This is a genomic window from Arthrobacter ginkgonis (assembly GCF_039540195.1).
Lineage (GTDB): Bacteria > Actinomycetota > Actinomycetes > Actinomycetales > Micrococcaceae > Zafaria > Zafaria ginkgonis.
Genome location: NZ_BAABEO010000006.1, coordinates 58,730 through 170,330, shown reverse-complemented (window position 1 = coordinate 170,330; position 111,601 = coordinate 58,730). Strand labels below are relative to the sequence as shown.

Here is a 111,601-nt window from a genome sequence, read left to right as displayed (position 1 = left end):
CCCCGGGCTGCTCCATGCAGAAGGCGCGCACCTGTTGGTAGTCCACGCGCAAATCCTATGCTGTAGGCATGGTGGGACCACAGCACGGCGCTTCGGGCGAGCCTTCGAAGGACAGCGCCAAACGGACGGCGCGCAAGGCCATGGATGCGGCCTCCGAGGCCGGCGGGAAGGCGGCCGACGCCGTTGAGCGCAGCACCGACAATCCGTGGTTCGAGCGCGGGGCCCGGGCCGGGTACGTCGCCAACGGCATCCTGCACGGGATGCTCGGCGTCCTGGCCTTCCAGCTGGCGCTGGGCGAGAAGGCATCCGCGGACCAGACCGGTGCGCTGGAGAAAATCTCCCAGCAGCCGTTCGGCGCGGTGCTGTTGTGGGCCGGCTTCGCCGCCTGTCTCCTGCTGGGACTGTGGCACCTGGTCTCCGCCGTCTTCGACAAGGGGGGCCTGCGGACCCTGAAGCGGAACAAGCCGACCACGAAGTCCGGCCTGAAGCGGTGGAAACCGATCCTCAAGAACCTCGGCCTGGGCGTCACGTTCCTTGCCGTCAGCGGGCTCTTCGTCCTCTTTGCCGCGGGCAGCAGCCCGGACAGCTCCGAGAACACCAGCCGGTTCAGCGCCCAGCTGATGTCCACGCCGGGCGGCACTTTCCTGCTGCTGCTCCTCGGCGCGGTCATCCTCGCAGCGGGCCTGTTCTTCGCCTACCGGGGCATCCTCCACAAGTTCGAGGACGAACTGGCCCTGCCCTCCGGCCGCACGGCCCGCCGGGCCGTGCGGATCCTCGGCATGGTCGGGTACATCGCCAAGGGCGTGGCGCTGGGATTGCTGGGCCTGCTGTTCATCGTTGCGACCCTCCAGCACGATCCGGAGGAGTCCACCGGCCTGGACGGGGCGCTGAAGTCCCTGGGCGACCACCCGTACGGCCCACCGCTGCTGGCGGTGATCGGCGTGGGCCTGCTGTGCTATGGCGGCTACCTGGTGCTGCGCTCCCGCTACGACAGGATGGACTGAGCGGCAGTGCTGTCCAACCAGCTCCGGACGTCGTTCCAGTGCGGGGCCGACGGGTCGATCGCAGCCAGGTGGTCCAACTCATTCAGGCAGTGGAAATCCGGATGATCCCCTGCGCGGCGTGCTTGGGAGACGTAGGCCTCCGAATGCCGCAGTGGGACCCGGGCGTCCGTGGCACCGTGGACAATGAGAGCGGGAATGTCCAGCGGCAGCCGCCGGATCGGTGACGCTGCGGCATAGTCGTCCGGGCGGCGGTCCGGTCCGGCACCGAAGAATTCGGCGGCCGCGTCCTCGCCGAGGCGTTCCTGGTAGGTCCTTTCGATGTCGGTGACCGGCGCCAAAGCGACGGCGGCATCCAGCCGCGCGGCATTCAGGAGTACCAGCTGTCCGCCGACCGAGTGGCCGATGCCGACGACGGGCCCGGCCTGCCGGCGCCCCCAATCACTGCGGCGGATGGCGTCGATGGCGGCCTCGGTATCCTCAAAGGTGCCCGGCCAGCCGCCGCCGTTTCCGTTGCTGCGGTATTCGATGTTCGCTGCGGCCCAGCCGTGGGCAACCAGGTCCCGGGCCAGCGGAACCATGAGGGAGGCTGTGTGCCGTGCGCGCCAGTAGCCGCCGTGGACCAGCACGGCCAGGCCTCTGGCGGGCCCGCTGCACGCATCTTGGTATTCGACGGTCTGGGCCGGGTGCGGTCCGTAGCGCAGCAGTCCCGGTGGTGCTTCTTCTGCGGGCATGATTGTTCCTTCACTCAGGCGGGCACCCTGTACTGCGGAGGTTTTCACCGCGGGTGCCCGCCTGCCGGCGGACCGGGGTCCTGGATCCTGGGTCTTGGGGCGGCGGTCAGGCGCCGGGAACGGAGCCCGGGGGAAGGAAGTCGACGTCGTGCAGGGCCGAACGACGGACCACTTCCTCCGGATCCTCCAGATTGTGCAGTTGGTCGAACAGCTGCGAAAGGCGCCCGGCCGGGCTGACCCAGAACAGGGCCTTGCCAGGCGTTTCACCGCGGTTGTAGTAGGCGTGCGGCAGATTCTTGGGCATCCGGACGGTGTCGCCGGGGCCCGCGGTCTCCCATTCACCGTCCAGGTACAGCGTGTAGATGCCTTCCATGATGTAGATGTGCTCGTCCTGGGTGGGGTGCACGTGCGGGGGCACGCCGGTGCCGGCGGGATCCAGGGAGAGCCAGGCAAAGCTGGTGGCGCTTTCCACCTTGGCCAGGTAGGTGTGGCCCAGCACGTTCCATGTCTTATTGCCCGCGGCTTCGCTGGCGAGGGTAATGCCCTTGGGCAGGGCACCGAGTACGATTTCCTGGTTCTGCGGGGTTGCCATTCTGTCTCCTCCATCAGATTTTCCCGGGCCGGACGGACCGGGACCTGCTGCTTCTGTCACTGCTGCCGAGCCGGGGCATCGGTAGTGGCCAGCAAAAAAATTAGTATCACTAAAACTCTTGCAACGCTAGTAAAACTGGATCTAGGGTGAGACCAGCCTCGCCGATCAGCCGCCAACGGCCGACTTCTGGCACCCAATTCATTTCGCAAGCTAAGGAAGTACCCGCATGCGCCGTCTCATGACCCCCCGCTTCAGTCCGCTTGAGGGCGGGCTCTTTTCATCCGTCTCCAAGGCCGACGTGGGGGAAGGAGCGGGTGAGCTCATCAAGGCGGGCGTCGATGTGATGGCCTGGGCCGACCCGTTTTTCCCGGATCCGTCGATCCCTGCGAGCGTTCAGACGGTGATGGCGGAGGCGGTCGCGTCCGGCCTGCCGTCGCACTACACGATGCCCATCGGCAGCGCCGATCTGCGGGGCGTGATCGCCGGCAAGCTCGGGACGCGCAACGGAATCACCGCGGACCCGTCACGGAACATTCTGGTCACCCCTGGCTCCGATTCCGGGTTGCTGTATGCCATGATGCCGTTTCTTGAGCAGGGGGACGAGGTACTGGTCCCCGATCCGAGCTACCCGTCGAATTTTGCGAACTGCCGGCTGCTGGGGGCCGTTCCGGTCTCGGTGCCGCTGCGCGCCGAGGACGGCTATCAGCTCGACCCCGCGGCCCTTGAAGCGGCGCTGACCCCTCGGACGAAAATGGTCCTGATCTCGCACCCCAACAACCCGACAGGCACCGTCTTCCGGCGCGACACGCTCGAAGCCCTTGCCCGGTTCGTCGTCGCCCATGACCTCATCCTCGTCTGCGACCAGGCCTTCGAGGACCATGTGTTCGACAATATCGAAATGGTCAGCCCCGCGACCCTTCCGGGCATGTGGGAGCGCACCGTTACCGTCTTCTCGGTTTCCAAGGGACTGGGCCTGAGCGGATTCCGCGTTGGCTACCTGGTCGCCGACGACCGGATCATGGATGTCTTGTACGGGGGCGCGGTCAACGTCCTGGGCGCCACCAGCACCTTGTCCCAGATCGGGGCGGCCGCCGCCTTGAAGGATGAGACGATCCTGCCGGCCTATTTCGACATTCTGGACAGGCGGAGACGGCTGGCCCACGCGGCGTTCTCCGCGGTTCCCGGGGTGAGGATGCAAATGCCTGAAAGCGGCATTCTTTCCTGGCTGGATATCCGGGCGCTGGGAACGGCAACCGAGGTATCCGCGCACATTCTCCGGACCGCCCGCGTGCTGGTCAACGAAGGCGAGCCGTACGGCGCCGAAGGAGCCGGGCACCTGCGGATCGTCCACGGGTGCTTCATGGATGAAACCCGCGCCGTGGACGCCTACTCCCGCATTGCCGGCGCCCTGCAGCTGCTTTCCCGGGACAGCCAGCTGCTGCCCGCATAGACCCCTCAACCGAACCAACTGGAGAGATCATGTCGAATACCCTCACCACAGCGCGGGCAATTACCAGCCCGACGGCTCCCGCCGCCATCGGCCCCTATTCCCAGGCCGTGGCAGCCGGGAACCTGGTCTTCGTCTCGGGACAACTACCCATCGATCCCGCCACGGGCGCCTTCGTGCCCGGCGGCGCCGCCGAACAGGCCGAACGGTCGATTGCCAACATCAAGACCGTCCTCGAAGCGGCTGGCCTCGGCCTGACCGACGTGGTGAAAACGACGGTGCTGCTGGCCGACCTTGCCGATTTCGAGGCGGTCAACGCGGTCTATGCCCGGCATTTCGGCAGCGGCATCCCGCCGGCACGCTCGACGTTCCAGGCAGCGGGCCTTCCGAAAGAAGCACTCGTCGAGATCGAGGCAATCGCCGCAACCGCCTGAGTCGGTGCCCTACGGACAGGGCTCGAGCGGGCCTAGGGAAAGGGCGGAGTCACGGATACCAGGAAACGGCACGGAACCGAGCCCTCATTGACATAGCGGTGCCGCACCGCCGCATCGAAGGTAATACTCTCCCCCGTCCCAACCGCATACCGCTCATCTTCGACGTACACCGCGATGTCGCCCTCGATCACGAACGTGCACTCCGTTGACGCATGCGACCAGCCCTCGGGCGACGTCGCCTCTCCGGGCTCAAGGCGTCCGAGCAGGACCTCCAAATCCGAACGGCCCGGAGTGAGCCGCTCATAAACCAGATGGCTTTCGGCCGTGGCCAGGCCGGGCCTGCTACCCGGCCGGCTGACATGAACAGAAGCGGGCGAGGACTCGGCGAAAAGCGTGGCCAGGTCGGCACCGAAGGCCGCCGCGATCCTGCGGACCGTCGCCAGACTCGGATCGGTCTTCCCTCGCTCGATCTGGCTGATCAGCCCGGGCGTCACGGACGCCGCGTCCGCGACATCCTTCAGGGTCATGCCCCGCTCCTTGCGCAGGGCACGAAGTTTCTCTGGAAGCACCATCCATCCTCACCTGAAGCCTGCCAAAATTTCAGCCTCATTAAATTTTATCGAAATCATTGCACTGACACTACATAAGTGATCTTATCGGCTCCAGCATTATGTAGCCCCGATCAAACCGCATTTTCTGACATTGTCCTCTTCTTGAAGGATTGCCATGACCGAGCATTCTAGCGTTTCCCAAGTCCTGCGCTTCCGGGGAGGGTGGGTCGTTAGCTTCGTCCCGCTTCTCGTCTTCCTCGCCACCTGCGTGGCCTACTTCGTCGTGTTCAAGGCATTCGACATGACGGCCCTGGCCATGGGGGCATTCCTCGGCCTCCTTGCCGGAGCACTGTTCGCCCGGGATTACAAGGGTTTTTGGGACGCGGCCCTACGGGGTTTCGCGAGCCCGGCCTCGATGACCATCGTCGCCATCCTGTTCGTGATCGGCATGTACTCGGAGCTCATCAAGGTCTCACAGCTCTCAGGCGGTTTCGTCTGGCTCGCTGATGCCCTCGGCGTCGGCGGGGCGGCATTCACGGTCTTCACGTTCATCGCCGTCTGCGCGGTCTCCATGTCGACCGGATCCTCAATCGGAACCATGTTCACCGCCTTTCCGATTTTCTTCGCCGCCGGCCTGACCCTCGGATCCGATCCCGCCATGCTCGCCGGAGCCATCCTCTCCGGCGCGATCTTCGGCGATAACCTTGCCCCGGTCTCCGATACCACCATCATCTCCGCTTCCACCCAGCGCTTCCGCCACAAGGATGCAACCGCCGACATCGGAGGTGTGGTCAAGTCCCGGCTGCGCTACGCACTGGCGGCGGCCGGCGTGAGCGTCGTCCTCTTCGCAATCCTGGGTGGAAGCCCGACCGGGGCAACCACCGACATCCTCGCCGAAAACTCCAACCCCGCAGGGCTCTGGATGCTGATCCCCGTCGCCGTCATGCTCGCAGCAGCCATCATCACCCGGGACATCTTCAAGGCCATCACCGTCGGCCTTGTCCTCGGCACCGCCACGGCCCTGGCCACCGGCCTCATCGGCTGGCCCGACGTCCTCAATGTCACCGAGGGTGCACCCGGCGGCTACCTGGTCACCGGCATTCAGGGAATCCTCGGAACCGTCGCCCTCGTCATCGGAGTCTTCGGCATCATGGGCGTCCTGGTGGAAGCCGGCGTCCTCACGAAGGTCGCCTCCGCGCTGATCCGCGGCCGGCTGGGCAACACTCCGGCGGGCGCCGAAGCGTCCATCGCCCTGGGCATCAGCGCCTTCACCGTGCTCTTCGGTGGAGTCAACTCCGCCTCCATGATCACCTTCGGCCCGGTCGCCGACGAGATCGGTGCCCGCGTGGGCCTGCACCCCTACCGCCGGTCCAACATCATGGACTGCTTCGCCATGGGCCTGAGCTGCATCGTCCCGTTCCTCAGCGCCTTCCTCTTCGTCGGTGCCACGCTGATCGGCGGATACGACATTCCGGAAATCTCCGCCGGCGCCCTCTTCGCCGGAACCCTTTATCCCCTGACGCTCACACTCGTCATGATCGCTTCCATCATCTTCGGTTGGGGCCGACGCTTCGAGGCCGCCGACTCAACTCCGACCAAGGTTCCCACCCTCGAACCGGCCATGGAAATTGCTGAACCGGTGGCGGTTTCCTGACACGGAACACCCAAAAGGGCGGGCCCGGCAGCAAAACAGCCGCCGGGCCCGCCCTTTATTTCATCGCATTCACCGCGGCCTGCCGGCCCTTTTATACGGCCGTTTAAGGTGCCGAGCGGGAAAACCGCTCCCAACTGGCCACCAGCCCACCAAAAACAAGCCCCATAGGGTTTAGCAACGCATCCTAGGACCGGACTTCCATCACGGGGCAGGTGTTCATCACGACGTCCAGTCCGGCGGCCTTGGCGCGGGCGGCGGCGGCCTCGTCGATCACGCCCAGCTGCAGCCAGACGGCCTTCGCACCGATCTCGATCGCCTGGTCCACCACCGGCCCCACCTTGGTCGAGTTCACGAAGCAGTCCACGACGTCCACCGGCCCCGGGATCTCGTCCAGCTTCCGGTAGCCGGTGCGGCCGTGGACGTCATCGCCCTTCAGCGAGACCGGGATGATCTCCATGCCGAGCCGGTCCATCAGGAACCGGGAGACGCCCACCGCGGCCCGCCGCGGGTTGCTGGACAGTCCGACGACGGCCCACCGCCCCGGGGTGTCCAGCAGCCGGCGGACGACGGCGGGGTCGTTGGTGTGGCGCGGCGGCGTGGCCTGGGGCGTCGGTTCCGTGGACATGCCCCCACGGTAGCCGCCCCGGCCGCGCCGACCCAGCCCGGGCCCGTGGTTTGTTCCTCACATGCGTGGTGCGGATGAGAGTGCGGGGATACGGCTCCGCGGCCGGGCCCGTGACGGGCCCGGCCGCGAAACTGCGGCAGCCGGGGCGGGGATGCCGCCCCCGCCATCAGCTGGCCGGAATCAGACGTTCCAGGTGGCGACGTCGGCGATCGGGTCGCGGTCCCACGGGGTGGGCAGCACGCCGCCGAGGTAGCTGGCGAACCACGCCTTGACCTCGTCGGACTGGTAGGCCGCCTTGAGCGCCTTGCCCTTCTCCGTCTCGACGAAGCCCGGCTTCGCGGCGACGATGCAGATGTACGGCAGGGAGTCGGCGTCCTCCTCGAACAGCAGCGCGTCCTCCGGGGTCATGTCCAGTTCAGCGCCCAGGCGCACGAAGAGGAAGCCCGCGTCCACGTCCGGCAGGGTCTTGGACAGGGACTGCTGGTCCACCTCGACGAAGCTGAAGTTCTTCGGGTTCTCCAGGATGTCCTTCTGGGACACGTGGATGACGCTCTTGCCTTCGGTGATCTTCAGTTCGCCGTGCTTGGCCAGCAGCGCCAAGGCGCGGCCGTTGTTGGCCGGGTCCACCGGCAGGGCGATCTTCGCGCCCTCCGGCAGGTCCCCGATGCTCTTGTGCTTGGTGGAGTAGATGCCGCCCGGGGAGCCGTACATGTAGAACGCCGGTTCCAGTTCCAGGTTGTTGTCGGCCTTGAACTGCTCCAGGTAGGCGCCGTGCTGGAAGTAGTTGGCGTCGAACTCGCCGTTGGCGACGGCGATGTTCGGCTGCACGATGTCGGTGACGTACTTCGCGTCGACCGTCCACCCCTGGCCCTCGAGGATCTTCTGGGCGATCTTGGTGGGCTCCTGGTACGGGGCGGACTCGGTGACGATCAGCTTGATGGTCTTGTCACCGCCCGCCGAAGCGCCGCCGGTCAGGCCGCAGCCGGTGAGGGTGCCAAGGCCGGCGAGGGCGCCGAGGCCCAGGGCCCCGGTGAGGAAGGAACGGCGTTCCATGGTGTGTCTCCTTTTGGGTCAGGCAGAGATGTGGGAAGCAGGTTGGTCGGGGGTGAAAAACGGTGCGGGGCGGATCCGCCACCGGGTCAGTCCGTCCGGCGGGCCTCGCCGATCGCGTTCAGTCCCACCGGGGCAACCCCGTTGACCAGGTGGTCGCCCAGCTGCCGGGCCTTGAAGGCCGCCGGGTTGTGGGTGGCGACGGTCTGCGCGTTGCGCCAGTGCCGGTCCAGGCCCTTGGCGGTGGACACCGAGGACGCCCCGGTGGCCTCGAACAGCTGCTGCGCCGCGGCCAGGGCCAGTTCGGGCACCACGACCTGGGCGTTGTCCACCGCGACGTTCGCTCGGACGAAGTCCCGTTCCTGAAGCGCCGCATCGATCTCCCGGGCGGCGGCAACGACGGCGGCCTCCGCCGCGAACGCCTTGGCCCCGATCTTTCCGACGATCTGCAGGATCAGCGGGTCCTCGCGGAACAGTGCGCCGGATCCGGTGTTGAAGGTTCTGGTGCGGCTGCGCACGATCGAGGCTGCCTCGTCGCGGGACGCCCGGGCGATGCCGGCGAGCACGGAGAGCAGCACCAACTGGAAGACGGCGCTCTGGTGCGTGGCCTCCAGCCGGCGCGGGAACACGTCGCCCGCCTCGACCCGGGCCCCGTGGAAACGGGTGGTTCCGGTGCCGGTGAGCTTCTGCCCGAACCCGTCCCAGTCGTCCAGGATCTCCACGCCCGGCTGCCCGGTGCGCACGATCGCGAAGTGGCGGTCCTCCCCCGAGTCCAGGCCCGCCGTCACCATGGTCCATTCGGCGAAGATCGTGCCGGTGGAGTAGAACTTCTCGCCGTCGAGCCGGTACCCGTCGTCGTCAAGGACCAGCCGCGTCGCCACGGAGCCCAGCGCGTTCCCGCCCTTCTCGGTGGAGGCGTTGCCGACGGTCTCCCCGGCCGCGGCCCGCCCGTACCAGCGTTCCTGGACCTGCGCCGATTCCCAGCGCAGCGCCTCCACGAACCCGATGTGGGAGCGGTAGAGGTGGGCCACGTTCGGGTCGGCGGCGGCCAGGTCCACCAGCAGGCGCACCAGGGTCTCGAGGGACGCGCCGAAGCCGCCGTGGCTCACGGGCACGCGCAGGGCACCGAAGCGCTCCTCGTTCAGCCAGCGGACCGCCTCGAACGGCAGTTCGCGGGCCAGGTCCCGGCCCAACGCCCCCTCGGCGATGCGCGCGAAGACGGGGGCGAAGCGCGCGGCCAGTTCCGCGTAGCCGGTTTCCTCCGCGTCGGCGGCGGTGCCGGCGGCGCTGCCGGGTTCGGTGGTGTCAATGACGGTCAAGGCGGTCCTTAGCGGTAGGCGGAGGGGATCGGCTCGGTGCCGTTGAGGAAGAAGCGGCCGAGCTCGTTGTACTTGTAGGCGACCGGGTCGTGCAGGGTGTGGGTGCGCACGTCCCGCCAGTGGCGGTCGAAGCCGTAGCCGGTGCCGGCCGCGCGGGCACCCATCGCGTCGTAGACCTTCGCCGTGACGTCCAGGGCGACCTCGTGGGCGAGGACCTTGGCGGCGGCGACCTGCTCGGCGACCCCGGCGCGCTCGGCCGCGGTCAGGGCCGCGCCCTGGCCCCAGGCCCAGTCCAGTGCCTGCGCGGCCTCGCGCACGACGGCGGACAGCCCGGTCAGGTGGGCCACGAAGCTGCCGTAGTGGTTGAGGATGAACGGGTCCTCGGCCGCGCTCTCCAGGCCCTCGGCGTGGTACCAGGGGCGGGAGGTGGAGCGCGTGTAGTCGCGGGCCGCGAGCACCGCCCCTTCCGCGGCGGCCAGGTAGGCCGTGGAGAACAGCAACTGGAAGGCCGGGGTGGCGAGCACCTGGTGCGGGGCGCGGGCCTCGTCGGAGGCGCCGAGGTCGGCGACGACGGCGGCGTCCGGGACGAACACGTCGCGGAACTCGATCGTGTTGGTGGCGGTGAGCCGGGAGCCGAGCACGTCCCAGTCGTCGTGGCGGACCACACCCTCCCAGGCGGTGTCGATCAGCAGCGCGAGCCGGGTGGAGGTGCCGTCCTCGCGGGTGAGGATCGCGCGGCCGTAGATGCGGTCGGCAACGTAGGAACCGGTGGCGAACGGCTTCCTGCCGTTGATGACGTAGCCGCCCTCGACCCGGCGGGCCTGCACCTGCTGGCCCTGCGGGGTGCCGGTGGAGGAGAAGAGCCAGCCGCCGGCGAGGGTCTGCTCCGCGAGGCGGGCCGCGGCGTCGTCGTCCAGGTCCAGATACGGGAAGGCCTGGAAGATGTAGTGGTACCCGAGCAGCTGGGCGGTGGAGTTGTCCTGCCGACCGATGCGCTGGACGATCTCGAAGGCGGTGCTCCAGGAGATGCCCTCGCCGCCGAAGCGCGCGGGCACGGTCAGCGGCAGCAGCCCGGAATCGCGCAGGGCCTGGGCCTCGGCGACCGGGGGCCGGTTGGCGGCGTCGCGTTCGCGCACGTCGGCGGCCAGCGCCTTGCCCAGCGCCTCCGCGGCCTCGAAGAGTTCCCGCTCGCGGTCGCTGGGGACGGGCGCCCCGTGGCGGGTCAGGAGGCTGGCGGTCACTGTCCCGCTCCCGCCGGCACGCCGGTGGCGGACCGGTTGGTGGCGGCGGCCGAATTGGCGCCGAAGGCCCCGCGGAAGCGGGCGGCCGGGTGGGTGGGTTCCAGCAGCGGGCCGCGGCCGAAGACCTTTTCGCGCAGCGTGCCCGGGGCGTACTCGGTCTGGGCGAGCCCGCGGCGGCGCAGCTCGGGAAGCACCCCCTCGATGAAGTCCGTGAAGGAGCCGGGGATGATCTGGTTGATGATGTTGATGCCGTCCACGCCGGCGTCCTGCCAGCGTTCCAACGTGTCCGCGATCTGCTCCGGGGTCCCGGCGACCTGCATGCTCTTGGCACGGTAGCGGGCCAGGTCGCCGATGGTGGGGTTGCCCCCGGGCACGGAGTCGCGGACCGCGGCCAGCACGCCCTGCCCGCCCTCGGTGCGCACGTCGCCCAGCGGGGTGTCCAGCGGCAGGCCGCCGAGGTCGATCCCGAAGCCGCCGCCGATGTGGGCGACGATCGCGTCCAGGTCCAGGTACTCGTCGTACTCGGCCTGCTTGCGGGCGACCTCCGCCTCGGTGGAGCCGATCACGAAGGACAGCCCGGCGAACACGGCGACGTCGCGCTCCCCGCGGCCGGCCTCGACGGCGAGCCGGCGGACGGCGGCGACGTTCTTGGCCACATGCTCCGGGTTGGGGGCGAAGAGGAAGGTGGCCTCGGCGTTGGCGGCGGCGAAGGCGCGCCCGCGCCCGGAGGAGCCGGCCTGGAAGAGGAACGGGGTGCGCTGGGGGCTGGGGGCCACCAGGTGCGGGCCGTCGATCGAGTACCGCGTGCCGCGGTGGTTGATCTTGTTGACCAGGGCCGGGTCGGCGTGGATGCCGCGGATCTTGTCCTGCAGCAGCGCGCCGTCCTCCCAGGAGCCCTCCCACAGTTTGTAGGCGGCCTCCACGTACTCATCCGCCCAGTCGTAGCGGTCGTCGTGGGCGGTCAGCCCGTTGCCGCCGAAGTTGCGGTGGGCGTTCTCCAGCACGGAGGTGACGATGTTCCAGGCCACGCGGCCGCCGGTGAGGTGGTCCAGCGTGGACAGCTGGCGGGCCAGCTGGAAGGGATCGGACTGGACGACGGAGCTGGTGACCGCGATGCCGATGTCCCGGGTGGCCCCGGCCAGCGCGGAGGCCAGCACCAGCGGATCGTTCGCCGGCACCTGCAGGCCGCGGCGCACGTGGGAGGCCCACCCGCCGTCGTGGTCGCCGTAGAGGCCCACGACGTCGGCGAAGAACATGGCGTCGAACTTGGCGTCCTCGAGCTGGCGGGCCAGGTCCGTCCACAGCGAGAGCTCGTTGAAGCGGTGCTGCTGGGCCTCCGGATGGCGCCACTGGCCACCGAGGATGTGGCTGGTGGTGTTCATCAGGAACGCGCTGAGCAGCAGGCGCGGACGGCCGGTCGCGGTGGTGGGCATGGTGCTCCTAGGACGAAGGTGGTGCGGAAGGTGGGGCGGGGCGCGCCAGCGGGCGCCGGCGTCGTGCCGCGCAGGGGACCCGGCTGCCCCGCGCTTAGCGGCGCTTGTCGAAGCGGCGGGCCAGCCGGGTGCCGCCGATTTGGACGGCCTGGACCAGCACGATCATCAGGATGATCGCCAGGAACATCACGCCGGTCTCGTAGCGGTAGTACCCGTAGCGGATGGCGAAGTCGCCGATGCCGCCGCCGCCCACCAGGCCCGCCATGGCGGAGTAGCTGATGAAGCTGACGGTCATGATGGTGATCGATCCGACCAGCGCGGGCTTGGCCTCGACCAGCAGCACGTCGCGCACGATCTGGCCGCGGGTGGCTCCCATCGCGCGGGCCGCCTCGACGACGCCGCCGCCGAGCTGGGTGAGGTTCTGCTCGACGAAGCGGGCGAAGTACGGGATGGCGTTGATGGTCAGCGGCACGATCACCGCGGCCGTGCCGATGGTGGTGCCGACGATGAAGCGGGTGATCGGGATGATCGCGATCAGCAGGATCAGGAACGGGAACGAACGCATGGTGTTCACCAGCCCGTCCACGACCTTGTGCAGCTTCGGGCGCGGCTTGAGCCCCACCGGGGACATGGAGTAGAGCCAGATGCCCAACGGGGTGCCGACCAGCACGGCCAGCGGGATGGCGACCAGCAGCATGGCAAAGGTCTGCCCCATCGCCACGGCGATCTCCGGCAGCAGTTCGACGACGCGGTTCAGGTCGAAGGCGGTGGCGCCGTTGGCGGGGAGGGCGGCCGCGACGGACACGTTAGACAAGGGAGGTCTCCTTCGGCTGGACGCGCTGGCGGCGTTCGAGGGCGATTTCGTCGCTGATCAGGTAGCGGCCGATCTGGGTGGCCGGGCTGAAGCCGGGGCGCTCCAGTTCGGCGAGGTCGAACTGCTCCACGAGGGCGCCGTCCTCCATCACGGCCACGTTGTCCGCGATGGCCTTGATGACGTTCATCTCGTGGGTGACGATCACCGTGGTGATGCCCAGCTGGGCGTTGATGTCGGAGAGGTACTGGAGCACCGAGGCGGTGGTGCGCGGGTCGACGGCGGAGGTCGGCTCGTCGCAGAGCAGCACCTTCGGCTCGGTCGCCAGCGCGCGGGCGATCGCGACGCGCTGCTTCTGCCCGCCGGAGAGCCGGCCCGGGTAGGACGAGGCCTTGTCGGCGAGGTCCACGATCTCCAGGGCCTCCTGCGCACGGCGGCGGCGGTCCTTCTTGCCCACGCCGGCGAACTTCAGGCTCAGCTCCACGTTCTGCAGGGCCGTGCGGTTGTTCAGCAGGTTGAAGTGCTGGAAGATCATGCCGATCTGGTGGCGCTCGCGGCGCAGTTCCTCGTCGCCGAGCGCGGTGAGGTCGGTGCCGTCGACGACGACGCTGCCGGAGGTGGGACGCTCAAGCAGGTTGATGTTGCGCAGCAGCGTGGACTTGCCGGCACCGGAGAACCCGATGATGCCCTGGATGGACCCGCGCGGGATCTCCAGGGACACGGCGTCCACGGCCGTGAAGTTCTGTCCCGCGGTCGTGAAGACCGTCGAGACGTCCCGGATGCTGATCATGTGGCCTCCTCAGGTCGTCCCGAGGAAGAGGCTGCCGTGCCCGCCGCCCGAAAAAGCGCGCAACGGCGCGGTGAATCGGACCGGAAGGCTCGTCGGCGAGGGCTTCTCCATCGGTCCTGGCATTAGCACCGTCCCCCGAAGGGCGGTTGCTGCGGCGTCACTGAGCCAGGTCTCTTAGCCGCTCTGGATGGTCTTGCAGGTAGGTGTTGCGAAATGTGTCGGCCCTGCGGCCTCCATGACGTCAATCATGACCGCATTTCCTTCGATCGGGCAAACCAATCGCGCCGCGCGGTGAAATGAATAGTCTTAAACCGACACAAAAGTGCGCTTTCCTTCGGCCCGCACTAAATAGCGCGGCGTGCATGCCGTTGCGTCGGGTGCATGACGACGCGTCGCCCGCAAACGACGCACGGGCATGCAAATTGAGAGCGGCTCCCTCGCCGCCTACCGTTTCGGCGGCTCCCACACCTCGCTTCGCTCGGTGCGGGACCCTCGCCGCCTACCGTTTCGGCGGCTCCCACACCTCGCTTCGCTCGGTGCGGGACCCTCGCCGCCTACACTTAGCCTTGATGCGGGAGATGCTGGAGACGATCGGTCCGGCCCTGGAGATGGTCGGCTGGGCCGCTGGCGTGCCCGCAATCGCCCTGCTGGTGACGGCGTGGATCCTGCGCCGGCACTACCGCCACTGGCGCCCCTCCCCCGCGGAGGTCCGCATCCTGGAAGGCCAGCCCTGCGCCGTATGGACCGCCCCGGACGGGACCGCGGTCTCCGGCCTGCTCACCGGCGACGCCGCACCCCCGGGCAGCACGATCACCATCTACCACCAGGACCCGGACTGGCACGTCTGGCTCACCCACGAGCCCCCGGACCGCTCGCGCCCCATCCGCACCGCTGGGTGGGTGCTGCTCGCCGTTGCGGTGTTGGCCAACGTCGTGGGCCTGGCCGCCGCCCTCATGCCCCATCCTCCCGTGACCTAAACCGCGCCAACCTGGTCCGCGCCAACCCAGTCCTCGCCAACCTAGTCCGCGCCGGGCGGCGCATCGGCGGCGACTGCCAACTGGATCAGGGCCGCCTGCCGCGGCACGGCGGGATCGAGGCCGGTGAGCTGCGTGAAGCGGCGCAACCGGTTCAGCACGGTGTTGCGGTGGCAGTAAAGCGCGGCTGCGGTGTCGGTGACGGACCCGTTCCCGGCGAACACCCGCACGGCTTCCAGGAGATTCTCCCGGTCGTGCCGGGCCAGGCCCTCGAGCGGGGCCAGCCGTTCGCGGGCAAAGGATTCGGCCACCGGTCCCAGCCGGAGCGCCATCAGCCGGTCCCAGGAGCGGTCGAGGGTCGCGGCCGCGGCCGCCGATTCGACCAGCCGTCCCAGCTCGCAGGCCACGGTCCACATCGCCGGCAGCTGGTCCACTCCGCGGGCCGGCGGCGAGATGCCCGCGGGCATGGCCGCAAGCGCCGCCACCAGCTTCGGATCGAGCCCGGCCGAGGCGTCGATGATGCAGAACTCGATGCCGTCCAGGGTGTCCAGCGGCGTGCCGGGCAGGTGCTCGGTCATCAGGTCACGGAAGCGCCGGGCGTGGTCGGGGCACCCGGCGGCCACCACGAAGGTCCCGTCGATCCGCAGTCCCAGCGCGTCGGCGGCCTCGGCGCGAAGCCGGGCGTCGCCGGTGCCGGCCAGCAGGTGCCGCAGGAGGAAGGCGCGCTCCAGTTCCACCTCGCGGTTGGTCCGGGCCACCTCGTCCATGTAGCCGGCATGGACGTTGACGGTGTGTGTCTCCACGGTTTCCCAGATGGCCACCACTTCGGCGGAGAACTCCGCCCTGTCCGCGTCGTCCACGTAGGCGCCCATCGCCTCCCACAGGAAGCGGAAATCCATCCGGACCGCGCGCAGGAGCGAATCCAGCGGCACGCCTTGGGTCGCACGGCGCCTGCCCACCTCCGCGGACACCCGCGCCAGTTCCTCGGCGGTCGACTCTCCGGCGATCAGCCGGAACACCGTGCCCAGCATCTGCCGGGCCGTCCGGTACAGCTCCTCGTCCCCGACCACCGTGGTGAGGTAGCCCGGCAGGCGCCGAACCTCGGCCACGTACCGCTGCGAGATGGCGTCCAGGTCGGCCAGGCAGAGCAGCGCCACGCGCCGGCTCATCGCGTCCGGATTGTGCATCCACACATCCTATGGCCCGCATCGGCTGCGTTCATCGATTGCCGGGGCGGTCCTGGACCCTCGAAAATTGACGGAGACCCGGCGGCCGGTTGGCCCGCCGTCGACCTATCCACCCCGCCGTCGGCCTATCCGAGCTGCCCCGCCCGCTTGGTCCCCGGTGGAGATTCACACAGCGCGGGGCGCCCCGCGACCTCCACTCCGGCCCGGAAACCCCCAAGGAAAGACACCATGCCCCTGGACCCCCGTCACGCCCGCGCGATCCTCGACGCCGTCGACGCGAACTTCGACGCCCAACTCGCCTTCACCCAGGACCTGGTCCGCCACCCGTCCCTGCGCAACCAGGAATCCTCGGCGCAGGACTTCCTCTACGAAGCGATGGCCGCCCGGCGGCTGGAGATGGACCGCTGGGAGCTCGATCCCGCGGACCTCGCCACGTACCCCGGCGCCGGCGCGGTCGCCGTCCCCTACACGGACATGACCAACGTCGTGGGAACCTACACCCCGGCCCTCGAAGACCTGGAGCGGGAAGAGGGGCGCTCGCTGATCCTCAACGGCCACGTCGACGTGGTCCCGGAGGGCCCCCTTGCGGAGTGGAGCCGGTCCCCGTGGGACGCGGCCATCGTCGACGGCTGGCTCTACGGGCGCGGCAGCGGCGACATGAAGGCCGGGCTCGCGGCCAACCTCTTCGCCTTCGACGCCGTCCTCGCGGCGGGGCTGGTCCCCCAGGGCAGGATCCACTTCCAGTCCGTGGTGGAGGAGGAATGCACGGGCAACGGGTCGCTGGCGGCCCTGCAGCGCGGCTACACCGCCGATGCCGTGATCATCCCGGAGCCGGAGGAGAACATGCTGGTCCGCGCCAATGTCGGGGTGATCTGGTTCAAGGTCCGCGTCCGGGGCAACCCCACCCACCCGCGGGAAATGACCAAGGGCTTCAACGCCATCGATGCGGCGCACACCGTCATGGCACGGCTGCGCGAGCTGGAGCGGGCCTGGAACGCGGAGAAGTCCTCCCACCGGTACTTCGAGGACCTGGAGCACCCCATCAACTTCAACCTCGGCGGCATCCAGGGAGGGGACTGGCCCTCCAGCGTGCCGGCGTGGTGCGAGCTGGACGTGCGGATCGCCCTGTACCCGGGCATGGGCGCCGACGAGGCCTGGGGCCACATCCAGGAGTGCCTCGGGCGGATCGACCAAGACGAGTTGGGCAACCCGATTTCCACCGCGGCCACCCGCACCGGGTTCTACTCGGAGGGCTACGTGCTGGAGGAGGGAAGCGACGCGGAGGAGGTCCTGCGCACGTCCCACCGGGCCGCCTTCGGCGAGGAACTGCAGACATTCACCACCCCCGGGTACCTCGACGGCCGCGTGTTCGCGCTCTACGCGGGCATCCCGGCGCTGGTGTACGGGCCGGTGTCCGAGGCCATCCACGGCTACGACGAGCGGGTCGAGCTCGAATCCGTGCGCCGGGTGACCAAGTCGATCGCCCTGTTCATCGCCGAATGGTGTGGCGTCGCCGAGCAGGCGCAGTTGGCCGGGGCCACTTCCGCGGGCCACGGCGAAGCCGGCCTCTGATCCCGGCACCGCCTGGGACCGGTGCCATACGGGCCGGAAACGTACGACGGCGGCACTGTACCTTCCGCGCGGAAGGTGCAGTGCCGCCGTCGTACCGGTGGGTTTTCCGCTACTGCCCGGTGACGGCCGGCTGCAGGCGGAAGGCCGCACCGCGGTGGGCCTCGGGAAGCTTGTCGCCCTTGCCGAACAGCTTGTGGCGCAGCGTGCCCTCGACGTATTCGGTCGGGTAGGCGCCGAGCTTCTGCAGTTCGGGGACGATGAACTCGACGATGTCCTCGAAGGTGCCCGGGGTGATCGCGTAGGCCAGGTTGAAGCCGTCGACGTCGGTCTCCTCGACCCAGTCGATGAGCTCGCGGGCCACCTCTTCGGCCGAGCCGACGGTGATCGGGCCGAAGCCGCCGACGCCGACCCACTCGGCTAGCTGGCGCACGGTCCACGGCTTGCCCTCATCGCCGGAGGCCTTCTGGAAGGTGGCGACGGAGGACTGGATGGCGTTGGACTTCACGTCGCCGATGGGCTCGTCCGGGTTGAAGGTGGACAGGTCAACGCCCATCCAGCCGGAGATCAGCGCCAGCGCGCCCTGGATGTCCGCGTAGGACTTGTACTCCTCGAACTTGGCCCGGGCGGTGGCGTTGTCGGCACCGGTCACCACGGTCTGCATCGTGTAGATGCGGATGTCGTAGCGGCCGCGGCCGGCGGCCTCCGCGGCGTCGCGGATCCTGGCCACGGTCTCCTTCAGCAGCTCCTTGGTGGGGCAGGTGACGAAGACGGCCTCGGCGTTCGTGGCGGCGAACTTCATGCCGCGCGGGGAGGCGCCGGCCTGGAAGATCACCGGGGTGCGCTGCGGGCTCGGCTCCGTGATGGCGATGCCCGGGACCTTGAAGTACTTGCCCTCGTGGTTGATCTCGTGGACCTTGGACTGGTCGGTGAAGACGCCGGACTCCACGTCCCGGACCACGGCGTCGTCCTCCCACGAGCCCTCGAGGAGCTTGTAGACGACCTCCAGGTACTCGTCGGCATGGTTGTAGCGCTCGTCGTGCTCCATCTGGTCTTCCTGGCCCATGTTGCGCGCGGCGGAGGGCAGGTAGCCGGTGACGACGTTCCAGCCGACGCGGCCGTTGGTCAGGTGGTCCAGCGTGGCCAGCCGGCGGGAGAACGGGTAGGGGTGCTCGTAGGCGGTGCCGGCGGTGACGCCGAAGCCAAGGTGCTCGGTGACGGCCGCCATGGCGGAGACCAGCATGAACGGGTCGTTGACCGGGACCTGGGCGGCGGTGCGGAGCGGAACCTCGTTGGTGCCGCCGAAGACGTCGTAGGTGCCCAGCACGTCGGCGATGAAGAGACCATCGAAGAGGCCCTTTTCCAGCACCTTGGCCAGGTGCGTCCAGTAGCCGATGGTGTTGTAGTCCGCGGACTTGTCCTGCGGATGGCGCCAGAGGCCCGGGGACTGGTGGCCCACGCAGTTCATGTCGAAGGCGTTGAAGCGGACGTGGCGGCGCTGCGGGACCTCGGGGCTGTTCCCTGTCACGGTGGTTCCTTCCGAAAGTGGCGGGCAATCCGTGGAGCCTGCACCGTCACGCACCTGCGGCCCGTCGGGCGCACGCGGGTGCGCGTGTCCGGTGTTTCCGGGGCTCAGGTGAATCGGGGATTCTCCATCGGTTCTGGCATTAGCACCGTCCCCGAAGGGTGGTTGCTGCGACGTCGACAAGCCAGGTCTCTCGGCCGCTCTGGATGGGTGCCGCCGGAAAACCGGACCGGCAACTCCATCCATGGAACCGCACTTCCTTCGACGCCTCAACCCGCGGGCGACTCATGGCGAAACAATTGGCCCGGTACGGGCGTGTCGCCTTCCGTTTATTCAAGGAGCCATCCCGCAAAGCGCGGGGCAGCAGGGTCCCTGCAAGAGAGCGGCCAGGGGTCCCCGCGCGCTAGGCCTGGGCGGCGTCCCCGACGGCGTCGAACTTGCGCGGGGCGGCCCCGTTGACCTCGTAGTCCCCGACGATCCGGGCCTTGTACATGGCCGGGTTGTGGGTGGCGACCGTGCGGGCGTTGCGCCAGTGCCGGTCCAGGTTGCACCCGCGGGCGGTCGAGGAGGCCCCGAGTCCGTCGAAGAGTTTGGTCGCCGCGGCCAGGACGATCGGCTGCACCGCCGCCTGCGCGCGGTTCGCGGCCAGTTCGCAGACCGCGTACTGCTCGGCGGGGGTCAGTCCGGGGGCGGCGATCACCGACTCGAGTTCCGCCACCGCGGCCAGGACCACGGCGTCCACGGTGAACGCCGACGCGGAGATCTCCCCCACCAGCTGCAGCACCTGCGGATCGTGGCGCGGGGACGCCCCGGTGCCGGTGCTGAAGGCGCGGGTGCGCTGCTGGACCGCGTTGCGGGCGTCGGCGAGCACCGCGCGGGAAATCCCGGCCTGCACGGCCAGCAGCACCAGCTGGAACACCGCCGATTCCGGGTGCACCACCAGGTCGGAGGGGGTCAGCAGGGTGTCCACCGGCACGTCGCGGAAGGTGGTGGAGCCGGTGCCGGTCAGCTGCTGCCCGAAGCCGTCCCAGTCGTCGAAGATCCGCACCCCCGAGTGCTGGGTGGGCACGACGGCGATGTGCCGGCCGGCCACGCCGGGCAGTTCCGCGGCCACGGCCACCCAGTCCGCGAAGATCGTCCCCGTGCAGTAGTACTTCTCCCCCGAGACCAGCCAGCCGCCGTCGCGCTCGCGCAGCACCGTGTTCAGCCGGCCCAGCGCGTTGCCGCCGCGTTCCGTGTAGGCGTTGCCGACCAGCTGCCCGGAGACGAAGCGGTCGAACCAGCGGCGGCGCTCCGCGCCGTCCTCCAGCAGCAGGATGGACTCGACGAAGCCGACGTGGGAGCGCAGCAGGTGGGCCACCTGCGAATCCGCCTCGGCCAGCTCGATCAGCAGCCGGAAGGTGTCGCTGAGCGAGGCCCCGTAGCCGCCGTCCGTGGCGGGCACGCGCACGGCGCCGAAGCGGACCTGGTTCAGCCAGGCGACCGGCTCGTACGGCAGGACGCGGCCGGCGTCGCGCTCGCGCGCGCCCTCGGCGATGCGCGCAAAAACGGGACGGAAGACCTCGGCGAGCTCGTCGTAGCCGCCGTCCGCGGGCACGCCGGGGGTGATCTTGATCAGGTGGCGGGGCGGAAGCGGGGCGCGGTGGGCGTCCAGGTCCACGGCGTCGAGGTCGGCGGCACCCAGGTCTCCCCCGTCCACGTGCACCGCGTCGAAGCTGGTGGCGTCGAAGCCCGTGGCATCGAAACTTCCCGCGTCGAAGGCGTCCTTGGCAAACCGGGTGGCGTCGTCATGGACCGCGTTGGGCTGGATCGCCTGGGTGGGGGCAGCAGGGGCCGGGGTTGCCTTGGCGCGGGCTCCATTGACTTGGATCCCATTGACACGGGCAGAGGCGGACGACAGGGACACGAGAATCACACTCCATCGGTTCTGGCGTGAGCACCTTCCGCCCGGATGCCGGGAAGGGGTTGCTGCGGCGTCATGGAGCCAGATCTCTCGGCCGCTCTGGATGGTTATGCACCATTGTTGTCACACGGATCCACGTCACGCCAAGTCCCCCCGCGTCACACCGCGTCACGTGCGGATCGAATTTTCTTTTATGCGGAGCCTTCTTTGGGGCTTCCGGCGCGGGAATCGGTGCCGGAAGTCCCGATTGTGGCCAAGAAATTTCACTCGTTTGCCTTCTCGGCCCCGGGAACCGCTCACCCCCGCGGGCCGTCCCGCGGCGTTTCACCAAAGCCAACCGCCCCCCCTCCTGCGTTTCGCCAAGGGTTGTTGCTGGGTTTGGGGCCAAAACCCAGCAACAACCCTTGGCGAAACGGAAAGCGGGAGCAGGAACCCTTGGCGAAACGCCGGCGCAATTGTTGCGTTTTCGGGCGCCCCGGTTTGCCCGCGGCACGCCCCATGTCTTTTAGTTGATGTGAAACCATCCCGAGCGGCCGAGAGATCTGGCTCCATGACGCCGCAGCAACCACGCAGGCCATGCCCGCGCAGGTGCTTCAGCCAGGACCGATGGAGCTGAGCATGACATTCGTTGACACTCCCGCCCGCACCGAGGCCGCCGAGAAGGCCTGGACAGAGGCCGAACGCATCGCGTTCTGGGAGGACGCCGCCCGCCGCCTGGAATGGGCCGAGCCCTGGCACACCGCGCACACCTCCACGGCGGTCGACCCCGCCGCCCGGCGCGGACCCGAGATCCGCTGGTTCGACGGCGGCAAGCTCAACGCGGCCGTGAACTGCGCCGACCGCCACGTGGCCGCCGGCCGCGGGGACAAGGTGGCCCTGCACTTCGAGGGCGAGCCGGGCGACCGCCGCACCGTCACCTACCGCGAGCTCCAGGAGCTGGTCTCCCAGGCGGCCAACGCGCTGCTGGAGCTGGGCATCACCAAGGGCGACCGCGTTGTCATCTACCTGCCCGTGCTGGTGGAAACCATCGTGATCACGCTGGCCTGCGCCCGCATCGGCGCCGTCCACTCGCTGGTGTTCGGCGGCTTCTCCGCCGAGGCGCTGCGCTTCCGCGTCGAGGACACCGGCGCCAAGCTGCTGGTCACCACCGACGGTCAGTTCCGCCGCGGCCAGGCCGTTCCGGTCAAGGAGCATGCCGACCAGGCCGTCTCCGGCGACAACGCGATCGAACACGTGCTGGTCCTCAACCGCACCGGGCACACCGACATCAACTGGGTCGAGGGCCGCGACGTGTGGTGGCACGACGTCGTCGACACCCAGCCGCGCACCCACGAGTCCGAGGCGTTCGACGCCGAGACCCCGCTGTTCATCATGTACACCTCCGGCACCACCGGCCAGCCCAAGGGCCTGGTCCACACCACCGGCGGCTACCTCACCCAGGCGTCGTGGAGCCACGAGTTCCTCTTCTCCAACCCGGACCCCGCCCAGCGCGACGCCGACGTGCACTGGTGCACCGCCGACCTGGCCTGGGTCACCGCGCACACCTACGAGATCTACGGGCCGCTCTCCAACGGCGTCACCCAGGTCATCTACGAGGGCGTCCCGAACGCCCCGCACCCGGGCCGCCACTTCGAGATCATCCAGCGCTACGGCGTGACCGCCTATTACACGGCCCCGACGCTGGTGCGTTCGCTCATGGGCTGGTTCCCGGAGGGCATTCCGGCCGAGTACGACCTCTCCTCGATCCGCCTGTGCGGCACGGTCGGCGAGGCCGTGAACCCGGAGGCGTGGAAGTGGCTGCGCACCCAGGTGGGCCGCAACACCCCGGCCGGCGTGCCCATGGTCGACACCTGGTGGCAGTCGGAGACCGGTTCGACCGTCCTCTCCCCCCGCCCGACGGATGCCTCCTTCAAGGGCGGCAGCGTCTCGCGCCCCCTGCCCGGCCTCGCCGTGGACATCGTGGACGACGCCGGCGCGGCCGTGCCGGCGGACACGCAGGGCAACATCGTGGTCACCAAGACGGGCCCGTCGATGGCCCGGACCGTCTGGGGGAACCCGGAGCGCTACTTCACCTCCTACTGGGAGAAGTACGCCGCCCAGGGCTGGTTCCTCGCCGGGGACGGCGCCCGCTTCGACGCCGACGGCGACATCTGGATCCTCGGCCGCACGGACGACGTCATCAACATCTCCGGGCACCGGCTGTCCACCATCGAGATCGAATCGGCGCTGGTGTCCCACCCCGCCGTCGTCGAGGCCGGCGTCTGCCCGACGGTCGACGCCAAGACCGGCCACGCGGCGACCGCGTTCGTGGTGCCGCTGGACAAGTCGCTGATCTCCGGAGCCTCCGCGGAGACGCAAGCCGCGGCGGCCGCCGAACTGCGCGAGCACGTCTCCAAGCAGATCGGGCCGATCGCCAAGCCGCGCGAGATCGTCTTCGTGCCGGACGTGCCCAAGACGCGTTCGGGCAAGATCATGCGCCGCCTGCTGACCCAGCTGTTCGAGGGCACCACGCTGGGCGACACCACCAGCCTGCAGAACGAGCCGTGCATCGCCGAGATCAAGGACATCTGCGAGGCGCGCTAGGAGAGGCCCGCCAGACCGCTGGCCCGCGCAACTTCCCAGGCCCCAGGCTCAGGACTTCGCGCGGGCCAGCGTCGCCGAGGGAGCCTCGCCGTAGCGTTGGAGGTAGTAGGCGGAGAACCTGCCCAAGTGGGAAAACCCCGAACCCGTCGCGGCGGCCGCGACGGTCAGGCGGTGGGCGCCGGAAGGGTCCTGCAGCAGGGCCCTCGCCCTCTCCAGCCGGATCTCGCGCAGCAGCTGCGACGGCGTCGTGTCCAGGAACTCGGCAAACGCGGCATGGAGCTGCCGGGGGCTGATGCCCACCGCGGCGGCCACGGCCTCCACCGTCAGCTCCTCGGCGCACCGCTGCTCCATGATCCGCCGGGCCGCGCGCACGTAGTCCGGGCCGGACCGCGCAACCGCCCGCTCCCCTGGCCCCTGACCGGCGCCGGACAGGGCCGCGGTCAGGTGCGGCGCCAGCCCCAGCGTCATGTTGGCCAGCAGCGAGGCCACCAGGGCCTGCCGGAAAATCCCGTCCTCCAGCAGCTGCCGGTCCTCAAGCGTTCGGCAGGCCTCGAGCCAGGCGGCGGAGACCAGGGCCGGCGCGGCCAGCTGCAGGGGCCGCTCCGAGGACAGCGACACCGGCGAGCGCAGCGGCCCGCCCAGACGGGATTCGAGCTGCGCCTCGATGATGCCGGCGTCCGTGGCGGCGACCAGGGCGCCGCGGACCGGATCCGGGGCCATTTGGGTGCGGTGGCGGGAACTCAGGGCAAAGGGGGTCGAGGCCACCCACCGGTTTTCGCAGGACTCCACGAACATGGGTCCCAGCGGGATGACGACGACGACGCGCCGTCCGGACGGCGGGCTGTCCACCGTCAGGCCCGCCCCGTACGCCACGTGGACGATGCCCAGGGGGCCCAGCTGCAGCCCGTGGACTGCTCCGTCGAGCCGGGTTCCCTGGTGCAGGAGAAGCTGGTGGTGCTCGCCGGTGAGGCCGTCGACGGCATCGCGGATCGCCCGGGGCGAGGTGCTGCGAGCCAAGGGGCGGCTGCCCAAGAGGGGCGCGTCGGCGAAGCCGTGCCTGTAATCGACCGTCGTCAAGGACCCTCCCTCCGGAACCGGCTGTTCAATGTTAGCCGATCGTGACGCTCGTCACAATATGCAGAGAGGGTGGGTGCCCGGCCACGGCGGAGGGGCCGGCCAAACGCCCGCCGCCCCCTCCGCCGCACGCCCCGCACCGGGCAGCTCCGGTCAGCGCGGCAGGCGCACGCCCTTGGCCTCCAGCCGCGGGAGGACCTCCTCGGCGAAGTACGGCAACTCGCCGGCGTAGTCCACGAACGCCAGGGTCATGCCAGCGAATCCGGCCTCGTGCACCGCGGCGATGGCGTCGGCGACGTCGTCCGGGGTGCCGAAGATCGGCAGCGATCCGTGCCCGGAAGCGAAGCGCGAGCGCATGGTCGCGAGCATCTCCGGAGTGAAGGACTGGGCATGCAGGCCCTGCAGGTTCATCAGGTAGTCCACGGCGCCCCAGTCCGCATTCTCCTCGGCGTAGTAGCGCACGTACTCCTCCGCCTCCTCGCGGGTGGGGCGGCAGACCACGTGCCCAAGCGTCAGGACGCCGACCTCGCGGTTGTGCTGGGAGCGGGCCTGCTCCTTCAGCGACGCCGCGATCCCGGCGCCCGTCTCGACGTCGGGAATGATGGTGAAGACGAAGTCGGAGTTCCGCGCGGCGAATTCCCGCCCCTGGCCGGAGGATCCGGCGTTCAGGATCGGCGCCCGGCCGCCCGCCGGCTTGGGGGCGGACTCGACGTGCTCCAGGGAGAAGAATTCGCCCTTGTGGTCGAAGATGTCCTCCCGCTGCCAGGCCTGGCGGATGATGTCCCACCACTCCTGGGCGAAGGCGTAGCGGGCATCGTGCTCCTGCGGCATGTCCACGCCCATGGCCTCGTATTCGGGCTGGTTCCAGCCGGCCACGATGTTCAGCCCCGCGCGGCCGCCGCCGATCTGGTCCAGGGTGGCGATCGCCTTGGCGATCACCAGCGGGTGGTTGAAGGCGGTATGGACGGTGGAGAAGACGGAAATGCGCTCGGTGGAGGCCAACAGGCCCGCGGCCCAGGCGATCGGGTCCAGCACCTGGCCGTGGAAGTTGGTTTCTCCCTTGTAGCCGATCCACCGGGCGATCGGGAGCAGGAAGTCGAAGCCGGCGGCGTCGGCGATCTTGGCCATGCGCAGGTTGTCCTCCCAGCTGGCGCTCCATCGCTCATCGATCTTGGTCACGGCCAAACCGCCGGAGCAGTTGGCGGAGAAGAGGCCCAGCTTGAAGTCGCGGCCGTCGAGAACGGTACGGGTCATGTCTGACTCCTTTGTCAGTGGTGGGTGTGGTGGGTGTGGTGGGTGGTTCGGGGGTCGGGCTAGCGCCGCGCGGGCTGCCGGCGGGCCGGCGTCCGCGAGTGGGTGGCGGTAGTGGCGGCGGCATGGATGGCGCGGACCTCGCCGATGATGATGACGTGGTCCCCGCCGTCGTAGCGGTTCCAGGTGATGCAGTCCAGGCGCACGGGGACGCCGTCCAGCGCGGGCGATCCCACGGTGCTGGGCGTGGTGTGCAGGCCGGCGAACTTGTCGGCGCCCCGCGCCGCGAAGCGCGGGACCAGGTCGGCGTTCTCCTTGCCCAGGATGTGCACGGAGAAGGCCTCCGTGCTGCACCAGACGTCGAAGCTGGAGGAGCCGCGGTCCACGCACCAGGACACGAGCGCCGGCTCCAGCGACACCGAGGTGAAGCTGTTGCTGACGATCCCTGCATGCGTTCCGTCCCGGCCGGTGGCCGTGACGACCGTGACGCCGGCGGTCCAGTGGCGCATCGCCAACCGCAGTTCCTCGGCCTGCACGGGGGCGTGGAGTGAGAGGTTCATCGGTGCTCCTGGAAGATGTGTGGAGGGGATGTGCTGATCGGGTGTAAAGATCCTCCCAAGGCCGCCGCGGGCCCGGCTATCCGATCCCTGCGCTCCCCTATCCGTTTTCGGCGGGTGGCTGGCGGCCCATGGAAAAGCCCCGGGGTGCTCCAAGCACCCCGGGGCTTCCATGCGGTTCGACGGCGGCGATCAGGCCTTGGGGATGAACGCGAGGACGCGGGCGGGACTGCCGGTGCCGCCGACGATCGGCAGCGGGGCGACCACGACCATGGCGCCGGTGGCCGGCAGCTTGGCCAGGTTCTGCAGGGAGGTGATGCCGTACTTGTCCGCACCCAGCAGGAAGTGGTGCATCGGGAACGGGGGATTCAGGGCCCCGGCGTTGCCGGCGTCGATGCCCACGGTCTCGGCCCCGAACCCGGCGATCCCGGTCCCGGCCAGCCACTCGGCGGCCTCGGCGGTGACGCCGGGGGTGTGGGAGCCGTTCTCGTCCGTGTTCAGGAACCTCGCCCGGTCCTGGGCGTAGGCGTCCCAGCCGGTGCGGTAGAGGACCCACCCGCCCTCCGGCAGCGGTCCGTGCTCGTCCTCCCATGCCTGAAGGTGGTGAACGTCGAGCAGGAAGTCCGGGTTGGCGGCGGCCTCGGCGGTGAAGTCCAGCACGACGGCGGGCCCGACCAGGCGCTCGGGCGGGATGGACGCGACGTCGTGGCCGTCGCGGCCGGTGATCCAGTGGATGGGGGCGTCCAGGTGGGTGCCGATGTGCTCGCCGGTGTGGATGTTGGCGTGCTTCCAGTAGGGCCCGGGCTCGTTGTACTCGCTGACCGTCTCGAGACTGAAGTCGATCAGGTTCGCGAACGGCTCCGGCAGGCGCAGGGTCGGAGTGTCGGCGCTGAGGCGGTTGGTCAGGTCCGCGATCTCCACCGCGCCGGCGGCCAGCGCTGCCAGGAAACCGGCCACGGGGCCGGCCGCCGGATCCCCGGCCTGGCCGGTGGCGGTGGAGCCGGTTGCGGGTGCTGCGGCTTCAAAAGTCATGTCATCCAACTTTCAGGGGTGTGGGGTCCGGCCATGAAGGAGGCGGGTGCCACCTGTCTACCATCGGAGGAGGGAGGCATTCCAGAGGCTGCCGCAGATTTATAGATCGTTATAGACGATCGTCATCTTTGCGTCATATCATTCACTCCAAGATGCGGATCGATGGCCACGCTGGCTGCGCTCCCCGGCACGCCGGCGCCTTCCGGACCATGCCCCGAGGAACGGGCAGTGCCCCCAAACCGGCCCGCGACCGCAGGCCCGACGCCGCCCGGACGGCCGGGCCGATCGACAAAAGGAGACTTCCATGACTGCCACCACCACCCACACCGAGCCCGCCTCCGCCGAGGGCGCGGCAGCGCCGGCGGAGAACGTCGCCGAGGCCGTCGGGCGCACCCTGGCCCAGTTGGGCGCCGGCCACGTCTTCGGCGTGGTGGGCAGCGGCAACTTCGTGGTCACCAACGCGCTGCGCCGGGCCGGGGTCCCGTTCACCGCGGCCCGGCACGAGGGCGGGGCCGCGACCATGGCCGACGCCTACGGGCGCATGTCCGGCAAGGTCGGCGTCGCCACCACCCACCAGGGCTGCGGACTGACCAACGCCGTTACCGGCATCGGCGAGGCCGCCAAGAGCCGCACCCCGATGATCGTGCTGACCGCGGACACCGCGGCCTCGGCCATCCGCTCCAACTTCAAGATCGACCAGGACGCGCTCGCGCGCAGCGTCGGCGCCGTCGCCGAGCGCATCCATTCGCCACAGAGCGCCGTCGCGGACACCGTGCGCGCCTTCCGCACCGCAGTCAACGAGCGCCGCACCGTGGTGCTGTCGCTGCCCACCGACATCCAGGCCGCGCCGCTGCCGGCCCCCCGGCCCTCCGCCGTCGAGCCGCTTCCGGCGCCTCAGACGGTCCGCCCGAACGGCGCCGCCGTCGCGCAACTGGCCGAGCTGATCCGCGCCGCCCAGCGCCCGGTCTTCGTGGCCGGCCGCGGCGGCCGGAGCGCAGGCCCGGAGATCGCGGCCCTCGCCGAGGCGGGCGGTGCGCTTTTGGCCACCTCCGCGGTCGCCAACGGCCTGTTCGCCCAGGACCCGTTCAGCCTGGGCATTTCGGGCGGCTTCTCCTCCCCCTTCACCGCGGCGACCATCGCCGACGCGGACCTGATCGTCGGCTGGGGCTGCGCGCTGAACATGTGGACCATGCGCCACGGCTCGCTGATCGGCGCCGGCGCCACGGTGGTCCAGGTGGACGTCGAGGACTCCGGCCTGGGAGCCAACCGGCCCATCGACCTGGGCGTGCTCGGGGACTGCGCGCAGACCGCCGCCGCGGTGCTGGAGGAGTTGCGCGCGGCGGGCCACGCCGCCGTCGGCCTGCGGACCCCGGACATGGCGGCCAGGATCGCCGCCGAATCCCGCTGGAACGACGTGGCAACCGAGGACATCTCCACGGAGGAGGCCATCGATCCGCGCGTGCTCAGCCGCGAGCTGGACAGGCTGCTGCCGGCCGAGCGGATCGTGTCCATCGATTCGGGCAACTTCATGGGCTACCCGAGCACCTACCTGTCGGTGCCGGACGAGTTCGGGTTCTGCTTCACCCAGGCGTTCCAGTCGATCGGGCTGGGGCTGTACACGGCCATCGGCGCGGCGACCGCGCGTCCGGACCGGCTGCCGGTGCTCGGCACCGGCGACGGCGGGTTCCTGATGTCCATCTCCGAACTCGAAACCGCCGTCCGGGAGGGGATCCCGCTGGTGGCCATCGTCTACAACGACTCCGCATATGGGGCCGAGGTGCACCACTTCGACGTCGACGACGAGGACCTCGAGGTGGTCAGGTTCCCGCTGGTGGACATCGCCTCGATCGCCCGCGGCTACGGCGCCGCGGCCGTGACGGTCAAAACCGCGGCGGACCTGGCGGGGGTGCGGGAATGGCTGGTGGGCCCGCGCACGACGCCGCTGGTCATCGACGCGCGCATCGCCTCCGACGGCGGCGCATGGTGGCTGGCGGAGGCGTTCAAGGGCCACTAGCCGCAGGCCCCCGCCGCCGACGACGTGGCGGCGGGGACCGGGGCCCGCACGGCCCGGCGGGCCCGTCGGGTAACGTGTAACACAAGCGTTCGTTCCCGCGGAATTCCGCTTCCGCACCCTGCCGTGGAACCCCGCCACAGCACCCCGCCGTGGCGTTGCGGGAACACCCCGTCCCCGAGGAGTGCCGTGGAACCAGTACAGGATCCGGCACAGGAGCCGCATCCCGCCGCACAGCCGGCCACCAGCGACCTGTTCTACGTGGTCTTCCGCCTTCACCGAGCGATGTCGCGGGCGTTCGAAACGGTGGCGCTGCGCCAACGGCTCACCCAGCCCGAGCTGCTCGCCTGCCTGGTGCTGGCCGAGGGCCGCCCGCTCTCCAACGCGCAGCTGGCCCGGCGCACGTTCGTCACCGCGCAGGCCTCCCACGAGGTGGTGGCCGCACTGGTGGAGCGCGGCCTGGTGGATCGGGAGAACCACCAGACGAACAAGCGCATCCGCCTGGTGTTCCTTACCGAGCTGGGCTGGTCCGTGGTGCAGACGTGCCGCACCGAGCTGGACGTGCTGGAGGAACGCATCCTGGCCAACCATTCCGCCGACCAGCACCGGGCCCTGCTGCCCTCCCTGCTGCGCGCCGCGGAGACGCTGGCCGGCGGCTACTTCGGCGACGAGGCCGCCGAGTCCGAGGCCCTGGAGCTCCGCGGCAAGTTCAAGGGCACGTTCTAGGGCTTAGCAACACACGCTGGCTCGAAATCCTGTTGCGCGCTCACCGTGCCATCCCGACAGCCAGTCATTGCTCGTCGAAAAACCTCTTCGATCTTCATGTCGAACAGCCTCGCGATCCGGAAGGCGATCGGGAGGCTCGGATCGAACTTGCCTGTCTCGATCGCGTTGATTGTTTGCCGCGACACTTGCACCCGCTCAGCTACATCCGCTTGGGTCCAGTCGCGCTCAGTCTAGGAAGCAGTCGCCGCTTCACGCCCCCACCCGCGGCGTGCCAGCACCAGCACCACCCCGGCATTGACCAGGCAGGCGACCGCCGCCACGAGGAACGGCGCGCGGGCCCCGGTGGAGTCGATCAGCGCCCCGGCGAGCAGCGCGCCGAAGGGAATCGAGCCGAACGTCCCCATCGTGACCAGGGACATCATGCGCCCGATCACCGCCGGGGGAACCAGGCTCTGCGCGGAGGCGTTCACGGTTCCCGAAAACAGCCCGATGCCCAGCCCCAGCACGGGCGCCAGGGCCAGGAACCAGGCCAGCGAGGGCGCCAGCGCGTTGGCGGCCAGCGCCACCCCGAACACCAGGAAGACCGGAGCCAGCGTGGCGAAGGAGAGCGAGCGCAGCCGGGTCAGGATCACCGCGCCGATCACGGCCCCGACGGCGTTCAGCGCGTGGGCGGCACCAAGGTGCTCGGCGCCGCCTCCGTGGGTGCCGGTCACCAGCGCGGTGATGACCACGTTCATGTTCATGGCCGTCACCGCCACCACGATGTTGACCGCCAGCAGCGCGGCCACCACGGGAAAGACCGGCAGGCGCCGCAGCAGGATCTTGCCCGCGCTGCCCCGCTGCGACTGCCGCCGATGCAGGTCGGCGGGCCGGATCAGCAGCACAGCGATCACCACCGCGACATAGGACACCGCGTTGATGGCCAGGCACGGCACCGGCCCGAAGGCGGCGAACGCGAACCCGGCCAGGCCCGGCCCGATGAAGCGGGCCACGGAGACGTAGACACTGGTCAGCACGGTGCCGGTCTTCAGCAGCCGCGGACCGACCAGTTCGTAGACGAACGCCTGCGCGGCGATCCGCTCCATACCCTGGCAGGATCCGGCGAGCACCAGCAGCCCCAGCAGCCAGGGAAGATTCAGCTCGGCCTGGCCCAGCACCGCGATCAGGCCGATGGCCGCCGCGACGCTGGCCGCGGAGGTGCAGGCCAGGATCCGCCGGATCGGGACGGTGTCGGCCAGCCGGCCGGCCAGCGGGGCCAGCAGGAAGACCGGGGTGAACTGGGCAATCGTGACCCAGGCCAGCGCCGTTGCGCTCCCCGTGGCCTGCAAGACGACCAGCGAGATCGCCAGGTTCTGGAACCAGGACCCGGTGTTGGAGACCAGCTGGCCGGCGAAGTACAGCCGGTAGGAGCGGCTGGAGAACGGGCCGGGCGACGCGCCGCGGGCGGGACGGGACTGCCGGGAAGCGCGCCGCCCCGCACCGGTGGTTCCTGCGCCGGCGCCGCCCGGGTCCGCGCTCCCCGGGATCGCGTCCCCCGGCACGACGTGCGACCCGTCGAGGTCAGTCATCCGTGGCCCGCGCCGCCCAGCGTTCCGGGATCTCGGCGCGGAGCGTCGCGGCCTCGGCCTCGAGCAGGAACCCGTCGGCGACGCTGGTCTCGACCGCCTCGGTAAAGGCGCGGGCGTAGTCCTCCTTCGTGGCATACAGCCCGCCCACCACGGCCGCCGGCAGCGGCACCATGTGGCCAACGAGCCGGGCCACGCGCCCCGGGTCCGAGAGCGGAGTCCATTCCGGGGCCAGGCAGTATCCCGGGGCCGGGGTGCTGTGCGGGGCGTAGCGCTGCAGCGGAGCCTCGACCCACGGGGTGCGCACGCCTCCCAGCGCGTTGCCGAAGCCATCGCGCGCCAGCTCGGTCACGCGCCCGCCGGCCTCCCCGTCCGGGGCGAAGCGGCGTCCGGGCGGCGGGGCGACGCCGTCGCGCGTCCACCGGTCCAGGAGTTCGTAGAGGGCGCGGTTGTAGTAATCCATCCGTGCGTCGGAGGGGGTTTCGACGATGCGGCGCTCGGGCACCTCCAGCCCGGCGGCCCGGAACTGCGGGAAGTTGGTCAGGACCGTGGCGTCCAGGTTGGCGTGCGAGGTGCCGGCGATGCCGTAGAAGCGGTACCGGTCCCCGGGCGCGTCCGAATCCTCCCGCATCACCGGCTGGTGCGTCTCGGATTCGAACTCGCTGAGCACCTCGAACACCGGCACCGGGGCACCGGAAACGGTGCGCCGCGGATGGTCCAGCGGCAGCGCGGCCGACTGGGCCGACAACGGCGGGTAGCCGGCGGTCGCCGCGGCCCCCGAGGAGATCCCGATCAGCACGCTCGAGACGCTCGGGGTGCCGTCCGCGAGGACGTAGTCGTCGAGGAACCCCTCTTGGACGTACAGGCGGCTGATGCTGCCGGTCGCCGACCAGCCGGAGAGCGTGATGCGGCGGGCGACGACGTCGAACGCGCCCTCGCGCAGCGCCACCGACACCTGCCCGAGCAGGTCGTAGGCGAGTCCGGCCACCGGCAGCGACAGGCGCGCGTACCGCTCCGGAAAGTGCTGGCTGATGAGCCCGGCGCAGGTCGCGTCCTGGGTGACGCCGACCCAGGCGTGCCCGTTGCGGAGGATCCAGTCATGTATGGAGCGCCACGTGTTGGCGCGGTCCAGGTTCGGATGCAGGGGCTCGAGCTGCACCAGGCCGCTGGCCGCCGCCGGATCCGCCGGACGGCGCACCAGCACCCGGGTGGTGTACGGGTGGCGGGCCAGCGCCACCCGGGTGAAGCCTTCGTCGTAGCCCCATTCCGTGGCGGTGCCGCTGACCAGGAATTCCTCCTCCACGTAGCCGGCCGCGGCCAGGTCCACGCCGATCCCCCATTCCTGGGAGTAGGCGGTGCCCACCGGCACCCCCGGGGCCGAAATTCGCTCCACTGCCAGAGAGGTCTCGATCATCATGCGCTCCTTTGCGTTTCCACGGGGCCTTGCATTGTTATCAAGCTACTTGATAACTTCCTTCGTGTCACACATCACATCGGACCTGCGCCCCGGTCCCCCAAAACCACCCCACCAGTAGCCGACCAGCAGTCCCGAGGAGCATCAATGAAGAAGTCCCGGAACGGTTTCAAGACCTCACTTCTGGCCCTGACCTGCGGCCTTGCCCTGACCCTCACCGCCTGCGGCGGCGGGGGCAGCGCGGCCGGCGGCGGCACCGCGGAACTTGCGGACTCTGGCCGCGGCACCGAACTGCGCATGCAGTTCACCGGCCCGCCGGTCAGCCTGGATCCAGCCTTGGCCGGCACCGGCGGGTCGACCGCCTTCGTCTCCCTCGCCTACGATCCGCTGATCTTCATGGACTCGAACGGCAAGTTCGTTCCCTCGCTGGCCACCTCCTGGCGCTACCTGGACGAGACGAACACCGCCTTCGAGCTGACCATCCGCGAGGGCGTGACCTTCGCCGACGGCGAGGCGCTGGCCCCGGAGGCCGTGAAGGCCTCGCTGGAGTACTTCCTCAAGAACGCCGGGCCCAAGGCGGCGAAGGTAGGCCCGATAGAAAGCATCGAGGCCGGGGAGGACACGGTCACGGTGCACTACTCCTCGCCGTTCCCGGAGGCGGAGGCCACCTTCACCCAGGAGTGGATGTTCGGCAACATCATCAGCCCGGCCGGGCTGGCCGATCCCAAGTCGCTGCTGGTCGAAACCCAGGGCACCGGCCAGTACCAACTCTCCGGCGGCGAAACCGTGGCCGACTCCAAGTACGTCTACGAGCGCAACGAAAACTACTGGCTGCCCGAGGCCCAGCAGTATGAGAAGGTCTCCATCTCCATCATCGGGGACCCGAACGCCGTGATCTCGGCGATCACCACCGGCCAGGTCGACTACGCTTCCGGCTCCGCGTCCACCCTGGACGCGGCCCGGGACGCGAACCTGGAAATCGGCACCACCCCCTTCTTCAACTGGTCGCTGTACCTGGCCGACAAGGAAGGCACGGTCAATCCGGCGCTGAAGGACGAGCGGGTCCGCAAGGCCATCGCCTTGGCGATCAACCGCGAGGCGATCGCCAACGCCGTCGGGTCCGAGGTCTCGCAGGCCAACGGCCAGATCATGAACAAGGGCACGCGCGGCTACGTCGAGGGCCTGGGCTACGGCTACGACCCGGAGGAAGCCAAGCGGCTTCTTGCCGAGGCCGGCTACGCGGACGGCCTGGATCTGACGATCCTGACCCAGAACACAATCGACAACCAGACCATCCGTTCCCAGGCGATCGCGGACAACCTCAAGCAGGTCGGCATCAACGTCGACCTCAAGGTCATCACCACCGGCATCGCGAACTTCTCCACCGAGGCCCAGTCCAAGAAGTACGAGGCCGTCATCTTCCCGCTCACCGGCACCTCGACCGGCTCGGCCCACAAGGACATGCTGCAGGCCGGCACCCGCAACCCGTTCGAGATCGTGGAGCCGGAGACCGACGCGCTCTACAAGAAGTCCCTCAGCGCCGAGACTCCCGAGGAACGCACCGCCATCTACGAGGAGATGACCCGCGAGTACTACGAGCAGGCCTACGTCATCCCCGTGTTCACCGCGATGAACCTCAAGTACATCGGCCCCGGCCTGACCAACGTGCACTCCTCGGCGCTGAACCCGACCGACGTGCCCACCGGCCCCGGCGCCGAGTACTCCTGGCAGCCGAAGAAGTAGCGGAGGCCCCCATGTTCGGCTTTGTCCTGCGGAGATTCGCCATCTCCGTCCCGATGATCGTGATCGTTTCGATGGTCATGTTCCTGCTCTCCTCGATCGTGCCCGGCGACCAGGCCGCCACCATCCTGGGCGAGGACGCCACCCCGGAGGCCGTGGCCAAGCTGCGCGAACAGCTCGGCCTGAACCTCCCGCTCTACCAGCAGTATGCGAACTGGGCCCTCGGCGCCCTGCGGGGGGACCTGGGCAACTCGATCTACAGCGGCCAGTCCGTGGTGGAGATCCTCGGCGACCGCCTGCCGGTGACCGTCTCGCTGATGGTCCTCTCCACGCTCGTGATCGCGGTCGTCGGGGCCGGCCTGGGCCTGCTCTCGGCGGTCAAGGGCGGCTGGCTCGGCCGCTTCCTCGACGCGCTGAGCCTGGTGGGGCTTGCCGTGCCGAGCTTCGCCGTCGCCGTGCTGTTCGTCTCCGTCTTCGCGGTGGGCCTGCGCATCTTCCCGGCCACCGGGTACGCACCGCTGGAACGCGGCTTCGGCCCGTGGCTGATGGCGCTGGCGCTCCCCGTGGCGGCGATGAGCCTCTCCGGCACCACCCTGGTGGCCAAGCAGATGCGCGACTCCGCCCTGGACATCCTGGCGCGCGACTCGATCCGGGTGCTGCGCGCCAACGGCATCAGCGAGGCCTCGATCCTCTACCGGCACGTGCTCAAGAACGCCTCCATCCCGGCCACCACGATCGTGGGCATCGGCGCGATCGGCGCGCTGACCGGGGCCGTGTTCGTGGAAAACGTCTTCGTGCTCCCGGGCATGGGCTCGCTGGCGACCGCCTCCACCCTGAACCACGACCTTCCCGTGCTGCTGGGCCTCTCGGTCTACTTCACGCTGGTCGTGCTCTGCATCAACCTCGTCGTGGACCTCGTCTACGGCTTCCTGAACCCGAAGGTGCGAGTCTCATGAGCGAAACCACCACCCGGCGCCCCGATCCCACCAACAGCACGGCCGCCGAGCCGGCCGCCGCCGTCGTCGACCTCCCCGCGGCCCCGCCCTCCACGCTGCGCCGCGTGACCCGCGACTTCCTGCGCAAGCCGCTCGGCGTCGCCGCGGCGCTGTTCGTCCTGCTCATGCTCGCCGCCTCGGTCCTGGCCCCGTGGATCGCCCCGGCCGACCCGCTGCTGCAGAACCTGATGTCGGTCAAGCAGGGCCCCTCGGCCGAGCACCTGCTGGGCACCGATTCGCTGGGGCGCGACGTGCTCAGCCGGCTGCTGTACGGCGGCGCCGAATCGATCTTCGGCGTGCTGCAGGCGCTCACCGCCGCGCTGGTGGTGGGCGTTCCGCTGGGGGTGGCCACCGGCTACCTGGGCGGGCGCTTCGACAAGATCCTGATGCGGGCGATCGACATCAAGATGGCCATCCCCGGCATCATCGTCACGCTCTCGGTGCTGGCGATCTTCAACAACTCCATGGCCGCGGCCATGGTCACGTTCGGCCTGCTGGCCTCCGGCAACATCATCCGCGTCATCCGCTCCACCGTGCTGGGGGTGCGCGAGGAACTCTACGTCGACGCGGCCCGCGTGATCGGGCTGGGCTCGGCGGCGATCATCTTCCGCCACATCCTGCCGCGCACGATCGGCGTCGTGATCGTCCAGACCGCGATGCTCGCCTCGATCGCCCTGGGCGTGCAGACAGGCCTTGCCTTCCTCGGCTTCGGGCCTCCCCCGCCCGCCCCGACCTGGGGCGGCATGGTCTCCGAGGCCTCGGGGCTGCTGCGCCAGCACCCCTGGATGATGGTCCCCACCGCGGGCCTGATCACGGTCGCCACGCTGGCGCTGGGCCTGCTCGGGGACGCGATGCGCGACGTGAACTCCGAGCGTCTGGGCCGCCCCCAAGGCTCGGGCCGCCGCCGCACCGTCCCCGCCGCGGCGCCCGCCGGCGCGCCGGATCCGGCCGCGCTGCTTTCGGTGCGCGGCCTGAGCGTCGCGTTCGACGACGGCGAGAAGGAGACCGTCGTCGTGCAGGGAGCCAGCTTCGACATCCATCCCGGCGAAACCGTGGGCCTGGTCGGGGAATCCGGCTCCGGCAAGAGCGTCACCGCGCTGGCCCTGCTGGGGCTGCTGGGCGACAACGGGCGCATCGTCGCCGGGTCCGTCCACTACCGCGGCACCGACATCTCCGCCCACACCCAGGCCCAGTACCGGGAGTTGCGCGGCAAGGAAATGGCCCTGATCTCCCAGGAGCCCATGGTGGCGCTGGACCCGGCGTTCCGGGTGGGCTGGCAGATCGCGGAGGTCGTGATGACCCACCGCGGCTGCACCCGCAAGGAGGCCCGCGCCCACGTGCTGGACCTGCTGGCCGCGGTGAAGCTGCCGGACCCGGCCAAGGTCGCCCGGCTCTACCCGCACCAGATCTCCGGCGGCATGGCCCAGCGCATCGTGATCGCGATGGCGCTGGCCGGGGAACCGAAGCTGCTGATCGCCGACGAACCGACGACGGCGCTGGACGTGACGGTGCAGGCCGAGATCCTGGACCTGCTGCACGGCCTGCAGCAGGAGCGGGAGCTCGCGGTCCTCTTCGTCACCCACGACTGGGCCGTGGTGGCCGACATCTGCTCCCGCGCCGTGGTGATGTACGCCGGGGAAATCGTGGAAAAGGCGACGGTCCGGCAGATGTTCGACCGCCCGCTGCACCCCTACACCCGCGGCCTGCTGGATTCCAGCCCGCACCTGGCCCGCAAGGGCGAGCCGCTACCGACGATCGGCGGGATCGTCCCGCCTCCCTCGCAGTGGCCGGCCGGCTGCCACTTCAGCACCCGGTGCCCGCTGGCCACGGCGGCCTGCCGCGCCGGCGGCGTCGCCGAGGTCGGCCTCGCCGAGGGGCGCACCAGCCGGTGCCTGCGCATCGATGAACTCACGGAGGCACACGCATGAGCACCCCCACCGCCGGGACCCCGCTGCTGGAGGTCACCGACCTGGCCGTCGAATACCGCAACGGGCGCCGCTCCTTCCGCGCCGTCCAGGACGTCTCCTTCACGCTGGAGCCGGGCCGCACCCTGGGCCTGGTGGGCGAATCCGGCTCCGGGAAGTCAACGATCGGCCGCGCGATCCTGGGCCTGGCCCCGGTTTCCTCCGGCTCGGTCCGCTTCGCCGGGGCCGAACTGGCCACCATGAAGCGGGCCGAGCGGCGGACGCTGAGCGACCGGATCCAGGTGATCTTCCAGGACCCCTACAGCTCCCTGGACATCACCAAGACGATCGGCTACACCCTGGCCGAACCGCTCAACCACCACGAACGGCTCAGCCGCGAGCAGACGCTGCAGCGCATCCGCGCGATGGTGCGCCGCGTGGGGCTGCCCGAGGAGAGCATCCACCGCTACCCTGCCCAGTTCTCCGGCGGGCAGCGCCAGCGCATCGCGATCGCCCGGGCCCTGATCGGCAATCCCACCTTCGTGGTGTGCGACGAACCCGTGTCCGCGCTGGACCTCTCGATCCAGGCGGAGGTGATGAACCTGCTGGCCGAGCTGCAGAAAAGCATGGGCCTGGCCCTGCTGTTCATTTCGCACGACCTCTCCGTGGTGCGCCACATCTCCGACGACCTGGTGGTGCTCAAGGACGGCCGCGTCGTCGAACAGGGACCGGCCGAGCAGATCTACGCGAACCCCACCCACCCCTACACCCAAACCCTGCTGGCCGCCTCGCCGGTGCCCGATCCGGACGCCCAGGCGGCGCGCCGCGAGGCCCGGCGGGCCGCCGCGGCCGGCGGCCGCCCCTCCATCCCCACCCTGGAAAGGATCTAGACATGCCATACATCACCGTTGACGGCGCCGATCTGTACTACGAGGAGCACGGCGAGGGAGACGAGATCGTCATCTCCTCGGCCAACGGCTTCCACCCCACATACCCGGCGGCGCTGGCGCAGGCCCCCACCAACTACAGGGTCTACACGCTGCAGACGCGCGGCTTCGGCCGCTCCGGACGCCTGGACGAGGCCCCGCCGCAGGGGTACCTGAACCGGTGGGCCGAGGACGTGATCGCTCTGGCCGACCACCTGGGGGCGGAGAAGTTCACCTACACCGGCATCTCCCACGGCGGGGGCATCGGCTGGGTGATCGCCCACCGCTTCCCCGAACGGCTCAAGGCCCTGCTTTCCGTGGTGGGCACCCCCCACCTGCGCTACGGCGTGACCGACTCCTCCGAGGGCCGGCGCAAGATCGTGGACAACCCCGGCAACACCGAGATCATCCGCGAGGCCATGGCACAGATCGCCGGCCCCACCCCGGAGGGGCGCGAGGAACTGCGCGAGGCGGTCATGGAGCTCGCCCTGGCCACGAAGCTGGAGCGCGACCCGAAGGAGGCCCGCATCAACCAGGGCATGCCCTTCCCGGAGGCGAAGGACAACGACGCCCTGCGCGAGGTGCTCTCCACCATCGACGTTCCCGTGCTGATCCTGGGCGGAATGCGCGACGGCGTCATCCCGCCCGGGTCCTCGGTGCTCGCCGGGGCGGCGGTGCGCCGCGCCAAGACCGTCCTGTTCGAGGACGAGGGGCACTGGATCGCCAAGGAAAGCCCCGAACGCCTGGTCCGCGAGATCAAGCTGTTCATGGACGAACTCGACGGGACGGCCCTGCCGGCCCGCAACGAGGCGCTGAGCCTGGCCGGCGGGGAGGCGGGCACCGTATGAGCACCGCCATCCACACCATCCTGGCCGTCGGCGACCTGGTGCTCGACGAGCAGGAGGTCGGCCACTACTTCGACGCCACCCGCGAGATCTTCCATGCCGCGGACCTGGCGATCGCCCAGATCGAGGTCCCCCACACCACCTCCACCGAATGCGCCAGCGTCGATGTGCCCGCGCCCCCGGCACCGGTGCACAACGTCGCCGAGATCGCGCGCGCCGGCTTCGGGGTGGCCACCCTGGCCGGCAACCACATCTACGACTGCGGCCCGCAGGGCATCCGCGACACGATCGAACTCGCCGCCGCCGCCGGCATCCGGACCACCGGGGCCGGAGAAAACCTCGAGGCCGCCCGGCGCCCGGTCATCACCGAACTCGGCGAGCGCCGGGTGGGGCTGCTGAACTACAACTGCGTGGGCCCGCGCGAATCCTGGGCCACCTCCAAGAAGGCCGGCTGCGCGTTCGTGAAGGTGCTCACCCACTACGAGCTCGACAGCGCGAACCCGGGCGGACCGCCCTCGGTCTACTCCTTCGCCGAGCCCGCCAGCTACGAGGCCTTCACCGCCGACGTCAGGGCGCTGGCCGCGGAGGTCGACGTCGTCATCGTGGCCCTGCACAAAGGCATCGGCCACCTGCCCGCGGAGATCGCGGCCTACGAGACCCAACTGGCCCACGCCGCCATCGACAACGGCGCGCACGCGGTCATCGCCCACCACGCCCACATCATGCGCGGCATCGAGTTCTACCGCGGGGCACCGGTCTTCCACGGGCTGGGCAACTTCGTCACCGTCACCAACGCCCTGAGCGCCGGCGGGGACAACACCTCCCCGGAGCGCCTGGCCTGGGCGAAACGGCGCAAGAAGCTCTTCGGCTTCGAGCCGGACCCGACCATGCCGAACTACGCCTTCCATCCCGAAAGCCGCAACACGGCAATCGCGGTGCTGGAGATCGACGGCGCCGGGGCCCTGGAGGCCTCCTTCATTCCCTGCTGGATCGACCAGTCCGCGGCCCCGCAGCCGCTGCGCGACGAGGCTTCCGCGGCCCCGGTGCTCGCCTACGTCGAGTCGATCAGCCGCGAGGCCGGGTTCGGCACCCGCTTCACCTGGGACACCGACCGGGTCAGGGTCGCCCCGCCCGCCTAGCCCGGGCCCCTGTCCCGCCCTCCTCCCGACCACCGAACGGAACCCGATGAACGCCAAACCCCTGGACGGAACGATCGTCCTGGACCTGACCACGGCCCTCTCCGGCCCCTACGCCACGATGCTGCTGGCCTCGCTCGGGGCCCGGGTCATCAAGATCGAAAACCCGGCCACCGGCGGGGACTCCTCGCGCAACAACGCCCCCTACGTGACCGAGAGGGGCATCGCGCTGCAGCGCTCGGCCCCGGAGGACATGTCCCTGTCGATGATGCTGCGGGGCCGCAACAAGCAAAGCGTGCTGCTGGACCTGAAAACCGACGCCGGCCGCGAGGTGTTCCTGGAACTGGCCGCCCGCGCCACGATCGTGGTGGAGAACTACAGTCCGGGGGTCACCCGCCGGCTGGGCATCGACTACGACGCCGTGTCCCGGGTCAACCCCGCGATCATCTACACCTCGATCACGGGCTTCGGGACCGAGGGCGGCACCGACGGGCTCAAGGCCATGGACGCGATCATCCAGGCGATGAGCGGGGTGATGTTCACCGCCGGCGAGGACGGGCAGGATCCGGTCCGCTTCGGCCTGCCGGTGGGAGACCTGATCGCCCCGCTCTACGCGGTGATCGGGACCCTGGCCGCGCAGCGGCACCTGGAGCGCACCGGGGAGGGCCAGTTCGTGGACGTCTCCATGCTCGGCGCCCTGACCTCGCTGGTGGCCATCGAGCCGTTCGAAACTCTCGAGGCGCTGGGGATCCCGCAGCGGACCGGGGCGCACGTGCCGCGGCTGGCCCCGTTCGGCACGTTCGCGACCCGCGACGGCTTCTTCGCCCTCAGCGCGCCCACCGATCCCATGGCCCGCAGCGTCTTCGCCGGCCTCGGCATGCCGGAACTCGGGACGGATCCGCGCTTCGCCACCCGCGACGGCCGGGTCGCCCACGCAGCGCAGCTGCACGGCATCATCCAGGACTGGGCCGCGCCGCTGGGCAACGACGACGCCGTCGCCCGGCTCGCCGGCGCCGGGGCCCCGGTGGCTCCGGTGCGGCAGCCGGCCGAGGCCCTCCGCGACGCCCAGGTGCTGGCCCGCGGCGAGGTGGTGCCGCTGGTCGGCGAGGCCGGGGCCGAGGGCACCGTCTACGGTTCGGGCGTGCCGATCCGGATGTCGCGCGTGAGCGCGACGCTCGACGCCCCGGCGCCGGCGCTGGGGGCGGACACCGAGTCGGTGCTCGGCGAGCTGCTCGGCTACACCCCCGAGCGGATCGCCGCGCTCGCCGGACGGGAGATGGCCCTCTAGCTCGGTGAACCGGTGAGGCCGGCTCCGCGCGCGGCACCATGCTGAGGCGGCAAAGGCCCCAACCCGATCCGGGGTTGGGGCCCTCGCGCCAGGCGATACGCGCCCTCGCCGGCCTTCAAGCTGATCGGCCTTCAATCACCGCGAACGGTCTACCAGCGGGGAGTGCCATCCGGGCTCGCCGTCGGGGGCAGGGTTCCCTCGTCCTCTGGACGGACCACGATGATGCCGGCATCGGGGTCGACCTCCTCCACCACGACGGGCTCGGACTCGACAACCGGCGTCACGGGCGGGACCGCCGCGGAGGAAGCGACAGGCTCGTCGTCGGACTTCTTGCCCGCCGCGACAGCTGCGACACCTGCGGCCGCGGCCGCGGCGACGCCCAGGCCCGCGGCGACCGCCTTCCCGGAGACGCCGGCCTTTCCGCTGTCACCGCGCGTCGCGGCGGCTGCCTCGGCGCCGGGGGTGCCAACGGCACCTTCGTTGATCGTTCCGCGCCAGGCTCCGGAGGCGTAGCCCTCGGATTCGATGAACTCCTTGAAGCGGGCCAGATCGCCCTCGGCCTGCTTTTCGATGACGTTCAGCTTGTCGCCGATTTGCTCGACGAGGCCTTCGGGCTCGTATTCCAGCGTCAGGCGCACCGACGTTTGGCCGCCTCCCACGTCCTCGAACGTTACGGCACCGGCGTTGGTGGCACCCTCGGTCGCGGCCCACGCGACCTTCCGATCCGGGACCTGCTCCAGGATCTTCGCCTCCCACCGCCGGCGCACCCCGCCGATCTCCGCGACCCACTCCAGCCGGTCATCGCCGAGCTGGGTCACCTGCTTGATCCCGCCCATGAAGTGGGGGAAGTCCTCGAACTGGGTCCATTGGTTGTAGACCGCGCTGACCGGCACGTTCACCATGATCTGCTTCTCAATCCTCGTGCTCACAGCAACTCCTTTGAACAGGGAAAGACGGAAGATCAACCGCCCATGAACCAACGACGCTACCGCGCACCCGCACCCCTGGCCAGAGCGTGGCGAGCCTGCGGGGCGCCACGGGGCCGCAGCCGGCAGCCCCGCTACCCTCCCGCCGTTTCAATGTGCGGCATAATTGTGGTGATCGTCAGGGAATTGACGCCTATGATGGAATCTCCCCGCGTCGCGGCGCACCAACAGGAGGCAGCTTCCATGTCGACCCCCACCACCACCGCGGCACCCGCCCGGGAGGGCGTCCCCGCCATCCTCGCCACCGTCCGCCCCCGCGTCGCCGACGGCCCGCGGCCGCGCCACATCCTCATGACCCTGCTGGCGGACTACTGGATCCGCTCCGGCTCCCGTGCCCCCTCGGGGGCGCTGGTCGAGCTGCTGGGCGACTTCGGGATCAGCGAGGCCGGAGCCCGCACGGTGCTCAGCCGCGTCGCCCGCGACGGGCGCGTCACCGTGGACCGTGAAGGACGGCGCACGTTCTACGCGCTGACCCCGCGCCTGCGCGAGCGCCTGATCGGAGGCCTGGAACTGCTGGCGTCCTTCGGCATGGAGGCCCACGAGGTGGAAACCTGGAGTTGCGTGGCCTTCTCCGTGCCGGAGGAGCAGCGCGCCGCCCGCCACAAGCTCCGCGCCGGGCTGCAGTGGCTGGGCTTCGCTCCCCTCTATGACGGGCTCTGGGTCAGCCCCCGCCGAGTGCTCCAGCGGGCCGAAACGCTCGTGGAGTCCTTGGGGATCACCGCCGCCTCGGTCTTCGAGGCGGACATCCGCGGCATCGGCTCCGCCTACGGCCGGCCCACCGACGCCTGGGACCTGGCCTCCATCTCGGCGATCTACCGGGACTTCATCGCCGAGCTCGAACCGATCGCCGAACGCATGCGGTCCGGCCACCTTGAGGACCGCGAGGCCCTGGCCTGGCGGACGGAAATCATGAGCGTGTGGCGCGCCTTCCCCACCGTGGACCCCGGGCTGCCGGAGTCGCTCCTTCCGCAGGACTGGCCCCGGGCGCGGGCGCGCCAACTCTTCGAGGAGCTCTACCTGGGGCTGGCCGCCGCCGCGGAGCGCCGCGTGCACCGGGCCGTCGCGCACCACGACGAGTCCCTGGTCTCCGCAGCGGCGGCCCACGGACTCTCGATCGACTAGGGTCCATTTGCCCCCGCGCCGCAGCGGTCCGTAACGGATCGACGCGGCAGGCGGCACCTAGCCGCGCGGCTCCGGGTGGACAAAGCCGAGCGTGGCCCGGCCATCGGCATCGATGAGCCGCCCCAGGTGCTTGCTCATCCGAAAGACCACGCTGCGGTCAGCGATCCTGGCGCCGGGAAGCGTTTCCTCCATCGCGGCCTCGAACCGCGCCACCTCACCGAGCTCGCGCAGCCACACGGCCACGATGAGGTTGTACTGACTGGCGACGGCCAGGGCGGTACGGGTCTGGGGAACCTGGTCGAGCAACACCCGCATCCGGGGGATGAGCTTCGCCGGCGTGCGGATGAAGTACCACACGTAGATGGGCCACCCGGTCACGCTGCGCGCCACGTCGGTGCGCAGCCGCAGCCGGCCCTCCGCGATCAGGCGGGCAAGGCCATCGGAGACGCGCTGTTCGCTCAACCCGTGGTCGGCGGCGATCCGGCGCACCGGGCGCCGCCCATCCTCCATGAGCGCGTGGCGCAGCGCGGCCTCGATGTCGGGGTGGACCGTGCGCGGTGCCCGCGCCCGCGGCGGGGCCGGACGAGGGACGCCCGCCGCTTCCCGCGGGGTCAGGGCCTGCAGCCTCCAGTCGGACGCCTCCTTGATCGGTTCCGTCACCAGGTGGCTCTGCGCGTGGCTCACGCCGGGCAGCGCACCGATGCGGTTGGTCACCAGGTCCCACACCTCGAGCGGCGTCCGAGCCCAGGCGGTGGCGAGAATGTCGCGGCTGCCCGAGGTGTGGTCCAGCGTGATCAGCTCCGGCATCCGCGTGAGCGCCCTCGTGACTTCATCGACCCGCTGCGGAACGCAGCTGATGTCGACCAACGCCCCCGCGCCGCCCGGAAAGAACCCCGAGACCCAGGCAAGCCCGCGCTCGCGCAACGCGTCCCACCTCCTGGCCAACGTCACCGGGTCGACGCCGAGCACCGGCGCAAGGTCGCTCCAACGCGCCCGGCCGTTGATCTGCAAGGCATGGATGATGCGCGCATCGAGGGGTTCAAGCCGATATTCCTGCATATTCCTAAGAGTAATCACGATTACCTGCGTTTTTACCCATCGAAAACACGGCCCTCCTACCCTGATGTGGTCCCGTTCACTCCCCTCACATCGGAGTACCTATGAGCACGATCGCGAGCCGCCGCACCTCGGCCGGCGCCGCCGTCGGATTCCTCGTCGTCATGGAATTCGGCAGCGGAATCCTGCAGGGCTGGCTGAGCCCCTTGTTCACCTCGATCGGAGAGCAGTACGGCGCCTCCGCGGCGTCCCTGAACTGGGTCAGCGCGGCCTACCTGCTCGCCACCGTGCTGGTGGTCCCGCTGCTGTCCAAGCTCGGCGACATCTACGGACACAAGCGGCTGCTGCTGATCGCCACGATCGTCGTCGCCGCCGCCTCCATCCTGGTGGCCTTCGCCCCGAACTACGGCGTCTTCCTGGCCGCCCGCGCCATCCAGGCCCCGCTGGCCGTGTTCCTCCCGCTGGAATTCGCCATCGTCCACCAGCGCGATCCCGAGAACGCCGGGCGCAGCATCGGCCGGCTCGTCGGCGCACTCACCCTGGGCGCGGCCGCCGGCGGGCTGCTGTCGGGAGCCGTGCTGGATGCCACCGGCAGCCTCACCGCAACCCTGCTGGTCCCGGCCCTCTTCATGGTCCTGTGCATTCCGGGCGTCGCGATCTTCGTCAAGGAGACCACGCTGCGCCGCCACGATCGCGTCGACTACCTCGGAGCCCTGCTGCTGGGCACCGGCCTGGTGGCCTTTCTCGGAGGCGTCTCGAACATGAAGTCGTGGCCGGCGGGCCTCACGGCCGCCACGGTGCTCGGTGGGCTCGCGCTGCTGGTGGCGTGGGTCGTCTCCGCGCGCCGCCTGGCCCATCCCCTGATCGACCTGCGCGTGCTCACCCACGGCGGGATCGGCCTGCCGATCGTCGTGGCCTTCCTCTACGGCGCCCAGATGTTCGGCTCGCAGACCCCCATCTCCGTCTACCTGCGCTCGGATGCCACGGCGCTGGGCTACGGCTTCGGCGCCAGCGCCACGACCGCCGGGCTGACGCTCTCGCTGTTGGCGGTCGCCGCGTTCGTGGGTGCCACGCTCAGCGACCGGGTGGCCCGCCTGCTCACCGGACCGCGCGCCGTGGCCCTCGGCGGCGCGGTCTCCGCGATCGGCTACGCGCTGATGATCCTGGCGCCAGGAACCCTCACCACGTTCACGATCTGGATGGTGTTCTCCGGACTGGGTGCCGGCGTCGTCATCGGCGCACTGCCCACCATCGTGGTCTCCCGCGCCGAACCGGACGCCGTCGGCATCGCCTCGGGGCTGTACAACACCGCACGCACCGCCGCCGGCGCGGTGGCCGGGGCCCTGTTCGCGCTGCTCATGGCGGCCTTCGCCATGCCCAACGGCTCCGGAGCCAGCATCTCCACCGAATTCTCCTTCCACGTGGTCTGGTGGATCTGCACCGGGCTGTGCCTGCTCTTTGCGGTCCTGGCCCTGCTCATCCGCCCGCGGAGCGACGCCACGGCCGCGCCGGACACCGCCCGGACCGCCGCGGATCCCGAACCCGCCCGCTGAATCACCGGCCCAGCGAACCGGTAGCCCCCTCCAACTGCACGCCCCACGAAAGGACCCACCATGACCATCACCACGCAGACCACCGACCGCGCCGCGCTGCGCGAGAGCATTCTCGACACCGTCACCGCCGCCCGCCCGGCCCTGATCGAACTGAGCCACGCCATCCATGGGTTCAAGGAAATCTCCTGGGAGGAGCGCCGCTCGGCCGCCGCCGTCGCGGCGGCCATGCGGGATGCCGGCTTCGAGGTCACGGAGGCCGCATACGGCGTCGAGACCGCCGTCGAGGCCGTCTACGGCACGGGCGAGCTGACCGTGGTCATCTGTTCCGAATACGACGCCCTGCCGAACGTCGGGCATGCCTGCGGACACAACATCATCGCCGCGGCCGGCGTCGGCGCCGCCCTGGCGCTCAAGCCGGTCGCCGACGCGGCCGGGCTGCGCATCAAGCTGCTCGGCACCCCGGCGGAGGAACACGGCGGCGGCAAGGTGTCCCTGCTGCAGGCCGGCGCCTGGGAGGATGCCGCGTTCTCGATGATGGTGCACGGCATGGCCGGGCAGGAGATCAGCGTCAACGCCATGAGCATGACGGCGGTGCAGCGCTTCGAGGTGACCTACTCCGGCCGCGAGGCGCACGCCGCCGGCGCCCCGGACAAGGCCATCAACGCCGGCGCGGCGGCGAACCTGGCCCTGATGAACCTGGCGGTCCTGCGCCAGCACCTGCCCGAGCGCTCCAACACCAACGCCTACATCTCCGACGGCGGCGGTGCCACGAACGTCATTGCCGGCTCCGCGACGGTGCAGGTGGAGGTGCGCGCCAGCGACCTGGACGCCTGGCGCGACCTCAAGCGGCGGGTCCTTGCGTGCTTCGAGGGCGCGGCCATCGCCACGGGCTGTACCTGGGAACACCGCCAGACCGAGCACCCCTACGCCACGGTCGACACGCACGAGGGCCTTGGCGCCGCGTGGGACGCGAACATGGAGTCGGTCGGCCGCCCGGTGGACCCGACCCCAATCTACGGAGGCGGGTCCACCGACATGGGCAACGTGTCCCAGGTGGTCCCGGCGGTCCACGGCATGGTCGCGGTCCGCGGTTCCCAGGCCGTGCCGCACCACCCGGACTTCGCCGCGGACGCCGCCTCGCCGGCGGCCGACGACGCCGTCGTGGACGGGGCGGCCGTGCTCGCCCTCACGGCGCTGGACGCGGCTCTGGACCCGCAGCTGCGTGGCGAACTGCTCCGCCTGCAGGCGGAGCGCGAGCCCGGAGCCACGACCGTGACGCTGCGGGCCTGATCCATGGATGGCGTGTACGTCTCCGCGCTGGAGATGTTTTCGATCGGCATCGGCCCCTCCAGCTCGCACACGGTGGGACCGATGCGGGCCGGAGCGCGGTTCGTTGCCGAGTTGGACATGCGCGGGCTGCGCGCCGGTGTGGACCGCTTCCGGGTCGTGCTGCACGGTTCGCTGGCGGCCACCGGGATCGGCCACGGAACGCCCGACGCCGTGCTGGCCGGGCTGGACGGGATGGATCCGACCAGCTGCGACCCGGCGGCGGTGCACGGACGCTACGCGTCCCTGGCCGGCGGCGCGACGCTGTCGGTAGGTGGCGTTGACCTGGCCGCCGAGGACGTCGTGTTCCAGCCCCGGGTGCGGGACAAGGGGCACCCCAATGCCATGACGCTGGTCGCCGAAGCCGGCGGGGACGCCGTCCTGGAGCGCACCTACCTCTCGATCGGCGGCGGCTTCGTCACCGAAGCGCCGGCCGGGGACACGGTTGGCCCCTCAACCCCTGAAAACCGCCGAGCCCGGGGGGCCGCCAGCCCGGTGTCGTCGTACACCACCATGGCCGGGCTGCTGGATTCGCTTCACGGGCGCAGCATCGCGGACGTGGCCCGCGACGACGAGGTGCGGTGGCACGGCGCAGCCACGGTCGAGGCCGGCCTCGACGCCGTCTGGGAAGCGATATCCGCCTGCGTGCGGGACGGACTCGGCAACGAGGGCATCCTGCCCGGTGGGCTCAACGTGCCCCGGCGCGCGGCGCGGGCGCACGCGGCGTTGCTGGCGAGCGACGAACACCCCGCGGAGGCGCTCGTGAGCGTCTACGCCATGGCCGTCAACGAGCAGAACGCCGGCGGCGGACGCGTGGTCACCGCCCCGACCAACGGCGCCGCCGGGGTGCTGCCGGCCGTGCTGTTCTTCCTGGGGCAGCACGGCGCCGCGCGGGAGCAGATCCACGAGTTCCTCCTCACGGCCAGCGTCATCGGGTCCATCATCAAGGCCAACGCCTCGATCTCGGGCGCCGAGGGCGGCTGCCAGACGGAGGTCGGTTCGGCCTGCGCCATGGCCGCGGCCGGGCTGACGGCGGTGCGCGGAGGAACCCCCGCCCAGGTGGAAAACGCGGCCGAGATCGCACTGGAACACCACCTGGGGCTCACCTGCGATCCGGTGGGCGGGCTCGTCCAGATTCCCTGCATCGAGCGCAACGCGGTCGCGGCCGCCACGGCCCTGACGGCCTCGCGCATCGCACTGCTGGGGGACGGAACGCACCTGGTGAGCCTGGACACCGCGGTGGAGACGATGCGCGCCACCGGCGCCGACATGTCCGCCAAATACAAGGAGACCTCAACGGGCGGGCTGGCCGTCACGGTCCCCTACTGCTGAAGCTCCGCCGCCCAACCCCGAGACCGCGGGGCCCGACCTTCGGGTCGGGCCCCGCGGTCTCGGCGCGTCCGGCTCCCCCGTCTATCGCCCCTGACATTGGCAAATTCACCACGGGCAGCAGGGGCGCGAAATACAAGTCAGAATCTTGACGCGCGTAATCAAGTTGCCTAGTATCTAAGTTACGCAGATCACAGCAGCGCGTTAGGCACCACACGCGGCACACCCCCACAGCGAGGTTCACCCATGAAGAAGTTCTCCCTGCTCGGCGGCGCCCTCGGCGGCGCCCTCGCCCTTACCCTCGGCCTGACCGCCTGCGGCGGCTCCGCCCCCGCCCCGGAGGGATCGGCGCCGGCCGGCTCCACCTCCGTGAACACCTCGGCGCCGCTCTACGACGAGCTGCCGCAGGCCATCAAGGACAAGGGAGAACTGGTCTTCGCCGCCGACTCGCACCCGCCCTACCGCACCGTCGGTGCCGACGGATCAACGATCACGGGCCTGGACCCGGAGCTCCAGGCCGCGCTGTCCGAGGTGCTGGGCGTCCCGACCCGTTCCACCCTCGCCGAGGGGCTGCCGCAGATGCTCACCGGCATGCAGTCCGGCCGCTACGACGCCTTCAACGGACCCGTCAAGGCGACCCCCGAACGCCTGAAGGAGTTCGACGGCGTCAGCTGGCTCACCAGCCGCACCTCCTACCTGATCCCCGCCGAAGGCGGGCTCGCGGCCACCGACACGGCAGGGCTGTGCGGCACCACCACCGCCGGGGTCAAGGGCTCCATCACCGAGGAGCAGACCGCGAACCTGAGCACCTGGTGCCAGGAGCAGGGCCAGTCAGCCGTGACGTTCCTGGGCCTTGCGGACACCAACGCCACGCTGCTGGCCGTCGGCTCCGGCCGGGCCCAGTCCGCGGCCACGACCCAGACCGGCGCCATGGACATCCAGACCCAGCAGGACGGGAAGTGGCGCTACGTCGCCCAGACCGAGGAACAGGGCGCCGGCGTCGACCAGCTGGTCCTGCTCACCCCGAAGGCCTCGGGGATGGGCGAGGTCATGCTCAAGGCCTTCGAGGAGATCTTCGACTCGGGCGCCTACCAGCAGCTCGTCCAGAAGTGGGGGCTGGAGGAGGTCGCCGTCGAGCGGCCGGTCCTGAACCCCTCCGTCGGCTGAACCGGCGGCCAGAGATGACGTTGGCGAGAAACAGCCAGAGCCAGGAGCAGGTCATGAGTTCGAGTTCGTTGATGCACGCCCCCACCGACGGCGCCCCCGCCCCGCGGGGCACGGCGCCGCAGGCCCCGGTGGACGTGGCCTCGGCCCACGGGCGCCCCCACCCGTGGCGCTGGGCGCTGTCCGCTGCGCTGCTGCTGGTCGCCGTGGGGCTGGCGGTGTTCCTCGCCGGCAACCCCAACTTCCAGTGGGACGTCGTGGCCGAGTACCTCTTCTACCCCACCGTGCTCAAGGGCCTGGCCACCTCCGTGGTGCTCGCCGTCGTCGCGATGGTCATCGGCACGGCGCTCGGAACGGTCCTGGCCCTGGCCCAGATGGCGGAGTTCGCCCCGGCGCGCTGGGCCTCCAAGGCCTTCGTGGGGGTCTTCCGCTCGATCCCTCCGCTGGTGCAGCTGATCTTCTGGTTCAACCTCGGTTTCCTGCTGCCGAAGATCGAACTCGGCCTGCCGTTCGGGCCGGCCTTCGCCTCCTGGAACACCACCGACCTGATCACCCCGCTCACCGCGGCGATCATCGGCCTGTCCCTGCACGAGGCCGCCTACATGGCGGAGATCATCCGCTCCGGCCTGACCTCGGTGACCAGCGGCCAGCACGACGCCGCCAAGGCCGCCGGATTCACCCCGGTCCAGACGTTCTTCGGCATCGTGGTCCCCCAGGCCATGCGCGTGATCCTGCCGCCGTTCGGCAACCAGTTCATCGCCACCGTCAAGGGCACCTCGCTGGTCAGCGTCATCGCCATGTCCGACCTGCTCTTCTCCGTGCAGGCGATCGCGGACCGCACCTACCAGGTGGTGCCGATGCTCATCGTCGCCTGCCTCTGGTACCTGGGGGTCGTCACCGTCCTGACGTACTTCCAGCGCATCCTCGAGCGCCGCTACGGGCGCGGCTACGACGCCGCCCCCGCCAAGCGCGCCGGCATCCCGTTCAGCCCCTGGAAGAAGGCCGCGAAATGACCACCGCCCACACCCCGGAACCGATCCTGCAGGTCCACCAGCTGACCAAGACCTTCGCCGGGTTCCAGGCCCTGAACGGCGTCGACTTCTCCGTCAACGAGGGCGAGGTGGTGGTGGTCATCGGCCCCTCCGGCTCCGGCAAGTCGACCCTGGTCCGGTGCGTCCACCAGCTTGAAACGATCGACGGCGGCTCCGTCTACCTGGACGGGGAGCTGCTCGGCTACGAGCACCACCGCTCCGGGGTGCGGCCGCTGACCCCGCGCGCCGTCGCGGCCCAGCGCCGCCGCATCGGCATGGTCTTCCAGCAGTTCAACCTTTTCCCGCACTGGACGATCCTGGAGAACGTCACCCGCCCGCACCGCATGTCCCACGGTGTCGGCGCGGCGGAGGCCGAGCAGCGCGCCCGGCTCCTGCTCAAGCAGGTGGGCCTGGAGCACAAGGCCGACGCCCACCCCCGGGAGCTCTCCGGCGGACAGCAGCAGCGGGTCGCGATCGCCCGCGCGCTGGCCCCGGCCCCGCGCATCATGCTCTTCGACGAGCCCACCAGCGCGCTGGACCCGGAGCTGGTCGACGAGGTGCTGGCCGTGCTGCGCGACGTGGCCCGCAGCGGCGTGACGATGGTCGTGGTCACCCACGAGATGGAGTTCGCCCGGCAGATGGGCGACCGCGTGGTGTTCATGGACGCCGGACGCGTCGTCGAACAGGGCACCGCCGAGCAGATCTTCAACCACCCCAAATCGGACCGCCTCAAGGCCTTCCTCAGCCGCTTCCGTGCCCAGGGCGCCCGCCCCGAGGAGGCGGCCCCGGCCGCACCGGACGCCACGGCGCCCGTCCCCACCGAACCCACCGCCGCGGACCGCATGCAGGCCGCGCCGGCCCGCCCCGGACGCCGAAGCGCATGAGCGCCGCGACCGACACCGACGAAGGAGCCGCCATGAGCAGCCGCCCCCTGGAGGGACTGACCGTCCTGGACCTGACTACCGCGCTGGCCGGACCGTACGCCACGCTGCTGCTCGGGGGGCTCGGGGCACGCGTGATCAAGATCGAGAACCCGGCCACCGGCGGCGACGCGGCCCGCAATAACTCCCCCTACCTGACCCCCAACGGCATGCAGGTCACCCGCGGGAGCGAAGCGGACATGTCCGTCTCGATGCTCTCCCGGGGACGCAACAAGGAATCCATCACCCTGGACCTGAAGCGCCCCGAGGGCCGGGCGACGCTCCTGGACCTGGCCGCCCGCGCCGACATCCTGGTGGAGAACTACAGCGCCGGGGTCACCGGCCGGCTCGGCATCGACTACGCCACCCTGCGCACGGTGAACCCTGCCCTGATCTATACCTCCATCAGCGGTTTCGGGGCCGACGGCGGGGAGGGCCGGGCCATGGACACGATCATCCAGGCGCTCAGCGGGGTCATGATGACCGCGGGCGAGCCCGGGGCCGGACCGGTGCGCTTCGGGCTGCCGATCGGGGACCTCTCGGCCCCGCTCTTCGCGACGATCGGCACGCTGGCCGCCGTCGTGCACCGCCAGCAGACCGGGCTGGGACAGCACGTGGACGTCTCGATGCTCGGCTCGCTCACCTCGCTGGTGGCCTCCGAGCCGTTCGACGCGTTCGAGGAGATCGGGCTGCCGGTGCGCACCGGCGAGCACGTGCCGCGCCTGGCCCCGTTCGGCACGTTCGCCGCCGCCGACGGCTGGTTCGCGCTCTGCGCGCCCACCGACAAGTTCGCCCGCGGGGTGCTCGCCTCGCTCGGGGATCCGGCGCTGCTCGGCGACGAGCGCTTCGCCCGCCGCGACGGCCGCGTGGAGCACGCGGACGCGCTCCACGGCCTCATCGCCGACTGGGCCCGCGACCTGCCGCTGGCCACCGCGATCGAGGCCCTGGAAGGCAACGACGTGCCGGTCGCCGAGGTCCGGGATCCGGCGGCGGCGCTGCGCGACGAGCGCGTGCGCGAGCGCGGGGAGGTCGTGAAGCTGGCGCTGCCCGACGGGCAGGAGGCCGCCGACGTCTACGGACCCGGCATGCCGTTCCTGATGTCGGGGGCGGACATCGGGCTGACCAGGCCGGCGCCCCGGCTCGGCCAGCACACCGTCGAGGTGCTGCAGTCCGTCCTCGGCTACTCGCCGGACCGCATCGACACGCTCAAGCGGGAGGGTGTGCTGTGACCGCGGCCGCCGAGCTGGACCAGCTCTACACCCACCGCCACGAGCGGGCCCGGGCCGCAGCCGCGTCCGGCACGCCGGTCATCGGCATCGTGGGGGCCGACGTGCCGCGCGAGCTGGTGCTGGCCGCCGGGGCCCTCCCGGTCCGCCTGCACGCAGCCGCGCCTACCAACTTCACGCCCACCAACACCGCGCCCGACGCCGACCACTCCTCCCAGGCCGACCCGTCCCCCGAGACGGTCCGTTCGGCCGGGTACCGGCGCGCGGCCGAGCTGCTCGGGGCCACCGAGGAGGCGGCCATCGAGCTGCTCGGGCGCATCCTGGACGGAGAGCTCGCGTTCCTCACCGGGCTGCTGATTTCCCACGACCGCGACTCCTCGCTGCGGATCTTCCAGGTGCTGCGCGAGCTGGCCAAGGCCGATCCGACGCTGCCGCCGGTCCACCTGATCGACCTGCTGCACCTGCCCCGCGCCGCCACCGAAACCTACAACCTGGCCCAAATCCGGCGCGCCGCCGTCGTCCTGGGCGAGTGGACTGGGGCCCCGATCGAGGCCGCCGCGCTCGCGGCGGCCATCGAGGAAGCCACGGCCGTGCACGGCGCCCTCCTCGGGGCCCACTCCGCACGCATCGACGGGCTCCTCGCCGGCAGCACCGTGCTGCGGCTGTTCGCCGCCGCCGAGGCCCTGGCCCCGACGGACGCGCTCGACCTGATCGACCGCACGCTCGCCGAGGCGCCCGCTCCCCTGCCCGGTTCTCCCCTGCCTGGCCCGGCCGGCGGCGACGCCGGACGCGCCCCCGCGGTCTTCCTCAGCGGCAGCGCCCAGGAAACGGACGCGCTCTACCGGGGCATCGAGGCGGCCGGATGGCAGGTGGTGGGCGAGGACCACCACCGCGGCCTGCTAGCCACCACGATCAGGGTCGAGACCCCCGCCACAGAGGCAGGCGACGCCGGCACGCTGGACGGGCTGCTGGCCGCCCTGGCCCGGGCCTATGGGCTCCGCGGCCCGGATTCGGCCACGGCCTCGGCCGCCGACCGCGCCTCCTGGACGGTCGCCGAGGCCCGCCGCGCCGGAGCCGACGCGATCCTGTCCTGGGTGCACGAGCGCGACGACGCCCCCCGCTGGGACTTCCCGCGGCTGCGCGAGGCCGCCGCCCGCCACTCGCTTCCCGCCGCACTCAGCAGCGGGCAGGCTCCCGACCCCGAGGTCTTGGACCAGTTTTTGGGCCAACTACACCCGTGCGCCGAGGAGGCCACCCGATGACCGCGACCCGACTCGACAGCGCCCTCGAGGCGAGCCGCTTCCAGAAGGAATGGTTCGCCCGGCTGCGCGAACGGGTGCTCGGCGGGGAGCCGCTGGCCCTGGTGAACGCCGATGCCCCGCAGGAGATCCTGCGCGCCATGGACATCCCCTACGTGGTCAACCAGTGGTGGGCCTCGCTCGTGGGCGCCAAGCGCCTGGCCGACCGCAGCCTCGACGCGCTGCGGGCCGAGGGCTACCCGGACGACTCGCGCCAGTACGACGCCGTCGCGCTCGGTTCGGTGGACCTGCCCGGGGACGTAGCCCCGTGGGGCGGACTCCCCCGTCCGGGCCTGGTCATCGCCGAAAACAGCGGCGACGCGGCGCGGAAGGTCTTCGATCTCTGGGCCGAGACCGGGGACACCACGTTCTTCCCGTTCGAGCGCTCCGCCGCCGTCGACGTGCCCTCCCGCTGGTGGGAGCTGGTCCCCGAACGGTGGGAGGAGGCCTTCGGCAAGGACCGCCTGGACCTGATGGTGGCCGAGAACCGGGAGCTCGTGGAGTTCCTGGAGGGCTGGACCGGCCGGCGCTTCGAGATGGACCGGCTGGCCGAGGTCATGGACCGCGTCAACCAGCAGGCCGAATGGAACCGCAAGTCCCGCGACCTGATCGCGGCGGCCCGCCCCATGCCCGTGAGCGTGCATGACACCATCAATTCCGTGATGATCCCGCAGTGGCACCGCGGCACCCAGTGGGCCGTGGACGCCGCCCGCGCGTTCCACGACGAGATCGCCGCGGCGATCGAGGCCGGCCGGGCGGTCTGCCCGAACGAGCGCAAGCGGCTGATGTGGATCGGGCGCGGGCTGTGGTTCGACATGGACCTCTACCGCCGGTTCGAGGAACGGCATGGCGCGGTGTTCGTGTGGTCGATGTACCTGGCCATCGCCGCCGACGGCTACCCGCGCTACGGCGAGGACCCGATGCGCGCCCTGGCCGCGCGCTTCACCGGGTTCACCGACCAGCTCTACATGCCCGGCTGGGCCGGCGAGTGGTACCTGAAGGAGGCCCGGCTCCACGGCGTCGACGGCGTGGTGCACCTGGTGGCCGACGACATCCCCGGCGCCCGGCTGACCACCGAGATGCTGGAGGCCGCGGGGATCCCGGTGCTGGAGATCCACGCCAGCAACGCCGACCCGCGTTCGGCCGCCGCGGCCCGGCTGGGCGAGGACATCGAGCGGTTCATCGTCGAGCGCGTGAAGGACTGATCGGCGCCCCTGAAGACCCACGCGTATGGGCCCGCACTCCTTTCGGAGTGCGGGCCCATACGCGTTGGCAAACTTACCGCCCCATTCAGAGCGCGATGAATTCCAGCGGGACGAAGTTGGTGCCCCATTCGGCCCACTTGGCCATCCCGGGGTCGCCGGTGAGCCGGAACTCCGCCCGCGCGAGCGCCTCTTCCAGGGTGGCGACGAGCATAACGCGGGCCAGCGGGGCGCCGGGGCAGCTGTGGGTGCCGCGGCCGAAGCTGATGTGGTCCTTGATGTTGTCCCGGTCCAGGACGAACGTGTCCGGGTCCTCGAAGACGCGCGGGTCGCGGTTGGCCGCGGTGTACACCAGCGCGATGGGGTCGTCCTGGAGGATCTCCTGGCCGGCGACGATCGTGTCCTGCCGGGCGGTGCGGGCCATGCCGCGGTAGGGGTTGTAGAGCCGGAGGAACTCCTCGACCGCGGCCGGGATCTTCGCCGGGTTCGCGCGCAGGAACTCCTGCAGTTCGGGGTCCCGCGCCAGGTGCACGAACATGTTGCCGATGAAGACGCTGGGGGCGACCATCCCGGTGACGATCAGCTGGCGCACGCAGCCGAGCACCATTGCGTCGGGCAGCGGACCGCCGTCGTACTCGGTGGCGATCAGCGCCGCGGTCAGGTCCTCCTCGGGGCTGTAGGACCCGTCGGCGCGCTCGTCGATGATCAGCTGGGCGATCTCGTACAGCCGGCCGCTGAGCTTCTTGACGGTCTCGTGATCCAGGACCTGGATCGCGTCGACGTAGGTGCCGGACACCTGCTTGATCTCGGTGCTCAGGTCGACGGTGAGGTTGAAGAAGTCGGCGAAGACGTGGGCCGGGAGCTTCTGCGCGTACTCCAGGGCCATGTTGGCCTCGCCGCGGGCCACCAGCGGATCCAGCAGCTCGCGCACGCTGCGGCGGACCCGCGGTTCCATGGCGCGCATCTTCGGCGGGGTGAAGAACTTGTTGATGACCCTGCGGTAGGCCATGTGCTCCGGCGGGTCCAGGTGCAGCGGGGGGCGCACCCCGGTGAAGGCGAACTTGGGGATCGCGTTCTGCTTCGAGGTGGTGAACCTGTCGATGTCGGTGATGACCTCAAGCAGTTCGGGGTAGCCGAGCATGGCCCAGAAGCCGCCGAACTCCTGGCTGCGCGCCACCGGGCACTTGGACCGCAGCTCGCGGAACTGGGCGTGGGCGCTGTCGAAGGTCTCCGGGCCCTGCGGATCGAAGTCGTGGTCGTCGCGCCGGTTGTGGGCCGGGCATCCGGCCGGCGGGAGGATGGTGGCAGGGTCTGCTTGGGTGATCGGTTCCATGGGGTCCTCGCTGCGGGAAGTGGCTCGTGAAGTGGTGCGTGAAGCGGTTCATGGGCGCGGCGGGGATGGCGGCGCTCGCCGCCACCCCCGCCGGCGGGATTAGTTCAGGGGATTAATTCAGGCCCAGCAGGGAGCGGATCTCGGCGACGTCGGCCAGCTGCACGTCGGAAACGCGGGTGAAGCGCTCGCTCGCGGCGGCGTCCAGCGGCGAGATGGCGGCGGTGTCGTCGTTGAGCAGCTTGTTGCCGTCCTCGGACATCAGGTAGCTGGCCAGCAGCTTGGCCCCGGCGGGGTTCGCCGAGCTCTTCGAGAGCGCGACGGCGGCCTCCGGTCCGGTGGTCGGGGCGAGCCCGACCAGCTGGACCGGGGCGCCGGACTTCTGCAGGTTGTTCACGATCGCGGCCACGCCCGGGAAGCCCAGGTCGGCCTCGCCCGCGGCGATGCCCTGGGTCAGGGGCACGGCCCCGCCCATCCACTTCGGCTCGTTCGCGGCGATCTCGCGCAGGAAGCCGTCGCCGTACTTCTCCTTCATCAGGCTCCAGAAGGCGATGTTGGCCGGGGAGGAGTCGGGTTCGGCCAGCATGATCTTGCCCTTGTAGGCCGGATCCGCGTAGATCTTCCAGTCGGCCGGGACGGCGGTGATGGCATCGGAGTTCAGCACCACCTCGCTGGGGATCAGCGAGACGATCGGGGTGGCGCCGTCGTGGGTGTAGAGCTTCTCCGGGAAGCCGGACGCGCCCGGGACGCCGGCGTCCTTCACCGGGGCGATCCAGCCGTTGGCCAGCGCGTCGTCGAAGAACGGGGAGTCGGTCATCAGCACGACGTCGGCGGCGGCCTTGCCGGAGGCGGCCTCGGCGGAGTAGCGCTGGATCAGGTCCCCGGTCACCAGGCGGACGGGCTCGACCTGGACCCCGTACCGGGCGGTGAAGTCCTCGGAGATCACGCGCAGCGAAGCCTCGTCGATCATGCTGTAGAAGGTCACCGCGCCGGCGGACTTCGCCTCGGTGATCAGGGCCTGGGTCTCGGCGTCGAAGCTCGGTGCGGCCGAGGGCGACTCACTGGCGCCGCCGCCGCCCGCGCAGGCGGTCAGCAGGGAGAGTCCGGCCACGGCGGCCAGGGTGGATTGCAGGATTTTCTTCACGGGGATGTCCTTTCGAATGCGCCGGACGGCGCTAGCCAATGCGGGATTTGCTGATGCCGAAGCGCTTGGAGATCCAGAGGACGGCAACCAGCACGGTGCCGGTCACCAGCACCAGGAAGGCGGAGAGGGCGGCCAGGGTCGCGTAGGAGCCGCCGTTGAAGACCTCCATGATGCGGAAGCCCAGCACCACGTTGCTGGTTCCGGAGAGGATCGCCGAGGCCGTCAGGTCCCCCACGATGCGGATGAACAGCAGCGCCCACCCGCCGACCAGGCCCGGGGTCATCAGCGGAATGTAGACCCTGAAAAACGTTTTCCAGTCGTTGCCGCCGCTGACCTTGGAGGCCTCGTCGAGTTCGCGGCCCACCACCGCCACCGCGGCGTCCGAGGCGATGGAGGCCTGCGGCAGGTAGAGGGCCAGGTAGCCGAGCAGCAGGATCAGCCAGGTGCCGCCGAGGTTGAAGGGTTCGCGCCCCAGCAGCAGCAGGATGCCGACGGCGATCACCATGTGGGAAATGGAGGCCGGCAGCTTGATCGCCGCATCCAGGCCCTGGGTGAAGGCGTTGCGTCGCCTGGCCACGTAGAGGGAGACCATGGCGGCGGCGACGATGCCGATCAGGCCGCCCACGATCCCCAGCGTGATGCTGTTGGCGAAGGCCTCCCGGGTCTGGGGGTCCTCGACCAGGGCCGTCCGAAAGGCGGTGAGGCTGAGCGAGTCCCACTTGATCTTCGGCGTCCAGTATCCGTTGAGCGCCACCAGGAACAGGCCCACCATGGGCAGGATGGTGGAGACGAACACGTAGAGCATGACCGCTCCGCGCACCACCGGCCGCCAGGGGCCGAGCCGGGTGATGGTGCGGGCGCTGCTCTTGCCGCCGATGCTGCTGAAGCGGGAGTTCTTCAGGATCCAGAACTGCACGTAGTAGGAGACGCCGACGAAGAGCATCACGATCGCGCTCAGTCCGATCGCCAGGTCCTCCTGCGGCGGGTAGGAGAAGGTCAGCAGCTTCACGATCCGCACGGCGATCATGTCGATGTGCGCGGGGGTGCCGATGATGGCGGCAATGGAGAACATGCCGAAGCCGAACCAGGTGCACAGCAGGAAGCCGGCGCCCAGGGACGGCGCCAGCGCCGGCAGCGTGACCCGGCGCAGCGTCGTGAAGTGGCTGGCGCCGCTGAGTCGGGACGCCTCCTCGAGGCTGGAGTCCATCGACTGCATCGCGGCCGAGACGTTCATGTACACGTAGGGGACCGCGTAGAAGGTGTAGACCATGATCAGGCCGTACCAGCTGTTGATGTCGAAGGGGCCCGACTCCAGTTCGACGCCGAAGAGCCCCAGCCCGCCGCGGATCCAGGCATTGAGCAGCCCCGCGTTCGGGGAGAGCAGCATGGTCCAGCCCACCGCGCCCGCCACCGGCGGCAGCAGGAAGGGCAGGTAGGGCAGCACGTCGTTGAGCAGCCCGAAGCGGGCATCCGTGCGCTCGTTGGCCCAGGCGACGGCGAAGCCGATGACGACGGCGAGCAGGCTGCTGGCCAGCACCACCAGGAGCGTGTCACCGATCATCTTCCACAGGTCGGGGATCGCGAGCGTGTCCAGGATCGGGTCGAGCGTCAGCGCCCCGTCCTTGATGAACAGGTTGGCCAGGACCTTCAGCAGCGGCAGGCTCACCAGCGCCACCAGCACCACCGCGATGGCCAGCGAAACGGCGTTGAAGGTGGAGGGGCGTCCAGGCAGCTTGGACGGCTTCGGCGGCTTGGGCGCGCGCGGCAGCAGGGTGGTACTCATGCGCCGACCCTGACGGCGTCGGGCTCGGCCACGGCCGCGTCCTCGGTGGGGAAGACCATGATGTCCTCGGGGTTGATCCCGATCCACACGTCCTCGTCCCGGACGAAGCGGTCGGGGCCGCTGGTCCAGATGCGGGAGCTGACCTCGCCGCTGCGCACCAGGTACTCGGTGTGGGTGCCCAGGTACAGCGAGGCGACGATCCGTCCCGGCAGCGCGTTGCGGCCCACGGGACGTTCGCGGCTCAGCTGCCCGTTCTCCGGCCGCCACAGCAGGTTGGCCGCCGTGCACGCCGGGGCGCCGGAACCGGCATGGAGGGTCCCCAGCTCGGTCTCGAAACCGTCCCCGGAGCTGCGCTGCCGTCCGGAGAGCTGGTTGGTGTTGCCGATGAACTTGGCCACGTACTCGGTGGCGGGCCGGGCGTAGACCTCGGTGGGGGTGCCGATCTGCTGGACCTTGCCGCGGTCCAGCACCGCGATGCGGGTCGCCAGCTCCATCGCCTCCGCCTGGTCGTGCGTGACGAAGAGCGCGGTGAACCCCAGCCGGCGCTGGGTGGCCAGCAGTTCGATGCGCAGCTGTTCGCGCACCTTGGCGTCGACGTTGGACAGCGGCTCGTCGAAAAGGACCACGGTCGAGTCGTTGACCAGCGCGCGGGCCAGCGCCACGCGCTGCTGCTGCCCGCCGCTGAGCTGCGCCGGGTACTGGGCGCCGAGCTCCCCGATGCCCACCATCGACAGCGCCGCGGCGACCTTGTCCTTCATGGCGGGCCGGCCCAGCCGGTCGGTCTTGCGGTTCTCCAGCGGATAGCGCACGTTCTGCTCCGCGGTCATGTGCGGCCAGAGCGCGTAGGACTGGAACATCATGCTCAGGTTGCGGCGTTCCGGGCTCACGCAGGTGCCGCGCTCGCCGTCGAACACGGGGGTCCCGTTGACCTGGATGGAGCCGGAGTCGGGGGTCTCGAGGCCCGCGACCGAGCGCAGCAGCGTGGTCTTGCCGCATCCGCTGGGGCCGAGCAGCACCACGAATTCGCCGGGTTCGACCTCGAGGTTGGCGTCGTCTATGGCCGCCACGACGGCGCCGTCGCGGCGGCGGAAGTGCTTGGTCAGCTGGCGGATGGAAAGCGAGTGGTCCATGCGGTGGGGGTCCTCTTCGGGCGTTGGGCACATCCACCAGTGAGAGGCGGATCACAGCCTTGATTCTCTGCAAATTAAAGACGATCGTCAAGCTTTGTTGTTAAGTCGCGGTCGATTAAGCTGGTCATGTCAGCAAAAGTCAGGACGTGGAGTGCGCATGGAACGGTTCGAGGCCCAGGGCTTTCTGGAGCCGCTGCGCGGCCGCGTGGTGGAGGGGCCCCGGCCCCGGCAACTCCTGGTGACGCTGATGGCCGACTACTGGCTGGCCGAGGGCGCGATCGCCCCCTCGGGAGCCCTGGTGGACCTGATGTCGGACCTGGGCGTGCCCGAGTCGGGCACCCGGACGCTGCTGAGCCGGCTGGCCAAGGAGGAACGCCTGATCGCGGTCCGCGACGGCCGGCGCACCTTCTACCGCCTGTCCGACGGGTCCCGCACGCGCCTGGCCTCGGGCCTGCGCCAGATCTCCGAATTCGCGCCGCCTGACCGGCCCGGCCCCGGGCTGTGGACGGCCATCGCGTTCTCCATTCCCGAAAACCGCCGCACCACGCGCCAGCAACTGCGCAAGGGGCTCTCCTGGCTGGGCTTCGCCCCGCTCTACGACGGGCTGTGGATCACTCCGCGGCCCGTGGCGCGGGAGGCGACGGCGCTGTGCGCGAAGCTCGGGCTGGAGTCGGCATCGGTGTTCCAGGGCCAGATCGACGGCATCGGATCCGCGCACGGAAACCCCACGGACGCCTGGGATACCGCGGAGGTGCACGAGCTCTACGGCGAATTCATTGCCCAGCTGAGCCCGGTCCTTGCCGCACTGGAGGAAGGCCCCTTTGCGCCGGCCACGTCACTGGCCTGCCGCACGGCGCTGATCAACGTCTGGCGCGCGTTCCTGCGCCTGGATCCGGAACTGCCGCTGGAACTGCTGCCCGCGGGCTGGCGCCGCACCGAGGCGCAGGCGCTGTTTGCCCGGATCTATGACGGCCTGGCCCCGACGGCCGTCGCCCACGTCCGGGACACGGTGGCCCGCCACTCCCCCGCGCACGTCGACTTCGTGGCCGGGCACATGCTCCGTACCCGCCTCTGGGCCTCCTGAAGCGGCCGAATCACCGCCGAACCAAAAAGGATCGCGGCCGGGGTTGGCCGCGATCCTTTCGTTGGGGCGCCCCCAGTGGCGCCTCAAGCGGGGCCCGTCAGGACAGCGCCCCAGGACAGTGCATCAAGACAGCGGGCAGCCCACCGAACCGCCGAAGGCGTCGATCTGCCCGCCCAATTCCCGCTCCTGCGCCGGGCTCAGCGCGCGGTTTCCGGGAACCTTCTCCGCCACCGAGCCCAAGGCGCCGCAGGCCTGCTTGAGCCGGCCTGCGTTCAGGTGCTTGGCGGCGTTGCGCAGGCCGTTGGCCAGGTCGGGTGCCCGGCCGGCGGCCAGGTCATCGGCATACAGGCTCAGGTAGCTGTGGCGGTTGGTGAAGTCCCAGGTGCGCAGCGGCGCGGCGTCGGAGTGCTCGATGAAGTTCGCCGGGGCCGGACCCACCCCAACCCCTTCCACGGTGGCGGCCCGCTCGTTCAGCGCCGCGGCCGAGGTCGCGGGCCACACGCCGGTGCCGATCCTGGACTCCAGGGTCGCGAACGCCGCCAGGTACTCGCGGAAGGTCTGGGTGCTGTGGCCGGCGCGGCCGATGAAGGCGGTGCGCAGTTGGGCGGAGCTCCCGGCCGCGGCGAAGGTCTGGACGTAGGCGGCATCCAACGGCACCGCGTCCGCGCCGTCGCCGATGGTCTTGATGCTGAGCACCGGCCGCTGGCCGGTGTCCCCGGTGAAGGTGCCCTTCTCGTCCAGGGTGCCGATCGCCGCCGCGTCCGCGGAGTAGCGCGGGGCCCCCGCCAGCCTCGCGAGGTCGTCCTCGACGTCGAGGCCCGCCTTGTCATACCAGTAGCGGACCCGCTCGATCGCCCCGGAATCCTCCAGCAGTGCGGCGTAATCGACGCCGTGGTTCCACACCACCGGGCCCCCGGCCATGTCCTCGATCTCCTTGTGGACGAACTGCGGGTTCGCCCAGGCGAAGCTGTCGGCGATGCGCTGCGCCTGATCCTCGAAGTCGTTCGCGCCGGGCGCCTCCGCACCGGAGGGCCACGCGGTGGCCTGCTCCAGCGCGCTGGCCAGCATCAGCCGGGCCGTGCCGGCGTCGTCCCCGCGGGCCTTCTCCACCAAGGCGGCGAGGGCGACGTCCTGCTGGTAGTCGGGGCCGTAGCTCGCCCCGGCGGGAATGTCGGGGAGGTTGTTGATGGCCAGCGGGGCCGCGGGGTCCACCAGCGTCTTCAGGGCCCACACCGCGTCGGCCTTGCTCAGCCAGGAACCGAGCACCCCCGCTCCGCCGCCGGCGAAGGCCAGCGCCCCGTCGAAAACGTCGGGGCGATGCTCGACGGACATGCGGGCCACGAAGCCACCCCGCGAGGCCCCGACGGCAATCGTCCTGGCGGGCTCCTCCGTTCCGGCCTCCATGAGTTCGCCGCGGGTGGCCACGAGGTCGTCCACGTACTTCTTGATCTCGTAGGCCGTCTGGTTCTGGGTGCGCTGAATGCCGCCGATGCCGTAGCCGTGGGAGAGGAACCACTCCCGCTTTTCCCCGGTCCACCGGTTGAAGTCCAGGTCCAGCACCAGGGTGCCGTTCCAGTCCTCCGGGGTCACCGCCTCATACACCACCTCGCCGGGCTCGTCCTGATGGAAAACCCCCTTGACCTGATGGGCTTCATCCTCGGCGGCCACGGCGGGTGCTGGCACCAGGGCCAGCGGCGTTGCCGCGAGGGCGACGGCGGCGGCGAGCGCGCGCAAGCGTGTAGGGCGTGGACGGTTCTTCATTGAATGCCTCCAACTCGTTTCCGGGCGGGGAGGAATGCGCCGCGGAAGGATTCCCAGCACAAAAGGACCTCACCGCGAAAAGATCGTCAGTGCGGAAGGAATGGCTTCGGCGCGGAAAGATTCGCGGCGGGCGGCAAGGGCGCCGACTTGGAGCCGCCCCTTGCCGGCCCGCCGTGAACCGCGCACCCCGCACGTTGAGTATCTTCAAATTTGAGACGATCGTCAATGCTTTTTAATACATGCCCGTCCCGGGATGGCCACGAAAAAGCCGGCGGTCCCGGCCTGTGGAGGGGCAGGAACCGCCGGCTATCGAGGGCTGCCTACTGTCTTGGCATGAGCGCGCGCGGGCGGACGTCCCGGCCCCGGGCGTCCCAGTCCAGTTCCAGGACCTGGCCGTTCTCCACGTGCGGGTGGCTGCCGCCGAGCACCGCATTCAGCGTCAGGCGGATGATCGTGCCGTGGGCGACCACCACGATCCGCCGTCCGGGGTACTCGGCCGCCAGGCGGTCAATGGCGCCCACTCCGCGCGCCGCCACGGAGGCCTCTGGTTCCCCCGTGGCCAGCAGGGCGTCGATCTGGGGCCGGGGAAGCCCCTGCACAATGCGGCCCTCACCCGCGCCGTAGTTCCGCTCCACCAGATCGGGCAGCCGGAGGGACGGCTGAAGCCCGATCAGCGCTCCGATGATGTCCGCGCTCTCGGCGGCGCGATGGAGCGTCGAGGAGACCAGCAGGTCCCACCGTCCGCGTCCCAGCGCCAGGCCGGCTTCCCGCGCCTGTCCCCGGCCGGCGTCGTTCAGCGGGATGTCCCTGCTGCCCTGCAACCGCCCTTGGGCGTTCCAGTCCGTTTCCCCGTGCCTGACAAAAGCGATCCGTGCCTGCATGCGCCCAAGTCTAGGCGGCGAGGGACCCGCGCCGAGCGGAGCGAGGTGTGGGAGCCACCTGGACGCTATGAGCCGAGGGCCCCGATCCGAGCGCCAGCGAGGATTGGGAGGCTCATGGACGCTAGGCGGCGAGGGACCCGCGCCGAGCGGAGCGAGGTGTGGGAGCAGTCTGAACGATAACGGGGGACCGCCGCCGGATCTTCGGTCAGATCGCGGCCACGCGCAACGGTGGTCAACATTCTTTGATCGGGGGGCCGGTTTTTGGGAGGATGGTTCGGTCCATCCCGAGTGGCTGAGAGATCTGGCTCCCTGACGCCGCAGCAACCTTCCGGACGCCGCCGGAAAGGTGCTACCGCCAGAAACGATGGGGAAGGCGCGAGCTTTTCTTCGGCCGTGGTGGCGCCGGATCCCCCGGTGCCGTGGGCCGCCGTTGTCCGCCGCAACGGCACCGGAATCAACATCGACCTACCTCCCCGCCACCAACCTTGAAGGAGCCCCCGCCTCATGGCAGAACACCAGTTCGGCTTCCGCACGCGCGCCCTCCACGCCGGGGGCACCCCCGACGCCGAACACGGCGCCCGCGCGGTCCCGATCTACCAGACCTCGTCGTTCGTCTTCAAGGACACTGACGACGCCGCCAACCTGTTCGCCCTGCAGAAGTACGGCAACATCTACTCGCGCATCGGCAACCCCACCGTGGCGGCCTTCGAGGAGCGCATCGCCTCCCTGGAGGGCGGCATCGGCGCCGTCGCCACCGCTTCCGGCATGGCCGCGGAGTTCCTCGTGTTCGCCGCGCTGGCTGGGGCCGGGGACCACATCGTCGCCTCCTCCAAGCTGTACGGAGGAACCATCACGCAGCTGGACGTGACGCTGCGCCGCTTCGGCGTCGACACCACCTTCATCGACTCGACGGACCCGGCCGACTACAAGGCCGCGATCCGCGAGAACACGAAGGCCGTGTACACCGAGATCGTGGCCAACCCCTCCGGCGACGTCGCCGATCTCCGGGGCCTGGCCGCCGTCGCGAACGAGGCCGGCGTTCCGCTGGTCGTGGACTCCACTCTGACCCCGCCATACCTGATCCGCCCGATCGAGCACGGGGCGGACATCGTCATCCACTCCGCCACCAAGTTCCTCGGCGGCCACGGCACCACCCTGGGCGGCGTCATCGTTGAATCCGGCACCTTCAACTGGGGCAACGGCAAGTTCCCGCAGATGACCGAGCCGGTGCCCAGCTACGGCAACGTCTCTTGGTGGGGCAACTTCGGCGAGTACGGCTTCCTGACCAAGCTGCGCTCGGAGCAGCTGCGCGACATCGGCCCGTCGCTGCCGGCGCAGTCCGCGTTCCAGCTGCTGATCGGCGTCGAGACCCTGCCCCAGCGCATGGACGCCCACCTGGACAACGCCCAGAAGGTCGCCGAATGGCTGGACCAGGACGAGCGCGTCACCTACGTGAACTTCGCCGGCCTGCCCACGCACCCGCACCACGAGCGCGCCAAGGAGCTGCTCCCGCTGGGCGTCGGCTCCGTGTTCAGCTTCGGCGTCAAGGGCGGCCGCGCCGCCGGCGCCAAGTTCATCGAGGCGCTGCAGCTGGCCAGCCACCTGGCCAACATCGGCGACGCCCGCACGCTGGTCCTGCACCCGGCGTCCACCACCCACCAGCAGCTCACGGCCGACCAACTGGTCGCCGGCGGCGTTCCGGAGGACCTGATCCGCCTCTCCGTGGGCCTGGAGGACCTCGAGGACATCCTGTGGGACCTGGACCAGGCGCTCACCGCCTCCCAGCAGGCCGGCGCCGAGCACGGCCCCAGCCGAGACCACGAGGACCACGTCTTCAGCACCACCGAATTCGCGGCGCCGACCTACGACGGCGAGGCCTGCACCATCCCCGCGGCCCGCGCCAAGGTGACGGAGCCGGGCACCCGGGTGGTCGAATCCGTTGAGGAATCCATTGCAGCCGAGGAAGGGGCCTCCAAGTGACCGCCACCGCAGAGCGCACCTGGGTGGGCCCGTCGGCCCCCGAACGCCTGGACATCCTGCGCAACACCACCTCGATCGCGATCGTGGGCGCCTCGGACAAGCCGTCCCGCGCGTCCTACTTCGTGGCGACCTACCTGCTCTCCTCCACCCGGTTCAAGGTCTACTTCGTGAACCCCGTGGTGGACACGATCCTGGGCCAGCCGGTCTACAAGTCCCTGGCGGACCTGCCGGAGGTGCCGGACTTGGTCGAGGTCTTCCGCAAGCACGACGACCTGCCCGGCGTCCTGGACGAGGCCATCGCGGTGGGCTCCAAGACCATCTGGCTGCAGCTGGGCTCCTGGCACGAGGGCGTCGCCGAGAAGGGCGAGGCCGCGGGCCTGAACGTGGTCATGGACCGCTGCGTGAAGATCGAGCACGCACGCTTCCACGGCGGCCTGCACCTGGCCGGCTTCAACACCGGCGTGATCAGCTCCAAGCGCCAGCTCCACTAACTGGCCCGGCGGCCCATCCGCCGACATCACCACCGCGGGAGGCGGGCCGGGCACCCGGCCCGCCTCCCGCCGTCGTACGCGGGCCGATTGCATGCCGTTGCGTCGCCTGCATGGCGACGCGTCGCCATGCAGGCGACGCTTGGGCATGCGTACGACGGCGGCCCCCACACCTCGCCGCCTAGACTGGGGCGCATGCGCGAGATCACCCGCCCTGTTCCGCTGTGCCTGCCCGGCGGGAGGCTGAATCCGGAGGCCGCGGGCTTCACCCGCCAACCCCTGCACACCAGCGACGGCCTGCCGTCCGGGCCGCTGCACCTGTGGCGCACCAAGCGCTGGGACTACTGGGGGATCACCACGGAACGGTTCGTGCTGGGGATGACGGTCGCGCACCTGGACTACGCCGCCGTCATGCAGGCCTACTTCTACGACCGCCTCACCGGCAAGGAGATCGTCCAGGACGAGCGGAAGGCCTTCCCGGGCGCGGGGACGGTGAGGCTGCCGGACGGGCTTCCCCCGCTGAGCGTGGGCGGCCGGCTGGAGCCGCTGCGGCTGCGCTTCGCCGACCAGCCGGACGGACGCGTGGTGCTCTGGCTGGAATCCCCGCGCATCCAGGCCGTGCTGGAGGTTGCCCCGGGCGGGGAGTCGCTGGGAGTGGTGGTTCCGTGGAGCGCCAAGCGCTACCAGTACACGCTCAAGGACGTGGGCCGGCCGGTGTCCGGAATCCTCCAGGTCGACGGCGAGGAGCTGGACGTGGAAGGGCCGGACGCCTTCGCCGCCCTGGACCGCGGGCGGGGACGCTGGCCCTACTCCATGCGCTGGAACTGGGCGGTGGCCGCCGGAACCCTGCCGGACGGGCGGCGGCTGGGCCTGCAACTGGGCGGCAAATGGACCGAAGGAACCGGTGCCACGGAAAACGCCCTGTTCCTGGACGGGCTCGTCCACCACCACGACGGCGAACTGGCGTTCAGCTACGACCCCGCGGACCCCCAGGCCGCCTGGACCGTCTCCGGGGACTGGATCGAGGCGAAGCTGGACCCCTTCCACCTGCGCCACGCGAGGACGGGTGCGCTCGTTGTCTCCGGAACCACCCACCAGGCGTTCGGCCGGTGGTCCGGCTGGGCCGCGGCCCCGGACGGGACGCGGCTGGACCTGGCCGGACTGACCGGCTGGGCCGAGGAGGCCGCCAACCGCTGGTAGGGGCTAGCGTCCGCCCTCGGAGGAGCTGACCTCCGACCACCGATCGTAGGTGCGGCCGAGGCCTTCCCACAGGTCGGCGCCGCGGACCGGGAGCTGGATCTGGCCCCAGCCGTTCCCCCGGCTTCCCGGGCCGTCGCCGTTCCAGGCGCCGGAAACCTGCCACTCCCCGCTTCCGCGGCTTCCCTCGACGGCACCGTTCCCCTTGCCGTTCCCGGCACCGCTGGCCGCACCTTTGCCTTGGCCGTTGTTGCGGCTGGCGTTGTCCTGGCTGGCGTTTCCCTTGCCGTTGTTCTGGCCGTTGCCCCGGTTGCCATTGCCCGGGCCGCGGCCTTGGCCGTTCTCCTGTTTGTTACGGTCCTGGCCGCCCGCGGAACCTTCCCGCTTCTCCGCGCTCCGGTCCCCGGAGGCACCGCTCCCGTCCTGAGCGGGCCGCTTCCGGGCCGCGTTATCCGCGTCGGACGCGCCGGCGTCATCCGCCTGTTCGGACTCCTCCGCGTGCGTTTGTTCGGGCGCCTCCGCCACGGTCCCGTCCGTCGGTTCGACGGTCGGCTCGGCAGGCACCTCGGGCGTCGGGGAGGGAGCGGATCCGAGCTGCGTCCGGTCCACCTCCACGCCGCCGGGGGCCACCGCCACGGGCACGACGGCGGAAATCGCCCGTTCCAGCTGCCCGCGCAGCGCGGGGCTCGCCGCGGCTGCCCCGCCGATCCCGGCCACCAGCACCAAGGCGGCAAGGGTGCCGGCCGCCGCGGCGCGCCGCTTGCGGCCCCGCACCAGGGGCACCACGGCGCCCGGTCCACCGCCGGTGGCTTCGGCAGCGATCGTTTCAAGTGCGGCGGTTTCCGCAGCCGTGATTTCGATTGCGGTGGTTGCGGCAGGGGCCTCCGGGCGGACGCCGGAGAGCAGCTTCGCCAGGTCACCGCTCGGGGCGGGCGGGGCGGCGCGGCCGAGGCGTTCGAGCGCCTCCAGGGCGCCAAGCAGCGGCCCCCCGTCCTCCAGCCCCTCCTCCGCGAGCAGGCGCGCGGCATGGCCGCGCCGGTCCTGGGGGTCCGGTTCCGGCAGGCTGCCTTCAAGCATGCCGTTTTCCAACAGGCGCTGCTCAAACATGCGCCGGTCAAACGTGTGCCGCTCAGACATGCACCTCAGCCCCTTCCAGCGCCTTCTTCATGGCCAGCAGTCCGCGCCGTTGCAGCTGCTTGACCGCGCCGGCGGACTTGCCCAGCGCGGCGGCGGTCTCCTCGATGCTCAGCCCGGCCACGATGCGCAGCAGGACGCATTCGCGCTGGTCGGGAAGCAGTCCGTCCAGGACGGCGGCCAGTTCGCCGGAACCCAGCCGGTCCATCACCTCATCCTGGGGCGACGGGGAGCGCCGCGGGTCCTCCTCGGGTGAGTACTCGTCCACCCAGGGCGCGCGGGCGCGGGCGCGGGTGGCGTCCACCATGCGCGCGTGGGCAACCGAGAAGGTGAAGCTCCGCAACCCAGACACCCCGCCTTCCATGTCCCCGATCCGGGAAAAAACCGTCAGAAAAACATCCTGTGTGGCACCCTCGGCGTCGTCCACGCCCTTGGCTTCGAGATAGCCCAGGACCTGTCCCGCAAGACTCCGGTACACGGTGGCCAGCGCGTCGGGTTCCCCGCGCCGGGCGTGCTGCAGCACCTCATCCGTCAGTGCCTCGGCCAAGGGTCTCCTCGGAAGGTGGGGGGCTGGAACACGGACCAGTCTAGGCGCCGACGACGCTAGACCGGTCCCAAACCGCCGGCCCGCAATTCGTACCCTTGCCGAGATGGGTCGAGGCCGCGCCGAAGTCTCATTGGGGGGGAAAATTCCGGCGCGGCCTCTCCATCTACGTAATCGTTCCGGACCCGCAGGGGTTACGCGCCGGCGAAAACTTTTTGAAAAACTTTTTGGAGTCCCGCCCGGGCCCTCCGGAGGGAGCCGTTTTGTCCGGAAATTCCGGACAAAACCCGTGGTTGCGCGGCCAGGTTTTTCCGGATGCTCTGGCGGTCCTGCTCCGGGTGCCCCTGAGCCAGGCGCCCTAGACGCCCAGCCGGCGGTTGGCCAGCACCGGCAGGAACTCGCGGACCTCCTCGATCCGGCGGCGGGTCACCTCGTGGGTCAGCAGCCCCTCCGTTTCGTCACCGAGGGTGCCGACCACGAAGCCCATCGGGTCCAGAATCTCCGAGTGTCCGATCGTATGGTCGGAACTGGTTCCGGCGGCGGCCACCCATACCGTGTTTTCCAGGGCGCGCGCCTTGAGCAGGGTGTTCCAGTGCTCCACCTTGTGGTCGCCGGCGAACCAGGCCGCGGCCACTACCACCACGTCGGCCCCCTCCACGGCCAGCCTCCTGGCCAGTTCCGGGAATCGGAGGTCGTAGCAGGTCATGACCCCGATGTTCAGGCCCCCGATGCGGAACAGCGCGGCGACGTCCGGGTTTCCGGGCTTGATGTGCTCCGATTCCTTGTAGGAGAACGCGTCGTAGAGGTGGATCTTGCGGTAGGTCCCGGCGATCCGCCCGTCGGAGTCAACCACCACCAGGGTGTTGTACGGCCGGGCCTCGCCGCTGCTTTCGTACCCGCCGGCGACGATCGCCAGCCCGTTCTCCGCTGCAATGAAGGACAGTTGCTGGGCGAACATGCTCCAGCCCTGATCCACGGCGGCGGCAACATCGTCCCCGACCAGCCCGACGGTGAACATCGTTTCCTCCGGCAGCACCAGCAGGCCGGCGCCCTCCTGGCGGGCCCGGGCGGCCAGGCGGCGCACGGCCTCCAGGTTTTCGGTCACGGAGCCGCTCGGGGAAAACTGGCCGACGCTGATCTTCATGGCTTCCGGACCTCCGGCATCGCAGGGCAGATGTTCTTTCAGTCTACGGTCCCGTCCGGGCGGAATCTCCGGTGACGTGCCCCTTCGTCGGGCGTAGCCTTGGGTCCGTGAATACCGATGTGGATGTCGTGGTGGTCGGCGCCGGTCCGACGGGTCTGATGGCAGCCAACTGGCTGGCCCGGTTCGGGGTGGAGGCGGTGGTCATCGACCGCAAGTCCGGGCCGACCCGCGAATCCCGCGCGCTGGCCCTCCAGTCGCGCTCCATGGAGATCTACTCCCAGCTCGGCGTGGGCGCGGAGGTCCTCGCCCGGTGCCAGCGGGCCACCGTGATGCGGCCCGCCATCGGCCGCCATCTCCTGGACCGGGTGCAGCTGGGCGGGATGGGCCACGGGCTGACCCCCTTCCCCGGCCTCTACGTGCTGGAGCAAAGCGCCAACGAGGAGATCCTCGCGGCCAACCTGGACCGCCTCGGCGGGCAGGTGCTGTGGGGCCACGCCTTCGTGGGCCTGCGCCAACAGCCGCATCCCGACGAACCGCATTCCGCGATACCGCTTCCCGAGGTATCAGGGAACGACGGCGGCGCGCGCCCGCCCGGCGCGCCCGGCACCGGAGGCGGCGCGTCCGCGGAGCCGCAGGCCGGCGTCGTCGTGGAGGTGGAGGGCCCGGACGGGACGCGGCACGAGCTGACCGCACGCTACGTGATCGCCGCGGACGGGACCGGGTCGCCGGTGCGCACGGACCTGGGCATCGGGTTCCAGGGCGCAACCAACGCCCAGACGTTCTTCGTGATCGACGGATACGGCGTCGAGGGCCTGGAGGCCGGGATCAACATCCGGATCAGCAGCGCAAACTTCATGCTCGCCTTCCCCATGGGCCCCGGCGACGGCGGGAAGCGCTACCGGCTGGTCGGGATCGTGCAGCCGCCGGCGCGGCAGGCGGGCACCACGCAGCCGGACGCCCCGGTCGGGGCAAAGGGCGAGGGCGCGTTTTCCGAAACCGGGGCCCCCGGGGATAGTCCCGCGGTGGACGAGGAGCTGGCCCGCACCATGCTGCGTGACGACTTCGGGGTCGAGTACGACGGCTCCAACTGGTTCTCCACCTATCGGGTCCACCACCGGGTCGCGGCCACCTTCCGCGCCGGGAACGTGTTCCTGGCCGGGGACGCCGCGCACGTGCACTCCCCCGTCGGCGGCCAGGGCATGAACACCGGGCTGCAGGACGCGCACAACCTGGCCTGCAAGCTGGCCGACGTGATCCAGGGACGGATGCCTCCGGAGTACCTGGACCGGTACGAAGCCGAACGCCGCCCGGTGGCGCTGCGCCTGGTGGCCACCACGGACCGGATGTTCGGCCTGGTGGCCTCGGCGACGCCCACGGCGCGGTTCGTGCGCACCCGGGTACTGCCGGCGGTGTGGCCGGCGCTGTTCCGGCTGCTGCCGCGCACCCCGATGCGTGGACGCTTCGCCGGATACCTGGGGCAGTTCCGCATCCACTACTGGCTGGGCGAGGGGCAGCGGCAGCGGGCCCAACGGCGGCACGGCTCCCGGCGCACCACCCGGCGCGGGCGGGTGCTGGGGCGGCGCCTGCCCTGGACCGGGGCCCCGGCCCTGGAGGGCGGCAACGCGGCGGACAACTTCGCTCCGCTGGCCCGGGCCGTGTGGCAGGTCCACGCCTACGGGCCCGCAGCCTCGGCCCGGGCGCGCGAACTGGCGGCCGGGCATCGGATGCCGATGTTCCGTTTCCCCGCCGCGCCGGCGCGGAACCTGCCGGACGGGACGGTGGTGGTGGTCCGTCCCGACGGGTTCGTGGCCCAGCTGTCCGGGCCGTGGGAGCGGTTTGAGCCGGACCAGGCTCACCGGTAGTCCAGCCTCACGGGCAGGCCGGGCGCACCGGCGTGCGGTTTTCCGGGACGGACCACCACATTTGGTCCCCGCACCCCGCAGGTGCGCCCCACCCGTCCCACGGTTCACTCCTGATACCGCGTGTGGTGGATGGTTACGGCAAGGCCCCCGCAACCGGGCGGTTGCGGGGGCCTTGTCCGGTAGGCGCGGGGGCCTTGTTGCGCGTCAGTCCTTGATCAGGTCGTAGCGCACGATCGTCTGGTCGCGGTCCGGGCCGACGCCGATCGCGGAGAAGCGGGTGCCGGACATGGCCTCCAGGGCCAGCACGTAGTTGCGGGCGTTCTCCGGCAGGTCCTCAAGGGTCTGGGCGCCGGTGATGTCCTCGGTCCAGCCGTCGAAGTACTCGAAGATCGGCTTCGCGTGGTGGAAGTCGGTCTGCGTCATCGGCATCTCGTCGTGGCGCACGCCGTCGACGTCGTAGGCCACGCAGACCGGGATCCGCTCGATGCCGCTGAGCACGTCCAGCTTGGTGACGAAGTAGTCGGTGAAGCCGTTCACGCGCGAGGAGTAGCGGGCCAGCACGGCGTCGTACCAGCCGCACCGGCGCGGGCGGCCGGTGTTCACGCCGAACTCGCCGCCGGTCTTCTGCAGGTACTCGCCCATCTCATCGAAGAGCTCGGTCGGGAACGGGCCGGCGCCCACGCGGGTGGTGTAGGCCTTGATGATGCCGATCGAGCGGGTGATGCGGGTCGGGCCGATGCCCGAGCCCACGGAGGAGCCGCCCGCGGTCGGGTTGGAGGAGGTCACGAACGGGTAGGTGCCGTGGTCGACGTCGAGCAGGGTCGCCTGGCCGCCCTCCATGAGGACCACCTTGTCCGCGTCCAGCGCGTTGTTCAGCTCCAGGGTGGCGTCGATGACCAGCGGGCGCAGGCGCTCGGCGAAGGAGAGGAAGTACTGGACGGTCTCCTCGATCTCCACCTCGCGGCGGTTGAAGACCTTGACCAGCAGCTGGTTCTTCTGGCGCAGCGAGCCTTCGACCTTCTGGCGCAGGATGGACTCGTCGAAGATGTCCTGGACGCGGATGCCCAAGCGCCCCACCTTGTCCATGTAGGCCGGTCCGATGCCGCGGCCGGTGGTGCCGATGGCGCGCTTGCCCAGGAAGCGCTCGGACACCTTGTCCATGGTCTGGTGGTACGGGGCCACCAGGTGGGCGTTCGCGGAGACGCGCAGCCGCGAGGTGTCGGCGCCGCGGGCTTCGAGTCCGTCGATCTCGGCGAAGAGCGCTTCAAGGTTCACCACGCAGCCGTTGCCGATGATCGGAGTCGCGTTCGGGCTCAGGATGCCGGCGGGAAGGAGCTTGAGCTCATACTTCTCGCCGCCGACCACAACGGTGTGCCCGGCGTTGTTGCCGCCGTTGGGCTTAACCACGTAGTCGACGCGGCCGCCGAGCAGGTCGGTGGCCTTTCCTTTGCCTTCGTCGCCCCACTGGGCTCCGACGATCACGATTGCTGGCATGGGATTCCTCCCCCTTGCAGGTTCAGCGTGGCCGGCTTGCGCCGGGTTCCGGCGGTGCCGGACACGAAAATGCCCCTTCTTCCTCTCTGCGGCCCTCGGCGCATTCAGCGTCCTGTCGGGGCCCACGCGTAAGAGGAAAGGGGGCTCTTACGCCCCGAGTTTACCGGAACGGCCGCTCGGGTCGCGAACGCAGGCCCCGCGCAGTCCCCTTCGCCGCGCAATAGTAGGCTGGCGGGCATGGCGCTGACTCGGGAGCAGGTGGTGGACGCGGCCGTCGGCGTCCTCGCCGACTTCGGCCTCGCCGACCTCTCCATGCGCCGCCTCGCGCGCGAACTGGACGTCCAGGTCGGGGCCCTCTACTGGCACGTGAAAAACAAGCAGGAACTGCTGGTCGACGTCGCGGCGCGCCTGCTCGGCGGCGTTGGGCGCCTCCCGGAGGCGGAGGCGACCCCGCGCGACGCCGTCGCCTCCCTGGCCACGGCGATCCGCACCGCCCTGGCGCCCGTGCCGGACAGCGCGGAGGTGGTGCAACTGGCCCAGACCATGCAGCCCGCCGCGCTGGAGCCCCTGACCTGGCTGCGTGAACTGCTCGAGGAGGCAGGCGTCGCCCCGCAGCATTCCGCATGGGCCAGGCACCTGCTGCTGAACCACATCCTCGGCTCGGTGGCGGCGCAGCAGGACCGTTCCAGCCTGGAGGCGGTGGGCGAAGCCGGCGGCCCGGACCTCGGCGAGGACGCGTTCGCCTGGGGCGTCGGGACGATCCTGGACGGCTTGGGGATCTAGCTCCTTGGGGAGCCCCGACCCTGCCGCAGGTTCCCGGCCGGCGCTCTTGACCCTGCCCGCTGGGGGGTGCATCATCCCAATTACGGGCACACCGGCCAACGGGTGTCCGGACTTAGGCAGTCCGGACGCACCCCGCCCGGACGCGCCCGCACCGAATCGCACCACACTGAATCGCACCAAACCGGACCGGACCGCCGCACCGTCCGACCCCGTTGTTCCACGGGAAACCAGGCCCGGTTTCCCATACCCGCACCTCAAGAACTCCATTCGCACCCAAGGGGCCATAATGAAACGCTGGCTCATTTCCGTGGCAGCCGCAGTTGCCATTGCTGCGGGAAGCACCCTCGCCGCGGGCCCGGCCATGGCCGCCGCGCCCAGTTCCGCCTCCTCCCATCAGGCCGCGGCCTCCACCCACCAGGCCACCACTGTCGCCGCCAAGGATTTCTGCAGCGGCCACGGCGGGAAGAAGAAGAGGTCACCGTCCAGGCCGTTCAACAACCTCGACTGGCTGCGCTTTGGGTACCTTTTGGTCGCGGCGCCGAGCAAGGAGAGCGATCTCTGCCCGATCCTCGCCTGATTCCTGCCGCCGGAGCCTGTCCCGGCTCGGCCGATCCCGGCTGAGCCGGTCCTTGCCTGAGTGGGGGCCGTTCGGCGGGCCGGGTTTCAGGGCGCTTTCTCGGCGAAGCGCTTGAAGTAGGAGAGCTGGCCGGCGTCGGCCTCGATGATGGCTGAGCGGATGTCGGAGGCGATGCCGGACAGGGAGGGCGCCACGTCGACCCGGATCGTAAAGGTGAGGCGGGTATCGTCGCCGTCTTCCTTCAGGTCAAAGCGGTATTCCGTGTGGACGTCCCCGCGGCCGCTGGAGAGGGTGAGGCTGCGCTCGGGCTCGAATTCGGTGACGGTCAGCCTGCGGTCGTGCCCCTCCGAGTGGTACTCGAGGGTGGTTCCCACTCCCGCGGGGCCTTCCGCATGCATCTCGGAGATTCCCGGAACCCACGCCGGGAACGCCGCCCAATCGGTGAGCAGGGCCCAGACCCGGGTGCTGGGCAAGTAGACGAGCTCGGTGGTCGTGAACACGGTATCGGCAGGCATACGGGCATCATGCACCCGGACGGGTCCGGGCAAAAGGCCGGGAATGCACAAGACCGGGCCTTCCGGAATCCACCCGCACGCGGTGGGGCAGGTTTTTCCGGAAGGCCCGGTCGATGCGGTGCTACTCGCCGGCCTCGATGGCGGCGGCCGCGGTGGGGTCGGAGTCGTTGAGGAACTGGCCGATGCGCTCCACTTCCTCCGTCTCGCCGATGGCGGCGGCGGCCCGCTGCAACGCGTAGAGCGCGCGCAGGAACCCGCGGTTGGGCTCGTGGCGCCACGGAACCGGTCCCTGGCCGCGCCAGCCGGACTTGCGCAGCGAATCCAGGCCGCGGTGGTAGCCCACGCGGGCGTAGGCGTAGGACTCGACCGTGCGGCCGTCGTCGTAGGCCTCGTCCGCGAGGAGGGCCCACGCCAGCGACGACGCCGGGAAGGCGGCCACGACGTCGGCCGGCTCATCGCCGGCGGCCAGCCGGGAGGTGACCTCCGACTCCTCCGGCAGAAGGGTTTCGGGAATGCCGAGCAGGTTCCGTCCCAGATCCGTCACGGCGCGCCTACTTCAGGGACTTGCCGGCGGAGCCGAGCTGCTGCGCGGCCTCCACGACGCGGGCGGCCATGGACGCCTCGGCGGAGGCGCCCCAGACGCGGGGGTCGTAGAGCTTCTTGTTGCCGACCTCGCCGTCGACCTTCAGGACGCCGTCGTAGTTGCGGAACATGTGGTCCACGACCGGGCGGGTGAACGCGTACTGGGTGTCGGTGTCGATGTTCATCTTGATGACGCCGTAGGCGACCGCGTCCGCGATTTCCTGCTCGGTGGAGCCGGAGCCGCCGTGGAAGACCAGGTCGAACGGGTTCTCCTTGCCGATCTTGGCGCCGACCTGGGCCTGGATGTCCTTGAGGATCTCCGGGCGGAGCTTGACGTTGCCCGGCTTGTAGACGCCGTGGACGTTGCCGAAGGTCAGTGCGGTGATGTAGCGGCCCTTCTCCCCGGCGCCGAGGGCGTCGATGGTGGCCAGCGCGTCGCCGACGGTGCTGTAGAGCTTCTCGTTGATTTCGGCTTCGACGCCGTCCTCCTCGCCGCCCACGGCGCCGATCTCCACCTCAAGGATCTGCTTGGCGGCCGCGGTGCGCGGCAGCAGGTCGGCGGCGATGCGCAGGTTCTCCTCAAGGGTTTCGGCGGAGCCGTCCCACATGTGGGAGTTGAAGAAGGGGTCGCGCCCGGCGGCCACCTCGGCCTCGGAGGCGGCCAGCAGCGGCAGGACGAAGCCGTCCAGCTTGTCCTTGGGGCAGTGGTCCGTGTGCAGGGCGATGTTCACGCCGTAGGACTTGGCCACCTCGCGGGCGAACGCCGCGAAGGCCAGCGAGCCGACCACCATGTCCTTGACCGAGGCCCCGGCCCAGTAGGCGGCGCCGCCGGTGGAGACCTGGATGATGCCGTCGGACTCGGCCTCGGCGAAGCCGCGGATCGCGGCGTTCAGCGTCTGCGAAGAGGTCACGTTCACCGCCGGGAAGGCGTAGCCGCCGCTCTTGGCGGCATCGATCATGGCGTTGTACTTGTCCGGGGTTGCGATGGGCACGCTGACTCCTTTGTTGGGGTCGATCGGTTGGGACCTCGTGGTTCGGATCCCATCCTAGCGACCCGCCGTGACGCGCAGCATAACCCCGCGCGTACGACGGCGGACGAACACGTGGCGCGGGCCGCCGGCCTGGGTGCGAAGAGACTGATCGGACAAGGTCACGGCGGGTCCGGGCCGAAATTGGGTACGATGGATTCCAGCGTGAGGGAGTATCCCCCGCGTCGCAGGCCGTCAACACGTGGGGCACCATTGCCCCGCCGGCCGCGGCGGACGGTTGCCACGGCGGCCGGCGGAGAGACTCGCGGTAACCCGCTATACCCTCGAAAGGAACACCGTGACGGTTCCCGGTTGGGTCTGGTTGGTGACGGTCGTCGTCATCCTGGGCCTCCTCGCATTCGACTACTTCTTCCACATCCGCAAGGCGCATGTGCCCACCCTGCCCGAGGCCGCCAAGTGGTCGGCCATCTACGTCGGCTTCGCCATCGTCTTCGGCATCCTGGTCTGGGTGTTCGGCGGCGCGCAGATGGGCGGCGAGTACTTCGCCGGCTACATCACGGAGAAGGCGCTCAGCGTCGACAACCTCTTCGTGTTCCTGGTGATCATGGCCAGCTTCCGCGTCCCCCGGGAGGACCAGCAGAAGGTGCTGCTGTTCGGCATCGTGTTCGCTCTGATCGCCCGCACGGCCTTCATCCTCCTCGGCGCCGCGCTGATCAACTCGTTCTCCTGGATCTTCTACCTCTTCGGCATCATCCTGCTGCTCACCGCCGGCAACCTGCTCCGGCCGGAGGGCGAGGGCGACGAGGACGAGGCGAACAACTTCATCGTCCGCATGGCCCGGAAGTTCCTGCCCACCACCGACCACTACGACGGAGACAAGCTCTCCACCATGGTGGACGGCAAGCGGGTCCTCACCCCGATGCTGCTGGTCATGGTGGCCATCGGCGGCACTGACATCCTGTTCGCACTGGACTCCATCCCGGCGATCTACGGCCTGACCCAGAACGTGTTCATCGTGTTCACCGCCACCGCGTTCTCGCTGATGGGCCTGCGCCAGCTCTACTTCCTGCTGGATGGCCTGCTGGACCGCCTGATCTACCTCTCCTACGGCCTGGCCGCGATCCTGGGCTTCATCGGCGTGAAGCTGTTCCTGCACGCGCTGCATGAGAACACCCTGCCGTTCATCAACGGCGGCGAGCACGTCAACGTCATCGAAATCACCACCGGGCTCTCGCTGACCGTGATCATCGGCGTCCTGGTGATCACCATCGTCGCCTCGCTGGTCAGCAAGGCGGGCAAGGCCCAGAACGCCATCAACAACGCCCGCCGCCATGCCGAGAGCTACCTGGACCTGACCTACACCTCGGACGCCGGCGAGCGCGAGCGCATCTACCAGCTGCTGGTGGAGGAGGAGCAGAACATCCTCACCATGGAGAAGAAGTACCGGGAAAAGGCCAAGGACGTGGACAAGATCCGCGAAAAGGTCGCCGCGGCCCATCTGGCGCACCAGAGCTACTTGTCCCAGTAGCCCGGAAACCGCCGGCGGCGGGCAGCCGGGGCGGGTGTCCCGTGCCGGCAGCCCGCGGGCAGCGGAAAGGGGGCGGGGCCGGCAACTGCCGGTCCCGCCCCCTTGCTTTTGCGCCGGTGCCGTCTTTGTTCCGGCAGCGGCGGTGTCAGTGGCGGACCGGCTCCGGCCCGGCCGTGGAGGCCTGCGCCGATTCCCCGGCGCCCGCCGGCGCGGCGGGCCGGGCGGGCCCGAGGAGCCAGACTGCCGCGGCGGCGACCAGCAGGACGGCGCCGACGCCGAGGTACAGCTGCACCGGGGTCCAGGAGGCATCGAGCAGGGCGCCCGTGGCGAGCGGAGCGATGATGGCCCCCAGCCGTCCGACGCCCAGGGCCCAGCCGACGCCGGTGCTGCGGATCGGGGCCTCGTAGGAGGCCGGGGAGATGGTGTAGAGGCCCGCGATGCAGCCGTTGATCAGCATGCCGACCACCACGCCCGCGGCGAAGGCGAGCGCCATGAACGAGGCGGTGGAGATGAACACCACCATCGCCACGGCGGCCAGGACCGTGAACCGCAGCAGCACGCTGCGGGCGCTCCATTTGGTGGCCAGGGCTCCGAACAGCAGGGATCCGAAGGTCCCGCCCAGGGTCAGCATGAGGCCGCCGACCACCCCTTGGCTCTCGGTCATGCCGGCGGTGACCAGCAGCTTGGGGGTCCAGCTGTTGACGAAGTAGAAGCCGAACATGGTGGTGAAGAACGCGGCCCAGACGAGCACCGTGACGCGGCGGTGGCGTGCCGAGAAGAGGGTGGCGACCTGGCTCCGCACGGAGGCCCGGGAGCCGGCCGCGGCCCCGGTCCCGGCGGGCAGTTCGGTGGAGGCCGGCTGGCCGATGCGCTGGCTGATCCGGTTGAGCCGCTCGAGGGCCCGGACGGGGCGGCGGGAGAGCAGGAAATCGACCGATTCCGGCAGCAGGGCCACCAGCAGGAGGCAAACGACCGCGGTGGCCGTGCCGCCGAAGACGAAGACCGAACGCCATCCGAAGGAGGCCTGCAGGCCCACGGCCGCCATGCCGCCCAGCGTGGCCCCCACGCCGTAGCCGGCGGTGTAGATGGCCACCGACATGCCCCGCCCGCGCCGGGACGAGTATTCGCTGGCAATCACGTTGGTGCAGGCCAGGATGCCGCCCACGCCCAGGCCGGTCAGGAAGCGCCAGGCCCCGAGTTCGACGGCGGAGTGGGCCGTCGCGGAAAGGAACATGCCGGCGGCGGCCAGGGCCGTGGCCAGGATCGTCATGGGCCGGCGGCCGATGACGTCGGCGAAGGGCGCCAGCAGCAGGGAGCCGGCGGCCATGCCGAGCAGGCCCGAGCTGAGCAGCACGCCCAGCTGCGCCCCATTGAGGGCGAAGTCGGCGGAGACCCGGTTGGCGGTGAAGGCCATCGCCAGCACGTCGAAGCCGTCCAGCGCATTGAGCAGCGTGCAGAGGCCGATGATCAGCCACTGGTATGGGGACATCGCGGACGCGTCGATGCGTTCCCTGATGGTCATGGGTAAATCCTTGCGTTTGGAGCTGTCAGCTGATGTCGATGGTGACGGAGGCGCCGTGGGACGGGCAGTTTTCGCCGCCGGCGACGCGGGAGACGCAGACGCACATGCGGTCGGCCGTGTTGTGCTGGCGCTCGCTGTAGAAGACGTCGCGGTGGTCGATCCCGCCTTCGACGGCCAGGACCTTGACCTGGCAGAGGCCGCATTCGCCCTTGCGGCAGTCGAACATCATGTCCGCGCCGGCATCCTCGAGGGCCTCCAGCATGGAGCGTCCCTTGCCCACGGTCGCCTCGATGCCGAGCCGGGGGATGCGGACCGTGAACTCCTCGGGGTCGAACCAGCCGCTGTTGCCGAAGGTCTCGTAGCGCAGGTTCGGCAGGTCCAGTTCCCGTTCGGTCCACGCGCGGCGGACGGCGTCCATGAGCCGGATCGGCCCGCACATGTAGAACTCGGTCCCGGGCTCGATGGCGCCGACCAGGCCCGCGACGTCGAGGATGCCGTGCTCGTCGTCGGCGTGCACGTGCAGCCGGTCCCCGTGCAGGTCGGCCAGATCGGACAGGTAGGCCATGGAGTCCCGGTTGCGGCCCGCGTACACGAGCCGGTAGTCCGCCTTCACCTGCCGGAGCACCTTGGCCATGTGCAAGATGGCGGTGATGCCGATGCCCCCGGCAAGCAGCACGTAGCGCGGGGCGCCGACGCGCAGCGGGAAGTTCTGCAGCGGCTGCGTGATGTCCAGGACGTCGCCGGCCTGGAGGGTGTGCATGTGCACGGACCCGCCGCGGGAGGCCGGGGCCCTGAAGACGCTGATGGCCAGGCGGCGCCCGCCGTCGATCGATTCGACGACCGAATAGGACCTGCGGTCCTGCCTGCCGTCGATGGTGACGAGCAGGTCCACGTGGGACCCCGGCTCGGCCGGCTTCGGGTGCTCCGGCTCAAGGACGATCCGGCGGATGTCCTGGGCGACCTCGACGGACTCGACGACGGTGGCCCGCTGCCAGACCTCGGTGTTGTTGGCTGCCATGGTGACTCTCCTTCGCGTCCGCGCTAGGCCCGGCCCGCCGGCACGGCGGTTCGGGAGTGAGCGGCGGGGGCGGCGGCGGCGGCCGGAGCCTGCTGCGGGCGGCCCTCGGCCGCGAGCATGCGTTCGAGGATGCGGCGCACCCACATGCCGCCGGCATCGATGTTCAGGCTGTAGAACTCGTGGTCCGGGTTCGCGTCGATGGCTTCCTGCTGGGCCTTGAGCATGGCCTCGTCCTCCCCGAACACCCCGTGTACGCCGTTGCGCAGCTGGGTGGTGATCAGCTGGCTCTCCAGGCGGTAGTTGCGCATGAAGGCCCAGAAGTAGTGGCTGGTGCGGTCGGTCTCCGGGGTGATCGTGTTCATGACGTAGCCGTTGACGCCCTGGCTGCGGTCGCCCTCGAACGCACCGGTGCCGGCCTTGGCCACGCCGACGTCGATGCGGATGGTGCCCGGGGCCTCGAAGTGGATGATCTGCCAGCGGTCCACCTTGCCCTCGAAGCCGGGGAACTTGTCCCGCATGTTCTTGAGCCAGAACGGCGGCGCGTCGATGTTGAACATCCAGCGGGTGACGGTCACGGTGTTTCCGTCGCGGGTGGTCTCGAATTCAGATTCGCTCAGCTCCTCCTGCCCGATCGAGGAGGAGTGCACAAACTCCTCGTGGGTCAGGTCCATGAGGTTGTCCAGGATCAGCTGGTAGTTGCAGGCGGCGTGGATGGTCTCCCCGTCGCCTGCCCACTCCGGCGAGGACATCTGGGACATGTCCGGGATCAGGTCCGGGTCGGCCTGGGTGGGATCCCCCAGCCAGACCCACAGGAACCGGTCCCGCTCCACCACGGGGAAGGACGGCACGGTCGCCGAGGGGTTCACGGTCTCCTGCGCCGGCATGGACACGCAGCGCCCCGCCGAGTTGTAGACGATCCCGTGGTACGGGCACTGGATCCCGTCGCGCCCCACGGTCTTCCCCATCGACAGCGGCGCGAGCCGGTGCCAGCAGGCGTCAGCCAGGGCCACGGCCTGGCCGTCCTCGGTGCGGAAGAGCGCCAGGGGCCGGTTGGCGATCCGGCGGGACATCGGCTTGCGCGTGACCTCATGGTCCCAGGCGGCGACGTACCAGGCGTTGAGGGGATGGCCCAGCACCTTGGCGGTCACGGTGCCCTGCCCGCCGGGGACGGTGTTTGCTGCGGTCATTGGGAAGTCCTTCCGCGGGTGCCGGTGGCCGGGCGCCCACTATCTATGTCCATAGGTATTTGTGTTCTGCAACACAGACTACCTATGGACATAGGTATATTCAAGAGCCCGATCGCCGCAGCCCGCGCTTCGTCCGGGAACGGCCCCCGTGGCTAGAGTGGACTGGACTTCTGCCCTGAAGACCGCGCCAACGAAAGACCCCGGCAACGAAAGGCCGCCCGTGAGCCTGAGGTATGCGCTGCTCGCGCTCCTGAATGTCGAGCCCATGACCGGCTACGACCTCCACAAGGTCTTCGAGTCCTCCGTCGGCCATGTCTGGTACGCGCCGGACTCGCAGATCTACCCCGAGCTGCGCAAGATGGAGGCGGAGGGGCTGGTCCGCGGGGAGGACATCCCGTGGGGCAAGAAGGCCACCAAGCGCCGGTACCACGTCACGCCCGCCGGGACCGGCGACTTCGAGGCGTGGATGAACAGCCCGCTGGAGTACTCGCGCGTCCGCGACCCCGCACACCTGCGGGCCGCCTACCTCGAGTACGCGGCTCCCGAGGCGGCACGGGCACAGCTGCAGGCGCATATTGCCCACCACGAGGCGCTGCTGCGGCAGTGGAACCAGAAGATCGAGGAAATCGACACCGGCACCAGCGCCATGCTCACCCGGCGCCTCGCGACGCTCCCCGCGGACCAGCGCCAGCGCAGCCGCGCCTTCAAGCGGTTTGCCTACGAGGGCCTGATCGCCCGCGCCGAGGCCGAGATCGCCTGGGCGCGCAGCGGGCTGCGGCTGCTGGACGAGCTGGGCCCGGAAGCCTAGGGCAGCGGGCGCTGGCCGAACACGTGCCGGCGGATCCACGCGTGCATGGCGATGCTGGCCGCGGAGGCCGCGTTGATGGACCGGGTGGACCCGAACTGCTCGATGGACAGGGTCGCCTCGGCGGCGGCGTGCACCTCCTCGGTCAGCCCCGGGCCTTCCTGCCCGAACACCAGCACGCAGTTCCGGGGCAGGTCGTAGGTCTCCAGCTGAACGGAGTCGGGGAAGATGTCGATCCCGATGATCGCCAGCCCCTCCGCCTCGGCCCAAGCCACGAAGTCCTCCACGGTGGGGTGGTGGCGCACGTGCTGGTAGCGGTCGGTGACCATCGCGCCGCGCCGGTTCCACCGGCGCCGGCCGATGATGTGGACCTCCTTGGCCAGGAACGCGTTGGCGGTGCGCACCACGGTGCCGATGTTCAGGTCGTGCTGCCAGTTCTCGATCGCGATGTGGAAGTCGTGCCGGCGCGTGTCCAGGTCCGCGACGATCGCCTCGTGCAGCCAGTAGCGGTACTTGTCGGCGACGTTGCGCCGGTCTCCCTCGCGCAGCAGTTCGGGGTCCCAATGGCTGCCCTCGGGCCATTCGCCTTCCCAGGGCCCGACGCCGACTTCCGGCCGGGCCGCCGCCTCCGCCGCGCCATCCGCGTCCTCCTGCACTGTGCCCCTCTCCTGCACGACGCCCCTCTCCTGCACGACGGCGGGGACCGCCGGGGCGGTCGCGTCGCCGGTGCTTGCGGGTGGCTGGGCGGGGAAGCTGGTGCTGGTCACCGTACAAGGGTAGTGCGCGTGGCAGACTGGCTGCAGGTCCGCCGCCGGGCCGTTGCAAGGGAAGGAGCCACGCGTGCCCATCGTGGACAACGGGATCTACGTCGAGGGCCGGCGCCGCGCCACACCCTCCAGCCTGGCGGAGACCTTCGAGGACATGGTCGCCTGCCACGGCATGGCCTGGATGGGGCTCTACCGGCCCACGGCCGAGGAGCTGGAGGCGGTGGCCGAGGAGCTGGGCCTGCACCAGCTGGCGATCGAGGACACCCTCTCCGGCCACCAGCGCCCCAAGCTGGACCACTACGGGACCCACAGCTTCCTGGTCCTGCGCCCGGCCCGCTACGTGGACGAGACGGAGAAGGTGGAGTTCGGGGAGCTGCACATCTATGCCGGCGTGGACTTCGCGGTGACCATCCGGCAGGCCGAGTCGGCGCAGCTGTCCTCCGTGCGGCGCACCATGGAGGCGCAGCCGCAGCTGCTGGCGCTGGGCCCGCCGGCCGTCATGTACGCGGTGCTGGACCACGTGGTGGACGAATACCGGCCGGTGATCGAGGGCCTGGCCAACGACATCGAGGAGATCGAGGACGGGCTGTTCACCGGGGACACCTCCGTGTCCCGCCGCATCTACGAGCTCTCCCGGGAGGTCATCGAGTTCCAGCGGGCGGTGGCCCCGCTGGTCGGGATCGTCGGTGAGCTGCGCCGCGAACTCACCGGGTCCGAGCGCAGCCCGGGCAGCGCCGGCGGACCACAAACCGGCCCGGAGACGGACCAGGCGGTGTTGGAGCTGGACAGCCGGTTCGCCGACGTGCAGGACCACGTCATCCGGGTCGCCGAGCGCCTCACCTCCTTCCGGGAGGTGCTTACCAACGCGCTCTCGCTCAACGCCACTTTGGTGTCCCAGCAGGCGGCGCAGGCCGGGGTGGAGCAGAACGAGCAGATGAAGAAGATCTCAGCCTGGGCGGCCATCCTCTTCGCCCCGTCCCTGGTGGGCAGCATCTACGGGATGAACTTCGCCTTTATGCCGGAGCTGGCCTGGCGGTTCGGGTACCCGCTGGCGCTGGCGCTGATGGTCGGGCTCAGCCTGGGCCTGTACCTCGTGTTCAAGCGGAACAGGTGGCTGTGACCGGCCCGGAGGCCCGGAACGCAGGACGACGGCGGCACGTGCGTGCCGCCGTCGTCCTGCGTGGGAGCTAGCGACCAGCTCCCGAGGGCCCGGCAAGCTCGGGGCGGGGCCCTCGGGAGCTAGTCTTCCAGCCCGAGTTCGCCCTTGCCGAAGGCGAAGAGGTACGGCACGCCGGCCTCGGACTCGATGCGCTCCTTGGCGCCGGTGTCACGGTCCACGATGACGGCAACGGCCACGACGTTGCCGCCGGCGTTGCGCACGCCTTCGACGGCGGTCAGCGCCGAGCCGCCGGTGGTGGAGGTGTCCTCCAGGACCACGACGTTGCGGCCCTGCACCGAGGGGCCCTCGACCTGGCGGCCCATGCCGTAGGACTTCTGCGCCTTGCGGACCACAAACGCGTCGATCGGGCGGCCGGCGTCCCCGGCCGCGTGCATCAGCGCCGTGCCGACCGGGTCCGCGCCCATGGTCAGGCCGCCGGCCGCGGCGAAGTCGATCCCGGCCTCGTCGAGCATCTGCAGCATGGCCTGGCCGACCAGGCGGGACGCCTCGTGGTGCAGGGTGATGCGGCGCAGGTCGATGTAGTAGTCGGCCTCCTTGCCGGAGGAGAGGGTGACCTTGCCGCGGACGACGGCGAGTTCCTTGATCAGTTCAAGCAGGCGGGCGCGCGCGGGGGCGTCGAGGGAAGTCATGCCTCCGATTCTAAAGGGCGGCAGGGTCCGGGACATCCGTTGGCCAAGGACGTAGGCTGTGCCCATGAACGCTCAGCGACCGCTTGGATACTGGCTCAAACTGGTGGACTCGCTCATCTCGGAACAGTTCACCGTGGCGTTGGAGGAGCACGGGGTGACGCGCCGGCAATGGCAGCTGCTCAACGCCCTCTCGCACGGTCCCGCGACCGGAGGGGAACTGACCGTGGCGCTGGCGCCGTTCTTCGGCGAGGCCGTCCCGGAAGGCGAACCGTCCACCCCCTCCGAGCACCTGGCGGAGCTGGTGGAGTCGGGGTGGGTCGCCGAGGAGGGGCACACCTTCAGCCTCACCGAGCGGGGCGCCACCAGCCTGGACAAGCTCACCGCGATCGTGGATGCGATGCGGGAGGAGTCCAGCGCCGGGGTGAGCGGCGCGGACTACGCCACAACCGTCGCGACTCTCCAACGGATGGCGGAGAACCTAGGATGGCGGGATAACGCAACGTCTCCCTAGACTTCCTTAGAAGGGCTTAATGAGCACCGACGTCACCCCCTCCGAGGTCTACCATGCGGCACCCGAGCCCGAGCCGCAGGCAGCTACCGCCGATGAAGTTGCCTCGCGTGCCGCCTCCGCCCGCTTTGCCGGCCGCTCCGACGTCGTGCTCCACAAGAACCGGTGGGCACTGGTCAACCGGACCCTGACCCCGCACGAGGCGATGGTCGAGGACCTGCTGTTCGTGGGCGCGGCGCTGGACGCGGCCGGGATCAACTACCTGCTGGTGCGCGGGAACGACGCCCGCCCGGTGATCGCGGTGGACTGGGCCCTGCGCAAGGAGTTGCGCGCAGCCCTGGCGGCGGCCTGCCGGGACGAGCCGTTCTATTCGATGACCGTGGACGCGACCGGCCGCCGCTCCCTGTTGGTGGCCGACGGGCGGCTCGCCGCCGCGGGCAAGGCGCGCATGTTCCGGCTGTACCGGCCGCGCGTGGAGCCGGAGGGCGGACTTGTCTACGGGCAGGGCACCGGCGTGCAGGTGGAGCTGTGGCGCTGGGAGGACGGCATGATCCAGCTGCCGATCGAGAACTCCGTGACCCGGCGGGCCCTGCCGGTCGCCGAAGCGGTGTACGGGACGGTGCAGCGGTTCGGCCGGGAGTGGCCGACCATCGAGAACATGTTCGCCGACCACGCGACGGACATCGATTTCCCGATCGACATCGTCTTCTCCTGGGTGGACGGCAACGACCCCGAGTTCCAGCGCTACCGGGCCACCTTCATGGACAAGGTGGTGGTGGGCGAGGGTGACGACTCCGAGGCGCGCTACCGACAGATCAACGAGCTGAAGTACGCGCTGCGCAGCGTGCACATGTTCGCCCCCTGGATCCGCCACATCTTCCTCTGCACCGATTCCCCGGTCCCGGAGTGGCTGGACGCCGACCACCCGAAGATCACGATCGTGCGGGCGGAGGACCACTTCGCCGACCCCACGGTGCTGCCCACCTTCAACTCCCAGGCCGTGGAATCGCAGCTGCAGCACATCGAAGGGCTCTCCGAGCACTTCCTGTATTCCAACGACGACATGTTTTTCGGCCGGCCGCTGGGCCCGGACATGTTCTTCTCCCCCGGCGGGATCACCAAGTTCATTGAGGCGGACACCCGGATCGGGCTCGGCGACAACCACTTGGACCGCTCCGGGTTCGAGAATGCCGCGCGGGCGAACCGGAAGCTGCTCCACGACCGATTCGGGCGCATCACCACCCGCCACCTGGAACACACCGCGGCACCGCTGCGGCGCAGCGTGCTGCTGGAGATGGAGGGCGAGTTCGCTGCCGAGTTCGCCGCGACCGCGTCCAGCCGCTTCCGCGCCAAGGACAACATCTCGGTGACCAACTCGCTCTACCACTACTTCGCGCTGCTCACCGGGCGGGCGGTCACCAAGGTCGGCGCGAAGGTCCTGTACGTGGACACCACGCTGCGCGGAGGGCTGGCCCTGCTGGAGCGGCTGCTGCGCAAGCGCAACGAGGACTTCTTCTGCCTCAACGACGGCAGCTTCCCGGAGGTCACCGCGCGCGAGCGCCAGGCGACCGTCACGGCCTTCCTGGAGAAGTACTTCCCGGTCCCCGCGCCGTGGGAGAAGTAGCCGCTTCCGGCGTCGCCGGGCTTGCGGCCGGGGTCTGATGGCAAGGGTGTGGTAGCAAAGGACCATGGAAAAAAATGGCGGGCGCCCCCAGCGCAGCGCGGAATCACGGCGGCGGATCCTGGAGGCGACGCTGGAGATCGCCGCCGAGCGCGGGTTCGAGGGAACCACGATGGCCCAGGTCAGCGAGCGCTCCGGGCTGCCCATCGGTTCCGTCTACTGGCATTTCGAGAACAAGGACAAGCTCTTCGCCGCGCTGCTTGAATACTGCGTCGAGGCCTGGGAGGGCAGCCACCACAACTGGACCTTCAGCCCGGGCGAGACGCCCGCCGAACGTCTGGGACAGACCATCGGTGTCAGGGCCATCGAAGCCGCCGAACCCGCGAACTTCTGGCGGGTCGGGCTGCTACTGGCCCTGGAGCAGCGCCTCAGCGGCACCGCGGCCCGGGAGACGTTCCTGGAAATCCGCAGGACGCGTCTGGCCACCATGACGGAATGGTGGCAGCTGTCCCTCCCCGGGCCCGTCCTGGACCGGGACCCGGGCCTGCCCCTGCGGCTGGCCCAATACGCGATGGCCATGTCCGACGGCATGTTCATCTCCGGAAGCGCGAACGATGGCTGGGACCTTGCCGCCCTGGGCGAGATGCTGGCGCGGTCCCTGAACCAGATGGCCGAAGCGGCCATCGCCGACGCCTCCCGCGAACCCTCCGGGAACTAACCGGCCCGGCGGGTCCGGACGGATCCCGGGGAGTCCAATGGCGGCAGCGCCCCGTGCCGGTGCAGCGTGCGGGCGACCGCCGCCGGGGTGAACTCCTCGCCCACGGTCGCCCCGCCGGCCGGCGGAACCACCGAGTGCACCACCGTGTCCCGGTACACGTGGACCATGGTGCAGCCCTGGGCCGCGTCGCGCCCGCGGGTGCCGCGGATCCCGGTCTGCGGGTCCACCGGCCCGGCGAGGTCCTGGGTGTAGCAGGTGGAGGAGGCCACGGAGACGGGGATTCCCGCGAACGTCGCGCTGGTGGAATGGTGCAGGTGGCCGCCGAGGATGGCCCGCACGTCGCTGCCGCGCACGACGGCGGCGAGGCCGGCCTGGCCGCGCAGCTCCACCAGGATCGCCAGCGGCTGGATGCACGGCACGGGAGGGTGGTGCATCACCAGCAGCGTGCCCTCGGGGGCGGGGACCTCCAGGACACTGCTCAGCCATTTGAGCTGCTCCGCGGAGATTTCGCCGTGGTGGGCCCCCGGCACGGAGGTGTCCAGCACGGTCACGCGCAGTCCCCCCAGCCAGTGCACGGCGTTCAGGGGCTCCTCCGAGCGAGGCTCGCCCAGCAGGTGTTCGCGCAGGTTGGCGCGGTCGTCGTGGTTGCCCATGGCCCAGATCGCGCGGGCCCCCAGCCGTTCGGCGACCGGTTCGACGGCGGACCGCAGCCGGGCGTAGGCCTCCGGCTCGCCGCTATTGGCCAGGTCCCCGCTGAACACGATGGCCTCGGGCCGGGCCCCGGTGGCCTCGATCTCGGCCAGCACCCGGAGCAGGCCGACCTCGCCGTCCACGATCCCGGGCGGAGACTCCTCCCCGCGCAGGTGCAGGTCGCTCAGGTGGAGCAGGAAGTGGGAGGGGGCCGGATGCTCTGGAGATCGGATCGCCATGGTGATGGGTGTCTTTCCGGGATTTCGTTGCACTGTTTCGTCGCTCGGATGTCGAATCGTTCGTTGCGTTGCGGCCGCGGTCCCGGCGGAGCGCGGCACCTCCATGAAGCCCATCAAACCAGACAGGCAGCGAACACGGAACGGCCGCGGTGCCGGGTTTTGGCATTCCGGCGCCGCCGCCCGCCCGGCACGCGGCGTCGGCGCGGCGGGCAATCCGCGGGAAACACGGCGGTTGTAGGCTGGGCGCATGCGCGAACTTCAGTCGAGGATCATCGAGGAAATGGGCGTCAAGCCGCAGATCGACCCAGCAGAGGAGGTCGCGGCACGCGTCGGGTTCCTCAAGGACTACCTGAGGGCCACCGGCACCCGCGGCTTCGTGCTCGGGATTTCCGGCGGCGTCGACTCCTCGCTGGCGGGCCGGCTGGCCCAGCTGGCCGTGGAGGAGCTGGCGGCCGAGGGCGTGGAGGCGGACTTCGTGGCCATGCGCCTGCCCTACGGCGAGCAGCACGACGAGGAGGACGCGCAGGCCGCGATGGGGTTCGTGGCGGCCAAGCGCGAGGTGACCTTCAACATCAAGCCCGGCGTGGACGGCCTTGAGGGCGAGTACGAACAGACCACCGGAACCGACCTGTCCGATTTCAGCAAGGGCAACATCAAGGCCCGGGCGCGCATGATCGCCCAGTACGCCATGGCCGGCGAACACAACCTCCTGGTCATCGGCACCGACCACGGCGCGGAGTCCGTCACCGGCTTCTTCACCAAGCACGGGGACGGCGGGGCGGACGTGTTGCCCCTGTTCGGCCTCAACAAGCGGCAGAACCTGCAACTGCTGCAGCACCTGGACGCCCCGGAACGCGTCTGGCAGAAAGCGCCCACCGCGGACCTGCTCGACATCCTCCCCGGCCGCACCGACGAGGACGAACTCGGGCTCGAATACGACGAGATCGACGACTACCTGGAAGGCCGCGACATCCCGGCAGAGGTTGCCGGGAAGATCGAGCAGAAGTACCTGCGCACCCGCCACAAGCGCACCGTCCCCGTGTCCATCCACGACACCTGGTGGCGCTGACCCCGGACCGGAAGACAGGCCGCAAACGGCTCCTTTGAATCATGCACCGCAAGGCCCCGCCCGGATTCCTCCGGGCGGGGCCTTGCGGCCTGCCTGGCCCGGTAAGCGCGGGGCAGGCGGGTCCCTGCGTGCTTAGCGGCCCACCGGGGCGCGGCGCAGCACCAGCCAGCTGCCGGCCGCGGCCACCAGGGCCACCGCCACCATCCCGGCCGCGAGCTTGGCAAAGCTGAAGGGCCCGAGCACCGCGATCAGGTCGATGCCGGCCCAGAGCACTCCCGCCACCCCCAACAGCAGGACCAGGACGATTCCGGCGATGCTGGACAGCACGCCCAACTGGCTCCAGCGCAGGTACACCGAGGCGAACCAGGTGCCGATGAACAGCATCGAGAAGGAGATGCCGAAGCCCATGAGGAAGAGGTCGGGATAGCTGCCGTTGCCGACCACGTACACGTCGAACACCCGGGCGCCGGTGAACCAGTGGCCGGTGGCCCGTTCCAGGGCCAGCAGCACCACCATCGTGGTGGCCAGGAACAGCGATTCCAGGGTCAGCGCCACGGTGGTCCCCCACCAGTACTGCCGGCGGGTGGCGCCCATGCCCAAGGCGAACGGCATGGTGCGGGCGTAGGCCATCACCCCGAGGTTCACGAAGTAGCCGGCGAAGCACCACAGGGCTGCCTGGTTGTAGCGGAAGCCTTCGGATAGCTCTTCCGCGGAGGCGGGAACGAACGCCCGCAGGATCAGCATGATCAGGACGCACAGGACCACGACCCCGCCAAAAATGATCAGCGGAACGTCGATCATCTGGCTGCGGTTCACGAAGTGCAGCCTGACGATCTTGGCCAACGGGCGCCTCTTCCCGGCGCGGGCCGGTGCCGCAACGGTTGCCGTGCTCATCGGAAAGCCTCCTTGTTCTGCGCGGACGGGTCGGATGGCGTTTGGGGGCCGGACCGGGCGTGCGGGCCGGGCTGCCCGGACTCCGCGGAATCGAGCAGTCCGTAGGCGGAAACGAGTTCCTGCAGGGACACCGCACCCAGCTCCAAACCGCGCTCCGCGGCGAGGGAGCGGAGGCCGGCATCGGCGCGGCCTTCGACGGTGACGGACCTGAGTCCTCCGAGGGACTGGGTATGGAGCACGCGCCGCCCTTCCGTCACGGCGGCGACGGCCTCGGCGGGGCCGGACAGCGTAAAGGCGCCGGCCCTGGCCTCCTCGACGCTGGAGTCCAGCACCTTGGTTCCCTTGTCGATGACGATCACGTGTTCCAGCAGGTTCGCCGCCTCGTCGATCAGGTGGGTGGACATCAGGATGGTCCGCGGGTGCTCCATGTAGTCCTGGAGCAGCCGGTCGTAGAAGATGCCGCGGGCCGTGGCGTCCAGGCCCAAATAGGGTTCGTCGAAGATGGTGACCGGGGCGCGGGAAGCCATGCCCACGATGATCGCCACCGAGGACAGCTGCCCGCGGGAGAGCTTCTTGATCGGAGTCCGCAGCGGCAGTCGGAAGGCCTCGGCCAGCTCGCCGGCCAGCTCCGCATCCCAGTTCTCGAAGAACCAGGGGGAGGTGCGCAGCACGTGGGAGGCCTTGAAGTCCTCCGGATACTTCTGGTTCTCGCGCACGAAGCACAGCCCCGCCAGCACCGCCGCGTTCTCGAAGGGCTCGCCCCCGTTGACCAGGATCCGGCCCGAGGTCTTCGGTTCCTGCCCGGAAAGGATCGACATGATGGTGGTCTTGCCCGCCCCGTTGCGCCCCAGCAGGCCGCAAATGGTGTTCTTCCCGATGCTGAAGGCAACGTCCTCCAGCGCCCGGGTGCCGCCGTAGTACTTGCAGAGCCCCTGGACTTCGATTGCCGCGGTCATGCCCGTACCTCCTTGGTTGCGGTGGCGGCGGAGGCAGCCGCCGTCGTGATCATGCCCACCACGGCCTCCGGGGCGATGCCCAGCCTCGCCGCCTCCGCCAGGAGGGGGTGGACGTACTGCCGTTCGAACGCCTGCCTGCGTTCGTCCACCAACTGCCCGCGCGCTCCCCTGCTGACAAACATTCCGATGCCCCGTTTCTTGTAGAGGATCCCCGACTCCACGAGGAGGTTCAGCCCCTTGCCTGCGGTGGCCGGGTTGATGCGCAGAAAGGCCGCGAACTCGTTGGTGGAGGGGACCTGCGTCTCTTCCGGGTACGTCCCGTCGATGATCCGTTCCTCGACCTGCTCCGCCACCTGGATGAAGATTGGCCGGGAATCGTCCATCACGTCCCCACCCGCTTCATCGGTTCATTACTCATGTAATGAACTAAACCACTGACTGAGCTCTCCGATCAAGTAGTCCGCGCTCTTGGCTGGGGCGGAGCACTTGATAGGTTGGGCGGGTGAAGATCGCTACCTGGAACGTGAACTCCCTCCGCGCCCGCGCCGACCGCGTGGAGGATTGGCTGCGCCGCACCGACGTCGACGTGCTGGCCATCCAGGAAACCAAGTGCAAGGACGAGAACTTTCCCTGGGAGCTGTTCGAGAACAACGACTACGAGGTGGCGCACTTCGGGCTGAGCCAGTGGAACGGCGTGGCGATCGCCTCCCGCGTGGGCCTGGAGGACGTGGAGCGGACCTTCGTGGGCCAGCCGGTCTTCGGCAAGGGCGGCAAGGACCCGGTGCAGGAACCGCGGGCCCTGGGCGCCACCTGCGGCGGCGTGCGCGTCTGGAGCCTGTACGTGCCCAACGGCCGCGCGCTCGACGACGAGCACATGCCCTACAAGCTGCAGTGGCTGGACGTGCTCAAGGACCAGGCCGCGGAGTGGCTCCAGGCCGATCCGCAGGCCCAGATCGCCCTGATGGGCGACTGGAACATCGCCCCGCAGGACGAGGACGTCTGGGACATCGACCTTTTCCGCCGCGAGGGCTTCACCCACGTCAGCGAGCCCGAACGCGCCGCTTTCCGCGCCTTCGAGGGCGCCGGCTACACCGACGTCGCGCGCCCCTTCACCCCCGGCCCGGGCGTCTACACGTACTGGGACTACACGCAGCTGCGTTTCCCCAAGAAGGAGGGCATGCGCATCGACTTCGTCCTGGGCTCCCCCGCGCTGGCCGGCCGGGTGAAGGGCGCCAGCATCGACCGCGAGGAGCGCAAGGGCAAGGGCGCCTCCGACCACGCGCCGGTGATCGTGGAGCTGGACTAGCCATGGCGAGGCTGGCGCGCGGGGCCCGGCGGAACATCCCGCCGACCGCGCACCTGCGCGTCTACGAGCCCCTGCGCGCCTTCTCCGACGAGGAGCAGCTACTGATCAACGCGCAGCGCGACGGCGCACGCGAGGCCTTCGAGGCCCAGGAGACCGCCGACTCGCTGGACCGTGTCACGCGCCTGGTCTCGGACCCCTTTCCCCATGTGACGGACGAACGCTTCCGCATCCTGCACTACCCCGGCGCCAACGGCTTGACCGCCGCGTACTACTGTCCGGACCAGCTGGCCACGCGGGCCACACTCGCGGCGGAACAGCTGACCGGGACCATGCGCCCGCAGCTGTTGGAGGTGCTGGTGCCCGACCCGGCGCGGGTGGCCAACGCGGACCGGCTGGTCCACGAGGACTTCGCCGATGACGTCGCACGGCTGCACACGCGCAGCGCGACCTGGGGCATCCCGTTCGGTTGGTTCGTGCTGCTGCGCGAGGACGACCACTGCGAGATCGTCGAGGACGGCGAGCGGATCGTGAGCGTCAGGCTCTGCGCCCCGACGGTCCAGGCGCTGGAACGGGCCCGCTACGCGGCGGCCTCGCTGGCCGTCCACGCCCCGGAACTGGACATGCTGGACGACCTCACCGGGCTGAGCGAATGGCTGCAGCTGTTCCACCAGGATTCGATCGTGGAGCTGGACTACGGGCGCACCGCCGAACTGGTCTGGCCCGACGACTCCCCGCACGACATCCGGCTGGGCATCGAGTCCCTCGCCGAGGGGGACATGCTCGGCGCGGCGGCCTCCTACCGCCGGCTGGCCTCCCGCTGGCTCAAGGTCCGCCAGCTCGCCCGGGCCAGCTGAGGAGCGCCACCTGACCCCAGGGCCATCCTCCCCTAGCGTCGTCGGAGCCTCCCCAACCTCGCTACGCTCGATCGGGGCCCCTCGGCTCCTAGCGTCTTCGTCGCCTCCCCAACCTCGCTACGCTCGGTCGGGGCCCCTCGGCTCCTAGACTGGGGAACACGCCGTCGTACTCCGAAACTCGAGTAAGGAGCACCATGACCCAGACCAGCGCAGCCCCGTGGTGGCAGGATGCCGTCATCTACCAGGTGTACCCGCGATCGTTCGCCGACGCGGACGGCGACGGGATGGGGGACCTGCGCGGCGTCGCCTCCAAGCTGGGCTACCTGCGTGGCCTCGGCGTGGACGCCGTGTGGCTGTCCCCGTTCTACCCGTCCCCGCAGCGGGATGCCGGCTACGACGTCGCCGACTACCGTGCGGTGGACCCGCTGTTCGGCACGCTGGAGGACTTCGACGCGATGCTCGCCGAGGCCCATCGGCTGGGCCTGCGGATCATCGTGGACCTGGTTCCGAACCACACCTCGGACCAGCACGCCTGGTTCCAGGAGGCCCTGGCCTCGGCCCCCGGCTCCCCCGCCCGGAAACGCTACATCTTCCGCGAGGGGCGCGGCGCGGGCGGCGCGGAGCCGCCGAACAACTGGCTCTCCCTCTTCGGCGGGCCGGCCTGGACCCGCGTGACGGAGCAGGCCGGACCCGACGCCGGGCGGCCGGGACAGTGGTACCTGCACCTGTTCGACACCACGCAGCCGGACCTGGACTGGTCCAACCCCGAGGTCCACGCCGAGATGGAGGACGTGCTGCGGTTCTGGCTGGACCGCGGCGTGGACGGGTTCCGCGTGGACGTGGCCCACGGACTGGTGAAGGCGGAGGGGCTGCCGGACTGGTCCGCGAAGGTGTCCATGGTCTCCGGCACGGACGCCCCGCTCACGGCTCCCCTGGACACCCCGGAAGAGGCCGGCGCCGTCGGCGTGGCCCCCGAGCCAGCGCACGTCCGAACGCTGGAGGCCGATAAGGAGTTGGAGCACCGCCTGTCCCCGGAGGACCGGCCGCCGTACCTGGACCAGGACGGGGTGCACCGCATCTACGAGGAATGGCACCGGGTCCTGGCCGGCTACCCGGGCGACCGCATGATGGTCGCCGAGGCGTGGGTGGCGCCGGCGGAGCGCACCTTCCGCTACGTGCGTCCGGGCGAGATGCAGCAGGCGTTCAACTTCGGCTTCCTGCTGGCCGGATGGGACGCGGCACGGATCGCCGCCAACGTGGACGAGACGCTGCGCGAGGCCGCCGCCGTCGGAGCGCCGGCCACCTGGGTGCTCTCCAACCACGACACCGTGCGCCACACCTCCCGCTTCGGGCTCAAGGATCCCACCACCTTCCCGAAGGGCATCGGCGCCGAGGACGAACAGCCCGACGAACAGCTGGGCTGGGCGCGCGGGCGCGCCGCGACGATGGTGATGCTGGGCCTGCCGGGTTCGGCCTACGTCTACCAGGGCGACGAGCTCGGCCTGCCCGAACACACCACGCTGGCCCACGAACTGCGCCAGGACCCGAGCTTCTTCCGCACCGGCGGCGCCGAACGCGGCCGGGACGGCTGCCGGGTGCCGCTGCCGTGGGTTGCCGCCGCGCCCGGGTTCGGATTCGGCCCCTACCCGGAGGCGCCGGGCGGGGACGACGCCGGCGGGTCCGCCCACGCTGGCCTGCCTTGGCTGCCGCAGCCTGCGGGGTTCGCCCGCTACGCGGCGGACCGGCAGGTGGGGGTCCCGGGGTCGACGTACGAGCTGTACCGCGAACTGCTGGCGCTGCGGGCCGGGCACGCGCTGGGCCGCGGCGGGCTGGAGTGGGCAGCCCCGCACGATCCCAAGGCGGGGATCCTGGCGTTCCGGAACGGGCCGGTGCTCGTGGTGGCGAACATGGGCGCCGACCCCGTCGCGCTGCCGGAGGGGTGGGGCCTTGCCGCCTCCAGCCGGGACGAGGGGATCGCGGACGGCGCGCTGGAGCCGGACACCTGCGTGTGGATGCTCGCCGAGCGGGATTGAGACGGGTAAGCGCGGGGCAGCTGGGTCCCCTTCGTGGCGACGAAGTCGACACGAGAGGGCCTGCCCCGCGCGCTAGAGTACCCGGTCGGCCCGGGACATGCGGGCGCGGGCGCCGGCTGCCAGGTGGATGACCACCGGGCCGCCGCGCCCCAGCGCCCGGTCCAGGCCCACCGCCAGGGCGGAGATGTCCTCGGCGATGCGCAGCGGGGCCGCGCCCTGGCGGGGCAGCACCCGGATCCGCAGCCCGGCATCCCCGTTCGGGGAGTCCCAGACGCTGATGCTGGCCGAGACGATGTCGTGCCGCTCGGCCAGGGCGGCCCTGAGCGCCTGTTCGGGCACCCCGGCGCCGAGTTCGACCATGCCGCGCGCGCCGTCGTCGTAGTATTCGCGGGCGTAGGTGCCGGTGCGCCCCTTGCCCTGCACCGCCATCCACCAGACCATCAGCAGCACCAGCGCGACCAGCGCCACGGCCACCACGATCCAGAGCCAGGAATCGGGCTGTCCGGGCAGCGTGGTGGTGTCCAGGAGGCGCTGGGCGTGGCCGCCGGCTATGGACGCGAACCGGGACCAGCCCAGCGCGTAGCTTCCCCCCATGGACAGCAGCAGCAGGTGCACGCCCGTCGCGCACAGCAGCACGCCCAGCAGGATCAGCAGGGTGCGGTTCACCCCGCGGGGGGTCTGATTCATTGGCCCACCACCCCGGACTCGGAGATCCGCACGTGCACGTCCGGGCGCGGCTCGATCCGGTTCAGGTCCAGCTCCTGCTCCACGGCGTGGCGGATCGCCTCCGCGTTCACCGGGATGCCGGAGGTGGGGCGCAACTGCACCTCCGCGGCCTTGGGGTACAGGTGGACCAGCACCTGCTCGGGTCCCACGCCGGCCTCGGCCCGGGCGCGGCGGGCCAGCGCGGAGGCCAGGACCGGATCGTCCACCACCACGATGGCGCGCGGATCCGCGATGGCGCGCCGGGGCCTGCGGCCGGGCAGGATGCCGGCGAGCAGGAAGTAGAGCCCCAGGCCGAGCGCGGCCAGGCCCCCGAGGACCAGCACCGCCGGTTCGGCGGCCTGCGCCAGCCCGGCGAACCAGGCCAGCCATTCCTCCGGGGCACGGAGCCAGGGTTCCTGGCCCAGGGCCTTCAGCGCGACCTCGAACAGGAGGTAGATGCTCGCCAACGCCACCACGGAAGCGGCGACGATGGCAGCCGGAGAGCGGGCGCTGTACAGCTCCCGGTGCTGGATGGCTTCGCGTTCGGCGTCGGTCACGCGGGCCTCCTTCCGGCTTCGAGGAGGATCCCGGTGACGCGCACGTCCACGCGCCCCACGTGGGTTCCGGTCAGCGCGGTGAAGCGCTCCCGGACCGTTGCGCGCGCGTCGCGGGCGCGCTCCCACACCGGCGCCAGCGGCTGGGGCGCAGCGAGCGGGCGCAGGGGCAGCGGCACGCTCAGCGTGAGCACGAGCGAGCCGAATTCGTCGTTGAGCACCACCCGGACCTCCGACGGCGGGATGCCCAGCACCTCCCCCGCCACCCCTTGGGCGATGCTGGAGAGCGCCTCGGTGGCGACCCGGGTGTGCCCGGTGCGGCGGTCGGCGGGCCGGGCCGTGGAGGCCGGCGGACGCTGCGGGCGCGGCGGCAGCCCAGGGTCGGGCAGGGCCTTCACGGGCGGTCCGTCCCGGGGTGGCCGTCGTGCAGCCCCGGGACGTGGACGTCGCCGATCTCCACGTTGACCTCGATGACTTCCAGCCCGGTCTGGTGCTCGACGGCGTCGTGGACCGCCGCTCGCACGTCGTCGGCCAGCTCGTAGAGGGGGCGCCCGTACTCGGCCGTCAGGACGATGTCGACGGCCGCCTGGGTGGTGCCGACCTCGGCGGTGACCCCGAGGACGGCGTCGTGGGCGACGGCCTCGCGCAGGGCACCGAAGGCGCGGGGAGAAGCGGTTCCGAGGGCATGGACGCCCCGCACCGCGGAGGCCGCCGCGGCGGCCACCTTGGCGACGGCGACCGGGGTCACTGAGGTGTTCCCGGCGGGAAGGGCCCCCGGAACTGCGGGGGCTGCCGGTGTCGGTTCCTGATCCATCGAGGACTGCCTTTCCCTGGAAGGTGTCTCCGTGCCTCCAGCGTACTGCCGGCCACGGGTCTCACAAGTTGAACGTCTGGTTGTGCCGGGGCACCCGAGCCTCCCAGCCGAATCTGCGCCGCAAACCCATGCGCAACGCCTCCGCGGCCTCCGCTTCCCCGTGCACGATGAACGCGTGCGAGGGCACGGGCTTGAACCGGCCCAGCCAGCGCAGCAGTTCGCCGGCGTCGGCGTGCGCCGACAGCATCCGCAGCTCCTTGACCTCGGCACCGATGTGCTTCCATTCGCCGTGGATGCGGATCTCGCGCTCCCCCCGGAGCAGCGCCCGCCCCCGGGTGCCGGGAGCCTGGAACCCGGTGAGGAGGACCGTGCTGCGTTCATCGCCGCCGAACGCGGCCAGGTGATGCAGGACACGGCCGCCGCTGGCCATGCCGCTGGCGGAGATGATCACCTTGGGGCTCGGGTCCGCGCTGAGGGACCGGGACAGTTCGGGGTCGCGCACGTAGGTGGCGATTCCGAAGGCGGCGGCGCATTGGGCCGGGGTCAGCCGGTGGTCGTCGGGATGCCGGGACAGCAGTTCGGTCGCGTTGATGGACATCGGGCTGTCCAGGTAGATCGGTACCCGGGCGGGAAGCAGGCCCTGCTCCCGGCCCCGCCAGAGGTGGTACAGCAGTGACTGCGCGCGGCCCACCGCAAAGGCGGGGACCAGCAGCGTGCCCCCGCGCATGATGGTGTCGCGGACGATTTCGCCGACCGCCTGCGCGGGGTCCCGGTCCTCGTGCATGCGGTCGCCGTAGGTGGATTCGACCACCACGACGTCGGCTTCCGTGACCGGGTCGGGGTCCAGCATCACGGGGTCCGAGTAGCGTCCCAGGTCTCCGGAAAAGACCACCCTGCGTCCGCCCCAGTCGATCTGCACGGTGGCCGCGCCCAGGATGTGGCCGGCGCGGCGGAAGGTGGCGGTGGCGGAAAGCGGGTGCAGCTCGGTGGGCTTGTGGAAATCGATGGTGCGGAAAAGCTCGAGCGCCAGCTCCGCATCGAGGAGGGTGTAGAGCGGCTCGGCCGGGGTGTGCCGGGTGAAGCCGTACTTGTTGGCCAGGTAGGCGTCCTGTTCCTGCAGGTGGGCGGAGTCGCGCAGGATCAGACCGGCGACGTCCGCGGTGCCCGGGGTGCAGTAGACGGGGCCGCGGTATCCCGCCTTGACCAGCCGGGGCAGGTAACCGATGTGGTCCACGTGCGCGTGGGTGAGGACGATCGCGTCGATGGACTGCGCCTGCTCGGGCAGCGGCTTCCAGTTGAGTTCGCGCAGGTTCTTCAGTCCCTGGAAGAGCCCGCAGTCGACGAGGATCCGCTTGCCGCCGACCTCAAGGAGGTGCTTGGAACCGGTCACCGTGCCGGCTGCACCGAGGAAGCTCAGCGTGGCCATCTCCACCTCCGCGCGGCCGGCCCCGGACCTGGGCTTGGTGCCGGGTCCTTCCGCTGGGACCAAGTATGGACCTGCGGGCGCGGAAATGAAGGGGAAGGGGCCGGGGTGGGGGGCAAACAGAAAACCCCGCTTCCCTTGCGGGACGCGGGGTTCTAGCTGGTGGCTCCGACCGGCGTCGATCCGGTGACCTTTCGATTTTCAGTCGAACGCTCTACCAACTGAGCTACAGAGCCTGGAAACCATCTTCCGATGATCGCCACGATCTTCCAGTCGCCCGGAAAACCTGAGCGACCCTGACGGGACTTGAACCCGCGACCTCCGCCGTGACAGGGCGGCGCGCTAACCAACTGCGCTACAGGGCCTTGCATGTTTTTATCGAGGCATCCCTCGCTCACAAGACGAAGACTCTACCAGAGCGTTTTTCGCTCGGCAAATCCTTGTCCTACGAGTACCCCCAACGGGATTCGAACCCGTGCCGCCGCCGTGAAAGGGCGGTGTCCTAGGCCGCTAGACGATGGGGGCCAGCGTCTGCGTCGCGGAATCACTCCCGCGCTGCGGACTTGAAAAACTATAGAGGACTTTTCGCCAAGCGCCAAATCGGCTCCGCACGCCCCTCCCGCCCCCTCTTCCGCGCCCTCCCCACCCCCTTGCCCCACCCCGGAAAAGTGACGTGTTTGTGCGGGTGCGCGGAGAAAAGTGTCGCCCTTTCGGCCCCACAATTCGGCCCGGCACCCGCACAAACGCAGCACAATTCCGCCGAAGGTACGTAGAGTCCTGACATGGCCTACGTGATGTCCGAGGACGATTTCGAAGCCGCCGTGGTGCGGGCGCTGGAGGAAATCCCCGCCCAGCTGCGCGCGGTGATGGACAACGTGGCCCTCTTCGTCGAGGACCGCTACGAGCCCCTTCCCCATGAGGACCCGGACACCGTCCTGCTGGGCCTCTACGACGGAACCCCGCTGACCGAGCGCGACTTCGGCTGGGCCGCCGGGGCGCTGCCGGACCGGATCATCGTCTACAAGGACGCCATCCTGGACATCTGCGACACCGAGGAGGACGTGGTGGAGGAAATCGGCATCACCGTGGTCCACGAGGTCGCCCACCACTTCGGCATCGACGACGCCACCCTGCACGAGTTGGGGTGGGGCTGATGCGCGACCGGCATGCCGCGGGGCACGCGGACGACGCCCACGGCCAGCACCACGACGACGGCCGCCACGGCCACGCACCCGGCCGGGAACCCGCTCATGGGGCCCACGATTCGCACGGGCATTCGCACGGGCTGACCGGGGGCACCGCCACCGGCCGGCACCGCCGCAAGCTGATGATCGTCGTGGCCATCACCTTGGTGGGGGTGCTGGTCCAGCTGGTGGGGGCCTGGGTGTCCGGCTCCCTGTCCCTGCTCGCCGACGCCGGCCACATGCTCTCCGATGCCGCCGGGGTGAGCATCGCCCTGTTCGCCGCGTGGGCCGCGGCCCGCCCCGCAACCATCCGCCGCACCTACGGCTGGCAGCGCGCGGAGGTGCTGGCCGCGCTGGCCAACGCGGTCGTGCTGGCGACCATCGCCGTCGTCATCCTCATCGAGGCGATCCCCCGGGTAGGCCGGGCGCACGAGATCGACACCCCCGCCATGCTGGTCGCGGCGGCCCTGGGCGGGGCGGCCAACCTGGCCTGCCTGCTGGTGCTGCACGGCGGACACAAGGAAAGCCTGAACGTGCGCGGCGCCTACCTGGAGGTGCTCGGGGACCTGCTGGGCTCGGTCGCGGTGCTGGTTGCCGGCGCCGTCATCCTGTTCACCGGGTACACGGCCGCCGACGCCATCGCCTCGATCGTGATCGCGCTGCTGATCCTGCCGCGCGCCTGGAGCCTGCTGCGCGAGGTCGTCGACGTGCTGCTCGAGGCCGTCCCGCGCGGCGTCGACCTGCACGACCTGCGCCGCCACCTGCTCTCCGTGGAGGGCGTGCGCGGCGTGCACGACCTGCACGCCTGGACGATCACTTCCGGCGTGCCGGTGTGCTCGGCGCACGTGGTGGTGGACCCGGAGTTCCTCACCCCCGACGGCGCCCACCACGTGCTGGACCGCCTGCAGGACTGCCTCGGCGAGCACTTCGCGACCGAGCACTGCACGTTCCAGCTGGAGCCCGAGGGGCACCTGGGGCACGAACCCGCCAGCCACGACTGACGCGGGTCCGCGGCGGTCCGCGGGAAGTCCGGCACGACGGCGGTCCGGGGCGGCGGGGCATGGCGACGGCCCGGCGAAGCCCGGCGCCATGCCCCGGAAAAGAAAACCAGCGCAACGGCCTCGAAAAGCCAGCGCCGGCGCCCGGAGCAACCCCGCGCGGCGACGGGCCGCAGCGCTCCCGTCGTGAAAGGATCCAGAGAGCCGATTCCGCGGTGCGGAAAACGAACCCATGTTGTTAATGTGGCCTTGTGGGACTGGTGTTGCCAGTGTTACAAAAGGTTGCCTATGCTCGACTTGGCAGCGGGTCCGGCCGTTCTTCGGCATGGCCCGCCGCCCGTGTGAGCCCGCGCCCCGCCCGCGCGGCCGCCGCCTGCCCCGCCGCCGCGACGAAGTGAGGAAGTGAGCATGGTCCTGCGCCGCCCCCTGAGCGTTGCCGCGTGCACCATGGCCCTGCTGGCCTCCACTCTGGTCGCCGGCCTCCCCGCGCAGGCCGCCCCCAGCGAGGCCAACGCCACCCTCGCCAGCACCTCCCATGCCTCCACCGCCTTCGGCACGGTCCTCCCGGCCTCCCCCTCGCTGCCTGACTCTCCCTCCCTGCCTGACGAGGACGAGATCAAGGCCGCCAAAAAGGACCCCACCGCCCTGAAGGCAATGGTCGAACAGGTCGAGGCCCTCATCGCGGCCTCCACCCAGGAGCTGCTGGAGGCCGAAGCCGCCGCCCTCGGGGACCAGGACAGCTACACCGCGGCCACCGAGACGCTCGCCGAACGCACCGCCGCAGCCTCCGAGGCGCGCACCCAGGCGGACCGGGCCGCGGAGTACTACGACGCCGTCAAGTCGCAGGTCGGGCAGATCGCCGGCGACCTCTACCGCAACGGCGGCATCGCCCCCGGAGTGTCCGAGCTGTTCGAATCCGCCGAGAACAACGACGTCCTCTACAAGGCCTCGACCATGGAGGCGCTGGCCGCCAACCGGTCGCGGACCTTCAGCACCGCGCAGCAGGCCGCCGCGCTGTGGACCGAGTGGGAGAACTACGCCGCCCAGACCGAGGCCGCTGCCGCGGAGGCCGCCGGGGACAGTTGGGCCGCCCAGGAGGATGCCGCACGCACGCAGGCCGCCTACGCCGCACGCCTCGACGCCCAGGAGGAGGTCCGGGACGCGCTGATCGGGCAGTTGGCCTTCCTGCGGGACAGCAGCGTTGCCGAGGAGGAACGCCGGATCGCGGCCAAGGAGGCCGCCGCCCGCGAAACCGCGCTGGCCGCCGCCCTGGCCGCCGCACCCTCCACGCCCGCGGCGAGCGCACCCGCCGCCCACGCCGCGGCGCCGCAGGCGCCCGCGGAGGTGCCCGACGCCGCTCCGGTCTCCAACGCGCTGGTGCCCGGCGGGCGGGACGAAACGGCGCTGGACCCGGCGCCCGCCCCGGTCGCGACCCCGTCCAAGGCGCCCTCCACCACCGCTGCGGCCAAGCCCGCCACTCCGTCCGCGGCACCGGCCACCAAGCCTCCCGCTGCCGAATCCCCGGCGGCCCCCACGAAGGCGCCAACCCCCGCCAAAACACCGGCTCCCAGCAAGGAGCCGGCCCCCGCCAAGACGCCGACCCCCGCGGAGCCCGAGCAGCCCGCCGCCCCGCTGCCGGCGACCTCCTCCGGCATCGTCGAGCCGGCGATCAGGTGGGCGGTGGCCACCGCGGCCGACGCCTCCATCGGCTACAGGTACGGCGGCAACGGCCCGTCCCTGTACGACTGCTCGGCCTTCACCCGTGCCGCGTTCGCCAAGGGCGGGCTCTCGCTCCCGCGCACCTCGACGCAGCAGTACTTCGCCGCCCCGCACAAGGTCCCGCTGGGCGAGCTCAAGCGCGGCGACCTAGTGTTCTGGTCCAGCAACGGCGGCGCATCGTTCTACCACGTGGCGATCTACCTCGGTAACGGACAGATCGTGCATGCGCGCAACCCGAGCACGGGCATTTCCGTGACCGCGCTGAACTACGCGGGGATGTACAACATCTACCCGTACGCCGGCCGGTACTGACCCCTCCGGATCTACCTGCCCGCCGGCGGGTCTATCCGGCGTCGTCGAACCGGCTGCGGTCCGCGAGCCGCACATCCTCGCCGTCCGGGACCACCATGACCGGCCCCTTGGCGTGGTGGAGCACGCCCTGGCTGGTGGAGCCGAGCAGCATCCCCGTGAACCCGCCGCGCCCGCGCGAGCCGGTGACCAGCAGCAGCGAGGTGGCGGACTCCCGGATCAGGGTCTCGACCGGGGCCCCCTCGATGACCTCGCTTTCCAGCCGCATCCCCGGGAAGTGGCTGGAAAGCCACAGCAGGCCGTTGTCCAGGTGGTGGCGCACGTCCGCCAGCACCTCCTCCTGGTCCGTGGTCGCCGGCATCCAGGCCAGCGATCCGCTGATCGGCGGCACGGAACAGACCACCCGCAGCGGCACCCCCAGGCGCCGCGCCTGCTCGGCCGCGACCAGCACGGCGCGGCGGGCCCGTTCGGAGCCGTCGACGCCGACGGCCACCACGTCGCGCCGGACCGGCGCCGCCTCGTCGGCCGGCACCAGGGGCACGACGACGGTGGGGCACTTCGCGTGCGCCGGCAGCGCGCTGCTCACCGACCCGAGCAGGCGGCCCACGAATCCGCCGCGGCCGCGGGAGCCGACGACGACGAGGTCGGCCTGCGCGCTGAAGTCCAGCAGCACGCCGGCGGCGTCGCCCGATTCGACGAGCGTGCGCACCTCCAGTCCCGGGACGTCGACCGACTCGCTGGCCTCCCGGGCCACCTCCTCGGCGCCCTCGCGGATGGCTTCGTCGTCCAGGGTGGCGTAGCCGGCGTCCATGCTTGAGGCCGCGAAGACCGGAATGGTGTAGGCGGTGGCGATGTTCAGCGGAACGCCGCGGCGGGCGGCCTCTTCCGCCGCCCAGCGCAGGGCGCCCTCGGCCTGCTCCGACCCGTCCACGCCGACCACGATCCCGCTGATGCGCTCCGTCGCCGGGGTGCCGGCGTGCTCTTCGCCCATGGCCTCTCTCCTTGTTCGCGCGGACCCGATAGGGCAGGATGCCTGCAGGTGTCCTGCCACCATTGTTCACCTGCCGCCGCGGGCGATCCATGAGAGGCCACCTGCCCGGCGTGGCGTCCGCCACGTCAGGCCGGAAAGCTGCGGGAGCACTCTCTACCGGACAGTAGGATTTGGCCCATGTCTAATCAGGTGTCTACTCAGGAACCCTCCCTCCTGGACCGCTACTTCAAGATCACCGAACGCGGCTCCACGTACTCCCGCGAGATCCGCGGCGGCTTTGCCACCTTCTTTGCCATGAGCTACATCGTGGTGCTCAACCCGCTCATCCTCTCCGGGGCGGACAGCGCCGGCAACGCGCTGGGCATCTCCCGCGTCGCCGCGGCCACGGCGCTCGTCGCCGGCATCATGACCATCCTGATGGGCGCGTGGGCGCGCCACCCGTTCGCCATGGCCACCGGCCTGGGCGTGAACGCCTTCATCGCCGTCACCGTCGCGGCCAACCCGGGACTGACATGGCCCGACGTCATGGGGCTGGTGGTCGTCTCCGGTTTGACCATGCTGGTGCTGGTCCTCACCGGTTTCCGGAATGCCGTGTTCAAGGCCGTCCCGGCGAGCCTGAAGTCCGCGATCGTCGTCGGCATCGGCATGTTCATTGCGTTCATCGGCCTGGTCAACGCGGGCTTCGTGCGCCGCGTCCCGGACTCCGCCGGAACCACCGTGCCGGTGGGCCTGGGCATCAACGGCCAGCTGCTCGGCTGGCCAACGCTGGTCTTCGTCTTCGGCCTGCTGCTGACCATCGCCCTGGTGGTGCGCAAGACCAGGGGCGCCATCCTGATCGGCATCGTGGCCTCCGCGGTGCTGGCCAACATCCTTGAGGCCGTCTTCCACATCGGTCCCAGCTTCGATGCGGCCACCGGCACGGCCAACCCGCAGGGCTGGTCCCTGGTGGTGCCTTCGCTGCCGGCCTGGGGAGCCCCGGACCTGTCGCTGATCGGCCAGGCGGACATCTTCGGCGCCTTCACCCATCTGGGCGTCACCTCCGCCACCCTGCTGGCCTTCGTCATCCTGCTCTCGATCTTCTTCGACGCCATGGGCACCATGGTGGGCCTGGCCCACGAGGCCGGCAGCGTGGACAAGGAAGGCAACTTCCCCAACCAGGACAAGGTCCTGCTGGTCGACGCCCTCGGCGCGATCGCCGGTGGCGCCGCGTCCACCTCCTCCAACCAGATCTACGTCGAATCCAGCGCCGGCATCGGCGAAGGCGCCCGCACGGGCCTGGCTTCGATCGTTACCGGCGTGCTCTTCCTCGCCGCGATGTTCCTGACCCCGCTGGTCTACCTGGTCCCGTTCGAGGCCGTGGCCCCGGCACTGGTCATCGTCGGCTTCCTGATGATTTCCCACATCACCAAGATCGACTGGACCGACCTGGGCCTGGCCATTCCGGCGTTCCTGACCTTCACCCTGATGCCGTTCACCTACTCGATCGCCAACGGCATCGGCGCCGGGTTCATCGCCTACGCCTTCATCCGCACCATCCAGGGGCGCGCCCGCCAAGTGCATCCGCTCATGTGGGTCGTCGCCGCGGCGTTCCTGCTGTTCTTCAGCATCGGCGTGATCGAGCAGGCCATCGCCTAGCCCCATCGCATAGCCAACCCCCCGGCGCCGGCCGGCACCGGGGGGTTGGGGCCCTACCGGGCCGACCAGCCGCCGTCCATGGCGTGGGAGGCTCCGGTGACCATGCCGGCGTCGTCGGAGGCCAGCCACGCGGCCAGCGCGGCCACCTCCTCCGGCTCCACCAGGCGCTTGATGGCGGACTCGGTGAGCATTACCCGGGAGAGCACCTCCGCCTCGGGGATCCCGTGCAGCCGGGCCTGGTCGGCGATCTGGCGCTCCACCAGCGGCGTGCGCACGTAACCGGGGTTGATGCAGTTGGAGGTGACCCCGTGCGGGCCGCCCTCCAGCGCCGTCACCTTGGAGAACCCCTCCAGCCCGTGCTTGGCCGAGACGTAGGCCGCCTTGTAGGGGGACGCCCGCAGGCCGTGCACGGAGGAGACGTTGATGATCCGCCCGAAGCCGCGTTCGTACATGCCCGGCAGCACCGCCCGGGTCAGCAGGAACGGGACCTCCAGCATGAGGGTGAGGATGCGGCGGAAGTCGGCCGGATCGAACTCCTCGATCGGGGCGATCTTTTGGATCCCGGCGTTGTTGACCAGGATGTCGAAGTCCAGGCGTTCGTTGGACAGGGCCCCGGTGTCCAGCAGGTCCACCACCCACGGCACGGCCGCGGCGGCGTCCGGCAGCTCCTCGGCGAGCAGTGCGGCCACGGATTCCAGCGCCGGGGCGTCCCGGTCCGCGAGGGTCACGGCCGCGCCGCGGGCCGCGAGCGCCCGGGCGATGGCCGCCCCGATGCCGCTGGCGGCCCCGGTGACCAGGACGCGGCGCCCGGCCAGCGGGCCGGCGGCGGATTCCGCCGACTCCGTCTGGCGTTCGCGCTTTCCGTGGAGCGCCGTCGCGTCGAGGCTCACGCGCCGACCTCGGCGGGGTTGGCGCGCTTGGCGCGGTCCGTAGCATCGATCTCGCGCAGGGAGGCGCCGCGGGTCTCGCGCATGGCCAGGGCGGCCGCAACGGTGATGGCGCTGGCGATGAGCAGGTAGATGTTCACGCCCATGTAGCCGCCGGTTTCCTTGAGGATCTGGGTGGCGATGATCGGGGCCAGCGACCCGGCGAAGATCGAGGTGACCTGGTAGCCCAGCGAGACGCCGGAGTAGCGCATGCGGGTGGGGAACATCTCCGCCATGATCGCCGGCTGGCCCGCGTACATCAGGGCGTGGAAGGCCAGGCCGATCACGATCGCCAGCACGATCACGGGCGGGTTCTTGGTGCCGAACATGGGGAAGGCGAAGAAGCCCCAGGTGGCGCCGAGCAGCGCGCCGGTGAGGTAGACCGGGCGGCGGCCCACGGCGTCGGAGAGGCGGCCGGCGAGGGGCACGAAGACGAAGTGGAACACGTGGGCGATCGCGAGCAGGCCGAGGATCTGCTTGGTGTCCACCTGGAGGCTGGCCAGGTAGACGATCGAGAAGCTGACCACGATGTAGTACAGGATGTTTTCGGCCACGCGCAGGCCCATGGCGGTCAGGATGCCGCGCGGGTACTGGCGCACCACTTCGCCGATCCCGTAGGAGACGGCCTTGGTCTCGGCGACCTCCTGGCGGGCCTCCTCGAAGATCGGGGCCTCGGTGATGCGGGTGCGGATGAAGTATCCGACCACCACGACGACGGCGGAGAGCCAGAACGCCACGCGCCAGCCCCAGGACAGGAACGCCTCGGACGGCAGGAGCGAGGACATCGCGAACAGGACGACGGTGGCCAGCAGGTTGCCCACCGGCACGGCCGCCTGCGGCCAGGAGGCCCAGAAGCCGCGCGATTCGTTCGGGGAGTGCTCGGCCACCAGCAGCACGGCGCCGCCCCATTCGCCGCCGAGGGCCAGGCCCTGGACGAAGCGCAGGGTGACCAGCAGGACCGGGGCCCAGTAGCCGATCTGGTTGATGGTGGGCAGGCAGCCCATCAGCACCGTGGCCACGCCGATCAGGACGATGGTCAGTTGCAGCGTGTACTTGCGTCCGAGCTTGTCGCCGAGATGCCCGAAGACCACCCCGCCCAGCGGGCGCGCCACGAAGCCGACGGCGTAGGTGAGGAAGGCGGCGATCACGCCGTCCAGCGGGTTGCCGGTCTTGGGGAAGAACTGGGTGCCGAACACCAGGGCCGCGGCCGAGGCGTAGAGGAAGAAGTCGTACCATTCCACGACCGTGCCGGCCATGGACGCGCTGACGATGCGCTTGAGGCCTGACTGGTTCGCCGAGCGGCCGTGCGCCGCGCTGGTGGGACTCATGTCGTCTCCTTGTGGGGGCTGGTGGAGTGATGGCGCCGGAGGCGGTTCCCGAGACGTGATGTGCATCACGGGATCTGACACGAGTATGGTGTGGGCAACACTGCACAGCAATGACGAACCATGCAGGCCAGCCCTGCAAAAACGCACGTCGGAAGGCGGATATGGAAGGGACGCCGCAGGCGGACGACCTGCTGATCCTACGCGCGGTGGCCCAGACGGGCCGGTTTGCGACCGCCGCGGAGGAGCTGGGGATCAACCACACCACCGTGTCGCGGCGCATCGCGACCCTGGAGAAGGCGCTCGGCGACCACGTGCTGGCCCGGACCCCCGGCGGCTGGGAGCTCACCGAGCTGGGGACGCGGGCTGCCGAGGCGGCCGAGGCGGTGGCCGCGGCGGTGGCGGGCCTGACCGGCGGCCCGTCGGGCGGGCCCGGCATCTCCGGCGTGGTGCGCCTGAGCGCCACCGACGGGATGAGCGCCTACGTGGTGTCCCCGGCCATCGCCCGGCTGCGCCGGCGCCACCCGGGCATCCGGGTGGAGATCGTGGTGGCCACCCGGCGGGCGTCCCAGATCCGCTCCGGGCTGGACATCGAGATCGTGGTGGGCCAGCCGCAGGTGCACCGCGCCCGGGCCATCCGGCTGGGCGACTACCGGCTGGGCCTTTTTGCCTCGGCCGGGTGGATCGCCGAGCACGGGATGCCCTCCAGCCTGGGGCAGGTGCTGGAGCATCCGCTGGTGTACTTCATCGACTCGATGCTCCAGGTGGACGACCTCGACACGCCCCGGCGCATCCTGCCCGGCATGGCGGATTCGATCAGCTCCACCAACGTGTTCGTGCATGTGGCGGCCACCCGGGCCGGCGGGGGCATCGGCCTGCTGCCGTGCTTCATGGCCGCACAGCACCCGGAGCTGGTCAGGATCCTGCCCGGGGAGGTGGCGGAGCGGCTGACCTACTGGCTGGTGGCCCGGCCCGAGTCGCTGCGGCAGCCG

The 111,601-nt window shown here is 70.2% G+C and carries 100 protein-coding genes, 3 tRNA genes, 1 pseudogene and 5 riboswitches (2 of these 109 cut by a window edge); of the genes and pseudogenes, 48 read left to right on the top strand and 56 right to left on the bottom strand.

The window, feature by feature from the left end:
- On the bottom strand, positions 1 to 46 hold the start of the coding sequence (locus tag ABD912_RS02295; RefSeq protein WP_345148156.1) for an MmcQ/YjbR family DNA-binding protein. 404 nt of this gene lie to the left of the window's left edge; 46 of the gene's 450 nt are visible here — the first part of the coding sequence; its start codon is at positions 44 to 46; its stop codon lies beyond the left edge, outside the window.
- A gap of 22 nt (positions 47 to 68) precedes the next feature.
- Between ABD912_RS02295 and ABD912_RS02290 the strand changes: the two genes are divergently transcribed.
- Positions 69 to 1,004 carry a DUF1206 domain-containing protein gene (locus ABD912_RS02290; RefSeq protein ID WP_345148154.1) on the top strand — a complete coding sequence of 312 codons (936 nt, stop codon included), beginning with the start codon at positions 69 to 71 and terminating at the stop codon, positions 1,002 to 1,004.
- On the opposite strand, the gene ABD912_RS02285 is transcribed toward ABD912_RS02290, so the two are convergent.
- Together ABD912_RS02285 and ABD912_RS02280 are read right to left on the bottom strand one after the other, a co-directional pair.
- Positions 986 to 1,735 carry an alpha/beta hydrolase family protein gene (locus ABD912_RS02285; RefSeq protein WP_345148153.1) on the bottom strand — a complete coding sequence of 250 codons (750 nt, stop codon included), beginning with the start codon at positions 1,733 to 1,735 and terminating at the stop codon, positions 986 to 988. The two genes, ABD912_RS02290 and ABD912_RS02285, sit on opposite strands and share 19 nt — an antisense overlap.
- 106 nt (positions 1,736 to 1,841) lie before the next feature.
- Positions 1,842 to 2,327, bottom strand: a complete 486-nt coding sequence (locus ABD912_RS02280) for a cupin domain-containing protein (RefSeq protein ID WP_345148152.1) — start codon at positions 2,325 to 2,327, stop codon at positions 1,842 to 1,844.
- A gap of 226 nt (positions 2,328 to 2,553) precedes the next feature.
- Between ABD912_RS02280 and ABD912_RS02275 the strand changes: the two genes are divergently transcribed.
- Both ABD912_RS02275 and ABD912_RS02270 read left to right on the top strand, forming a co-directional pair.
- A complete protein-coding gene (locus tag ABD912_RS02275; RefSeq protein ID WP_345148151.1) occupies positions 2,554 to 3,777 on the top strand; it encodes a pyridoxal phosphate-dependent aminotransferase in 1,224 nt (407 codons plus the stop codon).
- A 29-nt stretch (positions 3,778 to 3,806) separates the two neighbouring features.
- Positions 3,807 to 4,208: a RidA family protein gene (locus ABD912_RS02270; protein ID WP_345148150.1), complete on the top strand. Its 402-nt coding sequence runs from the start codon at positions 3,807 to 3,809 to the stop codon at positions 4,206 to 4,208.
- A 32-nt stretch (positions 4,209 to 4,240) separates the two neighbouring features.
- Here the strand turns inward: ABD912_RS02270 and ABD912_RS02265 are convergent, their stop codons facing one another.
- Positions 4,241 to 4,780: a helix-turn-helix domain-containing protein gene (locus tag ABD912_RS02265; protein WP_345148149.1), complete on the bottom strand. Its 540-nt coding sequence runs from the start codon at positions 4,778 to 4,780 to the stop codon at positions 4,241 to 4,243.
- Positions 4,781 to 4,934: 154 nt separating this feature from the next.
- Between ABD912_RS02265 and ABD912_RS02260 the strand changes: the two genes are divergently transcribed.
- Positions 4,935 to 6,413: a Na+/H+ antiporter NhaC family protein gene (locus ABD912_RS02260; protein WP_345148148.1), complete on the top strand. Its 1,479-nt coding sequence runs from the start codon at positions 4,935 to 4,937 to the stop codon at positions 6,411 to 6,413.
- A gap of 184 nt (positions 6,414 to 6,597) precedes the next feature.
- Here the strand turns inward: ABD912_RS02260 and ABD912_RS02255 are convergent, their stop codons facing one another.
- From ABD912_RS02255 to ABD912_RS02225, 7 genes are all read right to left on the bottom strand, one after another.
- Entirely contained in the window at positions 6,598 to 7,038 is a 441-nt protein-coding gene (locus ABD912_RS02255) for a CoA-binding protein (protein ID WP_345148147.1), read from the bottom strand.
- 180 nt (positions 7,039 to 7,218) lie between these two features.
- Positions 7,219 to 8,091 (bottom strand): MetQ/NlpA family ABC transporter substrate-binding protein, encoded by an 873-nt coding sequence (locus tag ABD912_RS02250; protein ID WP_345148146.1) that lies wholly within the window; start codon positions 8,089 to 8,091, stop codon positions 7,219 to 7,221.
- Between the two features lie 86 nt (positions 8,092 to 8,177).
- Positions 8,178 to 9,407 carry an acyl-CoA dehydrogenase family protein gene (locus tag ABD912_RS02245; RefSeq protein WP_345148145.1) on the bottom strand — a complete coding sequence of 410 codons (1,230 nt, stop codon included), beginning with the start codon at positions 9,405 to 9,407 and terminating at the stop codon, positions 8,178 to 8,180.
- 8 nt (positions 9,408 to 9,415) lie between these two features.
- Positions 9,416 to 10,648 carry an acyl-CoA dehydrogenase family protein gene (locus ABD912_RS02240; protein ID WP_345148143.1) on the bottom strand — a complete coding sequence of 411 codons (1,233 nt, stop codon included), beginning with the start codon at positions 10,646 to 10,648 and terminating at the stop codon, positions 9,416 to 9,418.
- On the bottom strand, positions 10,645 to 12,081 hold the full coding sequence (locus ABD912_RS02235; protein ID WP_345148141.1) for an NtaA/DmoA family FMN-dependent monooxygenase: 1,437 nt from the start codon (positions 12,079 to 12,081) through the stop codon (positions 10,645 to 10,647). The genes ABD912_RS02240 and ABD912_RS02235 overlap by 4 nt, the downstream gene beginning before the upstream one ends.
- 94 nt (positions 12,082 to 12,175) lie before the next feature.
- Positions 12,176 to 12,886 carry a methionine ABC transporter permease gene (locus ABD912_RS02230; protein ID WP_345148244.1) on the bottom strand — a complete coding sequence of 237 codons (711 nt, stop codon included), beginning with the start codon at positions 12,884 to 12,886 and terminating at the stop codon, positions 12,176 to 12,178.
- Between the two features lies 1 nt (position 12,887).
- Complete coding sequence (locus ABD912_RS02225) at positions 12,888 to 13,682, bottom strand: methionine ABC transporter ATP-binding protein (protein WP_345148139.1); 795 nt, start codon at positions 13,680 to 13,682, stop codon at positions 12,888 to 12,890.
- A 104-nt stretch (positions 13,683 to 13,786) separates the two neighbouring features.
- A riboswitch (SAM riboswitch) is annotated at positions 13,787 to 13,876 on the bottom strand.
- A gap of 375 nt (positions 13,877 to 14,251) precedes the next feature.
- Between ABD912_RS02225 and ABD912_RS02220 the strand changes: the two genes are divergently transcribed.
- Entirely contained in the window at positions 14,252 to 14,659 is a 408-nt protein-coding gene (locus tag ABD912_RS02220; protein WP_345148137.1) for a hypothetical protein, read from the top strand.
- A 41-nt stretch (positions 14,660 to 14,700) separates the two neighbouring features.
- Here ABD912_RS02220 and ABD912_RS02215 read toward each other — a convergent pair whose 3' ends face one another.
- Positions 14,701 to 15,843 (bottom strand): PucR family transcriptional regulator, encoded by a 1,143-nt coding sequence (locus ABD912_RS02215; protein ID WP_345148135.1) that lies wholly within the window; start codon positions 15,841 to 15,843, stop codon positions 14,701 to 14,703.
- Positions 15,844 to 16,071: 228 nt separating this feature from the next.
- Between ABD912_RS02215 and ABD912_RS02210 the strand changes: the two genes are divergently transcribed.
- Positions 16,072 to 17,415: an ArgE/DapE family deacylase gene (locus ABD912_RS02210; RefSeq protein ID WP_345148133.1), complete on the top strand. Its 1,344-nt coding sequence runs from the start codon at positions 16,072 to 16,074 to the stop codon at positions 17,413 to 17,415.
- A 109-nt stretch (positions 17,416 to 17,524) separates the two neighbouring features.
- On the opposite strand, the gene ABD912_RS02205 is transcribed toward ABD912_RS02210, so the two are convergent.
- Both ABD912_RS02205 and ABD912_RS02200 read right to left on the bottom strand, forming a co-directional pair.
- Complete coding sequence (locus ABD912_RS02205; protein ID WP_345148132.1) at positions 17,525 to 18,940, bottom strand: LLM class flavin-dependent oxidoreductase; 1,416 nt, start codon at positions 18,938 to 18,940, stop codon at positions 17,525 to 17,527.
- Positions 18,941 to 19,061: 121 nt separating this feature from the next.
- Positions 19,062 to 19,150: riboswitch (SAM riboswitch) on the bottom strand.
- A gap of 190 nt (positions 19,151 to 19,340) precedes the next feature.
- Positions 19,341 to 20,843 carry an acyl-CoA dehydrogenase family protein gene (locus tag ABD912_RS02200; RefSeq protein WP_345148130.1) on the bottom strand — a complete coding sequence of 501 codons (1,503 nt, stop codon included), beginning with the start codon at positions 20,841 to 20,843 and terminating at the stop codon, positions 19,341 to 19,343.
- A gap of 9 nt (positions 20,844 to 20,852) precedes the next feature.
- Positions 20,853 to 20,950: riboswitch (SAM riboswitch) on the bottom strand.
- Between the two features lie 407 nt (positions 20,951 to 21,357).
- Positions 21,358 to 21,453, top strand: a riboswitch (SAM riboswitch).
- A 5-nt stretch (positions 21,454 to 21,458) separates the two neighbouring features.
- On the opposite strand from ABD912_RS02200, the gene acs reads away from it, so the two are divergent.
- On the top strand, positions 21,459 to 23,423 hold the full coding sequence (gene acs, locus ABD912_RS02195) for an acetate--CoA ligase (RefSeq protein ID WP_345148127.1): 1,965 nt from the start codon (positions 21,459 to 21,461) through the stop codon (positions 23,421 to 23,423).
- Positions 23,424 to 23,471: 48 nt separating this feature from the next.
- Here acs and ABD912_RS02190 read toward each other — a convergent pair whose 3' ends face one another.
- From ABD912_RS02190 to ABD912_RS02175, 4 genes are all read right to left on the bottom strand, one after another.
- Positions 23,472 to 24,500 (bottom strand): AraC family transcriptional regulator, encoded by a 1,029-nt coding sequence (locus tag ABD912_RS02190; RefSeq protein ID WP_345148125.1) that lies wholly within the window; start codon positions 24,498 to 24,500, stop codon positions 23,472 to 23,474.
- Between the two features lie 150 nt (positions 24,501 to 24,650).
- Complete coding sequence (locus ABD912_RS02185) at positions 24,651 to 25,751, bottom strand: LLM class flavin-dependent oxidoreductase (RefSeq protein WP_345148124.1); 1,101 nt, start codon at positions 25,749 to 25,751, stop codon at positions 24,651 to 24,653.
- Positions 25,752 to 25,810: 59 nt separating this feature from the next.
- Entirely contained in the window at positions 25,811 to 26,308 is a 498-nt protein-coding gene (locus ABD912_RS02180; RefSeq protein ID WP_345148123.1) for a flavin reductase family protein, read from the bottom strand.
- A 189-nt stretch (positions 26,309 to 26,497) separates the two neighbouring features.
- Entirely contained in the window at positions 26,498 to 27,337 is an 840-nt protein-coding gene (locus tag ABD912_RS02175) for a cyclase family protein (RefSeq protein WP_345148122.1), read from the bottom strand.
- 304 nt (positions 27,338 to 27,641) lie between these two features.
- Here ABD912_RS02175 and ABD912_RS02170 point away from each other — a divergent pair, with 304 nt between their 5' ends.
- Complete coding sequence (locus ABD912_RS02170; RefSeq protein ID WP_345148120.1) at positions 27,642 to 29,351, top strand: thiamine pyrophosphate-binding protein; 1,710 nt, start codon at positions 27,642 to 27,644, stop codon at positions 29,349 to 29,351.
- 186 nt (positions 29,352 to 29,537) lie between these two features.
- Positions 29,538 to 30,074 carry a MarR family winged helix-turn-helix transcriptional regulator gene (locus tag ABD912_RS02165; protein ID WP_345148119.1) on the top strand — a complete coding sequence of 179 codons (537 nt, stop codon included), beginning with the start codon at positions 29,538 to 29,540 and terminating at the stop codon, positions 30,072 to 30,074.
- On the opposite strand, the pseudogene ABD912_RS02160 reads toward ABD912_RS02165, so the two are convergent.
- From ABD912_RS02160 to ABD912_RS02150, 3 genes and pseudogenes are all read right to left on the bottom strand, one after another.
- A pseudogene (locus ABD912_RS02160) lies at positions 30,071 to 30,289 on the bottom strand (helix-turn-helix transcriptional regulator); the annotation flags it as partial. The gene ABD912_RS02165 and the pseudogene ABD912_RS02160 sit on opposite strands and share 4 nt — an antisense overlap.
- 15 nt (positions 30,290 to 30,304) lie before the next feature.
- Positions 30,305 to 31,642, bottom strand: coding sequence for an MFS transporter (locus ABD912_RS02155; protein WP_345148117.1), 1,338 nt, complete (start codon positions 31,640 to 31,642; stop codon positions 30,305 to 30,307).
- Complete coding sequence (locus ABD912_RS02150; protein WP_345148115.1) at positions 31,635 to 33,053, bottom strand: alpha/beta hydrolase domain-containing protein; 1,419 nt, start codon at positions 33,051 to 33,053, stop codon at positions 31,635 to 31,637. The genes ABD912_RS02155 and ABD912_RS02150 overlap by 8 nt, the downstream gene beginning before the upstream one ends.
- A 147-nt stretch (positions 33,054 to 33,200) precedes the next feature.
- On the opposite strand from ABD912_RS02150, the gene ABD912_RS02145 reads away from it, so the two are divergent.
- Genes ABD912_RS02145 through ABD912_RS02115 form a run of 7 tightly spaced genes read left to right on the top strand, consistent with a single transcriptional unit; the run spans position 33,201 to position 41,887 of the window.
- Complete coding sequence (locus tag ABD912_RS02145; protein WP_345148114.1) at positions 33,201 to 34,796, top strand: ABC transporter substrate-binding protein; 1,596 nt, start codon at positions 33,201 to 33,203, stop codon at positions 34,794 to 34,796.
- 11 nt (positions 34,797 to 34,807) lie between these two features.
- Complete coding sequence (locus ABD912_RS02140) at positions 34,808 to 35,749, top strand: ABC transporter permease (protein WP_345148113.1); 942 nt, start codon at positions 34,808 to 34,810, stop codon at positions 35,747 to 35,749.
- On the top strand, positions 35,746 to 37,716 hold the full coding sequence (locus ABD912_RS02135; protein ID WP_345148112.1) for a dipeptide/oligopeptide/nickel ABC transporter permease/ATP-binding protein: 1,971 nt from the start codon (positions 35,746 to 35,748) through the stop codon (positions 37,714 to 37,716). Before ABD912_RS02140 ends, ABD912_RS02135 begins: the two co-directional genes overlap by 4 nt.
- Positions 37,713 to 38,582 carry an ATP-binding cassette domain-containing protein gene (locus ABD912_RS02130; RefSeq protein ID WP_345148111.1) on the top strand — a complete coding sequence of 290 codons (870 nt, stop codon included), beginning with the start codon at positions 37,713 to 37,715 and terminating at the stop codon, positions 38,580 to 38,582. The genes ABD912_RS02135 and ABD912_RS02130 overlap by 4 nt, the downstream gene beginning before the upstream one ends.
- A 2-nt stretch (positions 38,583 to 38,584) precedes the next feature.
- Complete coding sequence (locus tag ABD912_RS02125) at positions 38,585 to 39,466, top strand: alpha/beta fold hydrolase (protein WP_345148110.1); 882 nt, start codon at positions 38,585 to 38,587, stop codon at positions 39,464 to 39,466.
- Positions 39,463 to 40,602 carry a CapA family protein gene (locus tag ABD912_RS02120; protein ID WP_345148109.1) on the top strand — a complete coding sequence of 380 codons (1,140 nt, stop codon included), beginning with the start codon at positions 39,463 to 39,465 and terminating at the stop codon, positions 40,600 to 40,602. Before ABD912_RS02125 ends, ABD912_RS02120 begins: the two co-directional genes overlap by 4 nt.
- Positions 40,603 to 40,648: 46 nt before the next feature.
- Positions 40,649 to 41,887, top strand: a complete 1,239-nt coding sequence (locus tag ABD912_RS02115; protein ID WP_345148108.1) for a CaiB/BaiF CoA transferase family protein — start codon at positions 40,649 to 40,651, stop codon at positions 41,885 to 41,887.
- A gap of 149 nt (positions 41,888 to 42,036) precedes the next feature.
- On the opposite strand, the gene ABD912_RS02110 is transcribed toward ABD912_RS02115, so the two are convergent.
- A complete protein-coding gene (locus ABD912_RS02110) occupies positions 42,037 to 42,816 on the bottom strand; it encodes an SRPBCC family protein (RefSeq protein WP_345148107.1) in 780 nt (259 codons plus the stop codon).
- A 240-nt stretch (positions 42,817 to 43,056) separates the two neighbouring features.
- Here ABD912_RS02110 and ABD912_RS02105 point away from each other — a divergent pair, with 240 nt between their 5' ends.
- The gene (locus ABD912_RS02105) at positions 43,057 to 43,995 is read left to right on the top strand and encodes a PaaX family transcriptional regulator (protein ID WP_345148106.1); all 939 of its coding nucleotides are present in this window, start codon (positions 43,057 to 43,059) and stop codon (positions 43,993 to 43,995) included.
- A gap of 57 nt (positions 43,996 to 44,052) precedes the next feature.
- On the opposite strand, the gene ABD912_RS02100 is transcribed toward ABD912_RS02105, so the two are convergent.
- Positions 44,053 to 45,054 (bottom strand): Lrp/AsnC family transcriptional regulator, encoded by a 1,002-nt coding sequence (locus ABD912_RS02100; RefSeq protein ID WP_345148105.1) that lies wholly within the window; start codon positions 45,052 to 45,054, stop codon positions 44,053 to 44,055.
- A gap of 101 nt (positions 45,055 to 45,155) precedes the next feature.
- Here ABD912_RS02100 and ABD912_RS02095 point away from each other — a divergent pair, with 101 nt between their 5' ends.
- From ABD912_RS02095 to ABD912_RS02055, 9 genes are all read left to right on the top strand, one after another.
- Positions 45,156 to 46,604: an MFS transporter gene (locus tag ABD912_RS02095; protein WP_345148104.1), complete on the top strand. Its 1,449-nt coding sequence runs from the start codon at positions 45,156 to 45,158 to the stop codon at positions 46,602 to 46,604.
- Between the two features lie 60 nt (positions 46,605 to 46,664).
- Complete coding sequence (locus tag ABD912_RS02090) at positions 46,665 to 47,894, top strand: amidohydrolase (protein ID WP_345148103.1); 1,230 nt, start codon at positions 46,665 to 46,667, stop codon at positions 47,892 to 47,894.
- Positions 47,895 to 47,897: 3 nt separating this feature from the next.
- A complete protein-coding gene (locus ABD912_RS02085; protein ID WP_345148101.1) occupies positions 47,898 to 49,262 on the top strand; it encodes an L-serine ammonia-lyase in 1,365 nt (454 codons plus the stop codon).
- 243 nt (positions 49,263 to 49,505) lie between these two features.
- Positions 49,506 to 50,426, top strand: a complete 921-nt coding sequence (locus ABD912_RS02080) for a transporter substrate-binding domain-containing protein (protein WP_345148100.1) — start codon at positions 49,506 to 49,508, stop codon at positions 50,424 to 50,426.
- Between the two features lie 53 nt (positions 50,427 to 50,479).
- Positions 50,480 to 51,436, top strand: coding sequence for an amino acid ABC transporter permease (locus tag ABD912_RS02075; RefSeq protein ID WP_345148099.1), 957 nt, complete (start codon positions 50,480 to 50,482; stop codon positions 51,434 to 51,436).
- A complete protein-coding gene (locus tag ABD912_RS02070) occupies positions 51,433 to 52,338 on the top strand; it encodes an amino acid ABC transporter ATP-binding protein (RefSeq protein WP_345148097.1) in 906 nt (301 codons plus the stop codon). The genes ABD912_RS02075 and ABD912_RS02070 overlap by 4 nt, the downstream gene beginning before the upstream one ends.
- A gap of 32 nt (positions 52,339 to 52,370) precedes the next feature.
- Positions 52,371 to 53,603 carry a CaiB/BaiF CoA transferase family protein gene (locus ABD912_RS02065; RefSeq protein WP_345148095.1) on the top strand — a complete coding sequence of 411 codons (1,233 nt, stop codon included), beginning with the start codon at positions 52,371 to 52,373 and terminating at the stop codon, positions 53,601 to 53,603.
- Positions 53,600 to 54,862, top strand: coding sequence for a 2-hydroxyacyl-CoA dehydratase family protein (locus ABD912_RS02060; RefSeq protein WP_345148093.1), 1,263 nt, complete (start codon positions 53,600 to 53,602; stop codon positions 54,860 to 54,862). Before ABD912_RS02065 ends, ABD912_RS02060 begins: the two co-directional genes overlap by 4 nt.
- Positions 54,859 to 56,103 (top strand): 2-hydroxyacyl-CoA dehydratase family protein, encoded by a 1,245-nt coding sequence (locus ABD912_RS02055; protein WP_345148091.1) that lies wholly within the window; start codon positions 54,859 to 54,861, stop codon positions 56,101 to 56,103. The genes ABD912_RS02060 and ABD912_RS02055 overlap by 4 nt, the downstream gene beginning before the upstream one ends.
- Positions 56,104 to 56,188: 85 nt before the next feature.
- Here the strand turns inward: ABD912_RS02055 and ABD912_RS02050 are convergent, their stop codons facing one another.
- The 4 genes from ABD912_RS02050 to ABD912_RS02035 all read right to left on the bottom strand — a co-directional run bounded on the left by ABD912_RS02050 (position 56,189) and on the right by ABD912_RS02035 (position 61,487).
- Complete coding sequence (locus tag ABD912_RS02050) at positions 56,189 to 57,433, bottom strand: cytochrome P450 (RefSeq protein WP_345148089.1); 1,245 nt, start codon at positions 57,431 to 57,433, stop codon at positions 56,189 to 56,191.
- A gap of 112 nt (positions 57,434 to 57,545) precedes the next feature.
- Positions 57,546 to 58,574 carry an ABC transporter substrate-binding protein gene (locus tag ABD912_RS02045; RefSeq protein WP_345148088.1) on the bottom strand — a complete coding sequence of 343 codons (1,029 nt, stop codon included), beginning with the start codon at positions 58,572 to 58,574 and terminating at the stop codon, positions 57,546 to 57,548.
- A gap of 31 nt (positions 58,575 to 58,605) precedes the next feature.
- Positions 58,606 to 60,357, bottom strand: a complete 1,752-nt coding sequence (locus ABD912_RS02040; RefSeq protein WP_345148086.1) for an ABC transporter permease — start codon at positions 60,355 to 60,357, stop codon at positions 58,606 to 58,608.
- On the bottom strand, positions 60,354 to 61,487 hold the full coding sequence (locus ABD912_RS02035; RefSeq protein ID WP_345148085.1) for an ABC transporter ATP-binding protein: 1,134 nt from the start codon (positions 61,485 to 61,487) through the stop codon (positions 60,354 to 60,356). Before ABD912_RS02035 ends, ABD912_RS02040 begins: the two co-directional genes overlap by 4 nt.
- Before the next feature lie 157 nt (positions 61,488 to 61,644).
- Between ABD912_RS02035 and ABD912_RS02030 the strand changes: the two genes are divergently transcribed.
- On the top strand, positions 61,645 to 62,571 hold the full coding sequence (locus tag ABD912_RS02030) for a PaaX family transcriptional regulator (protein WP_345148084.1): 927 nt from the start codon (positions 61,645 to 61,647) through the stop codon (positions 62,569 to 62,571).
- A 123-nt stretch (positions 62,572 to 62,694) separates the two neighbouring features.
- Here the strand turns inward: ABD912_RS02030 and ABD912_RS02025 are convergent, their stop codons facing one another.
- Together ABD912_RS02025 and ABD912_RS02020 are read right to left on the bottom strand one after the other, a co-directional pair.
- Positions 62,695 to 64,332, bottom strand: a complete 1,638-nt coding sequence (locus ABD912_RS02025) for a prolyl oligopeptidase family serine peptidase (RefSeq protein ID WP_345148082.1) — start codon at positions 64,330 to 64,332, stop codon at positions 62,695 to 62,697.
- A gap of 320 nt (positions 64,333 to 64,652) precedes the next feature.
- The gene (locus tag ABD912_RS02020) at positions 64,653 to 65,213 is read right to left on the bottom strand and encodes a histidine phosphatase family protein (RefSeq protein ID WP_345148080.1); all 561 of its coding nucleotides are present in this window, start codon (positions 65,211 to 65,213) and stop codon (positions 64,653 to 64,655) included.
- A 276-nt stretch (positions 65,214 to 65,489) separates the two neighbouring features.
- Positions 65,490 to 65,584, top strand: a riboswitch (SAM riboswitch).
- 133 nt (positions 65,585 to 65,717) lie between these two features.
- On the opposite strand from ABD912_RS02020, the gene ABD912_RS02015 reads away from it, so the two are divergent.
- The 3 genes from ABD912_RS02015 to ABD912_RS02005 all read left to right on the top strand — a co-directional run bounded on the left by ABD912_RS02015 (position 65,718) and on the right by ABD912_RS02005 (position 68,881).
- Positions 65,718 to 67,193, top strand: a complete 1,476-nt coding sequence (locus ABD912_RS02015; RefSeq protein WP_345148078.1) for an O-acetylhomoserine aminocarboxypropyltransferase/cysteine synthase family protein — start codon at positions 65,718 to 65,720, stop codon at positions 67,191 to 67,193.
- Positions 67,190 to 67,684, top strand: a complete 495-nt coding sequence (locus tag ABD912_RS02010) for a CoA-binding protein (RefSeq protein ID WP_345148076.1) — start codon at positions 67,190 to 67,192, stop codon at positions 67,682 to 67,684. The genes ABD912_RS02015 and ABD912_RS02010 overlap by 4 nt, the downstream gene beginning before the upstream one ends.
- 192 nt (positions 67,685 to 67,876) lie before the next feature.
- Positions 67,877 to 68,881 carry a DUF2804 domain-containing protein gene (locus ABD912_RS02005; RefSeq protein ID WP_345148074.1) on the top strand — a complete coding sequence of 335 codons (1,005 nt, stop codon included), beginning with the start codon at positions 67,877 to 67,879 and terminating at the stop codon, positions 68,879 to 68,881.
- Positions 68,882 to 68,884: 3 nt separating this feature from the next.
- Here ABD912_RS02005 and ABD912_RS02000 read toward each other — a convergent pair whose 3' ends face one another.
- The 3 genes from ABD912_RS02000 to ABD912_RS01990 form a co-directional block, all read right to left on the bottom strand.
- Positions 68,885 to 70,015 carry a hypothetical protein gene (locus ABD912_RS02000; protein WP_345148073.1) on the bottom strand — a complete coding sequence of 377 codons (1,131 nt, stop codon included), beginning with the start codon at positions 70,013 to 70,015 and terminating at the stop codon, positions 68,885 to 68,887.
- The gene (locus ABD912_RS01995) at positions 70,008 to 70,559 is read right to left on the bottom strand and encodes an RNA polymerase sigma factor (RefSeq protein WP_345148071.1); all 552 of its coding nucleotides are present in this window, start codon (positions 70,557 to 70,559) and stop codon (positions 70,008 to 70,010) included. The genes ABD912_RS02000 and ABD912_RS01995 overlap by 8 nt, the downstream gene beginning before the upstream one ends.
- A gap of 355 nt (positions 70,560 to 70,914) precedes the next feature.
- Positions 70,915 to 71,700 (bottom strand): carbon-nitrogen hydrolase family protein, encoded by a 786-nt coding sequence (locus tag ABD912_RS01990; RefSeq protein ID WP_345148069.1) that lies wholly within the window; start codon positions 71,698 to 71,700, stop codon positions 70,915 to 70,917.
- A 107-nt stretch (positions 71,701 to 71,807) separates the two neighbouring features.
- On the opposite strand from ABD912_RS01990, the gene ABD912_RS01985 reads away from it, so the two are divergent.
- Positions 71,808 to 73,562, top strand: coding sequence for an FAD-dependent oxidoreductase (locus ABD912_RS01985; protein WP_345148068.1), 1,755 nt, complete (start codon positions 71,808 to 71,810; stop codon positions 73,560 to 73,562).
- Between the two features lie 204 nt (positions 73,563 to 73,766).
- Here the strand turns inward: ABD912_RS01985 and ABD912_RS01980 are convergent, their stop codons facing one another.
- Positions 73,767 to 75,056, bottom strand: a complete 1,290-nt coding sequence (locus ABD912_RS01980; RefSeq protein WP_345148067.1) for an adenylosuccinate synthase — start codon at positions 75,054 to 75,056, stop codon at positions 73,767 to 73,769.
- Positions 75,057 to 75,293: 237 nt separating this feature from the next.
- Between ABD912_RS01980 and ABD912_RS01975 the strand changes: the two genes are divergently transcribed.
- Together ABD912_RS01975 and ABD912_RS01970 are read left to right on the top strand one after the other, a co-directional pair.
- On the top strand, positions 75,294 to 75,839 hold the full coding sequence (locus ABD912_RS01975; protein WP_345148066.1) for a TetR family transcriptional regulator: 546 nt from the start codon (positions 75,294 to 75,296) through the stop codon (positions 75,837 to 75,839).
- A 286-nt stretch (positions 75,840 to 76,125) separates the two neighbouring features.
- Positions 76,126 to 76,416: a hypothetical protein gene (locus tag ABD912_RS01970; protein ID WP_345148065.1), complete on the top strand. Its 291-nt coding sequence runs from the start codon at positions 76,126 to 76,128 to the stop codon at positions 76,414 to 76,416.
- Between the two features lie 86 nt (positions 76,417 to 76,502).
- On the opposite strand, the gene ABD912_RS01965 is transcribed toward ABD912_RS01970, so the two are convergent.
- The 3 genes from ABD912_RS01965 to fbaA all read right to left on the bottom strand — a co-directional run bounded on the left by ABD912_RS01965 (position 76,503) and on the right by fbaA (position 78,505).
- The gene (locus ABD912_RS01965) at positions 76,503 to 76,931 is read right to left on the bottom strand and encodes an SRPBCC family protein (protein WP_345148064.1); all 429 of its coding nucleotides are present in this window, start codon (positions 76,929 to 76,931) and stop codon (positions 76,503 to 76,505) included.
- A 121-nt stretch (positions 76,932 to 77,052) separates the two neighbouring features.
- On the bottom strand, positions 77,053 to 77,475 hold the full coding sequence (locus ABD912_RS01960) for a DUF3151 domain-containing protein (protein WP_345148063.1): 423 nt from the start codon (positions 77,473 to 77,475) through the stop codon (positions 77,053 to 77,055).
- 7 nt (positions 77,476 to 77,482) lie between these two features.
- Positions 77,483 to 78,505, bottom strand: a complete 1,023-nt coding sequence (gene fbaA / locus ABD912_RS01955) for a class II fructose-bisphosphate aldolase (protein WP_345148062.1) — start codon at positions 78,503 to 78,505, stop codon at positions 77,483 to 77,485.
- Between the two features lie 334 nt (positions 78,506 to 78,839).
- Here fbaA and ABD912_RS01950 point away from each other — a divergent pair, with 334 nt between their 5' ends.
- The gene (locus tag ABD912_RS01950) at positions 78,840 to 80,030 is read left to right on the top strand and encodes a TerC family protein (RefSeq protein ID WP_345148061.1); all 1,191 of its coding nucleotides are present in this window, start codon (positions 78,840 to 78,842) and stop codon (positions 80,028 to 80,030) included.
- Positions 80,031 to 80,175: 145 nt separating this feature from the next.
- On the opposite strand, the gene ABD912_RS01945 is transcribed toward ABD912_RS01950, so the two are convergent.
- Genes ABD912_RS01945 through ABD912_RS01935 form a run of 3 tightly spaced genes read right to left on the bottom strand, consistent with a single transcriptional unit; the run spans position 80,176 to position 83,757 of the window.
- The gene (locus ABD912_RS01945) at positions 80,176 to 81,552 is read right to left on the bottom strand and encodes an MFS transporter (protein ID WP_345148060.1); all 1,377 of its coding nucleotides are present in this window, start codon (positions 81,550 to 81,552) and stop codon (positions 80,176 to 80,178) included.
- A 25-nt stretch (positions 81,553 to 81,577) separates the two neighbouring features.
- Positions 81,578 to 82,570 carry a PDR/VanB family oxidoreductase gene (locus ABD912_RS01940; RefSeq protein ID WP_345148058.1) on the bottom strand — a complete coding sequence of 331 codons (993 nt, stop codon included), beginning with the start codon at positions 82,568 to 82,570 and terminating at the stop codon, positions 81,578 to 81,580.
- 23 nt (positions 82,571 to 82,593) lie between these two features.
- Positions 82,594 to 83,757, bottom strand: a complete 1,164-nt coding sequence (locus ABD912_RS01935) for an aromatic ring-hydroxylating dioxygenase subunit alpha (RefSeq protein WP_345148056.1) — start codon at positions 83,755 to 83,757, stop codon at positions 82,594 to 82,596.
- A 220-nt stretch (positions 83,758 to 83,977) separates the two neighbouring features.
- On the opposite strand from ABD912_RS01935, the gene ABD912_RS01930 reads away from it, so the two are divergent.
- A complete protein-coding gene (locus tag ABD912_RS01930) occupies positions 83,978 to 84,565 on the top strand; it encodes a PadR family transcriptional regulator (protein ID WP_345148054.1) in 588 nt (195 codons plus the stop codon).
- Here the strand turns inward: ABD912_RS01930 and ABD912_RS01925 are convergent.
- Entirely contained in the window at positions 84,562 to 85,218 is a 657-nt protein-coding gene (locus tag ABD912_RS01925) for a TrmH family RNA methyltransferase (RefSeq protein ID WP_345148243.1), read from the bottom strand. The two genes, ABD912_RS01930 and ABD912_RS01925, sit on opposite strands and share 4 nt — an antisense overlap.
- A gap of 184 nt (positions 85,219 to 85,402) precedes the next feature.
- Here ABD912_RS01925 and ABD912_RS01920 point away from each other — a divergent pair, with 184 nt between their 5' ends.
- Positions 85,403 to 86,449, top strand: coding sequence for a magnesium and cobalt transport protein CorA (locus ABD912_RS01920; RefSeq protein WP_345148052.1), 1,047 nt, complete (start codon positions 85,403 to 85,405; stop codon positions 86,447 to 86,449).
- A gap of 119 nt (positions 86,450 to 86,568) precedes the next feature.
- On the opposite strand, the gene pyrE is transcribed toward ABD912_RS01920, so the two are convergent.
- Entirely contained in the window at positions 86,569 to 87,138 is a 570-nt protein-coding gene (pyrE, locus tag ABD912_RS01915; protein WP_345148050.1) for an orotate phosphoribosyltransferase, read from the bottom strand.
- 64 nt (positions 87,139 to 87,202) lie between these two features.
- Between pyrE and ABD912_RS01910 the strand changes: the two genes are divergently transcribed.
- The 3 genes from ABD912_RS01910 (at position 87,203) to ABD912_RS01900 (ending at position 89,985) form a co-directional block, all read left to right on the top strand.
- On the top strand, positions 87,203 to 87,649 hold the full coding sequence (locus ABD912_RS01910) for a MarR family winged helix-turn-helix transcriptional regulator (RefSeq protein ID WP_345148049.1): 447 nt from the start codon (positions 87,203 to 87,205) through the stop codon (positions 87,647 to 87,649).
- A 19-nt stretch (positions 87,650 to 87,668) separates the two neighbouring features.
- Positions 87,669 to 89,270 (top strand): stealth family protein, encoded by a 1,602-nt coding sequence (locus ABD912_RS01905; RefSeq protein WP_345148047.1) that lies wholly within the window; start codon positions 87,669 to 87,671, stop codon positions 89,268 to 89,270.
- A gap of 64 nt (positions 89,271 to 89,334) precedes the next feature.
- The gene (locus ABD912_RS01900) at positions 89,335 to 89,985 is read left to right on the top strand and encodes a TetR/AcrR family transcriptional regulator (protein ID WP_345148045.1); all 651 of its coding nucleotides are present in this window, start codon (positions 89,335 to 89,337) and stop codon (positions 89,983 to 89,985) included.
- Here ABD912_RS01900 and ABD912_RS01895 read toward each other — a convergent pair.
- Positions 89,982 to 90,914, bottom strand: coding sequence for a metallophosphoesterase (locus ABD912_RS01895; protein ID WP_345148043.1), 933 nt, complete (start codon positions 90,912 to 90,914; stop codon positions 89,982 to 89,984). The two genes, ABD912_RS01900 and ABD912_RS01895, sit on opposite strands and share 4 nt — an antisense overlap.
- A gap of 247 nt (positions 90,915 to 91,161) precedes the next feature.
- Between ABD912_RS01895 and nadE the strand changes: the two genes are divergently transcribed.
- Entirely contained in the window at positions 91,162 to 91,983 is an 822-nt protein-coding gene (gene nadE / locus ABD912_RS01890) for an ammonia-dependent NAD(+) synthetase (RefSeq protein WP_345148042.1), read from the top strand.
- 132 nt (positions 91,984 to 92,115) lie between these two features.
- Here the strand turns inward: nadE and ABD912_RS01885 are convergent, their stop codons facing one another.
- The 3 genes from ABD912_RS01885 to ABD912_RS01875 are packed head-to-tail and all read right to left on the bottom strand — an operon-like array spanning position 92,116 to position 94,219.
- Positions 92,116 to 92,877 (bottom strand): hypothetical protein, encoded by a 762-nt coding sequence (locus ABD912_RS01885; RefSeq protein ID WP_345148040.1) that lies wholly within the window; start codon positions 92,875 to 92,877, stop codon positions 92,116 to 92,118.
- Positions 92,874 to 93,833 carry an ABC transporter ATP-binding protein gene (locus ABD912_RS01880; protein WP_345148039.1) on the bottom strand — a complete coding sequence of 320 codons (960 nt, stop codon included), beginning with the start codon at positions 93,831 to 93,833 and terminating at the stop codon, positions 92,874 to 92,876. Before ABD912_RS01880 ends, ABD912_RS01885 begins: the two co-directional genes overlap by 4 nt.
- Positions 93,830 to 94,219 (bottom strand): GntR family transcriptional regulator, encoded by a 390-nt coding sequence (locus ABD912_RS01875; RefSeq protein WP_345148038.1) that lies wholly within the window; start codon positions 94,217 to 94,219, stop codon positions 93,830 to 93,832. Before ABD912_RS01875 ends, ABD912_RS01880 begins: the two co-directional genes overlap by 4 nt.
- Before the next feature lie 116 nt (positions 94,220 to 94,335).
- Between ABD912_RS01875 and ABD912_RS01870 the strand changes: the two genes are divergently transcribed.
- The 3 genes from ABD912_RS01870 (at position 94,336) to ABD912_RS01860 (ending at position 98,026) form a co-directional block, all read left to right on the top strand.
- Complete coding sequence (locus ABD912_RS01870; RefSeq protein ID WP_345148036.1) at positions 94,336 to 95,139, top strand: exodeoxyribonuclease III; 804 nt, start codon at positions 94,336 to 94,338, stop codon at positions 95,137 to 95,139.
- Positions 95,140 to 95,141: 2 nt separating this feature from the next.
- Positions 95,142 to 95,993, top strand: a complete 852-nt coding sequence (locus tag ABD912_RS01865) for a hypothetical protein (RefSeq protein ID WP_345148034.1) — start codon at positions 95,142 to 95,144, stop codon at positions 95,991 to 95,993.
- 194 nt (positions 95,994 to 96,187) lie between these two features.
- Positions 96,188 to 98,026, top strand: a complete 1,839-nt coding sequence (locus ABD912_RS01860; protein ID WP_345148032.1) for a glycoside hydrolase family 13 protein — start codon at positions 96,188 to 96,190, stop codon at positions 98,024 to 98,026.
- A 72-nt stretch (positions 98,027 to 98,098) separates the two neighbouring features.
- Here the strand turns inward: ABD912_RS01860 and ABD912_RS01855 are convergent, their stop codons facing one another.
- The 8 genes from ABD912_RS01855 to ABD912_RS01820 all read right to left on the bottom strand — a co-directional run bounded on the left by ABD912_RS01855 (position 98,099) and on the right by ABD912_RS01820 (position 102,047).
- A complete protein-coding gene (locus ABD912_RS01855) occupies positions 98,099 to 98,713 on the bottom strand; it encodes a hypothetical protein (protein ID WP_345148030.1) in 615 nt (204 codons plus the stop codon).
- Complete coding sequence (locus ABD912_RS01850; protein WP_345148028.1) at positions 98,710 to 99,288, bottom strand: hypothetical protein; 579 nt, start codon at positions 99,286 to 99,288, stop codon at positions 98,710 to 98,712. Before ABD912_RS01850 ends, ABD912_RS01855 begins: the two co-directional genes overlap by 4 nt.
- Positions 99,285 to 99,683 carry a hypothetical protein gene (locus tag ABD912_RS01845; RefSeq protein ID WP_345148027.1) on the bottom strand — a complete coding sequence of 133 codons (399 nt, stop codon included), beginning with the start codon at positions 99,681 to 99,683 and terminating at the stop codon, positions 99,285 to 99,287. The genes ABD912_RS01850 and ABD912_RS01845 overlap by 4 nt, the downstream gene beginning before the upstream one ends.
- Positions 99,680 to 100,099 (bottom strand): Asp23/Gls24 family envelope stress response protein, encoded by a 420-nt coding sequence (locus tag ABD912_RS01840; RefSeq protein WP_345148025.1) that lies wholly within the window; start codon positions 100,097 to 100,099, stop codon positions 99,680 to 99,682. The genes ABD912_RS01845 and ABD912_RS01840 overlap by 4 nt, the downstream gene beginning before the upstream one ends.
- 61 nt (positions 100,100 to 100,160) lie before the next feature.
- Complete coding sequence (locus tag ABD912_RS01835) at positions 100,161 to 101,525, bottom strand: MBL fold metallo-hydrolase (RefSeq protein ID WP_345148023.1); 1,365 nt, start codon at positions 101,523 to 101,525, stop codon at positions 100,161 to 100,163.
- 157 nt (positions 101,526 to 101,682) lie between these two features.
- Positions 101,683 to 101,758 (bottom strand) — tRNA-Phe (locus ABD912_RS01830).
- A gap of 55 nt (positions 101,759 to 101,813) precedes the next feature.
- Positions 101,814 to 101,887 (bottom strand) — tRNA-Asp (locus tag ABD912_RS01825).
- An 87-nt stretch (positions 101,888 to 101,974) separates the two neighbouring features.
- A tRNA-Glu gene (locus ABD912_RS01820) sits at positions 101,975 to 102,047 on the bottom strand.
- 257 nt (positions 102,048 to 102,304) lie between these two features.
- On the opposite strand from ABD912_RS01820, the gene ABD912_RS01815 reads away from it, so the two are divergent.
- The 3 genes from ABD912_RS01815 to ABD912_RS01805 all read left to right on the top strand — a co-directional run bounded on the left by ABD912_RS01815 (position 102,305) and on the right by ABD912_RS01805 (position 105,735).
- Positions 102,305 to 102,676, top strand: a complete 372-nt coding sequence (locus ABD912_RS01815) for a metallopeptidase family protein (RefSeq protein ID WP_345148021.1) — start codon at positions 102,305 to 102,307, stop codon at positions 102,674 to 102,676.
- On the top strand, positions 102,676 to 103,707 hold the full coding sequence (locus tag ABD912_RS01810) for a cation diffusion facilitator family transporter (RefSeq protein ID WP_345148019.1): 1,032 nt from the start codon (positions 102,676 to 102,678) through the stop codon (positions 103,705 to 103,707). Before ABD912_RS01815 ends, ABD912_RS01810 begins: the two co-directional genes overlap by 1 nt.
- 405 nt (positions 103,708 to 104,112) lie before the next feature.
- Positions 104,113 to 105,735, top strand: coding sequence for a C40 family peptidase (locus tag ABD912_RS01805; protein ID WP_345148017.1), 1,623 nt, complete (start codon positions 104,113 to 104,115; stop codon positions 105,733 to 105,735).
- Positions 105,736 to 105,766: 31 nt separating this feature from the next.
- On the opposite strand, the gene ABD912_RS01800 is transcribed toward ABD912_RS01805, so the two are convergent.
- Complete coding sequence (locus tag ABD912_RS01800) at positions 105,767 to 106,723, bottom strand: universal stress protein (RefSeq protein ID WP_345148014.1); 957 nt, start codon at positions 106,721 to 106,723, stop codon at positions 105,767 to 105,769.
- A 177-nt stretch (positions 106,724 to 106,900) separates the two neighbouring features.
- On the opposite strand from ABD912_RS01800, the gene ABD912_RS01795 reads away from it, so the two are divergent.
- A complete protein-coding gene (locus ABD912_RS01795) occupies positions 106,901 to 108,358 on the top strand; it encodes an NCS2 family permease (protein ID WP_345148013.1) in 1,458 nt (485 codons plus the stop codon).
- A 53-nt stretch (positions 108,359 to 108,411) separates the two neighbouring features.
- Here the strand turns inward: ABD912_RS01795 and ABD912_RS01790 are convergent, their stop codons facing one another.
- Both ABD912_RS01790 and ABD912_RS01785 read right to left on the bottom strand, forming a co-directional pair.
- The gene (locus ABD912_RS01790) at positions 108,412 to 109,173 is read right to left on the bottom strand and encodes a 3-hydroxybutyrate dehydrogenase (RefSeq protein WP_345148241.1); all 762 of its coding nucleotides are present in this window, start codon (positions 109,171 to 109,173) and stop codon (positions 108,412 to 108,414) included.
- 71 nt (positions 109,174 to 109,244) lie between these two features.
- On the bottom strand, positions 109,245 to 110,612 hold the full coding sequence (locus tag ABD912_RS01785) for an MFS transporter (RefSeq protein WP_345148011.1): 1,368 nt from the start codon (positions 110,610 to 110,612) through the stop codon (positions 109,245 to 109,247).
- 161 nt (positions 110,613 to 110,773) lie between these two features.
- Between ABD912_RS01785 and ABD912_RS01780 the strand changes: the two genes are divergently transcribed.
- Positions 110,774 to 111,601, top strand: partial view of a LysR family transcriptional regulator gene (locus ABD912_RS01780; RefSeq protein ID WP_345148009.1) — the 5' portion only. It continues 114 nt past the right edge of the window; 828 of the gene's 942 nt are visible here — the first part of the coding sequence; it begins with the start codon at positions 110,774 to 110,776; the stop codon falls past the right edge of the window.

Excerpts from the sequence above, each read along its gene's own strand:
- ABD912_RS01865 (WP_345148034.1), top strand. The coding sequence starts at position 95,142 with ATGGCGAGGCTGGCGCGCGGGGCCCGGCGGAACATCCCGCCGACCGCG.
- ABD912_RS01980 (WP_345148067.1), bottom strand. The coding sequence starts at position 75,056 with ATGCCAGCAATCGTGATCGTCGGAGCCCAGTGGGGCGACGAAGGCAAA.
- ABD912_RS02140 (WP_345148113.1), top strand. The coding sequence starts at position 34,808 with ATGTTCGGCTTTGTCCTGCGGAGATTCGCCATCTCCGTCCCGATGATC.
- ABD912_RS02055 (WP_345148091.1), top strand. The coding sequence starts at position 54,859 with ATGACCGCGACCCGACTCGACAGCGCCCTCGAGGCGAGCCGCTTCCAG.
- ABD912_RS02265 (WP_345148149.1), bottom strand. The coding sequence starts at position 4,780 with ATGGTGCTTCCAGAGAAACTTCGTGCCCTGCGCAAGGAGCGGGGCATG.
- ABD912_RS02105 (WP_345148106.1), top strand. The coding sequence starts at position 43,057 with ATGTCGACCCCCACCACCACCGCGGCACCCGCCCGGGAGGGCGTCCCC.
- ABD912_RS02070 (WP_345148097.1), top strand. The coding sequence starts at position 51,433 with ATGACCACCGCCCACACCCCGGAACCGATCCTGCAGGTCCACCAGCTG.
- ABD912_RS02020 (WP_345148080.1), bottom strand. The coding sequence starts at position 65,213 with ATGCAGGCACGGATCGCTTTTGTCAGGCACGGGGAAACGGACTGGAAC.
- ABD912_RS01975 (WP_345148066.1), top strand. The coding sequence starts at position 75,294 with ATGGCGCTGACTCGGGAGCAGGTGGTGGACGCGGCCGTCGGCGTCCTC.
- ABD912_RS02005 (WP_345148074.1), top strand. The coding sequence starts at position 67,877 with ATGCGCGAGATCACCCGCCCTGTTCCGCTGTGCCTGCCCGGCGGGAGG.
- ABD912_RS02085 (WP_345148101.1), top strand. The coding sequence starts at position 47,898 with ATGGATGGCGTGTACGTCTCCGCGCTGGAGATGTTTTCGATCGGCATC.
- ABD912_RS01905 (WP_345148047.1), top strand. The coding sequence starts at position 87,669 with ATGAGCACCGACGTCACCCCCTCCGAGGTCTACCATGCGGCACCCGAG.
- ABD912_RS01795 (WP_345148013.1), top strand. The coding sequence starts at position 106,901 with ATGTCTAATCAGGTGTCTACTCAGGAACCCTCCCTCCTGGACCGCTAC.
- ABD912_RS01785 (WP_345148011.1), bottom strand. The coding sequence starts at position 110,612 with ATGAGTCCCACCAGCGCGGCGCACGGCCGCTCGGCGAACCAGTCAGGC.
- ABD912_RS02025 (WP_345148082.1), bottom strand. The coding sequence starts at position 64,332 with ATGAAGAACCGTCCACGCCCTACACGCTTGCGCGCGCTCGCCGCCGCC.
- ABD912_RS01855 (WP_345148030.1), bottom strand. The coding sequence starts at position 98,713 with ATGAATCAGACCCCCCGCGGGGTGAACCGCACCCTGCTGATCCTGCTG.
- ABD912_RS01860 (WP_345148032.1), top strand. The coding sequence starts at position 96,188 with ATGACCCAGACCAGCGCAGCCCCGTGGTGGCAGGATGCCGTCATCTAC.
- ABD912_RS02215 (WP_345148135.1), bottom strand. The coding sequence starts at position 15,843 with ATGCACAATCCGGACGCGATGAGCCGGCGCGTGGCGCTGCTCTGCCTG.
- ABD912_RS01840 (WP_345148025.1), bottom strand. The coding sequence starts at position 100,099 with ATGGATCAGGAACCGACACCGGCAGCCCCCGCAGTTCCGGGGGCCCTT.
- ABD912_RS02130 (WP_345148111.1), top strand. The coding sequence starts at position 37,713 with ATGAGCACCCCCACCGCCGGGACCCCGCTGCTGGAGGTCACCGACCTG.
- ABD912_RS01970 (WP_345148065.1), top strand. The coding sequence starts at position 76,126 with ATGAAACGCTGGCTCATTTCCGTGGCAGCCGCAGTTGCCATTGCTGCG.
- ABD912_RS02115 (WP_345148108.1), top strand. The coding sequence starts at position 40,649 with ATGAACGCCAAACCCCTGGACGGAACGATCGTCCTGGACCTGACCACG.
- ABD912_RS02120 (WP_345148109.1), top strand. The coding sequence starts at position 39,463 with ATGAGCACCGCCATCCACACCATCCTGGCCGTCGGCGACCTGGTGCTC.
- acs (WP_345148127.1), top strand. The coding sequence starts at position 21,459 with ATGACATTCGTTGACACTCCCGCCCGCACCGAGGCCGCCGAGAAGGCC.
- ABD912_RS02290 (WP_345148154.1), top strand. The coding sequence starts at position 69 with ATGGTGGGACCACAGCACGGCGCTTCGGGCGAGCCTTCGAAGGACAGC.
- ABD912_RS02180 (WP_345148123.1), bottom strand. The coding sequence starts at position 26,308 with ATGAACCTCTCACTCCACGCCCCCGTGCAGGCCGAGGAACTGCGGTTG.
- ABD912_RS02090 (WP_345148103.1), top strand. The coding sequence starts at position 46,665 with ATGACCATCACCACGCAGACCACCGACCGCGCCGCGCTGCGCGAGAGC.
- ABD912_RS01835 (WP_345148023.1), bottom strand. The coding sequence starts at position 101,525 with ATGGCCACGCTGAGCTTCCTCGGTGCAGCCGGCACGGTGACCGGTTCC.
- ABD912_RS01990 (WP_345148069.1), bottom strand. The coding sequence starts at position 71,700 with ATGAAGATCAGCGTCGGCCAGTTTTCCCCGAGCGGCTCCGTGACCGAA.
- ABD912_RS02030 (WP_345148084.1), top strand. The coding sequence starts at position 61,645 with ATGGAACGGTTCGAGGCCCAGGGCTTTCTGGAGCCGCTGCGCGGCCGC.
- ABD912_RS01965 (WP_345148064.1), bottom strand. The coding sequence starts at position 76,931 with ATGCCTGCCGATACCGTGTTCACGACCACCGAGCTCGTCTACTTGCCC.
- ABD912_RS01895 (WP_345148043.1), bottom strand. The coding sequence starts at position 90,914 with ATGGCGATCCGATCTCCAGAGCATCCGGCCCCCTCCCACTTCCTGCTC.
- ABD912_RS02235 (WP_345148141.1), bottom strand. The coding sequence starts at position 12,081 with ATGCCCACCACCGCGACCGGCCGTCCGCGCCTGCTGCTCAGCGCGTTC.
- ABD912_RS02100 (WP_345148105.1), bottom strand. The coding sequence starts at position 45,054 with ATGCAGGAATATCGGCTTGAACCCCTCGATGCGCGCATCATCCATGCC.
- ABD912_RS01910 (WP_345148049.1), top strand. The coding sequence starts at position 87,203 with ATGAACGCTCAGCGACCGCTTGGATACTGGCTCAAACTGGTGGACTCG.
- ABD912_RS02220 (WP_345148137.1), top strand. The coding sequence starts at position 14,252 with ATGCGGGAGATGCTGGAGACGATCGGTCCGGCCCTGGAGATGGTCGGC.
- ABD912_RS02210 (WP_345148133.1), top strand. The coding sequence starts at position 16,072 with ATGCCCCTGGACCCCCGTCACGCCCGCGCGATCCTCGACGCCGTCGAC.
- ABD912_RS02170 (WP_345148120.1), top strand. The coding sequence starts at position 27,642 with ATGACTGCCACCACCACCCACACCGAGCCCGCCTCCGCCGAGGGCGCG.
- ABD912_RS01940 (WP_345148058.1), bottom strand. The coding sequence starts at position 82,570 with ATGGCAGCCAACAACACCGAGGTCTGGCAGCGGGCCACCGTCGTCGAG.
- ABD912_RS02185 (WP_345148124.1), bottom strand. The coding sequence starts at position 25,751 with ATGACCCGTACCGTTCTCGACGGCCGCGACTTCAAGCTGGGCCTCTTC.
- ABD912_RS01800 (WP_345148014.1), bottom strand. The coding sequence starts at position 106,723 with ATGGGCGAAGAGCACGCCGGCACCCCGGCGACGGAGCGCATCAGCGGG.
- ABD912_RS01900 (WP_345148045.1), top strand. The coding sequence starts at position 89,335 with ATGGAAAAAAATGGCGGGCGCCCCCAGCGCAGCGCGGAATCACGGCGG.
- ABD912_RS02095 (WP_345148104.1), top strand. The coding sequence starts at position 45,156 with ATGAGCACGATCGCGAGCCGCCGCACCTCGGCCGGCGCCGCCGTCGGA.
- ABD912_RS02260 (WP_345148148.1), top strand. The coding sequence starts at position 4,935 with ATGACCGAGCATTCTAGCGTTTCCCAAGTCCTGCGCTTCCGGGGAGGG.
- ABD912_RS02225 (WP_345148139.1), bottom strand. The coding sequence starts at position 13,682 with ATGATCAGCATCCGGGACGTCTCGACGGTCTTCACGACCGCGGGACAG.
- ABD912_RS01880 (WP_345148039.1), bottom strand. The coding sequence starts at position 93,833 with ATGACCGCGGCAATCGAAGTCCAGGGGCTCTGCAAGTACTACGGCGGC.
- ABD912_RS02150 (WP_345148115.1), bottom strand. The coding sequence starts at position 33,053 with ATGATCGAGACCTCTCTGGCAGTGGAGCGAATTTCGGCCCCGGGGGTG.
- ABD912_RS02065 (WP_345148095.1), top strand. The coding sequence starts at position 52,371 with ATGAGCAGCCGCCCCCTGGAGGGACTGACCGTCCTGGACCTGACTACC.
- ABD912_RS02000 (WP_345148073.1), bottom strand. The coding sequence starts at position 70,015 with ATGTCTGAGCGGCACACGTTTGACCGGCGCATGTTTGAGCAGCGCCTG.
- ABD912_RS02175 (WP_345148122.1), bottom strand. The coding sequence starts at position 27,337 with ATGACTTTTGAAGCCGCAGCACCCGCAACCGGCTCCACCGCCACCGGC.
- ABD912_RS01810 (WP_345148019.1), top strand. The coding sequence starts at position 102,676 with ATGCGCGACCGGCATGCCGCGGGGCACGCGGACGACGCCCACGGCCAG.
- ABD912_RS01815 (WP_345148021.1), top strand. The coding sequence starts at position 102,305 with ATGGCCTACGTGATGTCCGAGGACGATTTCGAAGCCGCCGTGGTGCGG.
- ABD912_RS02145 (WP_345148114.1), top strand. The coding sequence starts at position 33,201 with ATGAAGAAGTCCCGGAACGGTTTCAAGACCTCACTTCTGGCCCTGACC.
- ABD912_RS02035 (WP_345148085.1), bottom strand. The coding sequence starts at position 61,487 with ATGGACCACTCGCTTTCCATCCGCCAGCTGACCAAGCACTTCCGCCGC.
- ABD912_RS02285 (WP_345148153.1), bottom strand. The coding sequence starts at position 1,735 with ATGCCCGCAGAAGAAGCACCACCGGGACTGCTGCGCTACGGACCGCAC.
- ABD912_RS02125 (WP_345148110.1), top strand. The coding sequence starts at position 38,585 with ATGCCATACATCACCGTTGACGGCGCCGATCTGTACTACGAGGAGCAC.
- ABD912_RS02040 (WP_345148086.1), bottom strand. The coding sequence starts at position 60,357 with ATGAGTACCACCCTGCTGCCGCGCGCGCCCAAGCCGCCGAAGCCGTCC.
- ABD912_RS02015 (WP_345148078.1), top strand. The coding sequence starts at position 65,718 with ATGGCAGAACACCAGTTCGGCTTCCGCACGCGCGCCCTCCACGCCGGG.
- ABD912_RS02280 (WP_345148152.1), bottom strand. The coding sequence starts at position 2,327 with ATGGCAACCCCGCAGAACCAGGAAATCGTACTCGGTGCCCTGCCCAAG.
- ABD912_RS01885 (WP_345148040.1), bottom strand. The coding sequence starts at position 92,877 with ATGAGCACGGCAACCGTTGCGGCACCGGCCCGCGCCGGGAAGAGGCGC.
- ABD912_RS02275 (WP_345148151.1), top strand. The coding sequence starts at position 2,554 with ATGCGCCGTCTCATGACCCCCCGCTTCAGTCCGCTTGAGGGCGGGCTC.
- ABD912_RS02255 (WP_345148147.1), bottom strand. The coding sequence starts at position 7,038 with ATGTCCACGGAACCGACGCCCCAGGCCACGCCGCCGCGCCACACCAAC.
- nadE (WP_345148042.1), top strand. The coding sequence starts at position 91,162 with ATGCGCGAACTTCAGTCGAGGATCATCGAGGAAATGGGCGTCAAGCCG.
- ABD912_RS02080 (WP_345148100.1), top strand. The coding sequence starts at position 49,506 with ATGAAGAAGTTCTCCCTGCTCGGCGGCGCCCTCGGCGGCGCCCTCGCC.
- ABD912_RS02270 (WP_345148150.1), top strand. The coding sequence starts at position 3,807 with ATGTCGAATACCCTCACCACAGCGCGGGCAATTACCAGCCCGACGGCT.
- ABD912_RS01805 (WP_345148017.1), top strand. The coding sequence starts at position 104,113 with ATGGTCCTGCGCCGCCCCCTGAGCGTTGCCGCGTGCACCATGGCCCTG.
- ABD912_RS02250 (WP_345148146.1), bottom strand. The coding sequence starts at position 8,091 with ATGGAACGCCGTTCCTTCCTCACCGGGGCCCTGGGCCTCGGCGCCCTC.
- ABD912_RS01935 (WP_345148056.1), bottom strand. The coding sequence starts at position 83,757 with ATGACCGCAGCAAACACCGTCCCCGGCGGGCAGGGCACCGTGACCGCC.
- ABD912_RS02050 (WP_345148089.1), bottom strand. The coding sequence starts at position 57,433 with ATGGAACCGATCACCCAAGCAGACCCTGCCACCATCCTCCCGCCGGCC.
- pyrE (WP_345148050.1), bottom strand. The coding sequence starts at position 87,138 with ATGACTTCCCTCGACGCCCCCGCGCGCGCCCGCCTGCTTGAACTGATC.
- ABD912_RS02075 (WP_345148099.1), top strand. The coding sequence starts at position 50,480 with ATGAGTTCGAGTTCGTTGATGCACGCCCCCACCGACGGCGCCCCCGCC.
- ABD912_RS02155 (WP_345148117.1), bottom strand. The coding sequence starts at position 31,642 with ATGACTGACCTCGACGGGTCGCACGTCGTGCCGGGGGACGCGATCCCG.
- ABD912_RS01945 (WP_345148060.1), bottom strand. The coding sequence starts at position 81,552 with ATGACCATCAGGGAACGCATCGACGCGTCCGCGATGTCCCCATACCAG.
- ABD912_RS02135 (WP_345148112.1), top strand. The coding sequence starts at position 35,746 with ATGAGCGAAACCACCACCCGGCGCCCCGATCCCACCAACAGCACGGCC.